This window comes from Azorhizobium sp. AG788 (genome assembly GCF_943371865.1).
In the GTDB taxonomy this organism is placed as follows: Bacteria; Pseudomonadota; Alphaproteobacteria; order Rhizobiales; family Xanthobacteraceae; genus Azorhizobium.
The window spans coordinates 1-115,343 of the sequence record NZ_CALRWL010000013.1 but is presented as its reverse complement, the minus strand read 5'-3'; the positions used below and the strand labels follow the sequence as shown (position 1 = coordinate 115,343).

Below are 115,343 nucleotides of genomic sequence, written 5' to 3'. Positions count from 1 at the left end.
CCGGCCTATCTCCAGCAGCTGGACATGGAGAGCAACGGCAAGAGCGTGACCCTGGACGGCCAACCGGTGCCCCGGCCCACCGGGCCGGTGGTGTGGGGCGAGCCCGGCACCAACTCCCAGCACGCCTTCTTCCAATTGCTGCACCAGGGCACCGACGTGGTGCCGGTGGAATTCCTGATCGCCGCGCAAGGCCATGAACCGGGCATGCGCGACCATCAGGATCTGCTGATCGCCAATTGCCTGGCGCAGTCGGAAGCCCTGTTGCGCGGCCGCTCTCAGGCGGAATCGGAGGCCCAGCTCCGCGCCAAGGGCATGGATGAAGCCACCATCCAACGTATTGCACCGCACCGGGTTTTTCCCGGCAACCGGCCTTCGGTGACCTTGGCTTACACCTTGCTGGACCCCTTCACTTTGGGGCGGATCGTGGCGCTCTACGAGCACCGGGTGTTCATAGAAGCCGCGGTCTGGGGCATTGACGCCTTCGATCAATGGGGCGTGGAGCTGGGCAAGGAACTGGCCACCGACTTTCTGCCCGCCGTCACCGGCGCTGCAGTGCCGAAGGGAACCTCCGGTTCAACGACGGGAACGCTTTCGCATCTGCGAAGCCTCGCGCCTTCCTGAAGGTCATTGGCATGCAGGCGCAGAGGGGCTATCTGCGTATTTTGTATACCACAGACGTTCGGAATTAGGTCAGTATGTCATCCGTAATCCGACGGGTCGCCGTTGTGGCGGCCCGAACGAGCGGCACCCCGATCGTGCCCGGAGACAGCTATGACCACCACCGAAACCACCCTCTCCCGCCTCCTCGCCGCTGCCGGTGCCCTGCTGCGCGCCGCCGTTCCCGCCGCCAGCCCGGTGATGGCCGGTGGCGCGTCCCTGAACCAGGCTGACGCGCCGCGCGCAGCGTTCGGTGGCCAGAAGCGCGAGCAGGACGCCGTCGAGCCCGCCATCGCATCCTTCCCGCGCGGCCTCTGACGTCCAGCCTGTTGAACCGCGCCGGGCCGCGCTGACACGCGCCCCCTAAACGCAAAGATCCCCGGGCAAGCCCGAGGATCTGCAAGGCGCAAGCGCCGCACGGCATCGGCGCTCTCTCACCGAGCGAGCGCCCGAGGAATCGATCCGATCGGGTTGAACACCCGAACCCGGTCACGCCGGGGGCGGAAGGCCATGCGACCTCCCGCCCTGCCGAACCACCTATTTGGCGACTTCGGCCCGACCCTTGACCACATCGTCCGCCGTGGTGAGCGCGGCCTGGGCCACGAAGCGCGAGCGCATGGGCTTCAGGACGAACAGGGCCATGAGGGCGGCAATGGCATTCACCGCCGCGGTGATGGTGAACACCAGATCCCAGTTGCCCAGCTGCGCCACCGCGATGGAGGCGAACGGCACCACCAGGGACGCGGTGCCCTTGGCGGTATACAGCAGGCCGGCATTGGTGGTGGCGAACTTGGAGCCGAAGGTATCGCCGCAGGTCGCCGGGAACAGCGAGTAGATCTCGCCCCAGGCGAAGAAGACGAGGCCGGTCAGCAGCACGAAGGCCAGCGGGTTCGAGCCGAAATGGGCCAGAGCCAGCACGCCCACCGCCTCAAGACCGAAGGCGATGAACATGGTGTTCTCGCGGCCGATATTGTCCGACACCCAGCCGAAGAACGGGCGGGTGAGGCCGTTGAGCACGCGATCGATGGACAGAGCGAAGGTCAGCGCCGGCATGGTGATGCCGATCAGGCTCACCGGCACGTCGGCGATCTGGAAGTCCTTGGCGATGGAGCCCAGCTGCGCGGTGGCCATCAGGCCGCCGGCCGCCACCAAGGCGAACATCAGATACATGACCCAGAACACCGGGGCCTTGGCCATCTCGCCGGGGCCGTAGTTGCGGCGGCTCTGCACCACGCCCTTGGACACGGTCTTGGGCACCTGGCCTTCCTTCGGGGCGAACAGGAACAGCGCCAGCAGCAGCACGACGCCGCCCTGGAGCAGGCCGAACACCATGAAGGTCTGCTGGTAGCCGGCGCTCTTGATCATCGAAGCAATGGGCACGATGGTCAGGGCCGAACCGGCGCCGAAGCCGGCGGCGGTGAGGCCGGCGGCCAGACCGCGACGATCGGGGAACCACTTCAGGGCCGAACCCACGCAGGTGCCGTAGACGGCGCCGGCGCCGATGCCGCCGATGGCCGCGGACACATAGAGCAGGGTCAGGGTATCGGCGATGGAGTTCATCGCCCAGGCGGCGGCGCACAGGATGCCGCCGATGAACACGACGATGCGCGGACCGAACTTATCCACGAACCAGCCCTCGATGGGGACCAGCCAAGTCTCGGTCACGACGAAAATGGTGAAGGCCACCTGAATGGCCGGACGGCCCCAATGATATTTGTCATTGATCGGCTCGACGAACAGGGTCCAGCCATATTGCAGATTGGCGATCATCGACATGCAGACGATGCCGATGACGAGTTGCATCCAGCGACCGCCGAACGGCCCCTTGGTTGCGGTTTGAATTGCCGGCATTTCCTTCCCTTCCACACGTTGGTGTCATCGAATGCGCGTCGATGAACGGCCCGTGACGGTCGCCATTCTTATCGCTGGTCTTCATTTGGCGTCCGACCAGCTCGCGTACCGTCACCCTGATCGCATGAAAAAATGCCAGGCCACATGCTAATTACCGTTATGTAACCGCTACCACTTACCGTATTTCCCAGATTTTCGAATGTGTTTTATAGATCTTCCGCGCGTCATTTTCCACATAAATGCGCGTTTAATTTCAGAGCTACAATCCCATGCGCGTTTTCTTTTTCAGACTCACCTCCCTATTGAATCATATTCATCGCGATTTCAATTCACACCGCATTCCGCCATCGGCCTCGCTATCGCCCGAGCGGCGCTGCGGGCAAAAAAAAGGCCCCGGCAAAAGCCGGGGCCGCGAGGGGCCGCCCGAGGGCGGCTGAGGGACCGTTGATCAGGCGCGCGCGCCAACCTCGCGATCGCGCACGGCATTTGCCGCTTCCGCATTGAGGCGATGGTGGCGGGCCAGCATCGGCTTCAGGATGAAGAGCGCCGCGAACGCTGCGGTGAGGTCCATGGCCGCCACCACATACAGGACGACTGCCCAGCTGCCGGTGGCTTCCATCAGGATGTTGGCCAGCGGAACCAGCAAAGCGGCAAAGCCCTTGGCGCAATACAGCACGCCGTAAATCTTGCCCACATGCTTGCTGCCGAAAGTATCGGCCGCCGTCGCGCTGAACAAAGAGTAGACTTCACCCCAGGCCAGGAACACCACGCCGCTGAGAATGATGAACGCCCACGGATTGTGACCGAACGTTCCCAAAGCGATGATGCCGAGACCTTCCATGGTGAAGGCGAAGAACATGGTCTTCTCGCGGCCGATATGGTCGGAGATCCAGCCGAAGAACGGGCGGGAGAAGCCGTTGAGGATGCGGTCCAGCATCAGAGCGAACGGCAGGGCGGCCATGGCGAAGAAGTACAGGTTGACCTGCACATGCTTCACGCCGAGATCTTCGGCGATCACGCCCAGCTGCGCCACGGCCATCAAGCCACCGGAGACGGTGCAGATGAACATGCCGAGCATGACGTAGAACACCGGGGTCCGCAGCGCTTCACCCAGCGTGTAATCGCGACGGGACTGCGCGACATTCGCCGAATACACGATTTCCCGATTGCCGGGCGCCCGCAGGAAGCCAGCCGCCAGCAGGATGATGGCACCCTGGATCAGACCGAACAGGAAGAAGGTCTGCGAATAGCCGGAGGTCTTCAGCATGTTGGCGATCGGGATGATCGTCAGCACGGTGCCCGAGCCGTAGCCCGCCGCCATCAGACCCACCGCAAGGCCGCGCTTGTCGGGGAACCACTTGAGCGCGCTGTTCACGCAGGTGGCATAGACGCAGCCGACGCCGATGCCGCCGATGACCGCACCCAGATAGAAGCCGTTGAGCGAGGTGGCATAGGAATTCACCACCCAGGACAGGCCGGTAAAGAAACCACCGACCAGCACCACGGCGCGCGGGCCGTACTTGTCGATGAAATAGCCCTCGATGGGCGTCAACCAGGTTTGAACCACCACGAAGATGGTGAAGGCGACCTGGATGGAGGCGCGGCTCCAGCCATTCGCCGCCTGAATTTCAGGAACGAAGAGAGTCCACGAATATTGGATATTGGCGGCAGCCACCATACAGACGATGCCGGCGATCAATTGCAGCCAACGCACTGAAGGTGCCTGACCGCTCCCTGCTTGAGCAACCATGTTTCCTAACCCCTGCTGATGATTTTGGTCTTGTTATCGGATGGAGAGAGACGCCTTGCCCTCGTTGTTTTCCCTCATGCAAGGCGGTGGGACCGGGACGAAACTGCGACGTTGGACGCGAAAACCTCTTCGCTGATGTGAAGAGCTGTGGTGACGACTCACGCGGCCCCGGAGGCCCGCATGCTGGCGATGTCGTCGGGTTCAAAACCGATCCAGGCGAGCACGTCTTCGGTGTGCTCGCCCAGGAGCGGCGCCCGCTCCACCTCGACCGTGCTGTCGGAGAGGTGGATGGGGGAGGCGATGGTGACGTAATTGCCCCGCTCGGGATGGGGCACGTCCACCAGGAAGCCGCGCTCATAGAGGCTGCGGTCTTCCAGGATGTCCTTGGTGGAGAGGACGGGGCCGCACGGCACATCGATGGCCGAGAGGGCCTTCATCACCTCGAACTTGGTGCGCTTGCGGGTCCAGGCCTCCACCACCTCGAAACAGGCGTCCAGGCGCTCGGCGCGGGCCTCGTGGGAGGCAAAGCGGGAATCCTCGATCAGATCCTTGCGGCCGATCAGCCGCATCAGCGGCGCCCAGCCCTGGGGCTGGATGATGACGTAGCAGAAATCATTCTCGCCCCCCGGCGCGCAGCGAAGGGCCGCGCCCGGCTGGCCGCCGCCGGAGGCATTGCCCGCCCGCGGCACTTCCTCGCCCTGGGGGGCGCCGGGATACTCGCTCAAGGGGCCAGAGGCGAGGCGCTGCTGGTCGCGCAGCTTCACCCGCAGCAGATTGACCACGCAATCCTGCATGGCCACGTCCACCCGCTGCCCGACCCCGGTGACGGTCCGCTGATAGAGCGCGGCGAGGATGCCGGCGACGCAATGCACGCCGGTGCCGGTGTCGCCGATCTGGGCGCTGGAGGCGGTGGGCGGACCGGCCTGCCAGCCGGTGGTGCTCATGGCCCCGCCCATGGCCTGGGCGATGGTCTCATAGGCCTTGGCATCCTGGGACGCGCCCTCGGCGAAGCCCTTGATGGAGGCATAGATCAGCCGCGGATTGATCTCGCGGATGCGCTCGAACGAAAAGCCCTGCCGCTCCAGCACGCCGGGGCCGAAATTCTCCACCAGCACGTCGCAGCGGGAAATCAGGCGCACCAGGGCATCCTGGCCCTGGGGCGACTTGATGTTCAAGGTCACGCTGCGCTTGTTGGAATTGAGCATCGCGAAATACAGACTGTCCACATTGGACCGGTCGCGCAGCTGGCTGCGGGTGATGTCGCCGCGGCGCGGCATTTCGATCTTGATGACGTCCGCGCCCATCCAGGCGAGCAATTGGGTCGCCGAGGGTCCGGACTGTACGTGCGTCATATCGAGGACGCGCACGCCTTCGAGTGCCTTGGCCATGCCTCTAAACCCCTGGAACCTACCCTTGATCTTTCCGATGCCGATCTTGTGCCGGCCTCTGGAACTTGCGAATGCGTCCAAGCTGTATTTGCGGGTAGACCCCGCATTTCACACAGTCCACAGTATGACGTATACCAAGTACAAACTAGACTAGCATTCCGCAACGGCGGTCGCAAATGTTTTGCAATCCGCCGCCGGCAAGAATTTCTACCGCAGTGCAGCGAGTGCAACCGTCATTCCACTGCGCGCCTGATCCGCGTGGGAGGCCACTTCGGACTCGTGCAGATAGTGGCGCATGAGGTCGGTGGCGCTGATCACGCCCACCAGATTGTGCTCCACCATCACCGGCAGGTGGCGGACCTGATGTTCGTTCATCAGCCGCAGCACGGTGACGATGCTGTCTTCCAGCGTGCAGGAGATCACCGCCCGCTTGAGGAAGGTGGCCACCGGCAGGCTGGTGATATTAGCGCCGTGCTCGGCCAGGCCCCGGGTGACGTCGCGCTCGGAGAACACGCCCACCACCGTATTGCCTTCGGTGCGGCACACATCCTTCACCACCACGGAGGAGACATTCTCCCGCCGCATGATCAAGGCGGCCGTGGCCACGGTCTCGTTCATCCGCACCGTCACGATCCGCGTGTCGCGCTTTTCGCGCAGGATGTCGTCCACTGTGATCATGGCATTCCTCACCTAGCTGGAGCTCCGCGGTTCGTCCGCGGTGGATATGCAGCGCCTGAGGCCGGCCGCGTCGGGCTTACGCCCTCGTTCCTTGGAACCATGCTGGTATGCAGAATACGTAATGTCAATAAGCAGTGCCGAAGCCGGGCGGGCGTCTTTACGTTGCGCTGCAACCTGTTTTCTCGCCTTTTTCGGTTGTTCCAAGGCTTGCTTGCCCTGTTCAAGGATCGATGCGACACAGTATCTTGTATTCGCATGTCACGATCGCCCGGGACCGCCCGCCCGCGCGGGGCGCTGCGATGGGAGACCCTCCTGAGAGCCCTCGCGGGGGTCCTCATGGGGCATGTACATTGGAACATGCAGGTTGGAATGCGCCCCTGCGAAGCGTGGCGCGGCTGGATCAGGCAAGGGTCACATGACGTACCAGGATATCAACGTGAAGCCGATCGAGACCGAATCGAGCTTCCGGATGAAGGCCTACAAGGCGCTCAAGGCCGCCATCATGGAGATGGACATCTACGCCCATGACGAGGAGATCCGCCTCGAGGAGCGCCAGTTGTCGGAAAAGCTCGGGGTGTCCCGCACCCCGATCCGCGAGGCCATGACGCTGCTGGAGCAGGAAGGCTTCGTGCGCTCGGTGCCGCGGCGGGGCATCTTCGTGGTGCGCAAGACCAAGCAGGAAATCCTGGAGATGATCACCGTCTGGGCGGCGCTGGAGGGCATGGCGGCGCGCCTGGCCTCGCAGATCGCCTCCGACGGCGACATCAAATTGCTGCGCGAGAATGTCCGCGCCTTCGCCAATCGCAATCCGGAAGAATTCGTCTCGGAATATTCCGAGGCCAACCTCGCCTTCCACAAGCTCATCATCCGCATGTCCGGCTGCGAACTGCTGGCGGAGACCACCGACAACCTGTTCCCGCACATGCGCGGGGTGCGCAAGGTCACCATCGGCCAGGATCATCGCGCCCAGCGCTCCATCCTCGACCATACCCGCATCGTGGAAGCCATCGAGAAGCGCGACGCCGATCTGGCCGAGCGCCTGGTGCGCGAACACACTTTGGGCCTGGCCAAGCATGTGGAAGCCCACGGCGACTTCCTGGACTGAGGCCCCTCGCCCCCTTTCAAAAAGAAAAGCGCCCGGACCAATCGGCCGGGCGCTTTCTTTTGACACCGCCGGTTCAGGCCGGCCGTCACGCCACCTTGCGGGCGGCCATCAGGTCCACGAAGCGCTGGAACAGATAGTGGCTGTCGCGCGGGCCGGGGCTCGCCTCGGGATGGTACTGCACCGAAAACACCGGCTTGTCGGCGAGCGCCATGCCCGCATTGGAGCCGTCGAACAGCGAGACATGGGTCTCCTGCGCATTGGCCGGCAGGCTGTCGCGATCCACCGCGAAGCCGTGGTTCATGGAGGTGATCTCCACCTTGCCGGTGGTCAGGTCCTTCACCGGGTGGTTCGCCCCGTGATGGCCCTGGTGCATCTTGATGGTGCGCCCGCCCACCGCCAGGCCGATCATCTGGTGGCCGAGGCAGATGCCAAAGGTGGGAATGTCCTTGGCGATCAGTTCGCGGATCACCGGCACCGCATATTCCCCCGTGGCCGCCGGATCGCCGGGACCGTTGGAGAGGAACACGCCATCGGGCGCCAGTGCCATCACGTCGGCGGCGGAGGTGGTGGCGGGCACCACGGTCACCTTGCAGCCGGCGGAGGCCAGCAGGCGCAGAATGTTGCGCTTCACCCCATAGTCGATGGCCACCACATGGTACTTGGGCTCCAGCTGCTCGCCATAGCCCACATTCCAGGCCCATTCGGTCTGGTCCCAATTGAACCGCTGGGCCGAGGTCACGCCCGGCACCAGGTCCATGCCTTCCAGCCCGGGCAGCCCCTTGGCGCGGGCCTGAAGGGCGGGAATATCGAACACGCCGTCGGGATGGTGGGCCAGCACCGCATTGGGCATGCCGCCCTCGCGGATCACCGCGGTCAGGGCGCGGGTATCGACGCCGCTGATGCCGGGAATGCCCCGCGCCTTCAGCCACTGGTCCAGATCGCGGGTGGCGCGATAATTGGACGGGTCGGTGATGGCGCTGCGCACCACCACGCCGCGCACGCCGGAGACGGCCGCGGCGGACACCGTCTCGATGTCCTCTTCATTGGTGCCCACGTTGCCGATGTGCGGAAACGTGAAGGTCACGATCTGCCCGGCATAGGAGGGATCGGTGAGGATCTCCTCATAGCCGGTGATGGCGGTATTAAAGCAGACCTCGCCGGTGCCCTCGGTGGCCGCACCGAACCCGAAACCTTCGAGAACGGTGCCGTCAGCGAGAACCAGCAGCGCGGTGGCCTTGGGTTCGGTCCAGCCCTCAGCGGGGCCGGCGGCGGGTGCGTCTTGTTCCTGCGTCATGGATCGCCTAAATAAGGGGTTGCGCGCGGCGATGCCAGCCATGCGCGCGAATTTGTGCGCCGATGCCCGGCTACCTGAGGATGCCGCTGGTGACAAGGGCCGCGCCCGCCACCCCAGATCTGCGCGCCAAGCGGAGCCACTGCCCGCCCTTGGCGCCTACCCAGAAGTTATGAGGACCCCCGTGCTGCGTGACGAGATCAATACGGCGCTCAAAGAGTCGCTGAAAGCCCAGAACAAGTGCCGCACCTCGACCCTGCGTCTCATCAACGCCGCCCTGAAGGACCGCGACATCGAAGCGCGCGGCCATGGCAAGGACCCGATTTCCGACGACGACCTGCGCGCCTTGCTCGCCAAGATGGTGAAGCAGCGCGAGGAAAGCGCCAAGATCTATGCGGACAACGGCCGCCCGGAACTGGCCGCGCAGGAGCGCGAGGAAATCACCGTCATCCAGGACTTCATGCCCAAGCAGCTGTCCGAGGACGACACCCGCGCCGCCATCACCCGCATCGTGGCGGAGATCGAGGCCAAGGGCATCAAGGACATGGGCCGGGTCATGGCCCTGCTGAAGGAGCGCCACGCCGGCGCCCTGGATTTCGGCAAGGCCTCCGGCTGGGTCAAGGACGCCCTGACCGCCGCCTGAGGGCGCGGCCCGGAGTGGCGAGCCATTGAGGAACCTGACTGTCCCCCGCTCCAGCCGGGGGACAGCGGGCATAACTCGTTCGAAGAAGCCCCGGGCAGGCGGTTCGACGCTGTGCCCCCGCGCGCAACGGTGCAGGTGATGCTATAATGCACGGCTGCGATGATGCCCCGCTTGGCCGAGAACCCGTAACGCCGCATGCGCTTTCCGCCCTCTTTCCTGGATGAGATCCGCGCCCGGCTTCCGGTGTCGGAAGTGGTGGGCCGGCGCGTCAAGCTGAAGAAGCAGGGCCGCGAGTTTGCCGGCCTCTCCCCCTTCAATGCGGAAAAGACCCCGTCGTTCTTCGTCAACGACCAGAAGGGGTTTTACCACTGCTTCTCCTCCGGCAAGCATGGCGACGTGTTCGATTTCCTCATGGAGACCGAAGGCACGCCCTTTGCCGAGGCGGTGGAGCGCCTCGCCTCCATGGCCGGGCTCGCGGTGCCGCAGGAGACCCCCGAGGCCGCCGCCAAGGAAGCGCGGCGGCGCGGCCTGCATGAGGTGATGGAGCTGGCCACCGCCTATTTCGAGGCCCAGCTCCAGGCCCGCGCCGGCGCCAAGGCCCGCGGCTATCTGGCGGATCGGGGCCTGGGCGCCGCGACCCAGAAGCGCTTCCGGCTCGGCTATGCCCCGGCGGATCGCTTCGGCCTGAAAGAGGCCCTGGGCAAGGCCGGGGTGCCGGTGTCGGACCTGATCGAAACCGGCATGCTGATCGCCGGCGACGAGATCCCGGTGCCCTATGACCGCTTCCGCGACCGGGTGATGTTTCCCATCACCGACCTGCGCGGGCGGGTGGTGGCATTCGGCGGCCGGGCGCTGGAAAAGGACGTCCCGGCCAAATATCTCAATTCCCCCGAGACCGTGCTCTTTCACAAGGGCGCCCTGCTCTACAATGCGTTCGCCGCCCGCGCCGCCACCCAGAAGGGCGCCCGCCTCATCGCCGTGGAAGGCTATGTGGACGTGATCGCCATGGTGGAGGCCGGTTTCGAGGGCGCGGTGGCGCCGCTCGGCACCGCCCTCACCGAGGAGCAGTTGCAACTGCTGTGGCGCATGGCGGAAGAGCCCATGCTGCTGTTCGACGGCGACAAGGCGGGGAAGCGCGCCGCCTTCCGGGCCATCGGCCTGGCTTTGCCGCATCTCAAGCCGGGCAAGAGCCTGTCGTTCGGCACCTTGCCCGATGGCCAGGACCCCGACGATCTGATCCGCGCCAGCGGACGCGAGGCCATGGAGACGGTGCTGGCCCAGGCCCAGCCTTTGGCCGCCATGCTGTGGGCGCGGGAAACCGAAACCGCCAATCTGGAAACCCCCGAGCGCCGCGCCGCGCTGGAAGCGCGCATCGGCGAGGCGGTGGCGGCGATCCAGGACGAGAATGTCCGCCGCCATTACAAGCAGGATCTCAACGACCGCCTGAAACGCCTGTTGTCGCCGGCCAGCGACTCACGTGGCGGCGGCCGGCGGTTCGAGGGCGGCAGCTGGGGCTCCGCGCCCAATGGGTCGGGACGGGGCGGGTTCGGCCGCGGCGGCGCGCGCGGCGATGGTCGCGGCGGACGGTTCCAGCGCGAGGCGCCCCTGATCATGCCCGGCGGCGAGATTTCCCGCACCGCCGTGGTGCGCGGCCCGCTGGCCAGCCTGCCGCGCAATGAGGCGCTGCTGCTGTTCTGCCTGCTCAGCCACCCCTGGCTGATGGACGAATTCGGCGAGGACGTCTCCGATTTGCCGTTCGCCAATAAAGAGGCCGACCGTTTGCGCCGGGCGCTGCTGGAGGCGCATCTGGACGGCGCCGAGGATAGCGACGCCTTGGCCGCGCACCTCTCGCGGGAGGATTTGGACGCGCTCGCCCAGCGGGTGCGGGCACTGGCCAACCCCAGAATGGACTGGCCCGTATACCCCAATACCGGCGCAGAAGATGTTCGGCTCTGGTGGTCGCAGCGCTCGGCCTTGCATCGCAAGGCTTACACGCTATCTAGGGAACTACGGGAAGCTGAACGCTCTTTGGGTGAGGACCCTAGCGAGGCGAATTTCGCCTGGTTGAGGGACGTCCGGGAGCGTTTGTCCGCTGCTGAGGGGACGGAAGCACTGGTCGAAGGGTTCGGCGCCACATCGGGGCGCGGAGGCACGCGATCGGTGTAGGTGCCCTGGCGGTGTCGCTGTTCTGCGCTTTTTGAAGGGCCGCCATGCGTCTTCCCGCCGTTTAGGGGTTGGAGGCGTGTTCAGGCTGGTTTAACGGGATCGCAATAGGGTGGGCCCGAGTTGAGTTGGAAGCGGGCGGGCGCGTCGATTCGCGGCGCACCGCCTTTTCGCCGTCGTGCGGCGATGTGCAGGAGATGTCCATGGCGAAGCAGGCCACCGAGACGACCGAAGCTCCGGAGAAGGAGGTCGACGCCCCCGACGGGCCGTTGCTCGACCTCTCGGATGCGGCTGTCCGGAAGATGATTAAGCTCGCCAAGCGCCGCGGTTACGTGACTTACGAGCAGCTCAACGAAGTGATGCCCTCCGAGGAGGTGACCTCCGAGCAGATCGAGGACACCCTCGCCATGCTCAATGACATGGGCATCAACGTGATCGAGGCCGAAGAGGCCGAGACCGAGGAAGCGGCCGAGGAAACCGAGACCCCCGAGGAACCGGAAGAGGTCGAAGGCGGCGAACTGGCCGAGCCGACGCCCCGCGCCGTGGTGCGCTCCGAGACCAAGTCCGAGCCCGGCGAGCGCACCGACGATCCCGTGCGCATGTATCTGCGCGAGATGGGCAGCGTCGAGCTGCTGTCCCGCGAAGGCGAAATCGCCATTGCCAAGCGCATCGAGGCCGGTCGCGAGGCGATGATCGCTGGCCTGTGCGAAAGCCCCCTCACCTTCCAGGCCATCATCATCTGGCGCGATGAGCTGACCGAAGGCCGGGTGCTGCTGCGCGACATCATCGATCTGGAAGCCACTTATGCCGGCCCCGAGGGCAAGAACGGCCCGGCCATCATCGAGGGCGAGACCGCCCTTGCGCCCGAAGCCGGCGAGGATGGCATCCTCGGCGAAGGCGCCATGCCCAATGACGACGAAGACGACATGGAAAATTCCCTGTCGCTCGCCGCCATGGAGCTGGAGATCAAGCCGAAGGTGGTGGAAACCTTCGACCGCATCGCCGACAGCTACAAGAAGCTGCGCCGCCTGCAGGACCAGAACGTCGAATCCAAGCTGAAGAACGAGACCTTGTCGCCCGCCCAGGAGCGCAAGGCCAAGAAGCTCAAGGAAGACCTCGTTCTCGACGTGAAGTCGCTCTCCCTCAATCAGGCGCGCATCGATGCCCTGGTGGAGCAGCTCTACGAGATCAACAAGCGCCTCGTGAGCCTGGAAGGCCGCCTGCTGCGTCTGGCCGAGAGCTATGGCGTGACCCGCGACGACTTCCTGCGCCAGTACCAGAGCTATGAGCTGGACCCGAAGTGGCTGCTGCGCGTCTCCAAGCTCGGCTCCAAGGGCTGGAAGGGCTTCGTCGCCCACGAGAAGGACGCCATTCACGTCCTGCGCGGCGACATCCATTCGCTCGCCACCGAAACGGCGCTGGAGATCGCGGAATTCCGCAAGATCGTGCAGATGGTGCAGAAGGGCGAGAAGGAAGCCCGGCAGGCGAAGAAGGAAATGGTCGAGGCCAACCTGCGCCTCGTCATCTCCATCGCCAAGAAATACACCAATCGCGGCTTGCAGTTCCTGGATCTGATCCAGGAGGGCAACATCGGCCTGATGAAGGCGGTCGATAAGTTCGAATATCGCCGCGGCTACAAGTTCTCCACCTATGCCACGTGGTGGATTCGCCAGGCCATCACCCGCTCCATCGCCGACCAGGCGCGGACCATCCGCATCCCGGTCCATATGATCGAGACCATCAACAAGATCGTGCGCACCTCGCGCCAGATGCTGCACGAGATCGGCCGCGAGCCGACCCCGGAAGAGCTGGCCGAAAAGCTGGGCATGCCGCTGGAGAAGGTCCGCAAGGTTCTCAAGATCGCGAAAGAGCCCATCTCCCTCGAAACGCCCATCGGCGACGAGGAAGACAGCCATCTGGGCGATTTCATCGAGGACAAGAACGCGGTTCTGCCCATTGATGCGGCGATCCAGAGCAATCTGCGCGAGACCACCACCCGCGTGCTGGCCTCGCTCACGCCCCGCGAGGAGCGGGTGCTGCGCATGCGCTTCGGCATCGGCATGAACACCGACCACACCTTGGAAGAGGTGGGCCAGCAGTTCAGCGTGACCCGCGAGCGCATTCGCCAGATCGAAGCCAAGGCGCTGCGCAAGCTGAAGCACCCCTCCCGCTCGCGCAAGCTGCGCAGCTTCCTGGACAACTGAGGCGCCGGGCAACCAGCCCGCCTTCGACGTCACAGCAAAACGGCCCGGCGCAGTCAGCGCCGGGCCGTTTTGCTGTGTAGGCGTGTATCCCGCAGTGCAGAACCAGCCTCATGCAAGCTGGCGGTTGCATGATGGCGGTATGATTGAGCGCCCACTCCCCCAGCGCTACCCCGAATCCGGCCTGCTCTGCGCTTTGCTGCTGGCCGCCTGTGCGGTGGTTGCCTTCGCCACGCTCACGGTCTGAGGCCGGAGCACACGACCGCCCTGCCCGCGCTGTGGCGCCGGTGGGCGCATGGCTGGGCGTGCGATCCTGCGCCGCCCGCGATCAAAGCGCAGCGGGTCAGGATTGCAATCTGAAACCCAACATCTTCCGCCCGCGCTCGCATCGCGCGGTGCCCGCTCAGTGGGGCTTGTTGGTGGTGTAATCCACCCAGCCGAGGACGCCGGCAAAGCCGATGAACATCACGATCACGGCGGACAGGAACAGGGCACCCTGGGTGGTCATGGCATTGCCTCCGATTATGCCGGAAAGCCTAGGGAGAGAAGGACACGGCGCCCATGATCTGGATCAATGCCGCCTCCCGCCTCGCCGCCGCGCCTTGCCCTCGCTCTCGCCCGCATCCGGGCCTTGCGCCCGCCGCGATCGGGGCGGAACATCCCTGCCAGGGGCCGGTTGACCTGATGGGTCGATCCAAGGCCCGGCATCCTGGGAGGGAGCCATGAGCACGCTGTCATCCATTCGATCCGCCATTGCCCGGCATGGGGCCGACCTGTCCGCCCCCGCGCCGCTGGCCCCCACTGATGATGGGGCTGGCGCGCCCCATCTCCCCTTCCCCACCGACCGCCATGCGGCGGCGGCGGCCACGCCGGCTCTGACCGCCGCGCTGGCGGCGGCGCCGGGCAGCGTGTCCGGTGGCGCCTCCGGCGGCATGTCCGGTGGCGTCCTCGGCGCCATCCCCTCGCCGCGCCCGGTGTCCCGCCGCACGGCGGGTGCCGACACGGTGCTCGACGCCCTCGCCGGTGCCCGCGCCGCTGAGCATCTGGACTGGCGCCACTCGCCCACCGATCTCCTGACGCTGCTGGAGCTGGACGCCAGCCCGGCGGCGTTGCGGCAGTTGGCGGACGAACTGGGCTGTGGCGACGCCGCGGATCTGTCCGACGCGGTCAATGCCCGGCTGCGCGGGCATCTGGCCATCCCGCACGCCCCGGCCCCGCCGCTGCGCCGCGCCTCCTGACGCGCCCTCCTCGCCCCGCCCTCTGCGGGCCGGGAATGCAACCGCAGGCATAAGACTTGCTTTCCCTTCTCCTGCGCGGCGGCATCGCAGCCGCTGCGCCGCGTCCGCGCGGGTGGAGAATGGAGAAACCAAGAATGCCGGCAGGGATGGAATTTGATCGCCGCAGCCTCCTCCAGGGCACCGGAACCCTGGGGCTTGCCATGCTGCTGGGCGGCGGTGCCTCGGCGCAGCAGAACCGCAACGAGACCTTGCTGGTGGTGCAGGAACTCGGCCCCAACAGCCTCGACATGCACGGCGTCGGCTCCAACCAGACCGTCAATGGCCTGAGCTGGAACGTCTATGACCGCCTGCTGACCTATGCCGCCGTCACCTTGCCGGACGGCACGCTGTCCTATGACCGCGCGACGCTGGCGCCGGAGCTGGCGGAGAGCTGGAAGGAAGCGCCCGACGGCATGTCCTGCACCTTCATGCTGCGCAAGGACGCCACCTTTCACGACGGCACGCCGGTCACCGCCAAGGACGTGAAATGGTCGTTCGACCGCGCGGTGAGCGTCGGCGGCTTCCCCACCTTCCAGATGTCCGCCGGCTCGCTGGAGAAGAAAGAGCAGTTCGTGGTGGTGGACGACCACACCTTCCGCATCGACTATGTGCGCAAGGACAAGATGCTGCTGTTCAATGTGGCGGTGGTGGTGCCGTTCATCATCAACTCCACCCTCGCCCAAAAAAACGCCACCACGGATGATCCCTGGGCGATGGCCTGGCTGAAGGCCAATGAGGCCGGCGGCGGCGCCTATAAGGTGGACAGCTGGAAGGCCGGCACCGAGACGGTGCTGTCGCGCTTCGACGGCTGGAAGAACGGCAAGATGCCCAGCATCCGCCGCATCATCATTCGCGACGTGCCCTCCGCCGGCACCCGCCGCGCCATGCTGGAACGGGGCGATGCGGATCTCTCCTCCGGCCTGCCGCCGAAGGATTTCGATCAGCTGATCAAGGAGAACAAGGTGAAGGTGGTCGGCGTGCCGATCCCCAATTGCCTCTGGTATGTGGCGCTCAACACCGCAAAGCCCCCGTTCGACAATGTGAAGCTGCGCGAGGCGATCGCCTGGGCCATGCCCTATCAGCAGATCCAGGACAATGCCTTCTTCGGCCGCGCCAAGCCCATGTATGGCGCCGCCAGCGGCACGCCCACGAGCGCGGTGTGGCCGCAGCCCTATCCGTTCCGGACCGATCTGGACAAGGCCAAGGCGCTGCTGGCGGAAGCCGGCTTTCCCAATGGCCTCGACACCACCTTGTCCATCGATGTGGGCACCGCCACCGTGGGCGAGCCCACCGCCCTGCTGATCCAGGAAAACCTCAACAAGATCGGCATCCGCACCACGGTGGAGAAGATCCCCGGCGCCAACTGGCGCACCATGCTGAACAAGAAGGAGCTGCCCATGGCGCTCAATCGGTTCAGCGGCTGGCTGGATTATCCGGAGTATTATTTCTACTGGAACCTGCACGGCAACAACTCGATCTTCAACATCTCCGCCTACAAGAATCCGGAGATGGACAAGCTGATCGACAAGGCCCGCTTCAGCTCCGACCCGGCGGAATATGAGGCCACGGTGAAGCAGTTCATCGCGCTGGCCATGAAGGACCTGCCCATCGTGCCGCTGAACCAGCCGATCCACGATGTGGCCATGCAGAAGAGCGTGTCCGGCTATGAATTCTGGTTCCACCGCGAACCGGACTATCGCCAGTTCACCAAGGGCTGAGGCTCAAGCCTGCGATTATCCCCTCCCGCACGCGGGAGGGGACCACTCAGAACTTCCAGGCCAGGGTGCCCTTGACCGCATTCTCGCTCATGCCGGAGGCCAATTGGCCGCTATAGGCGAGGCTGACCTCCAGCGTCTCGCCCAGCTTCGCCCCGATCCCCGCGCCCAGCACCAAGGCATCTTGCGCCAAAGGCGCACCGGCCACCGTGAACGGCAGCGAGCCAGCGGCGAAGGCGAAGGTGGTGGTGGGGGTGAGATCGCCGAATGCGTGCTGCCAGCCCAATGTCCCGGACAGGGTCAGCGGCGGCGCCGCGCCCATGGCGAGCACCGTGGACGCCCGCACGCCGAGCGTGGTGGAGAGCGTGTCGAACGTACTGGACTGCGCGGTCAGCGCCGACGGCCCAAGGGTGGCCGGGCTCGGAGTCTCGGTGAAGCCGTTGGTGGCGAGCGCCACATAGGACAGGCCGGCGAACGGTTCCACGGTCAGCGGCGCCCCCGCGCCCTTCAGCGCGAAGGCATAGCCCAGCTCGCCGAACGCCTGGGCGGTGGTGGCGCCATAGCCCGCTCCATAGGCCTGCGACAGCCCGGCCGCCTGCCCCGGCACCACGGCGGTGCGGTTCACCTGCAGATCGTGCCAGCTATAGGCGAGGCCGGCCCGCAGGGTGAAGGCGCCATTGGCATCGCCGCCGAAGCGGCGCCCGGCATAGAGCGCGATGTCGTACGTGTCGCTCGAGCCGCTGCCGGGCGCGCTGTCCAGGCTGAAATCGGACTGGCCATAGCCGCCGGCAAGGCCCAGCCGCCACTCGCCCACCTTGCCATCAAGCCCCATGAGGAAGCCGCCGATGGAGCGGGTGACCGCGGAGGCGTTGCCGTCGCTTGCCGTGCTGCCCCAGCCGCCATAGGCTTGGCCCCACAGCGTCGCGCCGGAGGCATCCAGCGCCACCGCACGCGGACCACCGGCGAGCGCCCCATCGGCGGCCTGGCTCAGGCGACCGATCACCGCCCCGCGCACGTAAGACGACTGGGTCTGCAGCACGCTCTGGGCCGAGGCATAGGCCTCCCCCGACAGCGTGGTGAACACCCCCGGCACTGCCGTGCTGGGCAAGGTCGCCAGGCTCTGGGCCAGGGATGAGGACAGCGGCAGCGTCTCTGCCGCCACCGCCACCGCCGCTTCATTGCGGGTGCGGGCATAAGCGGCGAACGGCACGGCACTGCGGTTCAAGGTCAAGGTGCCGCCCGCCAGCGAGCCGCCCAGGAAGGGATAGAGCGCCCCGACGCTGCCGAAGGCGGCGCTGGAGACGGTGAAGTTCGAGGCGATGGCCCCGGCGCTGATCACCGCATAGGTCGCGCCCAGTTGCGGCGTGAAGCCGGCGCCGGGCACCAGCACCATGGACGCTCCGCCCGCGGTCAGGGTGCCGCCCACCACCAGGCGGTCGGACTCGCCGGGCGCGCCCAGTTCCACCAGCAAAGCAGAACCCGGCTGGAACGTGGCATTGCCGGCCACGATGGTGGTGCCGATGGAATTGCCCGGCGACACCACCGCGCCGGAGCGCACCGCCAGCACCCCCACGCTGCCGTTGCCTGACAAGGTGCCGCCATTGTCCAGCGTCCCGGAGATGGTGCCGTTGTTGGCCAAGGCGCCGGTATTGGTGACGGTGCCGGCCAGCGTGCCACTGTTGATCAGGATGCCACTATTGCTCAGCGCTCCCGTCACCACGCCGCTGGTGGTGAAGGTGCCCGACGTGCTGACCGTCCCGGAGATCAGGCCGGCATTGAGGAAGGTTCCGCTATTGCTCACGCCGCCGGACAAGGTTCCGGTGCCGGTGTTGGTGGCGGTTCCGGAATTGGTCAGCAGCGCGCCCACCCGCCCGCTGTTGGTGAAGCTGCCGGAGGTGGTGACGGTGCCGGACACCGTGCCGCTGTTGGTGAAGCTGCCGGTGCTGCTCACATTGCCCGCCAGCGAGCCGCTGTTGATCAGCGTGCCCGCATTGACCAGGGCCGCGCCGCTCAGGGCACCGAGGAAGGTGCCGGCATTGGCCAGCGTCTGGCCGGCGGCCACCGCATAGCCGTTGCTGGCATTCTGGAAGGTGCCGGCGGGGGCGATGGTGAGCGAGCCGGTGAGCGTGCCATTGAGCACGGAGGCGCCCCGGCTCACCAGCGTGCCGCCGGTGTGGCTTACCGCGCCGTTCAGAATGATGGTGCCGCCGGCCAGGGTGAGGCTGCCCGCCCCGAAAATGCTGCTGTTGAAGGTGGCGGTAGCCGGGGTCGAAATTGTGCTGGCGCTCAACAGCAGCACCGGCAGGTCGGTGGCGAAATCCTGGGTCAGGGCCAGGGTGCCGCTGGCGGCAATCAGTTGCGTCACCGCCGCATTGGTGGCGCCGGAAAAGCCGTTGGCGGCGATGCCGACGAAGCCGCCATCCGCATCGAACAGCACGTTGAAGCCGGCATAGGTGTGCAGGCTGGAATTCACGAAGGTGCTGGCCGGATTGAACAGATAGACCGGGTTCGGGGTCTGCGGATTGGCGGTGTCACCCACCACGAAGCTATAGGTGGCGCTGCCGCCCACCAGGCTCAAGGTCACCAGCGTGCCGTTCGCCGCCTGGGTGGTGGGCGCGCCGGGCAGGCCGATGAAGGCATCGCTCACCCCCGTATCCATCAGCAAGGTGCCGGTGCCGCGCACCGTGCCGGCGGTCACCGTGGCCTGCACCGCCTGCCAGTTGTTGGCGGCGCCGTTCTGACCGGCGCTGGCCAGGGCCAGTTGGCCATAGGTGTAGGCGGCGGCGGAGGTGTTGGCGGCGGTCAGCCCCAGCGCGACGCCGTCGGGGGTGACGATATAGCCCCGCCGCAGGTCGCCCGAGGACATGCCGGCGATGTTGAGGAACGGATTATAGGCCTGGGAGGTGGTGGGCGCGTTGTTCAGATAGCTGGCCGCCGCTGAGGGGTTGGAGGTGTTGACCGCGCCGGTGCCCATGGTGTTGCGGTCGAAGCCGACGCCCATCATCAGCGTATTGCTCTGGCCGTTGCCGGCGTTGCAATCCTGGGCATTGGCGCCGATGCCCAGGCAGGTGGCGCCGGTCACCACCAGAATGGGCAGCGTCGCCTCCACCGTGGCGGGATTTCCCGCCGCGTCCTTGCCGCCCAGCAAGGTCAGCGTGACCGTGTTGTAGACCCCGGTCAGCAACAGGCCGGTCGAATTGTAGAATACCCAGCCCTGCTCGCCGGAGGGGGAAGCGAGGGAGAGCAGATTCGCGCTGATGGCGACGCCGGTGGATCCCGTATCCATGGTCGGGAACAGGGTATTTCCGCCATTGACCTTGACCGCCAGCGACAGCAGCCCACCACCGGCCAAGGCATCCTTCAGGGTGAGGTTTGGATTGCCCTGGCTGGCATAACCCACGGAGTAGGACTGGGTATAGCTGTCGTACAAGGTCCAGTTGGCGGCGCGCGCCATGTCCGGCCCCAGGAGCGCGGCGGCGCCGCATGCGGCGACCACAACACCGGAACAGAGCGGTCGCCTCTTAACAGAGGTCGCCCGACGCAGCGCATTGTCACGATTGGCCATGGCCCCCACCATCTGCCCGATCCGGAGCCCGCAGGCTAAGCAGACAATGAAAAGCCGGTCAACGTCAGAAACAAGGTATCATAAAACCTTAACACAACGATCCAATGGGACGCTTGTTCCCCATTTTATCCGTGCAGATCATGCACGGAGAACCCGAGGCCCACTCCCGATCAGGCGGTATTGCCCGCGCGGCCCCGGAGCCCCCTCCCCGCCTCACAGATAGGTCTCATACTCCAGCGGCAGGATGGCGCGGGTGAAGGCGGCCAGTTCCTCCCGCTTCATCACCCCATAGATGCGCTGATAGTCGGCGCCGAAGGTGCGGCCGATATAGTCCGAAGCCAGGAACCGGGCCACCGCCTCCGCCATATAGGGCGAGAGGCGCTCGGTTTCGCCTTCGAACGCATTGCCCGTCAGGGGCGGCGGCGGCTCGATCTCCCGCTCGATACCCTCCATCATGCCCGCCAGGATGGCGGCGAGCACCAGATGGGGATGGGCCTCCGCCCCGGCGATGCGATGCTCCAGGCGCCGCGCCGCCGGCGGGCCATTGGGCACCCGCACCGCCACCGAGCGGTTGTCGAAGCCCCAGCTGATGCCGGTGGGGGCGTAACTGGCCGGCACCAGCCGGCGATAGCCATTATAACTCGGCACAAAGAACAGCAGGCTGTCCGCCATGGTGGCCAAAAGCCCGCCGGCCGCATGGCGCAGCAGACGGTCGCCGGCGCCATCGGGCCGGGCGAACGCATTCCCGCCCGCCCCGTCGCCCAGGCTCACATGCACATGCATGCCGTTGCCGGCGAAATCCGCCAGCGGCTTGGCCATGAAGGTGGCGCGCAGGCCGTGCTTGCGGGCCACCCCATCGATCAATCGCCGCAGCAGGATGGCCTCGTCGGCCGCCGCCAGCGGATCGGGGCGATGGTAGAGATTGATCTCGAACTGCCCCGGCGCCGCCTCGGAAATCACCGTGTCGGCCGGCAGGCCCTGGATCACGGCGGCGGCGCGCATTTCGTGCAGTACGTCGGCAAAGGCGTCCAGATCGGACATGGCATACATGTTCTGCCGCGCCTGCCCGGTGGCCGGAAACACCGGCTCGGGCACCGCCCCGGGCGCGCCGGGCTTCATCAGATAGAATTCCAGCTCGAACGCCACCGTGGGCGTGAAGCCCAGCTTGGCGGCCCGATCCACCTGGGCCACCAGTTGCTGGCGCGGGTCCAGCATCCAGGGGGCGCCGTCGGGCTTGAACATGGTGAGCAGCACCTGGGCAGCGGGCTGCGGCGACCAGGGCACCGGCTTCAGCGTGCCCGGCACCGGGCGGCAGATGCCGTCGCGATCACCGGTCTCGATATGGATGCCGGTGGAGTCCACCTCGCCACCCCAGATGTCGAGGCCGAAGATGGATTGGGGAATGGCGACCCCATCCTTCCAGATCTTCTCCATGGCGTGGCCTGGCACCCATTTGCCGCGCAGCACGCCGCTGGTATCGGGCAACAGCACTTCCACCACATCGGGAACGCCGAAGGTGTGGAGGTAATTGGCCGCCTCACCGCCGGCGGCCGCGATGCCTTGGTCCGCGTCGGACCTCTCGCGCTCTGACCCTTGCATGATGCTCCAACAAAAAACTATCTTTCGCAGCCATCCAAGCGCGACCGCATGGAACCTACAAGCTTCAGCGGAGCTTTTCCATCAGGGACGCGATCTTGGGAGCAGCAGCCTTGGGTGAAACGATGAGCATCGGCGGGCGCCGCGGCAGCGGCGCGGCGGGAACCGTGCGGCGGCACCGCCGCGGGCCCCGGACGGCCGTGCGCGCCGGGCATGGGGTGGTCCCGCTGCCCCCGCAGCCGGTAGCGCCGGGGGCCGACCGATCGTGACGGTTGCTGCCCCGATGCCCCCCTCCACCCGCCGCCTGCTCAACCAGCCTTTGGTGCTGGCGGTCGGGTTCGCCATTCTGATCGCCATCAGCGTCGCGTCCATCTTCCTGGTCAATCGCTCCCGCGACGATGCCGCCCAGGTGACCCAGACCCTGCTGTTGGAAAACGTGCTGTCCCGCATCCAGGCCCTGGTGCTGCGGGCGGAGAGTTCCCAACGCGGCTACATGCTGACCGGCGATCAGGCCTATCTCTCGTCGTTTGACGGATCGATCCAGGAGTTGGGTCCCGCCCTCGACCAGATCCGCCTGAGCGCGGCAGGAGATAGCGGTCGCAGGGTGTCCGCGGACAAATTGGTGATCCAGGTCCAGGCCAAGCTGGACGAGTTGCGCCACACCATCACCTTGCGGCGCGCCGGCGACGATGTGGGCGCGCTGGCGGTGATTCGCACCGACCGCGGCGAGCAGCTCACCCGCGCCATCACCGACATCATCCAGCAGATGCAGCGCCAGGAGCAGGAGGTGCTCGACGCGCGCAGCGCTTCGTCCCACGTCTCCGGCACCTGGCTGCTGGTGGTCAATCTGGCCGGCGTCGTCGCCATCATCGCCATCGCCGCCGTGGCCCTGCGCCTCAGCAGCCGCGCCGCAGACGCCCTGCGGGCGGCGAAACGGCAGGTGGAGAACGCCAATGTGATCCTGGAGCAGCGGGTGGCCGAGCGCACCGCGGACCTTCAGGAGGCCAATAACGAGATCCAGAGCTTCGCTTATATCGTCAGCCATGATCTGCGCTCGCCGCTGGTGAACATCATGGGCTTCACCAGCGAACTGGAGAATTTGCGCACCGATCTGTTCTTCCGCATCGCCGCTCTGCGGGACAAGGCGGGCGAAAGCGATGCCGCCGAGGACGAGGAGATGAACCGCGACTTCGAGGAAGCGTTCGGTTTCATCAAGGCCTCCATCACCAAGATGGACCGCCTCATCAATGCGATTCTCGAACTCTCCCGCCAGGGCCGCAAAGAGTTCGTGCCCAGTACCGTGGACATGGGCGAATTGGTGGAGGGCATTGCCGCCACCATGGCCCATCAGTTGATGGACCGGAATGCCAAGGTCACAGTATCGAAGATACCTCCCATCGTCAGTGACCGCATGGCATTGGAGCAGATATTCACAAATCTCATGGATAATGCTGTAAAATACCTGCGAGCTGATGTACCAGGGCTCATTGAGGTGTCGGCAAAGCAGACCGTGGGCTACGTCACCTATCTGGTGCGCGACAATGGCCGCGGCATCGATCCTGGAGATCGCGCGCGGGTGTTCGAGCTGTTCCGCCGCTCGGGCCCGCAGGATCGGCCCGGTGAGGGCATTGGACTGGCCCATGTGCGCACACTGGTTCGCCGTCTCGGTGGCGGGATCACGCTGGAGTCCGAGCTGGGGCATGGCACGGTGTTCAAGGTGACGCTGCCCCGCCAGCTGGTGGCGGAACAAAAAGGAGGGACGCGATGGCTGAGCACGTAACCATCATCATGATCGAGGACGATGCCGGCCATGCCCGGCTGATCGAGAAGAACATCCGGCGCGCCGGCGTGCTCAATGAGATCAAGCCGTTCACCGACGGCACCAGTGCGATCGCCTATCTGTTCGGCCCCGACGGAACCGGCGCGGTGAATGCCGGCAAGGCCCTGCTGGTGCTGCTGGATCTCAACCTGCCCGACACCACCGGCGTGAACATCCTCAAGCGCATCAAGGAGAATGAGCATCTCAAGCGCTCGCCCGTGGTGGTGCTCACCACCACCGACGACAAGGTGGAAATCCAGCGCTGCTATGATCTGGGCGCCAATGTCTATGTGACCAAGCCCGTGAATTACGAGAACTTCTCCCACGCCGTCCGGCAGTTGGGCCTGTTCTTCTCCGTCATCCAGGTGCCCGAGGCCAAGTGATGCCCGATCCGGCCCGTGTCGAGGACCACAGCACAATGGCCGCCGTGCCCGCAGCGCCTGCCCCAGGCGTGCGGGTTCTCTATATTGATGATGACCCCGGCCTGTGCCGGCTGGTGCAGCGCCAGCTCGGCCGCCTGGGCTATGGGGTGGACATCGCCACCTCCGGCCCCGACGGCCTGGCGCGCATCGCGCTGGGCGAGGTGGATGTGGTGGCCCTGGATCACTACATGCCGGGCCAGGACGGCTTGCAGACCCTGGCCGCCATCCGCGCCCTCGCCGCGCCCCCGCCGGTGGTCTATGTGACCGGAACCCAGGAAAGCCGGGTCGCGGTGGCAGCCCTCAAGGCGGGCGCCGCGGACTATGTGGTCAAGGAGGTCCATGGCGACTTCATCGAGCTTTTGTCCTCCGCCATCGACGGGGCGCTGGAGCAGGTGAAGATGCGCCGCGCCCATGAGCAAGCGGAAGCGGAAATCCGCGCCGCGCGCGACCGCTTCGAGGCACTGGCCGCCGAGCGCGCGCTGCTGCTACGCGAAATGAACCACCGCGTCGGCAATTCGCTGCAGATCATCATGTCGCTGCTGCATCTGCAGGCCGGCGCCACCGAGAATGCCGAAGTCCAGGATGCGCTGAGCAATGCCCGCGGCCGCGTGGCCGCGGTGGCGCAGGTGCATCGGCGCCTCTACACCTCCGACCAGGTGACCACGGTGGCGGTGGATCAGTATCTGGGCGCCCTGCTGGAGGATTTGCAGATTTCCGCCCAGCACGGCGAGGTGGGCATCGACCTCTCGCTGGCCATCGACCCGCTGGAGATCGATCCCGATCGGGCGGTGGCTTTGGGGGTGATCGTCACCGAACTGGTGATCAACGCCTCGAAATACGCCTATCCCGGCGGCAAGGGGCCGGTGCACGTGGCCCTGGAGACCCGGGGCGAGCAGATTGCCTTGTGGGTGGAGGATGCGGGCGTCGGCCTGCCGCCGGGCGGAATCGCGCTCTCCACCGGGCTCGGCAACCGCATCGTGCGGGCCATGGCCGCCAAGCTGGGCGCGGTGCTGGAATTCCCCGAGCGCCCCAAGGGCACCAGCGTCAGAGTGACCTTCCCGGCGCAGGCGACACCCGCCTTCGGTTTGTAAGGGCGGCGCCGCCGCCCTCCACCAGGCATGACCGGGACGTGGTGACCGCCCCGGCCCGTGCGCGACCGATAAGGAACGTGGCTTAACCCGCTTCGGTGGCGAAGCCGGCGTCCTTCCAGCCCAGAATGCCGCCGGCCATGTGCTCCTCATAATCCAGGCCCGCGGCCTGAGCCAAGGACAGCGCCTTTTGCGAGCGCTGGCCGGAGCGGCAGGAAAACACCAGCCGGCGGCCGGCGGGGTCGGGCAATGCGGCAGGATCGAAGGATTGCAGCGGCGCCAGCACCGAGCCGGGAATGCGCTCGGCCGTGGTTTCGTTCGGCTCACGCACATCCACCAGCAGGATGGTGCCATCGGCCATGCCGGCCTTCACCTCTGCGGGGGAAAGGTGCACCACGCGGCCACCGAAGGGATTCATTTCACTCATGCGTCAGGCTCCATTCTGGCCCCAGGGTGCCCAAGTGCCGCTGCCCGCGCAAGCAATCTGCCGCGCTGGGCCCTCGCGGGGGTTCACCCCCGGCCCTCGCGCCGCAGCCCGCGGATAAAGGGACAGCAGCATGGCAGGTCCGCGTGCAGCGCAGCATTAAAGTGGATCCAAAGGCAGATAAACTCCACCAGGATACCGTTTTGACGTAAAAAAATACCTTCCGTGAACCTTCCCTGAGGCACACGCTCATCTGACGTTCATCTTCGCTTTGATACATCGGTTTCATGAGTTCGACGGGGGCGCCGGTATGAGGCGACCGCGTCCGATCTGAAGACGAAGGCGCCGCGGCGGTCCCATGGCGCATGTGTCGGGAGAATTTCAGCGCCGTCTGTGGCGCATGCAGGAGAGTTCGGGGCGTACCGGCGCGATGAAGATCGCAGACGTATGTCAGGCAGCCTCCCGCACGAGAGAATTGGAATGGCGGTCGGTCTGCGATCGCGATCCCAACGGGCAGGGCCACGGGTCTCCGGGGTCATGCCGGTGAGCTATTGATCGGTTTCGTTCCCCCGCACGGGTCCGGTCAGTGGAAAGGCGTCGGCGCAAGCCGACGCCTTTTTCCGTTTCAGGACCGCAAACAGTCGGTCCCAGGCCCCCTTCTTTTTCCCTCGGCCTGCTCTAGATTGGCGCCATGATGCGTGTGCGCCCTCCCCTTCCTTCTCTTGGCGATCTGCGTGGCGGCGGCAAGCGGCTGGTGGCTTCCGCTTTGTCCGCGGTCGAGACCCAACGCGGCACGCCCGCCCTCGTGGCCCTGCTGGATGAGGCGGCGCGCGCGGCCAAGGCCCATGTGCTCGGCCTCACCGGCCCGCCCGGCGTCGGCAAGTCCACCCTCACCAACGTGCTGGTGCAGCGCGCCCGCGCCGCCGGCCAGACCGTGGCGGTGCTGGCGGTGGACCCCTCCTCCCGGCGCACCGGCGGCGCGCTGCTGGGCGATCGCGCCCGGATCCAGACCGATCCCGAGGACCGCGGCGTGTTCGTGCGCTCCATGGCGGCGCGCGACCGGCTGGGCGGCCTCTCCGACGATGCGGTGGCCGCCGCCGTGCTGCTGCGCGCGGTATTCGACCTGCTGATCGTGGAGACCGTGGGGGTGGGCCAGTCGGAAGCGGATATCGGCCTGGTGGCCGATACGGTGGTGCTGTGCATCCAGCCCGCCTCCGGCGACAGCCTGCAATTCATGAAAGCGGGCGTGATGGAACTGCCGGACATCATCGTCGTCACCAAGGCGGACATGGCCGACATGGCCCGGCGCGCCGCCTCCGACGTCTCCGGCGCCTTGTCCCTGGCGGGGGGCGCCGGCACCTGGACCGTTCCGGTCATCCGCCTCTCCGCCGCCTCCGGCGAGGGGCTGGAGGACTTCAGCGCCGCCACCACGGCCCATGCGGCCTATCTGGCGGCCGAGGGGCGCCGCGCCGCCCAACGCACCGCCCAGGAGGCCCGCTGGGTGGAGGAAGCGGTGAAGGTGCGCTTCGGCACCGAGGGGCTGAAGCGCATGCGTGCCCTGCCCGCGGTGACGGGCGGGCCGTTCCACCGGGAGGCGGCAATCGCCGCATGCTTAACGGGCGGGTAAGGTTGATTATTCATTGTCGTCTCCGCAGCCGGCTCCTCGCCGGTCAGGTGCAAACCGGGGCGGAGACATGGCGGGACGGCGCGGCAGCCAGGCACAGGCGAACGGTGGACGGGCGGACCGCGGACGGGGCAGGAGTCGCCTGCGGCCCTGGGTGTTCACCGTGCCGCTGATGCTCTCCCTGTCGCCGGCGCTGGGCCAGTCGCTGCCGTCCGACGCCATGCTGTCGCATACCTTCAATGACCTCGGGCCGTCTCTCTTGCTGAGCGGCCCGCTGAAAGCGCTCAAGGTGGCCACCCTCGATCTGCCGCCCGCCTTGGGCGCGGGGCTCGGCTTCACCCTGGCGGAGACGCCCGGCGCAATCCCGGTGTCCGCCCCCAGCGAAGACACCTACAGCTACCCGCCGCCCCTGGTTCTCGCGCCGCCCGATGCCCGCACCGGACAAGGCCCGGCGCTGGATGCGGATGCGGACCTGCCGCCCATCTTCGGCCCGCCGCCCGCCGGCGGGGTCTATCTGGAACTGGCGCTGGACAGCCTGCTGTCGCTGCCCAATCTGGAGGAGGCCGAGCTTTCCGCCGACGATGACGGGCCGGACGAGTTCGGCCCCCAGGTGGCGCACGCCCCGACCGGCGGCGGCATCGGCAGCGACGCGCTGTTCCCGGTGACCAAGGACGACCAGGGCTGGGCGGATCTGGGCACCGAAAGCGAGGGCGAGGACGGGCCGCTCTATCGCGATGCGGCGGTGATCTTCGGCACCGATCCGCAGCAATTCCCGGCGCAGCCGTTCGAGCACAGCGCCCTCTCCATGCCCGCCAACCTGGTGCCGGTGCCGGTCTCCGCCCCGCCCATGAGCCGCCGGGATGATCTGGCCACGCCCGGTCGCCTCGGCGGCCCCACCTTCGCCGAGCGCCTGGGCCTGGAAGGGCCGGCGCGGGCGCGGGCGGAGAAATGCCTGGCGGAGGCGGTCTATTTCGAAAGCCGCGGCGAAGCCAAGCGCGGCCAGATTGCGGTGGCGCAGGTGGTGCTGAACCGGGTGTTCTCGGGCTATTATCCCAATGACGTGTGCAAGGCGGTGTACCAGAACGCCCATCGGCATCTGGCCTGCCAGTTCACCTTCGCCTGCGACAACGTCAAGGATGTGATCCGCGAGCCGGACATGTGGGTGCAGGCCAAGCAGATTTCCGCCGACATGCTGGACGGCAAGTTGTGGCTGGAGAGCGTGGGCCGCGCCACCCATTATCATGCTTATTGGGTGCATCCCTCCTGGGTGCGCGAGATGCGCAAGCTGGACCGCATCGGCGTGCACACCTTCTATCGCCCCAAACGCTGGAACAGCTGACCTTTGGTGAGCCAAATCTTCCCCAGGGACATGGGCCTAGAGCAGGATTGCCGTGCGGCGCGCCGCGCGTTAAGGGCCGACGGTGCGCCCCCAAAGCGTTGACGCCTGCACCGTGCAGGCACCGCCTCAGGCGGCACCAGCGCTTCAGTCTGTGCGGTGCGCACGACGGAGGCGTGAACACCATGGCACCCACCCCAGTCCCCACCCCTGACAGCCTGGGCGACCGCGCCCGGCGCATCAAGGCGATCCTGATCGGCTCCGCCGGAAATCTGGTCGAGTGGTACGATTTCTACGCTTATTCGGCGTTCGCGCTCTATTTCGCCAAGTCATTCTTTCCCAATGAAGACCCGGTGGCCGAATTGCTGGCCACCGCGAGCATCTTCGCTCTGGGCTTCTTCATGCGCCCGGTGGGCGGCTGGGTGTTCGGCTATATCGGCGACAATCTGGGCCGGCGCAAAGCGCTGATGCTCTCGGTGCTGCTGATGTGCTTCGGCTCGCTGATCATCGCGCTGACCCCGACCTACGCCACCATCGGCGTTCTGGCCCCGGTGATGCTGCTCGTCGCCCGCCTGTTGCAGGGCCTGAGCCTGGGCGGCGAATATGGCTCCAGCGCCACCTATCTCTCGGAGATGGCCACCTCCAAGGAGCGCGGCTTTTACTCCTCGTTCCAATATGTGACGCTGATCGGCGGCCAGCTCACCGCCTTGCTGGTGCTGCTGATCCTCCAGAATGTCCTGCTCACCAATGAGCAGCTGCGGGCCTGGGGCTGGCGCATTCCGTTCTTCATCGGCGCGGGCCTCGCACTGTTCACGCTGGTGATGCGGCGCAATCTCCAGGAGACCGAGGCGTTCGAGCGCGAGAAGGCCAAGAAGACCCGCAAGACCGGCACCCTGCGCGGGCTCATGGATCATCCCCGCGAAGTGGCGCTGGTGTTCGGCCTCACCGCGGGCGGCACGCTGGCCTTCTATGTCTACACCACCTACATGCAGAAATTCCTGAAGCTCTCCGCCGGCCTCACCGACGCCCAGACCACCTGGGTCAGCGCCGGCTCGCTGATCTTCGCCATGTGCCTGCAACCGCTCTATGGCGCCCTGTCCGACCGCATCGGCCGCCGGCCGCTCTTGATCGGCTTCGGCGTGCTGGGCACGCTCTGCACCGTGCCGCTACTCACCGCCATCCAGCAGGCGAGCGGCCCGTGGGTGGCCTTCCTGCTGATCGCCGGGGCGTGGCTCATCGTGTCGGGCTACACCTCCATCAATGCGGTGGTGAAGGCGGAACTGTTCCCCGCCGCCATCCGCGCCTCCGGCGTGGGCTTGCCCTATGCGGTGGCGGTGTCGCTGTTCGGCGGCACGGCGGAATATATCGCCCTGTGGTTCAAGAGCATCGGCCATGAGAGCTGGTTCTACTGGTACGCCACGGCGGTGATCGGTTGCTCATTACTGGTGTATCTGTTCATGCCGGACACCAAGAAAGCCTCGCGCATCGACGCCGAGGCCCGCGCCCACCACAGCTGAGGCCACAGCGGCCCGGACGACAGCGTCCGGGCCTTTGGTTCAAGATCCGGGCGCGATGGCGCCACCGCCACAAACAAAAAGGCCCGGCATCTGCCGGGCCTTTTCCATGTCTGTCTCGTCTTGCAGAGCGACCGGCCGGTCAGGCCGGAGCGCCGCTCAGAGCGTGCCCTGCGCCTCCACCACCGCCACCGCCGTCATGTTGACGATGCCGCGGGCGGTGATCGAGGGGCCGAGGATGTGCGCCGGCTTGGCGGTGCCCATCAGGATGGGGCCCACCGGGAGCGCATCGCCCAGCACCTTGATCATGTTGTGGGCGATGTCGGCCGCATCCAGATCGGGCATGACCAGCACATTGGCGACGCCGGTCAGGCGCGAATAGGGGAAGGTGCGCTCGCGGATGTCTTCCAGCAGCGCGGTCTCCGCCTGCATCTCGCCATCCACTTCCAGGTCCGGCGCCTGCTTCAGGATCAGCTCCAGCGCCGCCCGCACCCGGCGGGCGCAGGAGGTGTCGTTGCTGCCGAAATTGGAGTGAGACAGCAAGGCGATGCGCGGCTCGATGCCGAACCGGCGCACATGGGCGGCGGCGAGGATGGTCATCTCCGCCAGGTCCGAGGCGGTGGGCTCGGTCTGCACCTGGGTATCGCAGAGGAAGAAATTCCCCTTGGGCGTGATCAGCAGCGACAGCGCCGCCAGTTCATGCACCCCCGGCGCCAGGCCGATGATGTCGCGCACGTGGCGCAGATGACGGGCAAAGCGGCCCTCGATGCCGCACAGCATGGCATCCGCCTCGCCCAGGCGCACGGCCAGCGCCGAGATCACCGTGGAGGAGGTGCGCACCAAAGTGCGGGCGGCATCGGGGGTGATGCCGCGACGCCCGGCAATCTCCGAATAGGCCCGCACGAAGTCGCGGTAGCGCGGATCGTCCTCGGGATTGATGACGTCGAAATCCGTGCCCGGCCGGATGGAGAGGCCGAAGCGCTGGAGACGGGTCTCCAGCACGCTGGGACGGGCCACCAGGATGGGGCGGGCGATGCCCTCTTCCACCACCGCCTGGGCGGCGCGCAGCACCCGCTCGTCCTCGCCCTCCGCATAGATCACGCGCTTCTTGTCCTGCTTCGCGCGGGCGAACAGGGGGCGCATGATGAAGCCGGAGCGGAACACGAAGTGGTCCAGCTTGTCGTTATAGGCCTCGAAATCGGTGATCGGCCGGGTGGCGATGCCGGTGTCCATGGCGGCTTTCGCCACCGCGGGGGCAATGCGCAGGATCAGGCGCGGATCGAACGGCGAGGGAATGATGCTGTCCGGGCCGAAGGCGCGGGTCTCGCCGCCATAGGCACGGGCCACCACGTCGGAGGGGGTCTCGCGGGCCAAAGCCGCGATGGCCTCCACCGCCGCCATCTTCATTTCCGCATTGATGTCGGTGGCGCCCACGTCCAGCGCGCCGCGGAAGATGTAGGGGAAGCACAGGACATTGTTGACCTGGTTGGGGAAGTCCGACCGGCCGGTGCAGATCATGGCGTCGGGGCGCGCGTCGCGGGCGTCCTCGGGCATGATTTCGGGATTGGGATTGGCCAGCGCCAGGATCAGCGGACGATCCGCCATGCGCTTGACCATGTCCTTGGTCACCACGCCGCCGGCGGAGAGGCCGAGGAAGATATGCGCGCCGTCCATGACCTCCGTCAGGGTGCGGGCCTCGGTCTTCTGGGCATAGACCGACTTGTAGGGGTCCATGAGGGTGGTGCGGCCTTCATAGACCACGCCCTCGATGTCGCAGACCCAGATGTTCTCGCGCTTGGCGCCCAGCGTCACCAGCAGGTTGAGGCAGGCGATGGCCGCCGCGCCGGCCCCGGAGGCGACGATCTTGAGGTCTTCGATCTTGCGGTTGCCGATTTCCAGCGCGTTGCGCACCGCGGCGGCGACGATGATGGCGGTGCCATGCTGATCGTCGTGGAACACCGGGATCTTCATGCGCTCGCGCAGGCGGCGTTCCACCTCGAAGCATTCGGGGGCCTTGATGTCCTCAAGGTTGATGCCGCCGAAGGTGGGCTCCAAAGCGGCCACCGTCTCCACCAGATGGTCGATCTCGGTGGCGGCCAGCTCGATGTCGAACACATCGATGCCGGCGAATTTCTTGAACAGGACCGCCTTGCCTTCCATCACCGGCTTGGACGCCAAGGGGCCGATGTTGCCGAGGCCCAGCACCGCGGTGCCGTTGGTCACCACCGCCACCAGATTGGCGCGGATGGTGAGTTCGGCGGCCTGGAGCGGATCGGCGACGATGGCTTCACAGGCGGCGGCGACACCGGGAGAATAGGCCAGCGCCAGGTCGCGCTGATTGCCGAGGGGCTTCGTGGCCTGGATTTCCAGTTTCCCAGGGCGTGGCGTGCGATGATAGACAAGCGCGCCGGATTTCAAATCCTCGGATATATTCGACATGTTTGACGCCATGTCCTCCCCCAAGCCTTTCACAGTACAGCGGTCTTGCCGTTTGGGGCGGCAACGTAGCCCCCACGGGCGGGGATGTCACGGGTCGGGTGGCGAATTCGCGTCGGCGGGGCCGGCGTTCGGGATCAAGGCGCACAACCACGCGCACAGGGGATGACGTCATGAAGAAGCTCATCATCGGGGTCGTGGTGGTCGCCCTCCTCGGGGTCGGGGGGTATTTCGGCTTTACCCGCTACGTGCAGTCCCGCGCCCGCGGCGACGTGGAATCGGTGTTTGCGGCGCTGCGTCAACAGGGCGCCAAGGCGGGCTACGGCACGGTGGCGTTCGATCTCACCGGCCGCGTGCTCACGGTCACCGGCATCGACATCGCCATGCCCGACGGGGCCGGTTCGGTGAAGCTGGACCGGCTGGTGGCCAGCGGCATCACGTCGCCCTCCGGCGGCACCATCCAGGCGGCGCGGATCGATCTGGAGGGGCTCGCGGTGTCCGCCAATGGCATCGTCGCGCCGGGCGCCAGCATCGCCTACACCGTGCCCAAGGCGCGAATCGACAATTACACCGGGCCGGACCGGCTCTTGTTCGTCACCGCCGGCAACGGCAGCCATCCCGGCGTGCGCCAGGCCCTGGTGCATTTCGCGGCGGTGCGGGCCGACAGCGTGGTGGTGCCGGACCTGACCGGGCGCGCCACCCCCGCCCCCGGGACGCCCGGCGCCTCCGGCCCCGCCGTGCCGGTGGACATCACCTATAGCGGCCTCAAGGTCTCCGGCATCGCCGACGGGCGCATCGCCGAAGTGACCCTGGATCGCATCGGCTTCGCCACCAAGCTGACCATCGGCACGGTGAGCGAGACCACCACCGGCGAGATCAACGCCTTGCGCGCCTCGGGCATCGATACCGGCCCCGTGCGCATGCTCACCGACGCCGAGCCGCGCGCCACCACCTACCAGCCGGTCTATGCCAAGATTTCCACTGGCCTCTACAAGCTGGCCCAGGAGCACGGCCCCACGGTCAGTGTCGGCGCCATCGAGGTGGAGCGGGTGGCCATCAATCCGGTGGACCTGTCGTTCCAGCGCCTGGATGCGCTGACCGCGCTGTCGCAGCGCGAGGCGAGCCTCGGGCCGGACGAGACCGCCCGCCTGCTGACCCTGACCGCCGAAGCGCTGGGCGGCATCGCGGTGGGCCAGGTGGCCTTCACCGACATGACGGTGACCGACACATCCGGCACCGCCAAAGTGGCGGCGCTGCGCTTCGAGGGGTTCAGCGGCGGTAAGCTCAAGAGCCTGACCATGGAAGGACTGGCCGGAACCACCCCCGACAAGCGCCCGGTGAGCCTGAAACGCATCGCCCTGCACGAGCTGTCGCTGGATGCGCTGCTGCGGCTCTCCGCCGACAGCGCCAAGAATGACAACCAGCCCACCATGGACACCGCGTTCGGCCTGTTCCGCATCCTCAGCGGCGTGGAACTGGAAGGCGTCAGCGCCCCCCATGAGACCGGCGGCCAATTGGTGACCATCGAAGCCATGTCCCTAAGCTGGGGCGACTTTGCCGGCGCCCTGCCCACCTGGGTGAAGTTCAAGCTGACCAAGGCCAGCGGCCCGATCTCGGCGGAGGATGGCGAGCCGTTCAGCTATCTGGTGGCAGCGGGCATCGACAAGGCCATCATGTCGCTGCAACTGGACCTCGCCTATGACGCGGCGGCCCGCACCCTGAGCCTGTCGCCCGCCTTCACCGAGGTGGAAAAGGCCTTTTCGGTGCGGGTGGAAGGGCGCCTGGACAATGTGCCCCGCACCGCGTTCGAGGACCCCGCCGGCGCCTTCCTGGCGCTCGGCGAGGCCACCGCCGGGCCGCTGACCGTGACCCTCTCCAATCTGGGCCTCGCCAATCTGATGCTGAAGCAGCAGGCCGATGCGGTGGGCGTGGAGCCGGAGGATTTGCGGGCCGAACTGGCCTCGGGCATCGAACAGGCGGCCAAGGACGCCGCAACCGTCGCGCCGGACGCTGTGGGCGTCGGCGAGGCGCTGGCGGCCTTCGTCAAGAGCCCGGGCACGCTCACCGTTACCGTGACGCCCAAGCGCCCGGTGCCGGTGCTGCAGTTGCTCTCCCTCGGCGATCCCCTGGAAGCCATGAGCCTGTTCGGCGTCACCGCCACCGCGACGCCATAACTCCGACGCGCATCTTTTCTGAACAATACCGAGAGTTGTGACGTTCCTCTAAGTCGCGCGGATCAGAACACGGCGATGACAAAAGGAGCTTTTGCGCCGTGAACTTCGTGCTGCTGAACCGCTATGACCAACTATTGGGCATTCTCCTCATCCAGCAGCGCGAAGGGGGCTGGCCGCAGGCGGGTCGGAGCGAGTGCGAGTTGCACACGCTCGGCGTGACGTCGCCGACCCCGCCGGATCCCCTGGCGCAGTTCCTCCGCGACCATGCCGGTGCCTGCTTCGGCCTGACCGTGAGCTATGTGGATGAGACCATGACGGCCGTGCACGCCACCGGGGACGGGTGGACGTTCGAGGCCCATGCCGGTGGCGTCACCGATGGCTGGAGCATCTGCCGCGGCCAGTCCCGCCATGCGGGCGGAGGCTATTTCCTGGGGCCGTCCTGATCTGCGCGCAGCGTGCACCTTGTGCCGGCGCGCAGTCATCGGGCCGGCACCGGAGCGGCGCGCGGCCGCCCCGGACTTGGTCTTACGTCCGCGCGCTCACTTCAGCGGCAGAGCGTTGCGGATGTGCAGTTCCTTGAGCTGCTTGGGCGTCGCCTCGGAGGGGGCGCCCATGAGCACGTCCACCGCCTGCTGGTTCATGGGGAACAGCGAAATCTCGCGCAGGTTGGAGACGCCGCACAGCAGCATCACCATGCGGTCGATGCCCGCCGCCATGCCGCCATGGGGCGGGGCGCCGTACTGGAACGCGCGATACATGCCGCCGAAACGCTCGATCACCGTCTCCTCGTCATAACCCGCCAGTTCGAACGCCTTGACCATGGTCTCGGGACGATGGTTGCGGATGCCGCCCGAGGCGATCTCGAAGCCGTTGCAGGCGATGTCATACTGGAAGGCGTTGATGGTGAGCGGATCCTGCGACTTGAGCGCCTCGAGCCCGCCCTGCGGCATGGAGAAGGGATTGTGGGAGAAGTCGATCTTCTTCTCCTCTTCCGACCATTCGTAGAACGGGAAGTCCACGATCCAGGCCAGCTCGAACCGCTCGGTGTCGATGAGCTTCAGCTCCTCGCCCACCTTGGTGCGGGCCAGACCGGCGAACTTGTAGAATTTGGACGGGTCGCCAGCGACGAAGAAGGCGGCATCGCCTTCCTTGAGGCCGAGGGCCTCGCGAATGGCGGTGGTGCGCTCGGGGCCGATGTTGTTGGCCAGCGGTCCGGCGCCCTCGCCGCCCTCGCGCCACATGATGTAGCCCAGGCCCGGCTGGCCCTCGCCCTGCGCCCAGCTGTTCATGCGGTCGCAGAAGGCGCGCGAACCGCCGGTGGGGCCGGGAATGGCCCACACCTGGTTCTTCGGGTCTTCGAGCATGCGCGCGAACACCTTGAAGTTCGAGCCGCGGAAATGCTCGGAGACGTCCTGCATTACCAGCGGGTTGCGCAGGTCCGGCTTGTCGGAGCCATACTTGCGCAGGGCTTCGGCATAGGGAATGCGCGGCCAGTCCTGGGTCACCGGCTTGCCATCGGCGAACTGCTCGAACACCCCGGTGATCACCGGCTGCACGGCGGCGAACACGTCTTCCTGCTCCACGAAGCTCATTTCCAGGTCGAGCTGGTAGAACTCGCCCGGCAGGCGGTCGGCGCGGGGGTCTTCGTCGCGGAAGCAGGGGGCGATCTGGAAGTAGCGGTCGAAGCCGCTCATCATGATCAGCTGCTTGTACTGCTGCGGCGCCTGCGGCAGCGCGTAGAACTTGCCGGGATGGATGCGCGAGGGCACCAGGAAGTCGCGCGCGCCTTCCGGCGAGGAGGCGGTGAGGATCGGGGTCTGGAACTCGAAGAAGCCCTGGCCCTTCATGCGGGCGCGGATGCCGTCGATGATCTGGCCGCGCTTCATGATGTTGTCGTGGATTTTCTGCCGGCGCAGATCCAGGAAGCGATACTTGAGGCGGGTTTCCTCGGGATATTCCTGGTCGCCGAATACCGGCATGGGCAGTTCGGCGGAGGCGCCGAGCACTTCCAGCTCGGTGGCGTAAAGCTCGATCTGGCCCGTGGGCAGGTCGGTATTCTCGGTGCCCTCGGGGCGCAGGCGCACCCGGCCGTCCACGCGCACCACCCATTCGGCGCGGATCTTCTCGGCCTGCTGGAACGCCGGGCTGTCGGGGTCCAGCACCACCTGGGTCAGGCCGTAATGGTCGCGCAGATCCAGGAACAGCACGCCGCCATGGTCGCGGATGCGATGGCACCAGCCCGACAGGCGGACGGTCTCGCCCACCTGAGCATCAGTGAGCGCGCCGCAGGTATGGGAGCGATAGCGGTGCATGGCGGACGGCCTTTCGGACAACACGGTAAACAGGGGCTGCCGGCATATGGCACAAAGGCTGGGGCCGGGTTGCCGGGAAGGTGCATGCGCTCCCCGCCTTGTCAAGGGAGCCGGCCGCGGTGCACCACGGCTTTGGCGCGCAGCCCAAGGCGTGTATCGTGCCGGAAATGGTGGTCGTGTGAGGGGCGCGGATGATCTTTCGCTCCGTCGAAAAGGCGGAAAATCCCGAAGGCCGATCCAGGCGCCAGGGTCCGAGCAGCAGCGCAATGCTGTCGCTGTTTGGCGCCATCCTCGCATTGATCGTCCTCGTGTGCGCCGTGCTGCTGACGCTGAGCGTGCGCAACCACGCCTTCTCCGATCGCCGCCGCGAACTCCAGAACCTCGCCCTGACCCTGTCGGAACAGAGCGACCGGGCGCTGCAATCCCTGCAATTGGTGCAGAGCGGGGTGATCGAGCGCATCACCAACGCCAAGGTTGCCACCGCCGAGGACCTTGCCCGCCTCATCTCCACCTTCGAGGTGCATGAGGTGCTGCGGGAAAAGATCAGCGGCCTGCCGTTCGTGGATGCGGTGACGGTGATCGACGAGACCGGTCGCCTGCTGAACTTCTCGCGCTTCTGGCCGGTGCCCAGCGTGAACGTCTCGGACCGGGACTATTTCCAGGCGCTGAAGGACATGTCGCGCAAGGACACCTTTATCAGCGAGCCGGTGCCCAACCGCGGCACCGGCACGGTCACCATCTATCTGGCCAAGCGCTTCACCGCGCCGGACGGGGCCTTCCTCGGCCTGGTGCTGGGGGCCATGGAGCAGAGCTATTTCGAGCAGTTCTATGGCACCATCAACCTGGGCCGGGATGCGGCGATCACCCTCTATCGCGACGACGGTGCCAGCCTCGCCACCTTCCCCCACCGCAGCGGCGACGCCCTGCCGCCTCCCGGCGCCGCCGAGCGCATCGCCCGCTCCCTCATCGCCCAGGCGCCGGAGGATGGGATTGCGCCAGCCGGCCTGATCGATGACCGCCGCCGCATGGTGGCAGTGCAGCAACTGGCCAATTATCCGCTGGTGGTGGCGGTGAGCGACACCATCAAGGCCATCGACAAGGGGCTGCGGATCCAGACCCTGCCCATTGCGATCGCCGCCGGCCTGATCTGCCTGTCCATCGCCGCGGCCATCCTCCTGGCCACGCGGCACCTCCATGCCCAGGCCCGTTTCGCCGCCGCGGCTTATTACGCCGCCCGCCACGACGACCTGACCGGACTGCCCAATCGCCTGCTGTTCGCCGAGCGGCTGAACGCCGCCTTGGCGCTGGGCCGATCGGCACCGCCCTTCGCGGTGCTGTTCCTCGACCTCGACTATTTCAAGACCGTCAACGATACCCTCGGCCATGCGGTGGGGGATCTGCTGCTGCGGGCGGCGGCGGAGCGCATCGCCGCCGAAGCCGGCCCCGGCGACGTGGTCGCCCGTCTGGGGGGCGACGAATTCGCCATTATCCACAGCCGGGCGGAGGATGCCCATGCGGCGCTGGAACTGGCCGAGCGGATCATCGCGCGCATCTCCCGCCCCATCAGCGTCAGCGACCACCGGGTGATCGCCGGGTGCAGCATCGGCGTGGTCATGGCGCCGGAGGACGGGATCTCCACCACGGAACTGCTGAAGAATGCGGACCTCGCGCTCTATCGCGCCAAGGCCGACGGGCGTGGCCTGGCGCGGCTGTTCCTGCGCGAGATGGAGCGCACCGCCATGGCGCGCCGCGCGCTGGAGCTGGATCTGCGCGAGGCCTGGGAGAGCGGCCAGTTCTTCCTGGTCTACCAGCCGTTCTTCTCCGCCAAGACCCGGCGGCTGCAAGGCTTCGAGGCGCTGCTGCGCTGGCGCCACCCCACCCGCGGCATCGTCTCGCCGCAGACCTTCATCAGTTGCGCGGAGGAGACCGGGCTGATCCTGCCGCTGGGGGCCTGGGTGATGGCGGAAGCCTGCCGCACCGCCAAGGACTGGCCCGAGGAGATCCGCATCGCGGTCAATCTCTCGCCGCTGCAATTCCGTTCCGGCCACGTGGCCGACCATGTGCGCGATGCGTTGCGCGGCTCGGGCCTTGCGCCCAGCCGGCTGGAACTGGAGCTGACCGAATCCACCTTGCTGATCGAAGGCACGACGGTGCGGGTGATGCTGGAGCAGTTCCGCGCCCAGGGCATCACCATCGCCCTGGACGACTTCGGCACCGGCTACTCCTCGCTGGGATACCTGCGCACCTTGCCCATCGACCGAATCAAGATTGACCGCTCTTTCATCAGCCGCATGTGCGACGACCCCCACAGCCGGGCCATCGTCAACGCCCTGATGCGACTTTCCGAGGCCATGGACCTTGCCACCACCGCCGAGGGGATCGAGACCGAGGAGCAGCTGGAAATCCTGCGGGCAGAAGGCTGCGACCTGATTCAGGGCTTCCTTCTGGGCCGTCCGGGCGGCGCCACGGACGCGCGGGAGATGGCGCAGCGGGTGACAACTTAGGGCGCACAGCAATCAGGCTCTTTCGCGGCGCGTGCCCCATCCGCTATGTTCTGGCCATGGATCCGATCACTTCCACCGAAGCCCTCGCAGCGGCCTGCGAGCGCTTCGCCAGCCACGACTTCGTCACCGTCGACACCGAGTTCCTGCGTGAGACGACCTTCTGGCCGAAGCTCTGCGTGGTACAGGTCGCCAGCCCCGATGAAGCCATCATCATCGATGCCCTCGCCGAGGGCCTCGATCTCGCGCCCTTTTTTACGCTCATGGCCAATGAGCAGGTGAAGAAGGTGTTCCATGCCGGCCGGCAGGACATCGAGATCGTCTGGCACCTGGCCAACATCATCCCACATCCGGTGTTCGACACCCAGGTGGCGGCCATGGTGCTGGGCTATGGCGACAGCATTTCCTACGACCAGCTGGTCCAGCGCATCACCGGGCACGCCATCGACAAGTCCTCGCGCTTCACCGACTGGTCGCGCCGGCCTTTGTCCCAGGCCCAGCTCACCTATGCCATCGCCGATGTGACCCATCTGCGCGACATCTATCTGAAGCTGACCGCCGACCTCAAAGCCCGCGACCGCTCCGACTGGGTGGGCGAGGAAATGACCATCCTCACCTCCCCCGATACCTATCGCCAGGACCCTGAGACCGCCTATGAGCGGCTGAAGTCCCGCGTGCGCAAGCCGCGCGAGCTGGCGGTGCTGGCGGAAGTGGCCGCCTGGCGCGAGCGCGAGGCCCAGGCCCGCGACCTGCCGCGCGGGCGCATCATCAAGGACGACGTCATCGGCGAGATCGCCATCCAGCAGCCCCAGACCCACGAGAAGCTGGCCGAATTGCGCTCTCTCCCCAAGGGCTTCGAGCGCTCGCGCTATGGCGAGGCGGTGCTGGAGGCGGTGAAGAAGGGCGTGGCACGCGACCCCAAGACCCTGCCGCGCATCGAACGCGACAAGCCGCTGCCCAATGGCGCCACCGCCACGGTGGAACTGTTGAAGGTGCTGCTGCGCATGACCGCCGAGCAGCATGCGGTGGCCGCCAAGGTGATCGCCACCACCGACGATCTGGAGCGCATCGCGGTGAGCGACGACGCCCCGGTTCCGGCGCTGTCCGGCTGGCGGCGCGAACTGTTCGGCGAACGGGCGCTGGCCCTGAAGGCCGGTCGTCTGGCATTGGCGGTCGATCAGGGCCGCGTGGTGGCCGTGGAGCGCTGACGCCCCGGGGATGGCCGCGCCCACCTGGGCGTTCGTCCCCGGCGTTCGTCCCCTTGGAATGAGACAGGGCATTCCCCGTGCCCTGTGTCGATGCCGACCACGGCCTCCATCCGGCGACCGACCGGCGGTGCGCGCAGACTGCATCCGACCGGTTGCCGCCCGAGTGGGCAGCCACTCCAGAGACGAGGCCCCGTCATGTCGCAAGCCGCACTCGACACGCTTTTGTCCGCGCTGACCGGCCCACTGACCTTGGTGGATGTGGGGGCACGCTGGGGCGTGCATGACCGCTGGGCGGCGCTGGGGGACCACGCCCGCATCATCGGCTTCGATCCCGACCCGGAAGAATGCGAACGGCTCGCGGCGGCCAGCCCGGCGAACGTGCGCTATGTGCCCCTGGGCCTTGCCGAGACCGAGGGGCCACGCACCTTGTATGTGACGAAGCAGCCGGCCTGCAGTTCGCTGTACGAGCCGATCCCGGCGCTGGTGGCGCATTGCCCGGCCCTGGCCGAGGTGATGACCACCCACACCGTGGAGATCCCGTGCCGTCCGCTGGATGGGGTGCTGCGGGATCTGGATGTGGCGCAGGTGAGCGCGCTCAAGCTCGACACCCAGGGCTCGGAACTGGACATTCTCAAGGGCGGGATCGAGGCGCTGAGCCACTGCGCGCTGATCGATGCGGAGGTGGAGTTCAACCCGATCTACAGCGGGCAGAACCTGTTCTGCGACGTGGACCGGTTCCTGCGCGACCAGGGTTTCGTGCTGTGGCGGCTGGAAACCATGGCCCATTATCCGCTGGAGGACGTGCCCGCCGCCCACGCCCAGATGCTGCTGCACGCGGACCCCGCGCCCCGGGCGGTGACGCAGGTGTCGAACGGCCAGCTGTTCTGGGCTCAGGCGCAATATGTGCGCGCCAGCTTTCCGCGCACCGGCGCCGAGAGCATGACGCGCGAAGAGGCCATTCCCGCGGCGGTGCTGGCCGGCGTCTATGGCTTCTGGGATCTCGCCCTGGAACTGGTGCGCAAGACCGGCGACGCAATGCTGCTGGCGGCCCTGCGCCAGGACCTCGCCCTCGCCCCGGCGGCGGAACCGATTGCCGCCGGGCTTTGACACGACAGCGCTGAATGGAAACCGCCGATGACGGCGGGTGGCGTCAGGCCGCGTTCTTGATCTTCAGGCCGTCTTCGAACGACACGTCCTTATAGTCCGACAGCGACGCATATTTCAGGCCCACATCCGCCAGCGCATCGAGCTTGGCGGAGGTGTCGAACTTCTTGAGCTTCATCTTGTCGACGTAGAAGGTGTCGATCAGCTCGTTATAGACCGAGGTCTCGTCGATGGAGATGGCGTAGATCTTTACGTCGCCGAAGGTGAGGTGAAAGCGGTTTCCCCGCGCCAGATCGGCGATGTAGATGAAGTAATTCCCCTCGCCATCGAACGCCGCGCCGAAGGTTTCCACCAATTGCGGCAGGCTGTCATAGGCCGCGATGGAGCCGGCCAGGAACCGGATCGCCGGCTTGCCGCTCTCGGAGACCGAGAACACTTCCTTCAGCAGGGTCTCGGGGCCATCAAAGGCGATCTCGCCGCGATAGCCGAAGCGGCCGGGCACATGGGTGTCGCCGGCCAGCATGGGCTTGAGCAGCCGGCCTTCGGCTTCGAGCTTGGCGAACGGCGTATCTGCAAGGGCAGTCATGGGATGATCCTGTGTGACGAGGGGATGCCGGAATGCGGCCGTCGTTCGCCACGGCGGGTCTGCCGGGCGACCCGCGACGTCGGGATCTGACGCGCTGTCTGGCGCGCCCATGGGGTCGGCAGGCGGGGATGCCTGCGTCAATCGGCGGTGATCATCACCTCGGGAACCTCATTGGGGTCCTCCACATCCATTCCGTCCTCCTCGGCCATGGCGATGCCGGTCAGGCAGATGTCGCCATCGTCGATCACCAGCGGGATCGGCGTCAGGTCCTTGCCCTGGCAGGGGCCGATGAAGCAGTGGCCGGTGTCGAGATCGAACTGCGCCCGATGCTTGCCGCAGGTGAGGAAATTGCCGTCGTCATCGAGGAACTCGCCGGGCAGGGTATCGAGCCGCGTGCCCTGGTGCGGGCAGGCATTCTCGAAGCCATAGAAGGCATTGCCCTTGCGGGTGACGATGATCGGCCACGGCTTGCTGGCGCCGGCCTCGTCGAGGCGCGCCAGCACGAAGCCGCGGGCGCCGCCGTCATCGACCTCATAGGTGGAGCAAATGGCGAACAGTTCAGTCATGGACCGTGCCCTCCCGGAATGCGCGCTGCCCCGCTCTGTGCGGAAGCAGACAGTGGGGAGGACATCGCAAGATCCGCGCCATGCGGGCGTGTCGGCTTTCCCGCAGGGCGCGCCTAGCGGCGGGCGAGCGAGCGCAAAAACCCCTGATATTCCTCGGTCAGTTCCATATCCACCGCGGGGGCCGCCTTCAGCAGCAGATTGGCGATGAAGGGCTGGTCGTTGCGCGGGTCTTCCAGCGCCTCGCGCAGGATCGGCAAATTGTCTTCGATGTGATGGAGGAAGGCCGGCTCCTTCTCCGCGATCACCGTCCAGCGCTCCCGGGTCCAGCGCGCCAGCGGATAGAGGATTTCCTGCACGAAATTGGATTTCCGGGCCTTTTCGAAGAAGCGCAGGCCGGTGTTCCAGTCTTCCTTGGCCCGCAGCGGCGGCGGCGGCCTGTCGCCTTTCAACCATTTGCGTCCGGCCTGACCGACAAAATCCTCCAGCAGGATGGGATTTGGATTGTCCGCCCGGAAATAGCCGAGCCCCAGGGAGCCCGGAAACTCCGGCCCCAGCCGCGCCACCAGCCCCGCCTCCACCGCATCCACGGCAGCGGCGTCCCCCCTCAGGGCTGCGGTCATGCAGAAGGCGAACAGCGCGTCATTGCCCACCCCCTGCACCCCGCTGCCCTTGAGATCGTCGGCGCTGAGGGCTGGCGTCACGCCATCGGCGGGCATGGCCGCGGTGCCGGCGCGCAAAGCGGTGATGAAGGCGGTGATCTCCAGCCAGCCCATGAAGCTGGCCAGGAACGCATCGGGATCCACATGGACGATGGCGAGATTGATGGGCTGCTTGCGCGTCTGCAACTCGGCCATGTCGGTCATGACGGCTTCCCCGATGGTGCGCGCGGGCCGATATGTCGGCCCGATCCGGACATCGGGTGTTGCTGCAAAAGCTATGCCGGGGCGCCGCGATGATCCGGTGCCCGCGGCCTCAGACCGGCAAAGGCGGTTCCAGATGCGCCAGCGCCCGCTCCTGGTCGAGCATGTAATCGCGCTGCACCGGCACGTCGTCGCGGTTGGCGCTCAGGAGCAGTTGGAACACCATGTTGGAGCCGTTGAGGAAGCCCAGTTCCACCGCCACCAGATAGAATTCCCACATGCGGGCGAAACGCTCGCCCATCATGGTCACCACCTCCGGCCGCCGCGCCATGAAGCGGTGCCGCCAGGCGCGGATGGTCCAGTAATAATGCAGCCGCAGCACCTCGCAGTCGGACACCCACAGTGCGGTCCGCTCGGTGGAGGCCATCACTTCCGACAGCGCCGGCACATAGCCGCCGGGGAAGATGTATTTGCGGATGAACGGCGCGGTGGTGCCGGGCGGCGACATGCGGCCGATGGCATGCACCAAAGCAAAGCCGCCGGGCTTCAGCAGGCCGCGCAGGGTGGAGAAGTAATCGTCGAAATGATTGACCCCCACATGCTCCATCATGCCGATGGAGACCACGCGGTCATAGGTGCCGGTCAGTTCGCGATAGTCCTGCTCGATGAACTGCACCTTGTCGGATACGCCGGCCGCTTCCGCCCGCCGGCGGGATTCCGCCAGCTGGTCGGGCGAGACATTGATGCCCGAGACGGTCACGCCGCAGGTCTGGGCCAGATAGATGGCAAGCCCACCCCAGCCGGAGCCGATCTCCGCCACATGCATGCCGGGGGAGAGTTTCAGCTTGGCGGCGATGTGGCGCATCTTGTTGCGCTGGGCGGCCTCCAGCGGCTGGTCCGGAAAGTCGAAATAGGCGCAGGAATAGCTCATGCTCTCATCGAGCCAGAGCCGGTAGAATTCCGCCGGATGGTCGTAATGGCTTTTGACGTTCTCGGCCGCCTTGCCCAGCGGATTGGCCTGCTGGCGGCCGCGCAAAGCGCGCCACACCTTGCGCAGGCCCTTCTGCACCGGATGGGCGGCCAGGCCCTTGCGGTTGACCGAGAACAGCAGCAGCAGGTCGTAGACAGTCCCGCCCTCCTCGAAGGTCAGGCGACCATCCATATAGGCTTCCGCCGCCTTCAATTCCGGATTGAGGAACAGCTCCCGCGCCAGCCGGTCATCGGCAAAGCGTGCCACCAGGACCGGGCCGTCCCCCCCTGAGCCGAAGCTGTGGCGCGCCCCGTCCGGGGTGATCACCGTGAGCCGCCCCTTCTCGATGAAACGACGGAGCAAATGGGAGAGGAGGCGCATGGACACGATTGCAACCTTGTTGCGGCCGCACACGCGCGAACGGACACCGGCACCCCCGTGCCGGCCCTCGCCAACCGCTCCCTTTGCGCCGCATCGCCCGGGGAGACGGGATGATCACATCACCGCCATGAGGTCCGCTTCCAAGATGCATGGTCCGAAGGCAAGGTCGAAACGCCCCCTCGCATCCGGCCCAACCCTTGGCGCCCGCGGTCCCCACCACGATCATTGATCAGGACTGCAACCTTATCGCGGTCTCGCGCCCGAAGGCAAACCCACCCAGGGGCCGGCACCCGGCCATGCCCATTTCGCGGCGGCCGATGGCAGCGTCAGGCGAAGGTCAGTACCGGTTCGCGCCCGATCAGCCGCGCCAATTGGCGCAGGCGGGTGTGGACGCGGTCGTTGATCAAATTGGCCATGTCCGCCGGAACGGTCAGCACCAGCGTAGTGTCCTTCACCACCAGCGGCATGCGGGGCAGGATTCCCGGCATGGCCGCCGACAGAATATAGGCCACCCGCATGGCGGCGCCGAGCACCCGGGCACGATCCAGCATGCCGGGGGAGATCAGCCCCAGGATCGCCGGGGCGTTCCCCTCCTCCGCCAGGCCCATATGGCGGAAATAGACCGCCAGCGCCACGAACGCGCGGCCGGGATGGTCGATGCCCACCATGGCCGCATGGGCGATCACATTCAGGCTCTGCTCGCCGCGATAATCGGGATGCGCCCGCCAGGCGATATCCGCCAGCAGGCAGGTCGCCTGCCGCAGGCGCACCTCTTCCGCGCTCTCTTCCATCACCGGCGAGGAGCGGAAGAAGGCGCCGGTCCACGCCACCAGTTCCTCGCCGTGCAGCGGCGAGCGGGAGCGCAGCATGTTGAGTTCCTGCGCCGCCTCCAGCAGCGGGTCCGCCGCCCGCTCCTGCGGGTTCAGCAAGGCATAGAGCAGCCCCTCGCGCACGCCGAGCGCGGAGATCACCACCTCGGCCGGACGGCCGGCGCGCACCACGTTTTCCAGCACCAGCGCGCCATAGGCCAGCAGCGGCCGGCGGGCGTTGGAGACCGCATCGATATGCGCCAGCGTTTCCGCGTCCGCGCGATGCACGAGGCGGGTGAACTCGAGCGCCTCCTTGGCCGGGATGCGGTAGCCGTGCATCACATGCAGCGGATAGTCCTTCTGGAACATGTGCAGCCGGGCCAGCGCCCGCCACGTTCCGCCCACCGCATAGAAGGTGCGCCCGGCCATTTCCGACAGCACGGGCGCCTCGCGCACCGCCTCGCGGACGATCTTGTCGGCCTTGTTCAGGGATTTGGATGAACGGTCCTGCAAGGCGAGGCTGCCCAGGGGCAGAGTGATGCCGGCCCCCACCTGCGTGCGCCGCACATCCACCAATTCCAGCGAGCCGCCGCCCAGATCGCCCACCACGCCGTCCGGCTCATACACGCCGGAGACGATGCCATAGGCCGCCAGTTCCGCCTCGCGCCGACCGGTCAGGATCTCGATGGGCGCGCCGCAGATGGCCTCGCATTCGGCGATGAAGGCCGGGCCGTTCTCCGCATCGCGCGCGGCGGCGGTGGCCAGCGCATGCACCGTGCCCACCCCCATGGCATCGCACAAAGCGCGAAACCGGCGGAGCGCGGAGAATGCCTTCTGGACAGCATCTTCCGGCAGGCGCCCGGTGGAGAGCACCTCCCGGCCGAGGCCGCACAGCGCCTTCTCGTTGAACAAGGGCACAGGGGACCGCGTGACCGCCTCATAGACCACGAGGCGGACCGAATTGGACCCGATGTCGATGACCGCGACCGGACCTTTCCCCGCCATCAAGGTGGAGAGGCCCAGTCGATCATCGTCCCTAGCGTCGGACGAGGAGACTGCGCGGCGAAGAATCTTTGAGAGACTTTCCACGTCCAGACAGGCTCGGGTTTGTCATGAAATAACGATGGGCGTTGAACGATTCTTCGCCCGGCGCCGGGACTATGCGTTCCGAGGAGCCATCGGGCAACACCCACCAGCTCTGTTCGTTGTCGATAAGGTTGGCGACCATGATCTGGTCGAGCACCTGCTCGTGCACCGTCGGATTGGTGATGGGGCACAGGGTTTCCACCCGGCGATCCAGGTTTCGCGTCATCAGGTCGGCGGACGAGATGTAGACGATCGCCTTGGGGTGCGGCAGGCCGTGGCCGGCGCCGAAGCAATAGATCCGGCTGTGCTCCAGGAACCGTCCGACGATGGACTTCACCCGGATGTTCTCGCTGAGGCCGGGAATGCCCGGCCGCAGGCAGCAGATGCCGCGGATGATGCAATCCACCTTCACGCCCGCGGACGAGGCCGCATAGAGCGCGTCGATGATCTCCGGATCCACCAGCGAGTTGCACTTCAGCCAGATGGCCGCGGGACGGCCGGCCTTGGCGAAGGCGATCTCATCGGCGATGTGGCGCATGATGCGCGGCTTCAGCGTGGCCGGCGACACCGCCATGGCGTCCAGTTCGCCCGGCTGGGCGTAGCCGGTGATGAAGTTGAAGATCCGCGCCACGTCCTGGGCGATCACCGGGTCGGCGGTGAAGAACGACAGGTCGGTATAGATGCGCGCGGTGATGGGGTGATAATTGCCGGTGCCCACATGGCAGTAGGTGGCCAGATTGGCCCCCTCGCGGCGCACCACCATGGACAATTTGCCATGGGTCTTCAGATCGATGAAGCCGAACACCACCTGCACGCCGGCCCGCTCCAGATCGCGCGCCCAGCGGATGTTGGCCTCTTCGTCGAAGCGGGCCTTCAGCTCCACCAGCGCCGTCACCGACTTGCCGGCTTCCGCCGCCTCGGCCAGCGCCTTCACGATCGGGCTGTCGGAGGAGGTGCGGTAGAGGGTCTGCTTGATGGCGACGACGTTAGGGTCTCGAGCAGCCTGACGGAGAAACTGAACCACCACATCAAAGGATTCATAGGGGTGGTGAACCAGGATGTCCTTCTCGCGGATGGCGAGAAAGCAGTCGCCGCCATGGTCGCGGATGCGTTCGGGAAATCGGGCGTTGTAGGGCGGGAACTTCAGGTCCGCCCGGTCCACTGACACCAGTTGCGAGAATTCGTTGAGGGCGAGCACGCCCTTGACCACGAAGATCTCGTCGTCCTGCACGTCCAGTTCGCGGGCGACGAAGTTGCGCAGTTCGTCCGGCATGCCGGCATCCGCTTCCATGCGGATCACCTCGCCGTAGCGGCGCTGCTTCAGCGCGGTCTCGAACAGGCGGACCAGATCCTCGGCTTCCTCTTCCACGTCCAGGTCGCTGTCGCGGATCACCCGGAACACCCCCTGCCCCTTCACCGCATAACCGGGGAACAGGCGGCCGATGAACAAAGTGGTCATCTGCTCCAAAGTGATGAAGCGCATCACGCCCGGCTCACGCTCCGGCAGGCGGATGAAGCGCTCCACCTTGGCGGGAATGCGGATCAGCGCGGTCATCCCGCGCCCGTCGGTCTGGCGCACCAGTTGCAGCGCCAGCGAAAAGCCGAGGTTAGGGATGAACGGGAACGGATGGGCCGGATCGATGGCCAGCGGGGTCAGGATCGGGAAGACGTGATGCAGGAAATGGGTTTCCAGCATGGTCAGGTCGTCGGCGCTCACATCGGCGCCATCCACAAGAAGGATGCCCACCTTGGCCAGGTCCGCGCGCAATTCCAGCCAGCGGGCCTGCTGATCGAAGATCAGCGTGCCGGCCTCGGCCACCACGCGGGTCAATTGCTCGCCGGGCAGCATGCCGTCGGGGGTGGCCAGGGTGACGCCTTCGCGCACCTGCTCCTTCAGGCCCGCCACGCGGACCATGAAAAATTCATCCAGATTGTTGGCGGAGATGGAGAGGAAGCGCAGCTGCTCCAGCAGGGGATGGCTGCGGTTGGAGGCTTCCTCCAGCACGCGGCGATTGAAGTGCAGCCAGGAGATTTCGCGATTGATGAACCGTTCCGGGGAAGCGGCCAGTTCGCTCAGTGCGGTCTCGGCGACGCCCTCGGCGTCCGCTTCCTGCACCATGGCGAAAGCTGCGGTCTCGTTGGCACTCATCGATGGGTCCCCCGGTTTCGCGCGGACCATGGCCGCCTTGCATGACCACTCTATGACGGCCACGAATGCTTATTCTTCATCGTCCTCGCGCGGGGCGCTGCCATCGGGGCCCGGCATCTCCTCCCGCAGCACCTGGGCGACGAGCGCGCGGGTGACGGGCCGCTGCGCCGCCAATGCCGCCCGATCGATGGCTTGCACCAGGGCCTGCGCGCCCTCCACCGTACGCTCCATGCGCCGCAGCAGAAACTGCACGATGGCGTCGTCCACCACGATCTGGCGGTCGGCGAACAATTTCACCAGCACCGCCGCCAGCAGCGCGTCGTCCGCCACCGCCAGTTCCAGCTTCGGCAGCGCCCGCAACCGCGAGGCAAGATCCGCCGTGGCCAGCGGCCACAACGCCGGGGAGGTGCGCATGGTCAGCAGCACGAAGGCGTGCTGCTCGCGGGCGAGATTCAACAGGTGGAACAGCGCCGCCTCGTCGAAGGTTCCCGGCTCCAGATCCTCCACCACCAGGGCACCGGTGGCCAGGGCCGCCGGCACCTCGGCGCGCGCCAGATCGCCGGCCTTGAGGGTCAGCGCGCCGGCCTTGGCGGCGAACACCGCCGCCAGATGGCTCTTGCCGGCGCCGGGCGGCCCCACCAGGCACACCACCCGCGCCGTCCAGTCGGGGAAGGCATCGATCAGCGCCAGCGCCGCCGCATTGCCGGGCGCGCCCAGGAAATCGTCCCGGCTCATGGCCGGGGGCGCCGGCAGGTCGAACGGCAATTGGCGGGATTTGGCGTCGCGTCCGGTCATGGCTCAGCGCGGCCCGCCCACCGGCTCGTCCTTGGGCAGGTCAGCCCCGGTATAGAGCGTGCTGTGAAAATACTGCCGGAAGCCGAACCGCACCAGGACCCCCACCGCCGCGGTGAGCGGCACCGCCAGCAGCAGGCCGACGAAGCCGAACACATAGCCGAAGGCGAACAGAGCGAACATCAGCCACACCGGATGCACGCCGATGCTGTCGCCCACCAGCTTGGGGGAGAGCACATAGCCCTCGATGGTCTGGCCGAGGATGAAAATGCCGAAGATGGTGCCGATCATGGTCCAGTCCGGGAAGAACTGCACGATGGCCACCCCCATGGCCAGCACCAGCCCGGTCAGGGAGCCCACATAGGGAATGAAGGTGATGAGCCCCGAGACGATGCCGATGAGGAAGCCGAAATTCAGCCCCGCCATGCCGAGCGCGATGGCGTAATAGCTGCCCAGCAGCAGGCAGACCAGGGCCTGGCCGCGCACGAAGCCGGCCACCGCCAGATCCATCTCGCGGCCAAGGCGCCGCACCACCGGGCGCTGGTGGACCGGGATCCAGGAATCCACGGTCTCCACCATGCTGTTCCAGTCGCACAGCACGTAGAACACCACCACCGGCGTCACCACCATCAGGGCGAACAGCGACAGCAGCGCCTGGCCACCGGACCAGATCGAGGTCAGCAGGCCCAGCAGATAGGTGACGCCCTGGGACATGATTTCCGAGAGCGAGCGCTGGATCTCCGGCAGGCGGGCGCCGAAGAACTGGTCGGCCCAGTCGCGATTCTCCTCCGTCAGCAGCCCCTGGAGGCGCGAGACGTAGGACGGCATCTTCTGGATGAAGTCGAACAGCTGGCTGATGAACAAAGGCATCACCACCAGCAGCAGCAGGAACACCACCAGCAGCAGCAGGCCCACCAGCACCAGGGTGGCGGGGATGCGGCCGATGCCGATGCGGTTCAGGCGCTGCACCAGCGGGTTCAGGAAATAGGCGATGGCCGTGCCCATGACGAACGGCAGCAGGATCGCCCGCAGCACCCAGGTGACCAGCACCAGGACCACCAGCGCACCGATCCAGAAGCGCAGTTGTCCTTGAAGCCTCATCGCTTGTGTCCCCCGGGTGCCGGCCGGGGCTGCGAGAACGGCCCGACGGCGGCTCAACGCGCCATGTGGCGTGTCCATGCCGCGAGATAGGCAGCAGCGGAAAGGCCCGTCAAGAGCCCCACCATCACCAATCCCAGGCGGAAGGGCTCATCCAGGGTCAAGTCGAAGCTCTCGCGGGCCAGCACCAGCGCGGCAAAGGCGATCTGCACCGCCGTATTCACCTTGGAGATCACCAGCGGCTGGATGGCGACCGGGCGGGCCATCACCAGGGACAGCATGATGGCGCCCACGATCATCACGTCCCGCGACACCACCGCAATGGCCACCCAGCGCGGCATCATGCCCGCGACCGCCAAGGTGATGTAGATGGAGACCAGGAGCGCCTTGTCCGCCAGCGGGTCGAGATAGGCCCCCAGTTCCGTGCGCAGGTTGAAGCGCCGGGCGATGAAGCCGTCGATGGCATCCGAAACGCCCGCCAGCACGAACAAGGCCAGCGCCAGCATGGGCTCGTCGGCGGTGATGGCCCAGACCACCACCGGCACGATCAGCAGCCGGCCGATGGTGATGATGTTCGGCAGGTTCACGGCTTTGCCCTCCCTGCGGCGCGCCGCCGGCGGAGGCCGACGGCCGTCAGTGGTCTCAGCCTCCGCGCACGGTCCTCAGCCGCGCTTGATGGCGAGCGGGCTGAAGCCCTGCTGGCCGGCCACGGCCTGGATCCGTAGCACCACCACATGGCGCGGCAATGTGGCAGCAAAATAGACCTGCTCGGCAATGTCCTCGCCGGTCATGGGGGCGGTGCCCTCATAGATCTTGTCCGCCTTGGCATCGTCGCCGCGGAACCGCACCAGGGAAAACTCGGTCTCGGTGAGGCCGGGCTCGATATTGGTCACGCGCACGCCGGTGCCGGCCAGATCCGCCCAGCAGTTCAGGGCGAACTGCTTCACGAACGCCTTGGTGGCGCCATACACATTGCCGCCCGGATAGGGATAGTCGCCGGCCACCGAGCCGGTGAACACCACATGCCCCTGCCCGCGCTTGACCATGGCCGGCAGCGCCGCGCGCACGGTGTAGGTCACGCCGGTCACATTGGTGTCGATCATGGTCTGCCAATCGGCGATGTTCGCCGCCTGGGCCGGCTCCAGGCCCAGGGCCAAGCCGGCATTTGGGCACACCACATTGTAGTCCTGGAACGCCTCCGGCAGTTCGGCCAGCGCCTTTTCGGTGGCGGCATAGTCGCGCACGTCCAGCACCACGGGATGCACCAGGCCGGGGAATTCCGCCGCCAGGGCCTCGAGACGATCGGCGCGGCGACCGATGGCCACCGCCTTGCCGCCCACGGAGGCGAAGCGTCGCACCGTCGCCGCACCGATCCCCGAGGTGGCACCGGTGACGACCACGGTGAGCGTCTTCGGATCAAGGGCTTGGGACATGGGATTCTCCTGCGGGGAAAGGCGGAAAGCGCGGACATAGCGCGCCACGACACGGGCGTCCATGCGCCCGGCGGCAGGCGCCGGGGCCGGGCGGCGGTTCTGAGCCGGGAAAGCTTCAGGTCTGCCGGGTCATTCTCTCGCCATCTTCCAAGGGAACCCTGAGCGTGAATTCGGGGCCGTGCGAGCGACGCCGATCGTTGAAAAGATGCCGGTAACCCTTTAGGCGTAGCATCGGTGGATGGGATGTCACGATGGCGGGTCCGGCAGGGTTGCGGCCACGCGCGGAGCTTTGTGAATGAAGGTGTTAACCGTTGGGGCCGTGCTGTTCAGCGCCGTCGCCTTGGCTGCCTGCAGCACTGAACTCGACGGCTTCGGCACCAAGACCAGTGCCGTCGACTCGCAACGCATCCTGTCCGCGCCCACCGCCTCGGTGGAAAGTTCCGCCGTGCCCCCCATCGCCTCCGCAGAACCGCTGCGTCCTGCCACCGGCGCCACCGCATCCAGCGCCGGCGCCGCGGTGACGCCGCGCACGGTGGCCAGCAATGTCCCCCTGACGCCGCCGCCGGTGACCCCGGCCGGCAATGCCTATGCCGCCGGCAGCACCAAGGAACAGCTGGCGGGCGCCTGGACCCTGGCCTGGGACGCCGGCCAGCACACCTGCCCGGTGACGCTGACCACGGATCGCGGCATGAGCGGCCTCGCGGCGCGGGCGGATGTGTCCTGCCCGAGCGAGATCTTCATGACCAAGGGGTGGGATGTGATGGGCTCGGATATCGTGTTGCAGGATCATGTGGGCAAGATCACCGCCCGCCTGCAGCCCACCGGGCCGAACCGCTTTACCGGCATTCTCTCCGACAACAACCAGGCCATCGCGCTCGATCGCTGACGGCCACCGCGGCGGCTGACGGCTGCCGAATGCGGGCCTTCTGCGCGGCATCAGCAGCGCCGCACCGGCGGATCACGCCGCCCGAGGGATGCCGCCGCTCTTTCGCACACGCCATCAAAGACGCACGCCGTGACACTTCAGCGGGCAGCCATGCCATGGCTGACGGTCGATGCGGGACGCGCCGTGCCCTGGGACGGGGGATAGGCGAACAGAATCGCCCCCAGGATGACCCCGTAGGCCGCTCCGAACAGAACCCAGTCGCGCCACGAGCGACGAACCATGGGCGGGGACATTTCACACCTCATTATCGCTATTTTTTCTATTCTCATATCTATAGACATTTAAGTCAATCGATCCAGTATGAATGTGAACAACCCCGACCTGCCGTTGCGGCAGAAGAAGCGTTGCAATCCGCCGAGACGGTAGTAGCCTACGTCATCCCGTTGGAGACGCGCCTTGCCCCGCCCATGCGCCGTTCCCGCTCCCAGAGGCTCCGTCTTCGGCTCCCTGCGGCGCGGGGGGACCCGCGCCGCCCTTGGCCTTGCTTTGGCACTGGGGGGGCTCTCCTCGGCCTCGGCGCAGGCCCAGACCTTGAAGGCGGTGCAGGCGCGCGGCACGCTGGCCTGCGGCGTCAACCGGTCGCTGTCAGGCTTTGCCGCTCTGGACTCGCGGGGCGCCTGGAACGGCTTCGACGTGGATTTCTGCCGCGCGGTGGCAGCGGCGGTGCTGGGGGATCCGGCCAAGGTGCGCTTCGTGCCGCTGGATGTGCCGAACCGCTTCACGGCCCTGCAAAATGGCGCAGTGGACGTGCTGTCGCGCAATTCCACCTGGACGCTGAGCCGCGAGGCCGAACTGAACCTTCAGTTTCCCGTGGTCACCTATTATGACGGGCAAGGATTTCTGGCCCGTGGCGAGCGCGGGATGCTCAAGCCCGAGCAACTGGCCGGCGGGCGCATCTGCGTGCAAAGCGGAACCACCCACGACACTTATGCCAGCGACTATTTCGAATCGCGCGGCCTGAAGGTGGACGTGGTGGCCTTCGCCACCCCCGCCACCTTGGTGAAGGCCTATCAAAGCGACTGGTGCGATGCGATCACCAGCGACGTCTCGCAACTCTACGCCCTGCGGCGCCTCATGGCCGCCCCCGCGCAGCAGGCCATCGCCGACGTGGTGATCTCCAAGGAGCCGCTGGGGCCGGTGGTCCGCCAGGGCGATGCCCAATGGTTCTCCATCATCCGCTGGACCCACTTCGCCATGGTGCGGGCCGAAGCCCTCGGCATTTCCAGCGCCACGCTGAAAGCGGCGACCCCGCCCAACAGCGCCGAAGCCGAACGGCTCCTGTCGGCGCAGCCCGACCCGTTCGAGGCGCTGGGCCTCGCGCCCGGCGCCCTGACCCGCATCGTGCGCGACGTCGGCAATTATGGCGAGGTCTATGACCGCAATCTGGGGGCCGGCTCCGGTCTGGGCATCCCCCGCGGCCTCAACCGCCTCACCCGCGACGGCGGGCTCCAATTCGCGCCCGCCTTGCGTTAGATCGCCTCCGCCGGGTTCAGCGCCCTCAGCCCGTTTCCCGCGCTCAGCGCGGCGCCATGCGCAAGGCGCCGTCGAGGCGGATCACCTCGCCATTCAGCATCGGATTACCGATGATGTGCACCACCAGGGCCGCATAATCCTCCGGCGCGCCGAGGCCGGGGGGAAACGGCACCGTGGCGCCGATGCTGTCCTGCACCTCCTGCGGCATGGACAGCATCATCGGCGTGGCGAAGATGCCCGGCGCGATGGCCACCACCCGGATGCCGACGCTGGCGAATTCGCGCGCCGCCGGCAAGGTCAGCCCCGCCACCCCGGCCTTGGAGGCGGCATAGGCCGGCTGGCCGATCTGGCCGTCATAAGCGGCGATGGAGGCGGTGTTGATCATCACCCCGCGCTCGCCCCGCGCCAGCGGCTCCAGCCCCACGGCGCCCGCCGCCACCAGACGCAGCAGGTTGAAGGTGCCGATCAGATTGATCTCCACCACCCGGCGGAAGTCCTCCAGCGGCTGCGGGCCCTTGCGGCCGACGATGCGGCCGGCGGGCGCCACCCCGGCGCAATTCACCAGGATGCGCGCCGGGCCATGGGCCGCGCTCGCCGCCGCCACGGCGGCTTCGGCGCTGGCCGCATCCACCACGTCGCAGGCGAAGGCGCGCCCGCCGATTTCCTGCGCCACCCGCTCGGCCCCCGCCAGATCGCGATCCAAGAGCGCCACCTTGGCGCCGGCGGCGGCCAGCGTGCGCGCCGTGATGGCGCCCAACCCCGAGGCCGCGCCGGTGACGACGGCGGCGTGTCCGGTAATCTCCATGAGCCTGTTCTCCCCGCGCCGTTGGCGCCTATTATTCTCCGCGCGCCGTGGCGCTCAGTGACCTTCGAACACCGGCATCCGCTTGGCGACGAAGGCCGCCGCGCCTTCCGCGAAATCGCGGGTGGAGGCGCTGGAGATGAAGGCATCGCGCTCCGCATCCAGTTGCTCGGGCAAGCTGTTCTCGAACGAGGCCCGCAGCAGGGCCTTGATCCGCCCCAGCGCGGCGGTGGCCCCCGCCGCAAGCCGCTCCGCCAGCGCGTCCGTCTCCGCCGAAAGGCTTGCCGCCGGTACCACCTTGTTGGCGATTCCGAGCCGCAGCGCCTCCTGGGCATCGATGGTCTCGGACAGCAGGGCCAGTTCCATCGCCTTGCGCAAGCCGACGATGCGCGGCAGATGCCAGGTGGCCGAACCGTCCGGGGAGGTGCCGATGCGGCTGTAGGCCATGGAGAATTTGGCGTCGTCGGCGGCGATCAGCAGGTCCGCTGCCAGCGCCATGGACAGGCCGGCGCCCGCCGCCGCCCCCTGCACGCTGGCGATCACCGGCGCCCGCAGCCGGGAGAGGGTGATCATGGCGTCGTGCAGCGGATCGATCAGCGCCCGCACCACATGCACCGCCTCGGGGCCGGCGTCGTGAAAGCGCCCCACGTCGCCGCCGGCGAGGAACGCCCGCCCCTCGCCGGACAGCACCACCACCCGCACGGTCCGCTGCTCGGCGATGGTGTCCACCGCCCGCTTGAAGGCCAGGATGGCGTGCTCGTCGAGCGCGTTCAGCACATGGGGCCGGTTGAAGCGGATGCGGGCGATGCCGCCGGTCACATCGAGCAGCACAGGATCGGCGTTTGACATGCAGTCCTCCGCGCGGCTCATGACGGGCCGCTTCGGGGCGTAACGCTGCACCATCAAGGGCCATGGCCGCAAGGGCCGCCCCACCCCTTGCCGACCCCGACGCCCAAGCCCACAGTGCGCGCCAGACAAACAGACGGGTCCCGATGGGCCAGCCGGCCGGCGCGGATCCGCATCCTGGTGGAGGTTTCCCCGCATGCCCCTTCCCGCCGCCCTGGCCGGACGCCTGAAAGCCCCGATCATCGCCGCCCCCATGTTCCTGGTGTCGAACCCGGACCTGGTGGTGGAAACCTGCCGCGGCGGCTTGCTGGGCACCTTCCCGGCGCTCAATGCCCGCACCACCGCCGGCTACGAGGCCTGGCTGGACGAGATTTCCGGGCGCCTGTCCGACGTGCCGGACGCGGCGCCGTTCGGGGTCAATCTCATCGTCCATGGCAGCAACAGCCGGCTGCAGGCGGATCTGGCGGCCACCGTGCAGCACAAGGTGCCCCTGGTCATCACCTCGCTGGGCGCGGTGCGCGATGTGGTGGCGGCGGTGCACTCCTATGGCGGGCTGGTGTTCCACGATGTCATCAGCCGGCGCCATGCGGAAAAGGCGGCGGAAGCGGGCGTGGATGGCATCATCGCCGTGGCGGCGGGGGCCGGGGGACACGCGGGCAATCTCAGCCCGTTCGCGCTCATTCCCGAGGTGCGCTCGGTGTTCGACGGCACGATCATCCTGTCGGGGGCCATGTCCACCGGTTCGCACGCGGCGGCGGCACGCCTCATGGGGGCGGATCTGGCCTATTTCGGCACCCGCTTCATCGCCACCCGCGAGAGCGCCGCCCCGGACGGCTACAAGGAAATGATCCTCACCGCCGCCGCCGCCGACGTGGTCTATACCCCGGCCATTTCCGGGGTGAATGCCAATTTCCTGCGACCCAGCATTCAGGCGGCGGGGCTCGATCCGGACAATCTCACCGCCCACGCCAAGCTCAATCTGGATGACGAGGCCAAGGCTTGGAAGACGGTGTGGTCCGCCGGCCAGGGGGTGGGCTCCATCTTCGACGCCCCGCCCACCGCCGACCTCTGCGCCCGGCTGATCGCGGAATACACCGCCGCCCGCGACAGCGCCGCGCGGTTGCTCTGAGAGCGGCGGGCGGGAAGACTTCCGGGTTCGTCATGGCCGGGCTTGTCCCGGCCATCCACGCCGGGCCGACGGAGCGCGGCTGGAAAGCAAGCGCCAAGCCGATCCCCGTGGATGCCCGGGCCAAGCCCGGGCATGACGATCTTCCAAGAAAGCCCCCCACTCCGAGGGGGGGCCATATGCGATAGCCCTGCGGTCCGGCGGGAGATGGCCTCCTGATCAAGGGATCAGCAGGATCGCGCCGGCATTGGTGCGCGCCTCCGCCGTGCGGTGGGCCTCTGCCACCTGCGCCAGGGGGAAGCGGGCGGCGATCACCGGCTTGACGATGCCCGCCTTGAGCGCCGCGAACAGCTCCGCCGCATTGGCACGCAGGTCCGCCGGGTCCGCATTGCGCGGGAAGATGGAGGCGCGGGTGAGATAGATGCTGCCCTTCTTGGACAGCAGTTCCGGCGAGATGTCCGGGGCCGGGCCCGAGGCACCGCCGAACAGCACCACCAGGCCGAACTGGGCCACGCAATCCAGCGACTTCAGGAAGGTGTCCTTGCCCACGGAATCATACACCACCCGCGCCTTGCGTCCGCCGCTGGCGGCGACCACCTGCTCGACCCAATCAGCCTGCGCATAATTGATCGCCACGTCGCAGCCCGCCGCCTTGGCGATGGCGCACTTCTCCGGCGAGCCGGCGGTGCCGATGACGAAGGCGCCCAAAGCCTTGGCCCAGGCGGCCATGATCTGCCCCACCCCGCCCGCGGCGGCATGGATGAGCACGATATCGCCCGGCTGAACCTCATAGGTCTTGCGCAGCAGATATTGCGCGGTCATGCCCTTGAAGATGACCGCGGCGGCCTCTTCGTCGGAAACGCTGTCGGGCAGCACCACCAGGCGCTCCGCGGGCACGATGCGGCGGTCCGCATAGGCGCCGATGCCGGCATTGATATAAGCGACCCGGTCGCCCACGCTCACCGTGGTCACGCCTGCGCCCACGGCCTCCACCACGCCGGCGGCCTCATGGCCAAGGCCGGTGGGCAGCGGCAGCGGATAGATGCCGGTGCGCTGGTAGATGTCGATATAATTGAAGCCGATGGCGGTCTGGCGCATCAGCACCTCGCCCGCGCCCGGCGGCGGCAGGTCCACACTCTCCAGAGCCAGAACCTCCGGGCCGCCGAAGGCATGGATGCGGACCGTCTGCGCTGCCGTCATGGATTTTCTCCCTCACAAGGTACGATTTCTGCCATACCTTGATCGGAGATAAGGTATTATGCAAGCCATACCTTGCAGCACGGATACGGGAGCAGGCGATTGGCGGACAGCGGGTGGCATCCCAGCGCGGACGAGATGGATCTGAGCAAGGTACTCTCGGCGCTGGCCGACCCCATGCGGCGCGGCGTGGTGCTGGATCTGGCGCGGGGCGACGGCGCGCCGCGCCTGTGCGGCACCTTTTCCATGCCGGTGACCAAGGCCACCCGCACCCATCATTTCCGCGTGCTGCGGGAGGCCGGGCTGATCCGCCAGGTGGATCTGGGCAACGGCCGCACCAATGTGCTGCGCCGGGCCGAACTGGACGCGCGCTTTCCCGGCCTGCTGGCGGCGATCCTGGCGGCGGCGCCAGGATCTTTGGCAGAGGAAGGACCTTTGGCGGAGGAAGGACCTGCCGCCGCAGATCAGATCGAGGCGTCGATATCGGAGGGCGCCAGCACGCCCGCACCGGCCAGATAGTCTTCCAGCGCGGTGATGCACTGGCTGAGCGGGGCGGTGGTGTCCAGCACCAGTTCCGGCTGCCGGGGCTCCTCATAGGGGGCGCTGACGCCGGTGAAATTGGCCATCTCGCCGGCGCGGGCGCGGGCATAATGGCCCTTGGGATCGCGCGCCTCGCACACCTCCAGGGGCGCGCGCACATGCACTTCGTGGAACAGCGGCCCGCAGATTTCCCGCGCCCGCGCCCGGTCCGCCTCGGCCGGTGACACCAGCGCCACAATGGCGATCTGGCCGTTGTGCGCCAGGAAGGATGACATCTCCGCCACCCGGCGGATGTTCTCCGAACGGTCGGCGGGCGCGAAGCCCAGATCGCCATTGAGGCCGGTGCGCAAGGTGTCGCCATCCAGGAACAGCGGCGCGCCGCCGAGATCAAACAGGCGCTTTTCCAGCGCCCGCGCCACGGTGGATTTGCCCGAGGCCGGCAGGCCGGTGAGCCACAGCACCGCGCCGCCATGGCGATAGCGCGCCACCCGATCGGACGGGCGCACGGCGGACGCCACCGCCACCACCTCGCCGCGCGGCGCGGGGGATTTGTCCTCGCTGGTGGCGGACAGGATGATGCCGCCCCCGGCGATCTTGCGATCCACCTCGATGACGATGCGGCCCAGCAGCGGATTGATGCCATAGGCATCCGCCGCCAAGGGCCGGTGCAAGGCGATATCCACTTCGCCCACATGGTTGCGGCCCAGCGCGGCAATGCCCTCGGTGACGAGGCTCGCCGGGTCCACGGCGCTGGCCACAGCGCGGACGATGCCGGTGGCGGACGCCGTGGCGAGGCGCACGGTGACGGCGGCGCCGGCCTTCAGCGGGGTATCCGCCAGCCAGAACACCCGGGCGGTGAGGCGGCGGGCGGCGCGCGGGCGGTTGCTGCCATGCGCGGCCACGTCGCCGCGGGCGACGAAGATGTCCTTGTCCAGGGTCAGGCCGATGGAGCGGCCGGCGCCGGCCGTGCGCGGCGCGGGGCCGGGCCAGGCTTCCAGCGAGCGGATGCGGGCGGTGGCGCCTGAGGGCTCGAAGGTCAGTTCATCGCCCACCGCCAAGTGGCCGCTCTCGATGCGGCCGGCGATGATCCGGCGCTCATCAAACTTGTACACCGCCTGCACCGGGAACCGCAGCGGCAGGTCGCCGAGGCCGGGGGGAGCGGTCAGCCGGTCCAGCCCTTCGAGGATGGTCGGCCCCTCATACCATTCCGCCCCTTCGGCCCGCTCCGTGACGAAGCCGCCATCGCGCGCCGACAAGGGAATGACGAAGGTGGGATGCAGGCCGAAGCCGTCCAGATAAGCGGTGACGTCCGCCTCGATCTTGGCGAACACGGCGCGGTCATAGCCCACGCGGTCCATCTTGTTCACCGCCACGATCACCTGGCGCAGGCCTAAGAGATGCAGCAGGAAGGCATGGCGGCGGGTCTGCTCGCGCACGCCCTCGGCGGCATCGATCAGCAGCACGGCGGCATCCGCCTGGGCGGCGCCGGTGATCATGTTGCGCAGGAATTCCACATGGCCCGGCGCGTCGATCAGCAGATAGTCGCGCTGCTTGGTAGCGAAGCGGATCTGGGTGGTGTCCACCGTGATGCCCTGGTCGCGCTCGGTCTGGAGCGCATCCAGCAGAAACGACCATTCGAACGGCATGCCGCGCCGCGCGGAGACTTCCCGCAGCATCTCGATCTTGCCGTCGGGCAGCGCGCCGGTCTCATAAAGGATGCGGCCCACCAAGGTGGATTTGCCGTGGTCCACATGGCCGACGATGACGATGCGCAGCAATTCCCGTTCCGTGGGGCTGCGCACCGCATAGTGCGCCTCCGGCGGGGCATCGGCGGAGATCACGGGAAGGACGGAGGCGATGCTGACGGACATGACGGATGATCTCACAGATAGCCGGCGGTGCGCAGACGCTCGAACGCGTCCTCGCTCTCATGGTCCATGGCCCGGCCCGAGCGCTCCGAGGTCTTGGTGGTGGCCAGTTCCGCCAGGATCTCGTCCAGGGTGGAGGCCAGCGAGGGCACCGGCGAGGTGATGTCCTTGTCGCCCAGGGAGCGATAGCGCACGCCGTCCTTGGAGAAATACAGCGGAATGACGGGAATGCCCTCGCGCTGGGTGTAGGCCCAGATGTCCAGCTCGGTCCAATGCAGGATCGGGTGGATGCGCAGATGGGCGCCGGGGGTCAGCGCGGTATTGTACTGATCCCAGAATTCGGGCGGCTGCTCGCGCACATTCCAGGCGCCGTCGGTGCCGCGGGGCGAGAAGAAGCGCTCCTTGGCGCGGGTGGGCTCCTCGTCGCGGCGGATGCCGGCGATCACCCCGTCGAAGCCGTGCTTGGCCAGGGCCAGGCGCAGCCCCTCGGTCTTGCGGGCGGCAGAGCGAGCGGCGGGGGGCAAGGTGGGGTCGGTGCTCTCCAGCGGCGGGCAGTCTTCCAGCAGCAGGTCGAGGCCCCATTCCTTGGAATAGCGGTCGCGGAAATCATACATCTCCGGGAATTTGCGCCCCGTATCCACATGCATGCAGGGGAAAGGCACGCGGCCGAAGAAGGCCTTGCGCGCCAGCCAGATCATGACGTTGGAATCCTTGCCCAGCGACCACAGCAGCGCCACCTTCCGCAACTGCGCGAACGCTTCGCGCATGATGAAGATGCTCTGCGCTTCCAGCGCGTCGAGGCGGTTCATTTCCAACGTTCTCATCTCCGCCGTCTCGGGCATGGCCCTCACCTTCGTCTTGCACATGATAGCGGGACCGTGCGCCGGCACCACATCCGGGTGCGCGAGGCATTCAGCCGCTGAGCGGCGATCGGCAAGCGCCTAATTTGCGATTGCATAATGGCGATCGCTATTTTAACTTTAGAACCACGTCAACCTCATTAATTAACATCAAAAATTCGGTGATTTGGGAAACCGGCACCGAAACGGATCTGGCCCTTCATGACTTCGCCGCTGCAGCAGAAACTCAAGATCAACGGCCCGACGGTGATCACCGCCAACCGCCTCGGCGATGGCGTGGTGGTGTGGCTGCGGGCGGATGGCAGCTGGAGCCTGGACATCGGCGACGCGGCGGTGGTGACCACCTCCACCGAAGCCCTGCGCCTGCTGGGCATCGCCAATGCCGATGAGAACCGCGCGGTCGGCGCCTATCCCGCCCCCGTGGTGCTCGATGCCGCCGGCCTCCCCCGGCCCGCCAATCTGCGCGAACGCATCCGCGTCGGCGGCCCCACTGTTGCGTTGCCGGGCGCCGCCTGAAGCGCCTGACGGAAGCTGATCATGTATATCTATGACGAATTCGACCGCACCTTCCTGCATGAGCGCGTGAATGAGTTCCGCGATCAGGTGGTCCGCCGGCTCTCCGGCGAACTGAGCGAGGAGGAGTTCAAGCCGCTGCGGCTGATGAACGGCGTCTATCTGCAATTGCACGCTTATATGCTGCGGATCGCCATTCCCTATGGCACGCTCTCGGCGGCGCAGATGCGGGCGCTGGCCCATGTGGCCCGGCGCTATGATCGCGGCTACGGCCATTTCACCACCCGCCAGAACATCCAGTTCAACTGGATCAAGCTGGATGAGCTGCCCGACGCCATGGCGGATCTCGCCGCCGCCGGCATGCATGGGCTCCAGACCTCCGGCAACTGCATCCGCAACACCACCACCGACCAGTGGGCGGCGGCCACCCCGGAAGAGATCGAGGACCCGCGCCTCTATGCGGAGATCATCCGCCAGTGGTCCACCTTGCACCCGGAATTCACCTATCTGCCGCGCAAGTTCAAGATCGCCATCACCGCCGCCAAGCATGATCGCGCCGCCATCCGCGTGCACGACATCGGCCTGCGGCTCTATCGCAAGGACGGCCAGACCGGGTTTGAGGTGATCGTCGGCGGCGGGCTGGGGCGCACGCCGTTCATCGGCAAGACCGTGCGCGAGTTCCTGCCGCGCGAGCATCTGCTGTCCTATCTGGAAGCGATCCTGCGCACCTATAATGCGGGCGGGCGGCGCGACAACATCTACAAGGCCCGCATCAAGATCCAGGTGCATGAGATCGGCACCGAGGAATTCTCCCGCCGGGTGGAAGAGGAATGGGCGCAGCTCAAAGACGGCGCCCTCACCCTGGACGATGCCGCCCTCGACGCCATCCGCGCCCATTTCCAGGTGCCGGACTTCGAGGCCCTGGAAGATGGCGGCCCGGAACTGGCCGCCGCCAAGGCGGACCCCGCCTTTGCCCGCTGGTACGCCAATGCGGTAGCCCCGCACCGGGTGCCGGGGCATGCCATCGTCACCTTGTCGCTGAAGCCGGTGGGCGGTCCTCCGGGGGATGCCACCGCCGACCAGATGGACGCCATCGCCGATCTGGCCGATCGCTATGCCTATGGCGAAATCCGCGTCGCCCATGAGCAGAACCTCACCTTGCCGCACGTGCGGCAGAAGGATCTGCTGGCGCTGTGGCAGGTGCTGGACGCGCAGGGGCTGGCGACACCCAATATCGGGCTGATCTCCGACATCATCGCCTGCCCGGGCCTCGATTATTGCTCGCTGGCCAACGCCCGCTCCATTCCCTTGGCGCAGGATCTGACCAAGCGCTTTGCGGACAATGACCGCATCGCCGACATCGGCCGGGTGCATCTCAACATTTCCGGCTGCATCAATGCCTGCGGCCACCACCATGTGGGCCATATCGGCATCCTGGGGGTGGAGAAGCAGGACCAGGAATTCTACCAGATCACCTTGGGCGGCAAGGCCAACCACAAGGCCAAATTGGGCGAATTGCTCGGGCCGGCGGTGCCGGAATCCGAGGTGGTGGATGTGGTGGAGCGCATTCTCGACACCTATCTGGAACTGCGCACCAGCCCCGCCGAGACCTTCATCGCCGCCGTGCAGCGGCTCGGCATCGAACCGTTCAAGGACAGCGCCTATGCCGCTCGTTAAGACTGGCGTGGTGATCGCCGACCCGTTCGTGACCGTGGCCGATGACGCCGCTTTGCCGGACGCCCCTGCCCTCGTCTCCGCCGCCCGCCTGCTGGCGGAAGGCGAGGCGCTGCTGGCCCACGCTCATCCCGTCGGGGTGATCTGGCCCAACAACAAGGACGTGCTGGAACTGGCACCCTTCATCGGCCGGCTGGCGCTGGTGGCCTTGGTGTTCCCGAAGTTCCGCGATGGGCGGGCCTATACCCAGGCCCGTCTGCTGCGCGAGCGGCTCGGCTTCACCGGCGAATTGCGCGCCACCGGCAATGTGCTGCGCGACCAGTTCCTGCTCATGGTCCGCTGCGGCTTCGATGCGTTGGACGTGGCCAAGGACAGCGACGCGGCGGCGGTGGAAAAGGAACTCCATTCCTATTCGGTGTTCTACCAGCCCACCGGCGACGGCCGCCCCACGCCCCTGCGGGCGCGGCTCGGCGCGCGCCCCGCGTGAGCGCTCCGGAGATGACCACCATCCCCACCCGCCCCGACCTCTCCAGCCAGGTAACGCGCCTGGCCGCGCGGCTGGAGGATGCGGCGCCATTGGAGATCCTCTCCACGGCGCTGGAGCATTTCGGCGGGCGGATCGCGGCGGTGTCATCGTTCGGCACGGAATCGGCGGTGTTGCTGCACATGCTGGCGCAGGTGGACCGCACCACGCCGGTGCTGTTTCTCGACACCGGGCATCTGTTCGCCGAAACCCTGACCTATCGCGACGCCTTGATCGACCGCCTCGGCCTCACCGACGTGCGCACCTATACGCCAGATGCAGCGCTGCGGCAGGCGCGCGATGCCGACAACGATCTGTGGGCCTCCGACACCGATGCCTGCTGCGGCCTGCGCAAGGTGGAGCCGCTGTCCCGCGCGCTGGCGCCGTTCACCGCCTGGATCAACGGCCGCAAGCGCTATCAGGCGGCGACGCGGGCGCAGATTCCGTTCGTTGAACAGGACGATGGCCGGGTGAAGTTCAATCCGCTGGCGGCCCTGGGCGCGGCGGAAATCGAAGGCTGGATGACCGCCAATCAATTGCCGCGCCATCCCATGCAGCGGTTCGGCTTTTCCTCCATCGGCTGCATGCCCTGCACGTCGCGGGCGTTGCCGGGCGAGGACCAGCGGGCCGGACGCTGGCGCGGGCAATCCAAGGTCGAGTGCGGCATCCACGTCAAAAAGACCGCCTGAGCTTAAACATAACAATTTTTATCGACATTATATCATAACCGATTGACCCCTCCTCCGGGCCATGTATCGTTCGCTCAGACGAACGATGGATCGCTTCTGCGGTCGCTTGAGGAGGCACCCATGTTGAAACGCCTGGCCGCCATCGCGCTCGCCGCGCCCTTCGCCCTGACGCTTGCTGGTCCCCTTGCCGGACCTTTGGCGCCCGTCCCCGCCCAGGCGGCGGAGATCACCCTGCTGAACGTGTCCTATGACCCGACGCGAGAGCTCTACACCGCTTTCAACAAGGCCTTCGTCGCAGCCTGGAAGAAGGACCATCCCGCCGACACGGTGACCATCCGCCAGTCCCATGGCGGCTCGGGCGCGCAGGCCCGCACGGTGATCGACGGCAGCGGGGCGGACGTGGTGACCCTGGCCCTGGCCTATGACATCGACGCCATCGCCGCCCGCGGCCTCATCGCCGCCGACTGGCAGAAGCGCCTGCCGGACAATGCCTCGCCTTACACCTCCACCATCGTGTTCCTGGTGCGCAAGGGCAATCCCAAGGGCATCAAGGATTGGGACGATCTGGTGAAGCCGGGCATCAAGGTCATCACCCCCAACCCCAAGACCTCCGGCGGCGCCCGCTGGAACTTCCTCGCCGCCTGGGGCTATGCCCTGAAGAACAACGGCGGCGACGAGCAGAAGGCGCAGGCCTTCGTGCAGGCGCTGTTCAAGAATGTGCCGGTGCTGGACACCGGCGCCCGCGGCTCCACCATCACCTTCGTGGAGCGGGGCCTCGGCGACGTGCTGATCGCCTGGGAGAACGAGGCCTATCTCTCGGTGAACGAACTGGGGCCGGACAAGTTCGACATCATCACCCCGCCTTACACCATCCTGGCGGAGCCGCCGGTGGCGGTGGTGGACAAGACTGTCGACAAGAAGGGCACCCGCGAGATCTCCGAGGCCTATCTCAAGTATCTCTATACCCCGGAAGGCCAGGAGATCGCGGCGCGCAATTACTACCGCCCGCGCCTCGCCGCGGTGGCGGAAAAGTACAAGGACAAGTTCGCCAAGACGGAGATCTTCACCATCGACGCCGTGTTCGGCGGCTGGGCCAAGGCGCAGCAGAAGTTCTTCGCCGACGGCGGCGTATTTGATAAAATCTACAGCAACTGAGCTGCGGTGCGCCCCGGCCTGAAGCGGGGCGCCCCCTTTCCTCTTGAGCAGGCGCTTGATCGTGACCGCAGCCAGACCGGGCTTGTCCCTCCGCCAACGCAGCGTCATTCCCGGCTTCGGGCTGACCTTCGGCCTCACGGTGACATGGCTCAGCCTGATCGTGCTTATCCCCTTGGCAGCTTTGGTGCTCAAGACCACCGAACTGTCGTTCGAGCGCTTCATCGCCATCGTCACCGCCCCGCGCACCTTGCATGCGCTGGGGGTGTCGTTCGGCATCTCGTTCGCCGCAGCCCTGGTGAACGCGGTGTTCGGCACCCTCGTGATGTGGGCGCTGGTGCGCTACGACTTTCCCGGCCGCCGGCTGGTGGATGCCATCGTCGACGTGCCCTTTGCCTTGCCCACGGCGGTCGCGGGCATTTCGCTGACCGCGCTCTATGCGGAAAACGGTTGGATCGGCAGCCTGCTGGCGCCGCTGGGCATCAAGGTCGCCTTCACGCCGCTGGGCATTTTGATCGCGCTGATCTTCGTCGGCCTGCCGTTCGTGGTGCGCACGGTGCAGCCGGTGCTGGCCGATCTCGACAAGCAATATGAGGAAGCCGCCGCCTCGCTCGGCGCCAGCCGGGCGCAGACGGTGTGGCGGGTGGTGCTGCCCACCATCTGGCCGGCGCTGCTCACCGGCTTTGCCCTGGCCTTCGCCCGCGGCGTCGGTGAATACGGCTCGGTGATCTTCATCGCCGGCAACATGCCCAATGTGTCGGAAATTGCGCCGCTCCTTATTGTCGTGCGGCTGGAGGAGTTCCGCTATGCGGACGCCACCGCCATCGCCGTGGTGATGCTGCTGGCCTCCTTCATCCTCCTGTTCGTCATCAACCGGCTCCAGCAATGGACCGAGCAGCGGACCAGCGAGCGATGAGCGTGGCCGATCTCGCCCCCCTCCCCGCCGCCCAGCCCGCCCGCGTCATCCGCCAGGCGCCGCCGGTGCACACCGAGCCGCCGCTGGTGCGCATTGCCATCATCGCGGTGGCCCTCACCTTCCTGGCGCTGGTGATCGGCCTGCCGCTGGTGCTGGTGTTCGTCCAGGCCTTCGCCAAGGGCTGGAGCACCTATGTGGCGGCGCTGAGCGATCCCGACGCCATCGCCGCCATCAAGCTGACGCTGGTGGTGGCGGCCATCTCGGTGAGCCTCAATCTGGTGTTCGGGCTGGTGGCCTCCTGGGCCATCGCCAAGTTCGAATTCTGGGGCAAGAGCTTCCTCATCACCCTGATCGACCTGCCGTTCTCGGTCTCGCCCGTGGTGGCCGGCTTGGTGTTCGTGCTGCTGTTCGGCAGCCAGGGCCTGCTCGGCCCGTTCCTTCAGGCCCATGACATCCAGATCGTGTTCGCGCTGCCGGGCATCGTGCTGGCCACCGTGTTCGTCACCTTCCCGTTCGTGGCGCGCGAGCTAATCCCGCTGATGCAGGAGCAGGGCACGGCGGAAGAGGAAGCCGCGATCTCGCTCGGCGCCTCCGGCCTTGCCACCTTCTTCCGGGTGACCTTGCCCAATGTGAAATGGGCGCTGCTCTATGGGGTGCTGCTGTGCAACGCCCGCGCCATGGGCGAGTTCGGCGCGGTCTCGGTGGTGTCCGGCCATATCCGCGGCCTCACCAACACCATGCCGCTGCAGATCGAGATTCTCTATAACGAGTACCAGTTCGCCGCCTCGTTCGCGGTGGCCTCGCTGCTGGCGTTCCTCGCCTTGGTGACCTTGTGCGCCAAGACCATCCTCGAACACCGCCTCAGCACGGAGCATTGAGATGACCATCGATGTCGTCGGCGTCTCCAAGCGCTTCAAGTCCTTCGCCGCCTTGGACAATGTCAATCTGCACGTGCGCAGCGGCGAGCTGGTGGCGCTGCTGGGGCCGTCCGGCTCGGGCAAGACCACCTTGCTGCGCATCATCGCCGGCCTCGACTGGCCCGATACCGGCGAGGTGCGCTTCGATGGCGAGGATGCCCTGGACCGCTCGGTGCGCGAGCGCAATGTAGGCTTCGTGTTCCAGCATTATGCGCTGTTCCGGCACATGAATGTGTTCGAGAACGTGGCCTTCGGCCTCAGGGTCCGCACCGGCGCCGACAAGGTGCCGGACGCGGCCATCCGGGCGCGGGTGGGCGAACTGCTGGATCTGGTGCAGATCGACTGGCTGGCGGATCGCTATCCCGGCCAGCTCTCCGGCGGCCAGCGCCAAAGGGTGGCGCTGGCGCGCGCGCTGGCCATCTCGCCGCGGGTGCTGCTGCTGGATGAACCGTTTGGGGCGCTGGATGCCAAGGTGCGCAAGGAATTGCGCCGCTGGCTGCGCAATCTGCACGAGGAACTGCCCGTCACCTCGCTCCTCGTCACCCATGACCAGGAAGAAGCGCTGGAACTGGCGGACCGGGTGGTGGTGATGGGCCATGGCAAGATCGAGCAGGTGGGCACCCCCGCCGAAGTCTATGACAGCCCCGCCACCGCCTTCGTGCACGACTTCATCGGCGAAACCCTGACCTTGCCCACCATTGTGCGCGACGGCCGGCTGTTCTCCGGCGAACGCGCCTTGGCGCTGGACAGCCAGGGGGTGGCCGATGGCCCCGCCCGCGTGCTGGCCCGGCCCCATGACGTGGACTTCGCCGATCCGGACGAGGCGCCCTTCTCCGGCCGGGTGCTGGCCGTGCGCACCTTCGGGCCGATCCGCCGCGCCGACATCGAGATCGCCGGGGTCAACGGCCCGTTCGTGGTGGAAGCGGCGGTGCCCCATCAGCATGACCTGCCCACGGGGGGCCGCATCGGCCTGGTGCCGCGCCGCTACCGGGTGTTCAGCACCGAAGCCTCGGCCTGAGGTAAAGGCGCGCCGCTCCGAAGAGCGGCGCGACCGATCACACCTCGACCATGTTCACCTTGCCGGTGGCGATGTCATAGACCGCGCCGACGACCATCAGCTTCTTGTCGGCCACCGCCTGGGACAGGATGGACGAGGAGCTCTGCATGCGCTTCGCATTGAAACGCACATTCTCCACCGTGGCCGCCGCCAGCAGGTCCGCCGGCTTCTGGGCGATGGCCGCCTCGATGCCGGGCTTCAGCGCATTGACCAGCTCGGGCAGATGGCCCGGCAGGACCACATTGTCCTTCACCACCTTGATGGTGGCGTCGATGGCGCCGCAGTTGGAATGGCCCAGCACCATGATGAGCGGCACGCCCAGCACGGCCACGCCATATTCCAGGCTGGCGAGGCCGTCGGTATTGATGAAGTTGCCGGCCACGCGGCAGACGAACAGTTCGCCTGCCCCCTGGTCGAAGGCGAATTCCGGCGCCAAGCGGGAATCCGCGCAGCTCAGAATGGCCGCGAACGGATATTGCGCCGAGGCGCGCGCCAGACGGCCGGCGGAAAAGTCTGACTGCGTCGACGTGTTGGCCGCATAGCGCGCATTGCCGTCCTGGAGGCGCTTGAGCGCCTCGGCCGGGGGAATGGCATTGGGCCGGGCCGGGGCCTGCGCCCAGGCGGCGGATGGCAGCGCCAGCGCGCCCATCATGCCGGCTGCCGCAAGACCTGCGGCCCCAAGGCCTGATCCCAGAAACCCGCGCCGGGACAGTCCGCGACTCGTGGTGCACACCTCACACATGAGCGTCCTCCTCACCCAATCGTTTCATCGGCACAACACACGCAAAAGATGCACCGCGCCAAGCCAATGTCGCTCCCTGTATGGACAGGATTGGCCGCGGGCGGAATGCATGTTTGAGACGTGGTCAAATTTTGTCAAAGTGAAGATCCAAAGTATTCAGGATCGCATCTAATGCGTGACCATATTACCGAACTTTCCGGCTTTATCCAGCGCGCAGAAGAGCTTCGACGGCTGAATGCATTTCAGCCGGCACTGCGCCGCTATGCCATGAGCATGTTGCGCATGTATCGCGGCACGCCGGTCCTGAATAAAATCATCAATGAGCAAGGGCGGTTCCTGATTTCCAGCCTCGCGCTGCAGTTGCATCTGCACCGCGATCCGGCGGTGCCGGGAGATGGACTCACCCTGTCGCGGCTGCGTGAGCTGTGCGCGGAACATAAGGTCGCCAGCACCGGGCGGGTGACGGCGTTTCTGGCGCTGATGCGCTTTGCCGGCTTCCTCGCCCCGGCGGCGGGCATTGCCGACCGGCGCGCCAAGGTGCTGGTGCCGACGGCGCGGATGATGGGGCATGTGCGCCTGTTCACGGTGATCCAGATGCAGGCGCTCGACGCCCTCGACCCCGGCGCGGACCATGGCCAGCGGCTGGACCGGGATCCGGAGTTCCTGGAGGCCTTCCACCGCGCCGCCGGCGGCTATTTCCTGCGCGGATGCCGGCTGCCGGACGCCTTTCCGGAGCTGGAGGTCTTCACCGCCGCGGACGCCGGCTACATGGTGTTGATGACGCTGTTCCTGCAATTGCCCACGGAAGGCGGACGGGCCGTGCCGGCGGTGGTGGACCTGCCCCATGGGCCGGCCGCAAGCCGGTTCGGCGTCTCGCGCAGCCATATGGCCAATCTGATGCGCGCCGCCCAGGCGAAGGGCTTCCTCACCGCGCAGGGCAGCGGCGGCCGGGGGCTCCAGATCGACGCCAGCCTCATCACGCTGGTGGAGCGCTGGTTTGCGGCGCAGATGGCGCTGATGGCTCAATCCGCCAAGGAAGCCATCGAGGACGCTGCACGGGAGAACGCCGCAGATGCGGCACCGGGCGCCATCGCGCCGGGGATGCGTCCCGCCGCGCCGCCCGACCGGGCACGCGGCGGGACTGTTTGAGGCTCAGGACACGCCGTACTGCTTGAACCAGGCTAGCATGCGCTTCCAGCCATCCTCGGCCGCTTCCTTGCGATAGCTGGGCCGATAGTCCGCATGGAAGGCGTGCGGGGTGTCGGGATAGATCACGATCTCCACCGTCTTGCCGGCGGCCTTGGCGGCGTCGCGCTGCTTTTCCACGTCCGCCACCGGAATGCCGGTGTCGGCGGCGCCATAGAGGCCGAGCACCGGCGCCTTGAGGTCGCCGGCCACGTCGCTGGCGGTCTTGGGCTGGATGTCGGTGCGCGCGCCGCCCAGCGGGCCATACCAGGCGACCGCCGCCTTCACCTTGGGATTATGGGCCGCATAGAGCCACACCGCGCGCCCGCCGCGGCAGAAGCCGGTGATGGCGAGGCGGTTGGCATCCGCGTCCGAGCTTTTCACCGCCCAGGCCACGGCGGCGTCGAGGTCCGAGAGCATCTCCGCGTCGGGCTTCTTGGAGATCACCTCGCGGATGATCTGCTGCACGTCGGTCATCTTGGTCAGGTCGCCCTGGCGGGCATACAGCTCCGGAGCCACCGCGCAATAGCCCAGCTTGGCCAGGCGCCGGCAGGTGTCCTTGATATATTCGTGCACACCGAAGATCTCTTCGATGACGATCACGGTGGGGAACGGCCCCTTGCCCTCGGGCATGGCGCGATAGCCGGGCATGTTGCCGTCAGCGGTGGGGATCTGCACGTCGCCGGCCACCAGGCCCTTGGCATCGGTGGAGATCGCCTGCGCCATCACCGTGGTGGTGGCCAGCGTGAAGCCGGTGATCAGCGAGGTCATGACGAAGCCCCGGCGCGAGAACGGCTCGCGCACCAGGCCGTCGAGGCCTTCCAGGACGGGCGAGGGAGCGGGCGGCGTGGCGAGGGGAGAAGCCATGGGAAACCTCCTGCGGGATAGGGCGCGGGAGAGTGGCACGGGCTCGGGCACCGCGCGAGGGGCCGGAAGCGGGCGCGCACCCCACATTCCCGTGAGGAAGATGGTTTTTTCTGGCCTTACGCGCACGGCTCAAGGCACTGGCCCCTCAGGCCCGAGATCATTCGCCGGCTCGGCCGGGGATGATTGGCCATATCCGAACGAGACGCCCGGCTTGGCCTCGCCCCGCAGCGACCGGGCGAGTGTGCGCAGAACGGACACGTCCAGGCGCGGCGTGCCCGGCACGTAGGCGGGCGCCCAGGACTCCGCGATCTCATCGGCCTGCCGCAGCAAATCCTCCGCCAACTCGCCCCCGGACATCAGGCCCTTCGCATCGAGATGCTTGATCAGCGTCTGGAAGATCAGCCCATAGCCGTTCATCACGGCTGTCAGCGCGGCATCGTCGGGCATGGCCAGGCTCCAGGAGAACAGGACGCGGCGCAGTGTGTCGCTAAAGCCCAGGCCTTCAAAGGGCGGCACGTTCTCCGTCAGGCGCTTGCGCCCGAGGCGAGGTTGCGCCTGCATTGCCGTAGGGGCGCGGCGCGGCGACGTCGGCTGATCCGTTGCGCAGCGCCGTGGCCGTGGCGGTGGCGGTGGCGCGTGTGAAACCGGTGATCAGCGCGGTCATGACGAAGCCCCGGCGGGAGAGGGGCACGGGCGAGCGCACAGGCGGAGGGCGCACCCCACATGTCCTTGCGGGCGCCGCTTTCCCTGGCCCTACGCCGAGGCCCGCTCCGTCTCCCCCGGCGGCGCGGCCAGCGCCAGGCGCAGGGCGGCCAGGCAGTCCGGGTCCAGCGCGGTGCCGCTCATCTCCGTCATGATCGCCAGCGCCGCGGCGGTGGACATGGCAGCGCGATAGGGGCGCTCGGCGGTGAGGGCGTCGAACACGTCCGCGGTGGTGATGATGCGGGTGTCGAGGTCGATGGCCTCCCCTGCCAGCCCGCGGGGATAGCCCTTGCCGTCGAGCCGCTCATGGTGGGCACCGGCGATCGCCGCCAGATGGCGGAACGGCCGGATGCGGGCCAGGATGGTCTCCGATAGCACCGCATGGCGCTGCATCGCCGCCCGCTCTTCCGGCTCCAGCGCGCCGGGCTTGTCGAGAATGGTGTTGCTGACCCCCAGCTTGCCGATGTCATGCAGCAAGGCGGCCCGGCGCAGCCAGCGGCGACGCTCTGGCGGCAGGCCCATCTGCGCGGCGATGGTATCGGCCACGTCGGTGACGCGGGCGCTGTGGCCGGCGGTGAACGGGCTCTTGGCGTCGATCACCTGGGCGAAGGCGGCGGCGATGTCGTCGAGATAATCGTCATCCACCACCGCGCGGATGTGCTGCGGCACGTGCCGGGCGATTTCGCTTTGGAGGTCGTCGCGGGCCAAGGTCTCCCAGAAGCCCTGCTGCGCCGCCACCGTCTCGAACGCGGTGACGATGCGCGGCTCGAACCAGCCATGGGCGCGGCTCACCACTTCGGCCACCGCCGCCGCGGGGCCGCCGGCGGTGAAGAACACGTCCGCCACCTGGGCCAGCAGCGCGATGCGGGCATAAAGCGGGATCGCCGTGCCCTTCAGGCCACCGGGCTTGCCGGACCCGTCCCAATGCTCATCCAGGCCGCGAATGCCGCGCACCACGCCATCGGAGAAGCGCATGCGGCGGGCGATCTCGCCGCCGCGGTCGCAGCGGGTCTCGATCAGGTCGCGGGTGAGGTTGCCGCCATTCTGCACGATGCGGGCGATGGCGCGGAAGCGCTCGGCGGGGCCGGCCTTCAGGCCGGTATGGGACAGCACGAAGCGCAGGGCCTGGAACAGGCTGCCGTCCAGATGTTTCGAGCCGGATTTGATGGTGCGGTCATCGGCCAGATACAATTGGCAGATCCGCGCCGCATTGGAGCTGCAGCCGAGATCCTTGAGGATCAAAGTATAGGACAGATCGGTCAGTTGCGCCTCGCTGAGGCCCAGTTCCTGGCCGATGCGCACGCCGATCCAGCAGCAGCGCATGCAGTGGCCTTCCGCCTGGCCCTCGGTCAGGTCGAGGGCATGGCTCAGCGCACCCAGAAGGTCCGCCAGCAGGAGGTGCTGGGCGGCGGGCGGTGTCAGTGCCTCGACCCCATCGGGGCCGGTCATGAGGTCGGACACGACGTGTCGTCTCCCATCTGGATTGGGTGCGGTGCCGGCCGGCTCCCGCCAGGAATGATAGGCCATCGCGCTGCCGCCAGGCTGATGCCGCGCGCCCGGCCCGTGCCGCGCGGCGGGCGCCCGGGGGACGCGCACCCACGCGCCACAGGCTTGGCTGTACGGAAATGCCATCCCCGTGGATTGGTTCCGCATGGACGGACGCCCCGGCCCCTGCGGCCCCGCGTGCATTGCCGCAGGGGCGCGGCGCGGCTACATCTGGAGCGCCATTTCTTGCTGGGGCGCCATGACCGCTTCTGACTCCGCTTCCGAATCCGCCTTCGCTCCCGCACCGACCGCCCCGCCGGTCGATCAGCTGCGCATCGCCGTGGCGCAGCTCAATCCCCTGGTGGGGGATGTGGCGGGCAATGCGGACAAGGTGCGCCGCGCCCGCGACGAAGCCGCCCTCCAGGGCGCCGATCTGGTGGTGTTCTCCGAACTGTTCCTGTCCGGCTATCCGCCCGAGGATCTGGTGCTCAAGCCCGCCTTCCAGCAGGCCTGCCGCGCCGCGCTGGAGGCGCTGGCCGCCGAGAGCGCCGACGGCCCCGCCCTCCTGGTGGGTGCGCCCTGGGTGGAGGACGGCGCGCTCTATAATGGCGTGTTCCTGCTGGAGGCCGGGCGCGTCAGTGCCCGCCGCTTCAAGGTGGATCTGCCCAATTACGGCGTGTTCGACGAGAAAAGGGTGTTCGCCCCCGGCCCCCTGCCCGGCCCGATCCCGTTCAAGGGCGTGCGCCTGGGCGTGCCGGTGTGCGAGGACATCTGGGGACCGGATGTGGTCGAGTGCCTGGCGGAAACCGGCGCCGAACTCCTCATCGTGCCCAACGGCTCGCCCTATCGCCGCTCGGTCTATGACGAGCGCACCAACATCGCCGTGGCGCGGGTGGTGGAGAGCGGGCTGCCGCTGCTCTATGTGAACCAGGTGGGCGGGCAGGACGAACTGGTGTTCGACGGCGCCTCCTTCGCCCTCAATGCCGACCGGACGCTCGTCATGCAGATGCCCGGCTTTGCCGAGCGGGTGCGGGTGACGGTGTGGGAGCGCTTCGCCAATGGCTGGAAATGCCTGGAGGCGCCGCTGGCCGACCGGGTGGACGGCGATCAGGCGGACTATGCCGCCTGCGTGCTCGGGCTGAAGGACTATGTGAACAAGAACCGCTTTCCCGGCGTGGTGCTGGGCCTGTCCGGGGGCGTGGACAGCGCCATCTGCGCCGCCATGGCGGTGGATGCTCTGGGGCCGGAGCGGGTCCACTGCATCATGATGCCCTATCGCTACACCTCCAGCGACAGCCTGTCAGACGCCGCCGACGTCGCCCAGCGCCTGGGCGTGCGCTACGACACCTTGCCCATCGCCCCCGCCGTGGAGGCGCTGGAAGGCGTGCTGGCGCCGGTGTTCGCCGGCCGGGCGCGGGATGTGACCGAGGAGAATCTGCAGTCGCGGGTGCGCGGCACGCTGCTGATGTCGGTGTCCAACAAGCTGGGCACCATGGTGGTGACCACCGGCAACAAGTCGGAATTGTCCACCGGCTACGCCACGCTCTATGGCGACATGAACGGCGGCTACAATCCCATCAAGGACCTCTACAAGACCGAGGTGTTCCGCCTCTCCCGCCTGCGCAACACGTGGAAGCCGGTGGGCGCGCTGGGGCCGGACGGGGTGGTGATCCCCGATGGCCTGATCGACAAGCCCCCCACCGCCGAATTGCGCGAGAACCAGACCGACCAGGATTCGCTTCCGCCCTATGAGGTGCTGGACGCGATCCTGGCCAAATTGGTGGAAGCGGAAACCCCGGTGGCGGACCTGGTGGCCGAGGGCTTTGATCTGGCCCTGGTGAAGCGGGTGGAGCGCATGCTCAATCTGGCCGAATACAAGCGCCGGCAGGCGGCGCCGGGGGTGAAGGTCACCACCCGCAATTTCGGCCGCGACCGCCGCTATCCCATCACCAACGGCTTTCGCGACGCCCCTTGAGGCATGCCGCGCGCGGCCCGATCAGCCGCCGCGCGCGGCCGGGCCGATGGGGCCGAGATGGGTGGAGGTGAACGCGTCCGGCAGCTTCAGGCCATAGCCCAGCATCCGGTCGAAGCCGATATGCGCACCCAGAATGAGCGCCAGGGCCAGCACCAGCGCCTGGTCCAGCACCTGCGCCAGCAGCCCCAGGCCGATGGCCAGGGCATAGGAATGGGCGAAATTATAACTCCAGGCCCCCACCCTTGGCCCGGCCAGATAGCCGGCCATGGCCACGTCGGGCACCAGGAACAGCGCCGCCGCCAGTCCCCACGACGCCCCGAGATGGGCATAGGTCACCGCGCACAGAAGGAAGACGGCGGCCCCTTCCACCCGCAGCCAGGGCCGCGCCGCATTTGACCGAAGGGGCGCGGCAGGCACCGCAGGCGTTTCCATCATGGCAGTTCTCTCAGGTTGTGGTTCCGGCGGGGCGGGATCGTGCCCGCACGGCCAGACACCTCAGGCCAGGGTTGCGGCATCGTCCCGCGCCGGCGTCGCGACCGCTCCTGCCCCCGAAGCCTTGCCCTCGATCAGGCCGCGCCGCTTCACCAGTTCACGGCCCACATGGTCCATGAAGCAGCGCACCCGCGCCGTCTGCTTGATATCGGGATGGGTCAGCAGCCACAGGCCGGATTCCATCTCGCTTTCCGGACCGGCGAGGCGCGCCAGCCCCGGCGTGGAGGCGCCGATGAAGCAGGGCAGCACCGCCAGGCCGATGCCGGCGGCGGCCGCTTCCGCCAGCCCCAGCAGCGTGTTCACCCGATAGACGATCCGCTCCTCGCCCGCCCGTTCCCGCAGCCATTTGGACGCCTTGATGCCGGCGATGGGCTCGGCGAACCCGACCCAATTGTGCCGGCGCATGTCCGCCACCGCGAACGGCTGGCCACCCAGCCCGTCGATGCGGCCATAGACGCCCCAGGCGATGGAGGCGATGCGGCGTCCCACCAGGGTGTCGCCGGGGCGGTCGCTGGCGCGGATGGCCACGTCCGCATCGCGCTTGGACAGGCTGAGCGACTGGTTCGACACCATCACCTCCAGCCGGATTTCGGGAAACGCCGCGCGAAACGTGGCCAGCACCGGGGTGAGCAGATGCGCCAGCAAGGTATCGTTGGTGGTCACCCGCAATTCGCCGGACGGGCGCAGATCCTGCCCGGTGATGCGGCGCTCCATGGCCATGATGTCTTCGCCCATGCGCTCGGCGAGGCGGACGATCTCTTCGCCGGTGGCGGTGGGCACATAGCCGCTGCGCGCGCGCTCGAACAAGCGCGCCCCGAGCTGGCTCTCCAGCACACCCAGCCGGCGGAAGATGGTGGAATGGTTGACCCCCAGAGCCTCGGCGGCGCCGGCCAGGGAGCGGGTCTCGGAGATCGCCTTGACCAGGCGAAAGTCATCCCACGCAATCATAAGCTCGGGCCGCCGCACAACCGGGGATTGCTTTGGGCAGTATGGCCGCCGATGGCGGACAAATCCAGCGGGCGGCTTAAGGACACGGTGGGCTCACCTTCAGGACGGGCGTTGCCACAAGACCGCCCCCCAATGCCCGGCCTGATGCCGGGCATCCGCGCGGAACCGCGTGCGCAGACGTGCACGCACGCCCATCGCGACGGGCGGGATGCTCCCCCCGTCGCGGGCAGGGGCGCGGCTCAGCCGCCCTTGGTCTGGTCTTCCGCCTTTTTCACCGGCTCGGGATCATCGCCCAGGCCGCTCTGCAGCTTCTTCTGGATCTTCTCCAGATCCTCGGGCTCAGGCTTCAAGTCGCGGGCATGGGCCCACTGGAAGGTGGCCTCCAGCTTGCGGCCGACCTTCCAATAGGCATCGCCCAGATGGTCGTTGATCACCGGATCCTGCGGCTTCAGCTCGATGGCCCGCTCCAGCTCGCTCACCGCGTCCGGATAGCGCCCCAGGCGATAATAGGCCCAGCCGAGGCTGTCGACGATGTAGCCATCGTCCGGGCGCAACGACACCGCCTTGCGGATCATGTCCAGCGCCGGCTCCAGATTCTCACCGCGGTCGACCCAGGAATAGCCCAGATAGTTGAGAACGTGCGGCTGGTCCGGGAACAGCTTGAGCGCCATTTTCAGGTCCGCTTCCGCCGCGGTCCAGTCCTTGTTGCGCTCGTTGCAGATGCCGCGGAAATAATACAGCGTCCAATTGTTGCGGCCCGGATCCTTGATCTGAGAGATCACCTGGCCATAGGTGGTGGCGCATTCGGCAAACATCTTGTGGCCGCGATAGAGGCCACCCAGCGCCACCAGCGCGTCCGTATCTTTCGGGTCCGCGGTGACCAGCGCCACCAGATGCTTGCGCGCCTCGTCGAACTTGCCGACATTGTCCAGATTGATCGCCATCTGGACTTCCGCATTGCGCTTCAGCGGCGAATTGGCCGGCACCTTCTCATAAACAGCGATGGCCTTTTCCGGCTGCTTCATCTGCTCATAGAGGTCGGCCAGCGTCAGGCTGGCCAGCGGATGATCCGGCTCCAGCCACAGCGAGAGCTGCAGATAGACCAGAGCGAGGTCTTCGCCGCCCTGCCGGCCCAGCGCCGCGCCGAGGCCGTACAGCACTTCGGCGGCGCCTTCCTGCGGGGTGCGGATCAGCGGCGCCAGGGTCCGGCCCGCCTCCAGATCCGCGGTGGCCGCCACCACCAGAGGATGGTTCGGCAGCAATTTGTTGAAGGCGGCAAAGGTGGCCAGCGCCGCGTCCTTGTCCACGTTGCGCGACTGCCAGCGGGCATAGGCATCCACCGCCCGCAAGGTGGCGGGATCCAGCTTGGCGGCGCGCTCCAGGCGCTTGCCCGCTTCCTTCTTGATGCCGGCGGCATCCAGAATGAGGCCGGCATTGATATCCTTGAACGCCACGTACCAGTCGGGGCCCTGCAGCCGGTCGATCAGTTCGATGCCGGACTTGGGGGTGCCGGAGCCGAGCATGCTCCAGGCGGCCAGCAGCGTCGCCGTCAAATCGCCAATGGGGCCGCGCACGGAGAGCGACAGATTGGTGCGGGCGGTCTGAAACTGGCCGCGCTTGATAGCGCGCACCGCCAATGCCAGGCGGGCGATGCGGTGGGAGCGATCCACCTTGACCAGGCGCTCCGCCAGCGGCATCGCGTCCTCGACCTCGCCGGCCACCAGCATGGCGAAGAAGGCGCGTTCCACCAGTTCGTCATTGCGCGGATCCGCCTTCAGCAGCGCCCGCAGATAGATGACGGCGGCGTCGGTATCCTTTTCCGCCCCCGCAAGCCGTGCGGACAGATAACTGCCGGCGACGGACCCCTCGCCCGCAGCGGGGGGCTCTTCGCGCGCAAAGGTGGGGGCCGCCATGGCCATCGCCGCACAAAAAGAGAAGGCAAAGGCCAAAGGCGATGAGAAAGAGAAAATCTTCACCGTGAGGGAATCCCGGACAGGAGCGCACCAGTCAGCCAAACCGCGCTCGATGGCGGGAGGATGGCCGCTTTCACCCCGCCTCGCAAGCACAGGGCCCGCACACCCCCGTGCCGGTGCGCTTGCCGCGCGGGCCCGACGAGGCCATAAGCGAAACCCATGCAAAAGCTTGTGGCGCGTGCTCCGGCAAAGGTCAATCTGACATTGCGTATCCTCCGGCGCCGGCCGGACGGGTTTCACGATCTCGCGAGTGTGGTGGCTTTTGCCGGCGCCGCGGATCTGGTGACGCTCGATATGGCCCATCCCCTGGGCCTTGCCGTTGCGGGACCGACCGCTCCGGCTGCCGGCCCCGAGTCGGACAATCTCATCCTGCGCGCCGCCGCCGCCTTCGCCCGGGAGGTGCCCGGCGCCCGCCTGGGGCAGTTTCACCTCACCAAGCGCCTGCCGGTGGCCGCCGGTATCGGCGGCGGCTCCTCGGACGCGGCCGCCGCGCTGCGTCTTCTGGCCACGGCGAACGGACTGCCGGCCGATGACCCGCGCCTCTACGCCGCCGCCCGCGCCGTGGGCGCCGACGTGCCCGTCTGCCTCGCGCCCCGCAGCCGGATCATGGAGGGCACCGGCGAGGTGCTCTCCCAGCCCCTGGGCCTGCCGCCGCTGTTCGCCGTGCTGGTGAACTGCCGGGTGCCGGTGCCCACCGCCGACGTGTTCCGTGCGCTGGGCCTGCGCCCGGGCGACAGCCTGCCCGGCCCCGACCCCGAGCCCGATCTGCCCCGCACGCAGGCGGGCCTGCTGGCCTATCTCGCCCGCCACGGCAACGACCTGGAGCCCCCCGCTCTGGCGGTCGCCCCGGCCATCGCCGAAGTGATGGACCTGCTGCGGGCCCAACCGGAGGTGCGCCTCGTGCGCATGTCCGGATCGGGGGCGACGGTGTTCGCACTGACCGACAATTGTCGCATGGCCGCGTCCGTGTCGCGTCGCATTGGGGAACTTCGGGGAAACTGGTGGGTACGCCCCACGATCTTGCGGTGAAATTCGTGTCCATGGAGCGTGAATCGTGACGATTCCGGCCTTCCTGCTCGCCGCGCTCACGGAGATCGCCGGCTGCTTCGCCTTCTGGCACGTGGTCCGTGCGGGCGGCTCGCCCTATTGGCTTTTGGCCGGGGCCGTGAGCCTGCTGGCCTTCGCCCTCGCCCTCACCCAGGTGGAGACAAGCGTTGCGGGACGGGCGTTTGCGGCCTATGGCGGGGTCTATATCCTGGCCTCATTGGCCTGGATGTGGGCGGCGGAAGGGGTGCGGCCCGACCGCTGGGACGCCACCGGCGCGGCCCTCTGCCTGGCGGGCGCAGCGGTGATCATGCTGGCGCCGCGCGGCTGAGTTTATCGTTTGAAATCAGATGGATACGGGAGGATCGCGCGGCTCAGTAGCCGCGCGAAATGGCGAAGTCCACCGCCTCGATCAAGGCGTCCTTGGCCGGGCTGGCGTTGAACAGGGCCAAAGCATCGCGGGCGATGGCGCCATAATGCTGCGCCCGCTCCAGCGTATCGGACAGGGCCCGATGCTTGATGAGCAAGGCAATGGCCTGCTCCAGTTCGGCATCCCCGGTCTCATTCTGCTCCAGGCAGCGCTTCCAGAACGCCCGTTCCTGGGCATCCCCGCGGCGGAAGGCCAGCAATACGGGCAGAGTGATCTTTCCTTCACGGAAATCATCACCGATATTCTTGCCCAGCTTGGCTTGGCTACCGCCGTAGTCGAGGACGTCATCCACCAATTGGAAGGCGATGCCCAGATTCATGCCGAACGAGCGGCAGGCATTCTGCTCCGCCTTCGGCCGCTTGTTCAGCACCGCCCCCACCTCGCAGGCGGCCGCGAACAGTTCGGCGGTTTTGCCCCGGATCACAGCGAGATAGTCGTCCTCGGAGGTCTCGGTGTTCTTGGCGGCGGCCAGCTGCATCACCTCGCCCTCGGCGATGGTGCAGGCGGCGGTGGAGAGGATGTCGAGGCATTCGAGCACGCCCACTTCCACCATCATCTTAAAGGCTTGGCCCAGCAGGAAATCTCCCACCAGGACGCTGGCCTCGTTGCCCCACACCTTGCGCGCCGCCAGCTTGCCGCGGCGCATGTCGCTCTCATCCACCACGTCGTCATGGAGGAGGGTCGCGGTGTGCATGAACTCCACGGAAGCGGCGAGCTTGATGTGGCCATCGCCGCGATAGTCCGACAGCGCCGCGCAGGCGAGCGTCAGCATCGGCCGCAAACGCTTGCCGCCGGAGGAAATGAGGTGGTTCGCCACCTCGGGAATCATCGCCACGTCCGATCCGGTCCGGGCAAGGATGGTGGCGTTGACGCGCTCCATATCCCCCCGCACCAGGCGCACCAGCGCCTCGATGGAAGGATCTTTCGGCTCAAACGGAAGAACGACGGCCAATGAATGCTCCCGCTTGTCATTCAGCGGGGCGCACCATAGGGATGCCGGAGGGGTGCACGCAAGCGCCCTGGTCGCGCTGGCCACGACACGGATGCCCCAACGTCCGCGAATGTCGGCGCGAAGCCGCAAGGGAACACATGCGCGAGGTTGTACGGACCAACGACATGGTGCTCATCTCGGCACTCGAAGCCCTGCTCACGGCCGCAGAGATCGGCCACATGGTGGCGGATGGCTACATTTCAGCGCTGGAAGGCTCCATCGGAGTCTTGCCCCGTCGCATCCTGGTGGTGGATGACGATGTGACGCGGGCGCGCCGCCTGCTAACCGAGGCTGGATTCGCCGATGTGCTGCGCGACGAGCCCTGAGCGCCCTGACCCGGACACCACTTCGGACACCGTGCTCGGCGGCCGGCTGCGGCTACGTCAGCCGCGCAAGGGCCACCGGGTCGGCCATGACGCCATGCTGCTGGCCGCGCTCGCCCCGGAACACACACGCCATCTGGTGGATCTCGGTGCCGGCGTCGGCAGCGCGGGACTGGCGGTTCTGGTGCGCCAGCCTGCGGCCCGGGGCGTGCTGGTGGAGATCGACCCCGCCCTTGCGGCGCTGGCGGACGAGAATGTGCAGGACAACGGGCTTGGGGACCGCTGCACCGTCGTCACCGGCGACGTGCGCACCCTCTGCCGTCCCATCGGGCCGCCGAACCCGGCACCGGGCGCGGCGGACCTGGTATTGACCAACCCGCCGTTCAATGCCCGCGCGTCCCACCAGACCTCCCCGGATCCCCAGCGCGCCACCGCCCATATGGCGGAGGATGAAACCCTGGCCGATTGGGGCCTGGCGGCCTACCGCTGCCTCGCGCCGGGCGGCATGCTGGGGCTGATCCTGCGGCCGGAGGACCTTGGCGCGCTGCTGGACATGCTGCGGGGCCGGTTCGGGGCGGCGCAGCTGCTGCCGGTCCATCCTGCGCCCCATGCCCCCGCGGTGCGCCTTCTGGTGCGGGCGATCAAGGGACGGCGGACGCCGCCGGTGCTGCTGCCGGGCCTGATCCTCGCCGACAGCGCCGGGCGTCCGACGCCGGAAGCGGAGGCGGTGCTGCGCGATGGGACTGCCCTGATGCCGCAGCGGTAGCGTCCCCTCCTTCCATCCGGGGTGTGGGCGCACTACCTTCTCCTCATGCCTGATGACCTGATCCAAACGACAAAGAGCCGCATGCGAAACCTCCTGCCGCAGAGCTGGCGGCGGGATCTCACTCTGGTGCCGGTGGTGCGCCTGAGCGGTGCCATCGGCATGAATTCGCCGCTGCGGCCAAGCCTGACCCTCGCCGCCACCGCCAAGACCCTGGAGCGTGCCTTCGCGGTGAAGCGGGCGCCTGCGGTGGCGCTGCTGATCAATTCGCCCGGCGGCTCGCCGGTGCAGTCGCACCTGATCTTCAAGCGCATCCGGGCGCTGGCGGAAGAGAATGACAAGCACGTCTTCGCCTTCGTGGAGGATGTCGCCGCATCCGGCGGCTATATGCTGGCCTGCGCCGCCGACGAGATCTTCGCCGATCCCTCCTCGGTGGTCGGCTCCATCGGCGTGGTCTCGGCCGGGTTCGGCTTCAACCAGTTGCTGGAGCGGATCGGCGTCGATCGGCGCGTGCACACCGCCGGCAGCCGCAAGATGATGCTCGATCCGTTCCAGCCCGAGCGGGCGGAGGATGTGGAACGCCTTCTGGCCCTGCAGCGCGATATCCACACCATGTTCGCGGATCTGGTCCGCAACCGGCGCGGTGCGACCCTCACGGCGCCGGAAGAGCAGTTGTTCTCCGGCGAATTCTGGGCCGGTGCCCAGTCGCTGGATCTGGGGTTGGTGGACGGCCTCGGCGATGTGCGCTCGGTGCTGCGCGCCCGCTATGGCGCCAATGTACGGATGCCGCTCATTGCCCCGCCGAGCAGTTGGTGGTCGCGGCGGTCATCGGGCATTGGCGCGATGCTGGGTGCGTCCGCCGCGAGCCTTGACGAGCTGGGGCCGCAGCTCGGCGCGGGCCTGGTCCAGGGTCTGGGCGATGCGGCACAGGAACGCGCGCTGTGGTCCCGATTCGGCCTATAATGCCGCGGAAGCTTTGCGCGCGGAGCCGAGGCTCTGGTCGGCGCCGGAATGATCCGGCGCGGCATCGATTGTGATGAAGGAGATCATCCCGTGCCTCCCTTCCTGCTGGCCGCCTTGGGCGCCATTGGAGCCGCGGCTCTCGCCAAGTTCCTGGCCGCCGAGAACCGCCGCGTGAACGAAACCCTGGACAAACAGCGCCCCGTCGATGCGCCGGTGCCCGAGCCCACCCCATTGGAACGGGATCCGGCCACGGGCGCGTATCGCCCGCGCGCCACACCACAGGGCGAGACCCAAGCCTAGTCCCCAAGGCCTAGTCCCATCGCGCCTAATCTTACCGCGAATTCACTTATTTGCCGCACCGCAACCTTGTAATCCTATCCCTAGGTCATCCTGGGCGGGATCGAAACGCGGATGTTACAGAGGCTGGAACAGGATGGCGCGGCACGTCCCGTGCTGAAGCGCCAGAAAAAGCGGCGGCTTTGGCCTCTGGCCGCAGCGCTTGTGCTCGTGGCTGCGGGTGCCGGCGCTTATTTTGCCTTTGGTGGTAGCGGATCGACCGCCACGGCGGTTGCGACCGCGCCGGTGGTGCGCGGCGACATCGACCAGACCGTGACCGCGCTGGGCACCATCAAGCCCAAGACCTATGTGGACGTGGGCACCCAGGTCTCCGGGCAGCTGCGCCGGGTGTTCGTGCAGATCGGCGACACGGTGGAGAAGGGCCAGTTGCTGGCCGAGATCGATCCCACGGTCTACCAGACCCGCGTCCTGGGAGATAAAGCCCAGCTCGACAATCTCAAGGCGCAGGTCGCCCAGCAGCAGGCCCAGCTGGACCTTGACCGCATCCGCGACACCCGCGCCCAACGCCTCCTGGCCGCCGCCCATGGCAGCCAGGATACGGCGGATGCCTCCGGCGCCACCGTCCGCATCGGCGAGGCCAAGATCGCGGCGCTGCAAGCCCAGATCAAGCAGACCCAGGCCACCCTGGACGGCGATGTGGCCAACCTCGGCTACACCAAGATCTTCGCCCCCATTTCCGGCACGGTGGTCTCCACCAGCGCGGTGGAAGGCCAGACCCTCAATGCCAACCAGACCGCTCCCCTTGTGCTGCGTCTGGCGGATCTCGACACCATGCAGGTGTGGGCACAGGTGGCGGAAGCCGACATTCCCAAGGTGAAAGTGGGCATGCCGGTCTATTTCACCACGCTGGGCATGCCGGACCGCCGCTTCACCGCCAAGGTGGTGCAGGTGCTGCCCACCCCCGAAACGGTCAATGACGTGGTGCTCTATAACGTCCTCATCGACGTGCCCAATGCCGAACGCCTGCTGATGACCTCCATGAGCGCGCAGGTGTTCTTCATGCTGGGAGGCGCCAAGAATGCGCTGCTCATCCCGGCCTCCGCCATCCGGCCGACGGCGCGCGGTGCCGGCCGACGCGAAGCCCGCAATGAGGCAACGGTCCGGATCCTGGTGAATGGCCAGCCGGAGGTGCGTGCCATCAAGACCGGCCTCTCCAGCCGCACCCAGACCGAAGTGAAGGAAGGTCTGGCCGAGGGCGATCAGGTCATCACCACACCGGAACCCCAGACGGCCCGTGCCCCGGGCATGCCGGGCATGCCGCCGAGGCTGTTTTGAGCCTCGCCGAGGCGCCCCGGTCCACCGCGCAAGCGGCACCGGAACCGGCAGGACCCGCGCCCGGCGCGCCGCTCATCGAACTCATCGATGTCAGCCGGGTCTATCCCAGCGGCGACGGCATCGTCCGGGCGCTGGATGGCGTGTCCCTGAGCGTGATGCCGGGAGAATATGTGGCCATCATGGGCCAGTCCGGCTCCGGCAAGTCCACGCTGATGCATATTCTCGGCTGCCTGGACCGTCCCTCCACCGGCACCTACCGGGTGATGGGGCGCGAGGTGGCGGACCTCGACAGCGATGACCTAGCGGCCCTGCGCTGCCGGACCTTCGGCTTCGTGTTCCAGCGCTACAATCTCCTGCCCGCCATCTCGGCGGAAGAGAATGTGGAAATCCCCGCCATCTATGCCGGCCGCCCCAAGAGTGAGCGGATCACGCGGGCGAACGCCCTGCTCGCCCGCCTGGGTCTCGGCTCCCGCGGCACGCACCGCCCCTCGCAACTGTCCGGCGGCCAGCAGCAACGGGTCTCCATCGCCCGCGCGCTGATGAACGAGGCCCCGGTGGTGCTTGCCGACGAGCCAACGGGCGCGCTGGACAGCCAGTCCGGCGCCGAGGTGCTGGCACTGCTCGCGGAACTGAATCGCGAGGGCCGCACCATCCTGCTCATCACCCACGATCCCGAAGTGGCCGCCCATGCGGACCGCATCGTCCGCCTGCAGGATGGCCGGGTGGTGTCCGACGAGACCCACGGCGCCGGGCTTGGCCAGGTCGCCGCCCGCGCGCTGGACCAGCGCCGGGTGGAGGTGCGCAACCGCTTCCTGCCTGATCTGGGCGAGGCGGTGAAGATGGCGTTCCGCTCCATGCGGGGCAATGCCTTCCGCACCGTGCTCACCTTGCTGGGGGTGATCATCGGCGTGGCGGCGGTGATCGCCATGCTGGCCATCGGGCAAGGCAGCAAGCAGGCGGTGCTGGACCGCATCTCCGCCATGGGCACCAACCTGCTGGTGGTGCGGCCCGGTGCGCCGGGCGTGCGATCAACGGGAGCCAACGCTTCGCTGACCCTGGATGATGCGGAGGCCATTGCCGCCGACATTCCCAACGTGCTGGCGGTCTCGCCCGAGCGACAGGCTACCGCCACGGTGCGGGTGGGCAATGTGGATTATGCCACCAGCATCCAGGGCACCGGCCCGGGCTATGTTGCGGCGCGCGACTGGGCTCTGAGCGAGGGCACCATGTTCACCGCCGCCGACGTGGACGGCTATGCGCCGGTGGTGGTGCTGGGCCGCACCGTGGCGCGGGTGATGTTCCCCGATGGGCGCAGCCCGGTGGGGCGCTATGTGCTGATCAAGAACGTGCCGTTCGAAGTCATCGGCGTGCTCGCCCCACGCGGCGCCAACGCCTTCGGCATGGACCAGGACGACATGGTGCTGATGCCCATCTCCACCGGCTTCATGCGAGTGTTCGGCCGCCGCTATCTCAACACGGCGACGGTGGCGGTGGCCGATGTGGACCGCATCTCCGAGACCCAGGAGGCGATCGCAGCCCTGCTGCGCCAGCGCCACCAGGCGGAAGACTTCCAGATCCGCAACACCGCCTCGATCCTGGAAACCGCCACGGCCACCGCGGATACCCTCACCCGGCTTCTGGCCTCGGTAGCGGCGATCTCGCTGCTGGTGGGCGGCATCGGCGTGATGAACATCATGCTGGTGAGTGTTACCGAGCGCACGCGGGAGATCGGCATCCGCATGGCCACCGGCGCACGGCGGTCCAACATCATGCTGCAGTTCAACACCGAGGCGCTGGTGATCTGCGGCGCGGGCGGGCTGGCCGGGGTGGTGCTGGGCATCGGCACCGCCCTGGTGATGCAGCGCTTCGGCTCCACCGTGGTGCTCCAGGTCGGGCCGCCACTGCTTGCCTTCGGCTGTGCCTTCCTTACCGGCCTGGTGTTCGGCTATCTGCCCGCACGCAAGGCCGCCGGGCTCGATCCGGTGGAGGCGCTCGCCTATGAGTGAGCGTCGGGCATTTGAGTGAGCGTCAGTCGTTCGGGGGCGCGCGGGTGACGGCACCCGCCAAAGGCGCCCCGCCGGCATAGGCGTGCTGGGTATCGGCCTCGGCACGAGCGGCACGCCGCTCGGCCTGCCCGCGACGGGCCTCGTTCTGGATCGAATAGAGACCGGCGCCGACCACCAAAATGGTTCCGGCATTGGCCCAGGCGTCGGGAATATCGCCGAAGATCACCATGCCGGAGAACAGCGCTCCCGGAACCAGCACGTAGCGCAGGGGCGAGATCGCCGCCACCGGCGCGGTGCGGAAGGCATAGATCAGCAGCAGATTGCCCACGGCGAACGCTGCGCCGGCGCCAAACACCAGGGCCAGGAGCTTCGGGCTGGGCACCGTCCACGGCTCCCAGGCGGCAAACGTCAGGCCCACCAAGCCCAGCAGGACCGCACTGGCGAAGGCCACCACTGAGCCGGGAACGACCGGGCTGATGCCGCGGGTGACCAGATCGCGCACAGAGCCGAAGAAGGCCGCCAGCAAAGGCAGGATCGCCATGGCGTTGAAGGTGGACGGGTCAGGTCGCGTCACCAGGATGGCGCCGGCAAAGCCCACCACGATGGCGCACCATCGCTTGGTGCCCACCTTCTCGCCCAGCAACGGCACCGACAGAGCCGTGGTGATGAGGGGGGCAGCCATGTAGATGGTGGTGGAAGATGCGATCGGAAGAACGGTGAGGCCGATCACATAGGAAAAGGTGGTCAGCGCATCGAGACCGGAGCGCGCGAAGATCCGCTTGTTAAGCGCCAGAGGCATCACCCGCAGATCGCCCTTCCAGGCGATCAAGCCGAGCAGCAGCACGGCGGCAAAGGTGGAGCGCAGCGTCAGCACTTCGCCGACGGGGAAATCGGTCGCCGCGATCTTAAGCAAGGTATCGTTGGTGATGAAGCAGCCCATGGCGAAAATCATCGCCACCAAGCCACGCATCGAGGACGCCGGAAGGGGAGCCGGACTCATGGCGTCATGCCCCTCACGGGCTCTAACGCCAACGGAAACTCCAACGCACGCACGGCAGCCTCTCTAGGCAAGGGCTTCGAGATGCAGGTCTAACTGATTTGGGAAACATGCGCCGTTGCGTAAATCGCTGAGCAAAAACAAGAGCCCGGCGCTCAAGGCATGGCCCCGCCGTCCCCTCGCCGCAATCAAAAACAAAGTCTAACCGCCGGTGGTACTCATATGGCGATGGACCGCCGGCTGGCGCGTGGTGCGGTCGATGACGAAGTCATGACCCTTGGGCTTGCGGAAGATCGCCGCGTCGATGGCCGCCTGGAGCACGCCGTCGTCCGAACTGGCACGCAGAGGCGTGCGCAGGTCCGCCGCATCGTCCTGGCCGAGGCACATGTAGAGCGTGCCGGTGCAGGTGACCCGGACCCGATTACAGCCTTCGCAGAAATTGTGCGTCAGCGGCGTGATCAGCCCCAGCCGCCCACCGGTCTCCTCCACCGAGAGATACCGCGCCGGACCGCCGGTGCGATAATCGATGTCAATGAGCGTGAACCGCTCGGCGAGATCCGCGCGGACCTTCGACAGCGGCAGATACTGGTCCGCCCGCTCGGCGCCCACCTCGCCCAGAGGCATCACCTCGATGAGCGAGAGGTCATGCCCCTCCCCGTGCGCCCATTCCATCAGCGCCGGGATTTCGTGCTCGTTCACATCCTTCAGCGCCACGGCGTTGATCTTGACCCGGATGCCGGCCGCCGCTGCGGCCTTCACGCCCTCCAGCACCTTGGCCAGATCGCCCCACCGGGTGATGGCGCGGAACTTGTCGGGGTCCAGCGTATCAATGGACACATTGATCCGCTTCACGCCGCACGCCGCCAGATCGCCCGCATAGCGCGCCAGCTGCGAGCCGTTGGTGGTCAGGGTCAGTTCTTCCAGCCGCCCGGTTTCCAGGTGACGGGAGAGGGAGCGGAACAGGGTCATGACATCGCGGCGCACCAGCGGCTCGCCGCCGGTCAGGCGCAATTTGCGCACGCCGCGCGCCACGAAGGCCGAGCACAGCCGGTCCAGCTCTTCCAAGGTGAGCAGTTCGGGCTTCGGCAGGAAGTTCATGTGCTCCGACATGCAATAGACGCAGCGGAAGTCGCACCGGTCCGTAACGGACACACGCAGATAACTCACGGCACGACCGAAGGTGTCCACCAGCGGCCCACGGGCCTGCCCGGTGGCCTGTCCGGTGGCGCCACCGCTGCGATCGCTGAGGTCGCGGGTCACAATTGCCACGTCCGTCTCCTTGGCAGCGTGCATCTTGGCTGCACGTCTCGTCCCTGGTTATCGGTCTACCGCCGGCTCACCAAGGTTCTCTTATATCGTATGCAAGAGGCCAATTGGTAGGTCGGCGCTTGAGATCGCCGTGCGATTGGACATAAGGACCGCAGGAGGCGACCCCATGACTGACCCCAACTCTCCGATTTCGGCCCCCGGCGCTGCCGATCCCTGGCCCACGGAATTGCGCGTGGCGCCCGACAAAACCGCCCTGACCATCACATTCGAGGACGGCGCCAGCTTCACGCTCAGCGCGGAATACCTGCGGGTCGAGAGCCCCTCTGCGGAGGTGCAGGGCCATGCGCCGCACGAGAAAGTGACCTTGCCCGGCAAACGGCGGGTGAAGATTTCAGAACTTCACCCCGTGGGCACCTATGCCATTCGGCCGGTGTTCGACGATGGCCATTCCACCGGCATCTACGCTTGGCCGGTGCTGCGGGCCATGGGCGCCGAGCAGGAGCAGCGCTTTGGCGCCTACCTTGCCGCGCTGGCGGAAAAGGGGCTGTCGCGGGATTAGAGCCGGATGCCGAAAAGCGGAAAATGCTTTCCGGCATCATCATGGGCGAGGCGATCCGCCTCTCCGCTTCGGCCTCAGGAGAGGCCGCCGATCGCCCCGTCCGCATCCACGAAGATGTGCTCTGCCGCGGGCACTGATGGCAGGCCGGGCATGGTCATCACATCGCCGGTCAAGGCCACCACGAAGCCCGCGCCCGCCGAGAGCCGCACCTCCCGCACCGGGATGGTGTGGCCGGTGGGGGCATTGCGCAGCTTGGGATCGGCCGAGAAGCTATACTGGGTCTTGGCCATGCACACCGGCAGGTGCCCGAAACCGTTGGCCTCCAGTTCCGCAAGACGGCGCTCCGCCTCCGGGCTGAAGGCCACCGCATCGGCGCGATAGATCTCCGTGGCGATGGTCTCGATCTTGGCGGCCAGCGGCATGGCGTCGGGATAGAGGGTGCGGAAGCTGGCCCCCTTGTCCGCCAGGGCTTTCACGTCCAACGCCAATTCCTCGGCGCCCTCGCCCCCGTCCGCCCAATGGCTGCAGACATGGACGCTGACTCCGAGGCCCGCCAGCATGCCGCGCACCGCTTCCACTTCCGCCGGGGTGTCGGACAGGAAGCGGTTGAGCGCGACCACCACCGGCAGGCCGAACTTCTGCAGGTTCTCCACATGCCGGCGCAGATTGGCGGCGCCGCGCACCACGGCATCAGGGTCTTCGCGCACCAGATCCTTCAGGCCCACGCCGCCATGCATTTTCAGCGCCCGCACGGTGGCCACCACCACGGCCGCGGCCGGGGCGAGCTCCGCCTGCCGGCACTTGATATCGAGGAACTTCTCCGCGCCCAGATCGGCGCCGAAGCCGGCCTCGGTGACCACATAGTCCGCCAGGCGCAACGCGCTGCGGGTGGCAATCACCGAATTGCAACCATGGGCGATATTGGCGAACGGCCCGCCGTGCACGAAGGCCGGCGTGTGTTCCATGGTCTGCACCAGATTGGGCTGGAAGGCATCCCGCAGCAGCGCCACCATCGAGCCAATGCCCTTCAGCGCATCGGCGCGCACCAGGGCGCGCCCCCGCGTATGGGCCACCACCATGCGCGACAGGCGCGTCTCCAGTTCCTCCAGGGTGCGCGAGAGGCAGAAGATGGCCATCACCTCGCTGGCGACGGTGATGTCGAAGCCGTCCTCGCGGGGAAAACCGTTGGCTGCGCCCCCGAGGCCCACAATGATGGAGCGCAGCGCCCGGTCGTTCAGATCGAGCACACGCTTCCAGGCGATGCGGCGGGTGTCGATGTCGAGGGCATTGCCCCAATAGATGTGGTTGTCGATCAGCGCCGAGAGAAGATTGTGTGCCGCGCCGATGGCGTGGAGATCGCCGGTGAAATGCAGATTGATGTCCTGCATCGGCACGATCTGCGACCGCCCGCCGCCGGTGGCGCCGCCCTTGGCCCCAAAGCACGGACCGAGCGAGGGCTCGCGCAGGCAGATGGCGGTCTTGGCGCCGATGCGATTAAGCGCATCCCCGAGCCCGATGGTTGTGGTGGTCTTGCCCTCCCCCGCCGGGGTGGGGCTGATGGCAGTGACCAGGATCAGCTTGCCCGTGGGCCGCGGCTCGATCTCCTTGATGTAGTCCAGAGAGAGCTTGGCCTTATGCGGCCCATAACGGAACAACGCATCGGCCGGGATGCCCAGCTTCGCCCCCACGGCCTCGATCGGCAGCGGTGTGACGCCAGCCGCAATGGCCGCATCGCTCATGGGGTCGAGATGGCGGGCGGTCGTCCTGTCCATGCGGTGTCCTCGGTCGGGCGCGAAATTCGCGTCGGGCGGCATCGCCGCAGAATCGGAATTCGTGCTCTAGCGTGCCGCCGCCAGATGCTGCAAGCGGACAAGATCGTCTTCGGGCCCCGACCGGGCAAAGAAATAGCCCCCCGTCACCACATCGGCAGCGGGTGCCACCGCACCCGACGGCTCGACATCCCCGACGGTCTCGCCGGCCGCAACGGTCAGCACGCCAAAGAAGCGCTCGAAGGCATGGGCGAGCGTGCCGTCCTTCAGGCCCATGTCTTCCTCAAACAGATCGAGGATATAGGGGGTGCCCCGCAGCGGCGCGAAAATGTCCAGCCGCGCTGCGAACATGGTCCCCGCCACGTAAGGAGGCCGCAAGCCCGCATCCACATCGAGCGCGCTGGCCAGTTGCCGCATCCAGGCTTTGTTGGCGGCGCAGCCGGCGTACAGGTCCCCATCCAGCACATGGCCGCGCGCCCCGAGCAGGCCCAGTCGCGGATGGGCCTCAAAGGCTGCCGCGAGCCGCCCGGCCCGGGCCAGATCCATCAGCGGCCCTGAGATTTGCTCAAGCCAGTCACCGCCATGCTTGCCCTGATGCGGACTGCGCTTGGTGTGGACCTTCAACACCAGTTCGTACCCCTGCGCCTCCAGTTCGGGCAGCAGGCTCAAAAACGGCCGCACATCACGCCCGCGGTTTTCCACGATCCGAAGCCGGGCTCCAGGAGCCAGGCGCGCCAACACGGCACGCACGGCGTCGGCCTTCTCGGGCGGCGTCGTCACGAACAGGTCGCCTGGAGTGAGCCCCGCGATCAGGCCCGGCAGAAGATCCGGGTAGTAGCCGTGCACCACATAAGCGACCGACCCGCGCCGCACGGGGGCAGGCGGAACGACCACCGGTGCGCGCGGCCTGCTGGACAGCAACGTGTAGGGCGCGCGCATGGTTGCCGTTGCCCGCAACAGGGCGTGACCATATCGGTTGTCCGGCACCAGATGCGCGCCGTTCAGCCAGTCGTTCCAGGCATTCACGAACACGAACTTTGCCCCGGCCACGGGATTGGCGTCGGCGAAGGTCGCACTCTCCGCCAGCCAGTTGGCATAGTCGTCCCCGATATCGGGCGACACCATCACCCGGGCGGCGGTGCCCCGGCGCGGGGTGTCATCGAAACCGGCGCACACCCCGGCAAATAGCGGAACCTTCGCCTCCCGCACCTCCTCCAGCGCCGATCTGGCAATGAAGGAGAACTCGTCCACATGACCCGAAAAGGCCGGTGAAACAGGCTCGATGCGCCGAGGGGTCGGAGCAGGTTCGGCCCCCTCTGGGACGATTTGCACCGCCGCCGAGAAACCCTCGCCCAGTCGGTCCGAGCCTGTGAAGGGTTGAATCAGAAAAAGAGAAGTTCCAAGGAGCGATCTGGCAGCAGCCTGCCATTCGCGGGCCGATCCCCCGCCCCTGGCACCCAAAACCGGACACCCGCCGACCTTCAGCACACGGGGATCGGCAAGGGCTTCAAGCACATCGGATCGCACGTCCGGAAGTGGTCCGTCGAAGAAAAGGCTGATACCGATCGGCAGGCTCTGGTCGCTGAGCAGTTCGCGGAGAGCGGACGGCAACGCGCCGGCGCTCGGCACCCAGAAACAAAACGCGTCGACGCCATAATCGTGAGCCAGGGACAGGTCCGCGCGCACCGCTTGCGGACCCGGGAGGGTCTGCGGAAGCAAGGGCGTCACAGGCTGGATATGCCGGACGAACTGCGGGCGGGCCGCGTCAGCGCGCTGCGCGACGTCCGCCGATATGTCGCAATAGAAGGCGATAATGCGGACGTCCGGCACAATCGGCAGGTTTGTCAACGGCATGGGCGCCCGCCAGGACGGGTCGCGCTTGCCCTCCATCCGCCGACGCATTTCCCGTGCCGCTGCGGCCTGCCGCCTACGACCGATCAGACCGGGAAATAGGAGGAAAGACGCATCCCGGATTCCGTATCGCAGGCGTCGAACTAGATCACGTATGGCCATCACAATCGCTGCACTATCAGGCATTTCAGCGCAATACCAGCAGGGAAAGCGGTATCTCTGTGGGATCGCGCCTACTGTGTGGAGCTTTGCGCCGTCACCGCGCTGGTCGGCTCCGGCTTGGCCTTGCGGCGCGACGCCACCACCGGGCGCTCCGCACCTTCCTTGATGAACTCACACCACATGCCGTCCACCCCCGCCAGGGTGCCGCGGAACGTGGTGCTGCTGGTTTTCACCACGGTGAAACACGGTTCGAATGTCATGCCTTCCACGAAGCCGCAGACGCTGTCCTCGCGCACGCGCAGGGTATTCGGCGGCAGGCGCACATAGCGCGCCAGCCCTTGGGAGCGGAGCGTGAGGGTGCCGGCCACGGAACCGTCCGGAAAGACCCGGCCGGCACCGGTGGTGCCCTCGAAGCAGGTGAATGCGAAGCTGCGCCCGACCACGAAGGCCCTGGCCTGCTCCGGGGTAAGTGTCTGTGCCGCGGCGGAGCCTGCACCTGCGAAGGCAAAAGCGGCGGCGGCGAGAAGGATGCTGCGCATGGGCCTGTTTTAATCGGCGACTGGTTAACAGAACGATGCACCGCGTCCCCGGGAGTGTGTCAAGCGCGCATGCCGGCGCGGGATCGTGGGGCTGCGGCCACGCTTTGCTTTCCTGGCGCCTGTGTTCCGAAAGACGCGCCTCTTCCGCTCAGGCTGCCGCCGCCACCGGTCGCCGCACCGGACGCTCCTTGATCGGCAGATTGATCGCGGCGGATGCGAAGGACAGCGCCACAGACAACCACCACACCATGTTGTACGAGCCCGTCGCCTCATACAGCGCACCGCCCAGCCAGACTCCCAGAAAGCCCCCCACTTGATGGGAGAAAAAGGCAAAGCCGTACAGCATGGCTATGTAGCGTGTGCCGAACATCAGCATCACCAGACCGGAGGTGGGAGGCACGGTGGACAGCCATAGCAATCCGATGGCTGCGCCGAACAGCATGCAGGTCAAAGGCGAAACCGGCAGCAGGATGAAGACCGCGATGACTACGCCGCGCGCAAAATAGATCAGCGCCAGAAGCCACTTGCGCGAGAAGCGCGTGCTCAGGACACCGGCCGTGAGCGATCCGGCCATGTTGAACAAGCCGATCAGCGCCAGCGTCGTCGCCCCGATGGTCGGCGTGATACCATTGTCCACCAGATAGGCCGGCATGTGGACCGTGACGAAGGCCAACTGAAAGCCGCAGGTGAAGAAGCCCAGCACCAGCATGATGTAGCTGGGATGGCGCAACGCTTCCGACAGCGCCCCGCGGATGCTCTGCCCCGGCATGTCGGTGGCGCTCTGCCCTTGGGTGACGCCGCGATTGGACAGGGCAAACGAGATCGGCATCACAAGAAGAATGATGGCCGCGAACACCAGGAGCGTCTCCTGCCAGCCGACGGAGGAGATCAGCCCGGCAGCCAGCGGCGGAAACAGGAATTGCCCGAAGGAACCGGCTGCGGTGCCGGCGCCGAAGCCAATGGAGCGCCAGCGTTCGGGCAGGAGTTTGCCGAACGCCGCAAGCACGAGATTAAAGGAGCAGGCCGATAGCCCGAAGCCCACGAGGGCACCGGCGCTGAGATGGAGCAGGCCCGGCGTGTCCGCAAACGCCATCAGGGCCAATCCCGCCGCATAGACGACAGCGCCCCCGCACAGCACCCGCACGGTACCAAAGCGATCCGCGATGGCGCCAGCGAACGGCGACCCCAGCCCCCACAGCAGATTCTGGATGGCGATGGCGAGGCCGAACACATCCCGGCCCCAGCCATAGTCCCGCGACATGGGCAGCAGGAAGAAACCAGAGGCGGCGCGCGGTCCGAACGTGAGCATGGCGATGAGGCAGCCCGCTGCGATCACCAATCCCGCAGGGATCGCGCTGCCGACGGAGGCGGTTTGGGAGCGAGCGGCGCGCATTCTTGGTTCCGTTTCTTGGCTGCGCCGGGCAATCGGCTTCACCCAAGGATAGATACCTGCACGGCCTGTGAATAATCAATATTCATCACGCGACCCATGATTCCCGCTCATAGCAAGGCGAGAGCATCTCCTCGCGTCTTCGGCTGGCTTAAATCCTCTATCTATCTGTTTTATGGTGCTTTATTCGCGCGAATTGGCACCATATTCGCTGAAAATGCTCCCGGTCCATGCTCCGGGTTGCTGAAGGCTTGCGCCCCGCCGCCACCTTCGGCGGCAGGGCGCAAGACGGCTCATCCGCGGTGCGGGCCCTTGTGGTCGCCGCGCGGGCCACGGGGCATATCCTGCCGCAGCAGAATCTCCAGCCGGTGCTTCTGGCCATCGTCCAAGGTCTTGTAGAGCGGCTCGGTGGCATCCGCGATCTTCTTGAGATCAACCGCACGCCCGCTCATCGCATCGGCCTGGGCACGCAGACGCGCGATGGGATCGGCCTTCACGCCGTCCTTCCGCGACTCCCGCCATGCGATCATGCGTGCCTGGCGATCCTTGGCGACGTCGCGCAGCGTGGTCTCGACGCTCGGCCATAGCTTCTCCTGGTCGGGGGTGAGCTTGAGGCCGGTCTTCAGCGCGGCGATACGCGCGTCAGTCAAGGCCGCCTGATCCGCGGGGCTCGGCTGCCACCGCTCGCTATGCTCGGTGCCGCGCTGACCAGAAGCGCCAGGGCCCGCGCCGGGTCCATTGCTGGCAGCAAAGCTCACGGCAGAACCGGCAATGAGGGCGGCGGCGGCGGCGGCAATAATGGTCTTCTTCATGAGATCACCCTCCTTCAAGGATGAGCCAACGTGCAGCCACACCTCCCACGACACAACTTAAACTTCTGTAATGCAAGACGTTGGTACAAATACGCCAATTAATACTTATTCATCTACATTACAAATTGGAAAGAAACGCATATATTCACACAGAAGACCTAATCACGCCGGAACCAAACCGGCGGCTTCGGAAAGCACGCCGCGTTCACGCGGGGAAATGTCGGCCTCGCCCGCAGCGTATCCCCGGCTTTCCATCTGACAGATCCACGCCCCGGGTGCACCCGAGATCCGGTAAAGATTGTAACGCCCCGGCCCCCGCCGATCCTCCGGCCCCGCCGATGCGGACGGCACTCCGACCACCGGAATCCGTCCATCCGGTCCCTCGATCCAGCCGAGCGAGGCACGGTGATCGTGCCCATGCAGCACCAGTTCCGCGCCCACCTCCCGCAGGACGGCGCGGAACTCCGCGGCGTCACGCAGATCGCGGTGGAAATGGCGGCGGCCCACCGGCGGATGATGGATCATGACCACCCGGAAAAGCCCCTCGGCCTTCAGCTCTGACAGAAGGGCCTTCAGGCGCTCCAACTGCGCATGCCCCACTTCACCACTCGCCAGAAACACAGCCGTTGGAACGGCGGTGGAGACGCCGACCAAAGCGATGGGGCCCCGCCGGCGTACAAAGGGAAAAGAGGCCACATCCAAAGGAGTGTCCGGCTTGCTGTTGTCGCCGGCCAGAAACGGCGCCCAGCGCTCCAGATGGTACTTCAAGGCGGAACGGACGTAGGCGTCGTGGTTGCCCGGAATCACCGTCACCCGATCCGGCGAGCCGAGCGAGGCAAGAAAGGCAGCGCCGGTATCGAACTCCGTGGGCAGGCTCAAGTTCACAAGGTCGCCAGTCACCGCGATGTGATCTGGGGCCTGCGCCGCAAGATCCGCCATCAGGGGCGCGAGTGTTTCGGCACCAAAGTTCCGGCGCCGGGCGCCGACCCAGTTCATCAAGCCGAAAAACCGTTTGCCGAGAACTTCCGAGAGCCGCGCGTCCGGGATGGGCCCGAGATGCGGATCGGACAGATGGGCAAGCACGAACATGCCGGAGGAGTCCCTTCCGCAGATGGTTGCGTCTTCATAGAGGGCTGTCTGATGCGATGGAAGCGCGGTTGCATCCGATTTTACCCCATCAGAGCAAGACGTCCCAAGCGAGGCGCCGGTTCCCCGCCTGCCGCCATTCCGCCATGCCGGGACAGGATCATCGTGCAGGAACTGATGCGCAATGACGCGTTGGCTGCTTCCCGCTTGACCTGCGGGCGCCCCGGACGGCATGGATCACGTTCTCTCGCGCCGATGCGCCCACTCCGCTCACCGCGGCGGCGCGACATGGGTCACGGTCCTCAGGAGCCTGCCGCCTTGCATCTGTCCGCTCGTGTCAGCCTTTTCCTCGCCAGCCTCCTGCTCGCGGCTCCCGCATCCGCAGCCGGCGTCACGGTGCGCGGGACAGATATTTTGCTGGATGGCCGCCCCTTCATCGCCAATGGCGCCGCGGGGCGGGACCGACTGGTGGAACTCAAGGGCATCGGCGGAGGCGTCATCCGCACCTATGGGGACGAGCCGGGTGAGATCCTCGATGCGGCCCAACGGGCCGGCCTGAAGGTGATTGTCGGATTCTGGCTGGAGCATCCCCGCCGCGGGTTCGATTATGCCAATCGCGCCGCGGTAGACGCCCAACTCACGGCCCTTCAGCACATGGTCGAGCGCTACCGCACCCATCCGGCGCTCCTGATGTGGGGGCTCGGCAACGAAGTGGAGACGGAATTAACGCCCGCCCAGGCGGAAGCGGTGTGGCCAGCGATCGAACAGGCGAGCAAGCTGGTCAAGTCGCTGGACCCCAATCATCCGACCATGGCCGTGCTCGCCGATGTCGGCCAGGACAAGGTGGTGGCGCTGAAGCGCGCCGCGCCCTCAGTGGACGTCCTCGGCCTCAATGCCTATGGCGACAGCCTGTTGAGCATTGTGCCTCGCGCCAGGGCCCAGGGCTGGAGCGGCCCCATCGTCATCACCGAAATGGGCGCTGTGGGGCAATGGACCGCCCCGCGCACCCCTTGGGGCGTGGCCATTGAACCCACCAGCACCGAAAAGGCCGATCGCATGCAGCGCTACCTCGCCGTGCTGAAAGGCCAGAAGGTCGCCGCCTTGCCCTTCCTCTGGGGCCAGAAACAGGAAGTGACCCCCACGTGGCATAGCCTGTTTGTCCCCAGCGGCGAATATACCGAGACCGTGCAGGTGATGGCCGAGGCCTTCGGTGGTGCCCTGCCCGATGCCCGCAACCACGCGCCGCGCATCCTGTCCCTGCGGTTCCAGGGACCAGCCAGCTTCGAAAAGCGCTCCAGCACAAGCGTCACCCTCGGCGCAACCGACCCCGATGGCGATCCCCTGAAAGTGGAGTGGCAGGTGATGGCCGAGACCACGGCGCGCAGCGTCGGCGGTGATCTGGAGCCGGTGCCGCCGGTGATCCGTGATGCGGTGCATGAGCCTTCGCTCACCGGCGCCAAGATCTACGGTCTCGAGCCCGGGCAATATCGCCTCTTCGTCACCGTGCGCGACGGCCGGGGCGCCGCCGCCACCGGCAACCTGCCGTTCGAAGTGCGCTGAGGTGGGTTCGACCCGGTCGGTCTCCCGTCCCCGCCGGTGACACGCCAGTTGGTTCAAAGAGTTGGAGTATGGCGATGGCGAAGATCCACAAGATGATGGCTGGCGAAGCCATGGTGGGCGACGGCAATGAGGTGGCGCATATCGACCTGATCATCGGCCCGCGCGGCTCCGCCGCGGAGACCGCCTTCGTCACGGCCCTGACCAACAACAAGGACGGCTTCACAACCTTGCTGGCGGTGCTGGAACCCAATGTGCTGGCCAAGCCGAACACCGTTTTGTTCAACAAGGTGATCATAAAAGGCGCGCGCCAGGCCGTGCAGATGTTCGGGCCGGCCCAATACGCGGTGGCGCGGGCCGTGGTGGATTCCGTGGCCGAAGGGGTGATTCCCGAGGCCGAGGCCGACGACCTGTTCATTGCGGTCGGCGTGTTCATCCACTGGCAGGCGGCCGATGACGCCAAGATCCAGGCGTTCAATTATGCCGCGACCAAACTGGCGCTTGCCCGGGCCGTTGCCGGTGAGCCCACCGTCGCCCAGGTCCTCGCCCGTGCCAATGCAACCCGTCCTGACTTTACGTTTCCGCAGGCCAGCACCTCCACCTGATACACCAGCACCTCACGGCGGCGCTTCACGACCGAGCGCCGTGGGCAGGGCGGACAGCAAGCCCACCAGTTCCGCCTGTCGTGTCACGCCCAGCTTGCTCAGCGTGGCTTTCAATTGGGTCCGCACCGTCTCCCGGGAGACGCCCAGGGCTGCGGCCGTCGCCTCCACGGTCGCACCGCCGGCAATCCGGTGCGCCACCCGGGCTTCCGCAGGGGTCAGATCGAACAGCGCCACCAGCACCGCCGCCGGCAGAACCGGGCCAGCCACAACCGGCGTCGCCACCAGCATGGCGACGCAGGCGCTGAACACGTCCCGCGCCACACCCCGGACCGGAAGAACGTGCAAGACGAAGGCATTGCCGCCCTCGTGCGGCGGAATCGGGATCGACTGCCCGAACGGGCTGCCGGCCTCGATGCGCGCCAAGCTCGCCACCAGTTTCTCCTGCGCTCGCGGATCCGCCAGCACAATGTCGGGATCAAAGCCCCGCACTGGATGGGGGACGAGCGCCTGAAACAACGCGTTGGCACTCTCCATCCGCCCGTGGGGGCGCAGGAGCGCGGCGGGCGTGCCAATGATCTGCAGCGCGCTTCCAGCCGCATGCGCCCGTTCCCAAGCCAAGTGGGACGAGATCATGGCCGCTCGGGCCAGATGAGGATGCAACTGGTTCAAATGGGCCATATAGGGCGCTTCCACCGGTCCGCGCCCCAGATGCCGTTCCACGTTCAGGAACACGGTCCGATCGTGCGGCAACCGCATGACCGTCGCCGCGCCCCATCCGAAACCGCGCGGATACAGCCAGTCGGCATAGACCGGCTCGACCACCAGGTCTTCCGCGGCGAACAAGTCCAGATCACCAACGAACCCATTTCGCCCGCTGGCCAGCAGGCGGTCGTTGAAGCCGTCGTGCTCGAGCCATCCGCCGGCAACAAACTCATCCAGCGCAGAACTCATATCCGGCGATGAGATCCACCGGGCCGCGGCGCCGCCCGGTGTGAAAAGACATGCGCCGGCGGCATCAATGCTGCGGGCGACCGCGCCCAGGACATCCGGCCACAATTCCGGAACTGCTGCGGCTTCATAGACCCGGCCCACGAGGGCGACGGCCTCTTCTCGCAGCATCACCATGGCGCCCCGCACGGAATTGTCACATTCCAATATATGAAACACATAGCCGCGTCGCAGGTCCAGGTCGGCCCGTCCATCTTAGGATGAACTGCCCGACACGGCCAAAAAAAAGGCCGCCCCGAAGGACGGCCTTTCTTCATTCGCCAGGGACCGACGGCCCTATAGCGTCACTCAGCCGCGTCGGCTGGGCCTTCCACCAGGGGGCTCTCGCTCTCGCCACGGGTGGCGAGGATGAGATCATCGCGGGAATTCGCCACCACACGCAGCTTGCTCATCTGCGCGCCGGTGCCGGCCGGGATCAGACGACCGACGATGACGTTCTCCTTCAGACCATCCAGCGGATCGACCTTGCCGTTGACCGCCGCTTCCGTGAGGACACGGGTGGTCTCCTGGAACGAAGCCGCTGAGAAGAACGACCGCGTCTGCAAGCTCGCCTTGGTGATGCCGAGCAGAACCGGGTGGCCGGTCGCGGGCTTGCGGCCCTCTTCCTTGGCCCGTTCGTTGGCTTCCGCCAGTTCGATCCGATCCACCTGCTCGTTGTCGAGGAACTCGGTCTCGCCGGCGTCGTCGATCTCGACCTTCTGGAGCATATTGCGGACAATCACTTCGATGTGCTTGTCGTTAATGTTCACGCCCTGAAGACGATAGACTTCCTGGATTTCGTTCACGAGGAAGGCGGCAAGCTCTTCCACGCCCTTGATCGCCAGAATGTCGTGCGGCGCCGGATTGCCGTCGACGAGGAAGTCGCCCTTCTCCACCACGTCGCCATCCTGCAGATGGATGTGCTTGCCCTTGGGGATCAGGTACTCGACGGTCTCGCCTTCCGTCGGCTCGATGGTGAGCCGGCGCTTGTTCTTGTAGTCGCGGCCGAAGCGGATGGTGCCGCTGATTTCCGCGATGATCGCCGCATCCTTGGGACGGCGGGCCTCGAACAGCTCCGCCACGCGCGGCAGACCGCCCGTGATGTCGCGGGTCTTGGCGCTCTCCATGGGCACGCGGGCCACCACGTCACCGGCCTTGATGACCTGGCCGGGATCCACCGAGATGATGGCTTCCACGGGCAGCTGGTAGCGCGCCTCGCCGCCGCGGGGCAGCTTGGAGATCTTGCCGTCCTTGCCCTTCAGCAGGATGGCCGGACGCAGATCCACGCCGCGGACGACGCGGGCATCCACGACCACGCGCTTGGCGATGCCGGTCGCTTCGTCGACCGCTTCGCTCATGGACTGGCCTTCGACCAGATCCTCGAACGCCACGGCGCCTTCCACTTCGGTCAGGATCGGACGGGTGTAGGGATCCCATTCCGCGATGCGCTGGCCACGCTTCATGACATCGCCCTCGTCCACCTTCAGACGGGAGCCGTACTGGATCCGATGCACAGCGCGCTCGGTGCCGTCCGCGTCGGTGATCACAACCGCGAGGTTGCGCGACATCACCACGAGGTCACCCTCGGAGTTGCGGGCGACGTTGCGGTTCCGCATCCGCACGATGCCTTCGAAGTTGGACTCCACGAAGGACGAGTCCGCCAGCTGCGCCGCGCCGCCGATATGGAAGGTGCGCATGGTGAGCTGGGTACCCGGCTCACCGATGGACTGCGCCGCAATGACGCCGACCGCCTCGCCCATATTGACCGGTGTGCCGCGGGCCAGATCGCGACCGTAGCAGGTCCCGCAGACGCCATTGCGCGTCTCGCAGGTCAGCACCGAGCGGATCTTGATCTCCTGGATACCGGACTTGTTGATGCGCTCGATGTGGTGCTCTTCGATCAGACCACCCTTCGGCACGATCACCTCGCCGGAGACCACGTCGATGACGTCCTCCGCCGGGGTACGGCCGAGCACACGGGACGACAGGGAGGCAACCACCTGCCCGCTGTCCACGATGGCCCGCATATGGATGCCGCTTTGGCTGTGGCAATCCACCTCGGTGATGATGCTGTCCTGCGCCACGTCCACGAGACGGCGGGTGAGGTACCCGGAGTTCGCGGTCTTCAGCGCGGTGTCGGCCAGGCCCTTACGCGCACCGTGGGTGGAGTTGAAGTACTCCATCACGGTCAGGCCTTCCTTGAAGTTCGAGATGATCGGGCTCTCGATAATCTCGCCGGAGGGCTTCGCCATCAGGCCGCGCATGCCGGCCAGCTGCTTCATCTGCGCCGGCGACCCACGCGCCCCGGAGTGGGACATCATGTAGATGGAGTTGATCTGCGCATCCCGTCCGGTGACGGGATCCTTCTTCACGGACGAGATTTCCTTCATCATCTCGTCAGCGATGCGGTCGGTGCACTTGCCCCAGGCGTCAACGACCTTGTTGTACTTCTCGCCCTGGGTGATCAGGCCGTCGTTGTACTGCTGCTCGTATTCCTTGGTGAGGGAGCGCGTCTCCTCCACCAGCTGCCACTTCTTCTTCGGCACGACCATGTCGTCCTTGCCGAAGGAAATGCCCGCGCGGAACGCGTTGTAGAAGCCCAGCGACATGATGCGGTCGCAGAAGATCACGCTCTCCTTCTGACCGCAGTGCCGATAGACGGCATCGATCATGTTGGAGACTTCCTTCTTCGTCATCAGCTTGTTGACGACGTCGTAGGGCACCTTGTGATGCTTCGGCAGCAGCTCGCCGATCTTCATGCGACCAGGGCTGGTTTCATAAATTTTGGAGACGCGGTTGCCCTCGGCGTCCACGCCGATGTAGCGGCCGCGGATCTTGGTGTGCAGCGTCACCGCCTTGGCGGCGATGGCATGGTCGATCTCGCCCATGTCCGCGAACATCATGCCCTGGCCGGGCTCGTCCTCGCGCATGATGGAGAGATAGTAGAGGCCCAGCACGATGTCCTGCGAGGGAACGATGATCGGCATGCCGTTGGCGGGATGCAGAACGTTGTTCGTGGACATCATCAGCACGCGCGCTTCCAGCTGGGCTTCCAGCGAGAGCGGAACGTGCACGGCCATCTGATCGCCGTCGAAGTCGGCGTTGAAGGCGGCGCAGACCAGCGGATGCAGCTGGATCGCCTTGCCTTCGATCAGCACCGGCTCGAACGCCTGGATGCCCAGGCGATGCAGGGTCGGGGCGCGGTTGAGCATGACCGGATGTTCGCGGATCACCTCGTCGAGGATATCCCACACCTCGGGACGCTCTTTCTCCACCAGCTTCTTGGCCTGCTTGACGGTGGCCGAATGGCCCTTGGCGTCGAGACGGGCGTAGATGAAGGGCTTGAACAGCTCCAGCGCCATCTTCTTCGGCAGGCCGCACTGGTGGAGCTTCAGCTCCGGACCCACCACGATGACCGAGCGGCCGGAGTAATCCACGCGCTTGCCGAGCAGGTTCTGGCGGAACCGGCCCTGCTTGCCCTTCAGCATGTCGGCGAGCGACTTGAGCGGACGCTTGTTGGCACCGGTGATGACGCGGCCGCGACGGCCGTTGTCGAACAGCGCATCCACCGCTTCCTGAAGCATGCGCTTCTCGTTGCGGATGATGATGTCCGGCGCCCGCAGCTCGATGAGGCGCTTCAGGCGGTTGTTGCGGTTGATGACGCGGCGATAGAGATCGTTCAGATCGGAGGTCGCGAACCGGCCGCCGTCCAGGGGGACGAGCGGGCGCAGGTCCGGCGGGATCACCGGCACATGGGTGAGGATCATCCATTCCGGCTTGTTGCCGGACGCCTGGAAGGCCTCGACGATCTTCAGCCGCTTGGCGAGCTTCTTGGGCTTCAGCTCGGTGGTGGCGTTGGTGATCTCGACGCGGATGTCCGCCGCCAGCTTCTCCAGGTCCATGGAGCGCAGCAGTTCGCGAATGGCCTCAGCGCCGATCATGGCGGTGAAGCTGTCGTCGCCATACTCGTCCTGGGCGCGCAGATAGTCGTCTTCCGACAGCAACTGCCGGTACTTGAGCGGGGTGAGGCCCGGCTCGATGACGACGAAATATTCAAAGTACAGGATGCGCTCGAGGTCCTTGAGCGTCATGTCGAGCAGCAGGCCGATGCGGCTCGGGAGCGACTTCAGGAACCAGATGTGGGCGACAGGCGCGGCCAGCTCGATGTGGCCCATGCGCTCGCGGCGCACCCGCGACAGCGTGACTTCCACGCCGCACTTCTCGCAGATGATGCCCTTGTACTTCATGCGCTTGTACTTGCCGCACAGGCACTCATAGTCCTTGATCGGACCAAAGATGCGCGCGCAGAACAAGCCGTCGCGCTCGGGCTTGAACGTGCGGTAGTTGATGGTTTCCGGCTTCTTGATCTCGCCGTAGGACCACGACGTGATCTTGTCCGGGCTCGCGATCGAGATCTTGATCTGATCGAACGTCGGAGCCGGGGTCGCCGGATTGAAGAGATTCATCACCTCTTGATTCATGGCCGTCTCCTTCGGCGCGGCCGGATCGGCCCCCATGCCGCTTGGGGGCCCCGGCCGGAAAGTTCAGAACATACCGGCAGGAGCGCGGGCGACATCGCCCGCGGCTCCCGAAGTCACAGCCTCACTCGGCTGCGGGAAGATTTTCGCGTGTGCCCGGATTGGTCTGCTTGCCGGTCTTGGAATTCAGCAGCTCGACGTTGAGGCCGAGCGACCGCATTTCCTTCACCAGCACGTTGAAGCTTTCCGGGATGCCGCTTTCGAAGGTGTCTTCGCCGCGCACGATGGACTCGTAGACCTTGGTGCGGCCCGCGACGTCATCGGACTTCACGGTCAGCATTTCCTGCAGCGTGTAGGCGGCGCCATAGGCTTCCAGCGCCCACACTTCCATTTCGCCGAACCGCTGCCCGCCGAACTGCGCCTTGCCGCCCAGGGGCTGCTGCGTGACCAGCGAGTAAGGCCCGATCGACCGCGCATGGATCTTGTCGTCCACCAGATGGTGGAGCTTCAGCATGTAGATGTAGCCGACAGTCACCTTACGATCGAACGGCTCACCGGTGCGGCCGTCATAGAGCGTGGACTGGCCGGAGGGGTTGAGCCCCGCCTTCTCCAGCTGCAACTCGATATCGGCCTCATGGGCGCCGTCGAACACCGGGGTGGCCATGGGCACGCCCTTGCGGAGGTTCTCGCCAAGTTCAAGCACCTGGCTCTCATTGAGCACGGTGATCTCTTCCTTGTCGTAGATGGTCTCCAGCGTGGTCCGCAGGCCGCTGGTGTCCTTGGTGCCGTAATAGGCATCCATGGCCGCCGCCACCTGGCGACCCAGACCCGCGCAGGCCCACCCGAGGTGGGTCTCCAGGATCTGACCGACGTTCATGCGGCTGGGCACGCCGAGCGGGTTCAGCACGATGTCCACATTGGTGCCGTCCTCAAGGAACGGCATGTCTTCCACCGGGACGATGCGCGAAACCACACCCTTGTTGCCGTGGCGGCCGGCCATCTTGTCGCCCGGCTGGATCTTGCGCTTCACGGCGACGAAGACCTTGACCATCTTCATCACGCCGGGAGGCAGCTCGTCTCCGCGCTGCAGCTTCTCGACCTTGTCCAGGAAGCGCTGCTCAAGGCGCTTCTTGGACTCGTCGTACTGGGCGCGGATCGCTTCCAGCTCGGTCATCAGGGCATCGTCCGCAACCGCGAACAACCACCACTGCGAGCGGGGGAACTCGGTGAGCAGGGCGCGGGTGATCTGGCCGTCCTTCTTGAACCCCTTCGGGCCCGCGATGGCGACCTTGCCGTCCAGCAGTTCGGTGAGGCGGCCATAGACGTTGCGGTCCAGGATCGCCTGCTCGTCGTCACGATCCTTGGCGAGACGCTCGATTTCCTCGCGCTCGATGGCCAAAGCGCGCTCGTCCTTATCGACGCCGTGGCGATTGAACACGCGCACTTCGACGATGGTCCCGGTGGTGCCGGGGGGCAGGCGCAAGGAGGTGTCGCGGACGTCCGCGGCCTTTTCACCGAAGATGGCGCGCAGCAGCTTTTCTTCCGGCGTCATCGGGCTTTCGCCCTTGGGGGTGATCTTGCCCACCAGGATATCGCCGGCGCGGACTTCTGCGCCGATATAGACGATGCCCGCCTCGTCGAGATTCTTCAGCGCTTCTTCCGAAACGTTGGGAATGTCGCGGGTGATTTCCTCAGGCCCGAGCTTGGTGTCGCGGGCCATGGCTTCAAACTCCTCGATATGGATCGAGGTGAAGACGTCCTCCTTCACGATATTCTCGGAAAGCAGGATGGAGTCTTCGTAGTTGTAGCCATTCCACGGCATGAACGCGACCAGCACGTTCCGGCCCAGGGCCAGCTCGCCCAGCTCCGTCGACGGACCGTCGGCGATGATGTCGCCCTTGTTCACCAGGTCACCCACGCGCACCAGCGGACGCTGGTTGATGCAGGTGGACTGGTTGGAGCGCTGGAACTTCATCAGACGGTAGATGTCGACGCCCGACTTGGACGGATCGGCCTCTTCCGTGGCGCGGATCACGATACGGGTGGCATCCACCTGATCGATGACGCCGGTGCGGCGGGCCGCGATGGCGGCGCCGGAATCCCGGGCCACGACCGCTTCCATGCCGGTACCCACCAGCGGCGCCTGCGAGCGCACCAGCGGCACCGCCTGGCGCTGCATGTTGGAGCCCATGAGCGCGCGATTCGCGTCGTCGTTTTCCAGGAACGGGATCAGGGCCGCGGCCACCGACACCAATTGCTTGGGCGACACGTCCATGAAGTCCACGCGGTCGGGAGCGACCAGAAGGACGTCACCGGCGTGGCGGCAGACGATCAGGTCTTCCTCGAACCCGCCTTCGGCGTTCAGCGGAATGTTGGCCTGCGCGACGTAGTATTTCCCCTCCTCCATGGCGGAGAGGTAGACCACTTCGTCGGTGACGCGGCTGTCGGTCACCCGGCGGTACGGGGTCTCGATGAAGCCGTACTTGTTCACCCGGGCGAAGGTGGCCAGCGAGTTGATCAGGCCGATGTTCGGGCCTTCCGGCGTCTCGATCGGGCAGATGCGGCCGTAATGGGTCGGATGCACGTCGCGGACTTCAAAGCCCGCCCGCTCACGGGTCAGACCGCCCGGTCCAAGCGCCGACAGGCGGCGCTTGTGGGTGATCTCCGACAGCGGGTTGGTCTGATCCATGAACTGCGACAGCTGCGACGAGCCAAAGAACTCGCGCACCGCAGCCGCCACCGGCTTGGCGTTGATCAAGTCCTGCGGCATCACGGTGTCGATGTCCACGGACGACATGCGTTCCTTGATGGCGCGCTCCATGCGCAGCAGGCCGACGCGATACTGATTCTCCATCAGTTCGCCGACCGAACGCACGCGACGGTTGCCCAGGTGATCGATGTCGTCGATCTCGCCCTTGCCGTCGCGCAGTTCCACCAGGGTGCGGATGACCGCGAGGATGTCCTCGCGGCGCAGGATCCGCACGGTGTCTTCCGCGTCCAGATCCAGGCGCATGTTCATCTTCACCCGGCCGACCGCAGACAGGTCGTAGCGCTCGGGATCGAAGAACAGCGAATGGAACATCGCCTGCGCGCTGTCGATGGTCGGCGGCTCGCCGGGACGCATCACGCGGTAAATGTCGAACAGGGCCTCTTCGCGGGTCGAATTCTTGTCGGCGACGAGGGTGCTGCGGATGTAGGCGCCGGTGTTGATGTGATCGATGTCGAGGATCGGGATTTCGTTATACCCGGCCTCTTCCAGCGTCTTCAGCACCTTCTCGGTGATCTCTTCGCCGGCTTCCGCGAACACTTCGCCGGTGGCGACGTTCACCAGATCCTCGGCGATGTACTGGCCCACCATCTCCTCGTCGGAGATGCGCAGGGCCTTGAGGCCCTTTTCCACCAGCTGGCGGGCGTTGCGGACGGTCAGCTTCTTGCCGGCCTCGATGACCACTTCACCGGTGTCGGCGTCGATCAGATCGGCAACGGCCTTGTAGCCCTTCATCCGCTTGGGATCGAACGGCATGCGCCAGCCGCCCTTGGCGCGGGTGTAGGCGATCTTCTCGAAGAAGGTATCGAGGATCTCTTCCGCATCCAGGCCGAGCGCGAACAGCAGGCTCGTCACCGGGATCTTGCGGCGACGATCGATGCGCGCGAACACGATGTCCTTGGCGTCGAACTCGATGTCCAGCCAGGAGCCGCGATAGGGAATGATGCGGGCCGCGAACAGCAGCTTGCCCGAGGAGTGGGTCTTGCCCTTGTCGTGATCGAAGAACACGCCCGGCGACCGGTGCATCTGGGAGACGATCACGCGCTCGGTGCCGTTGACGATGAACGTGCCGTTCATGGTCATCAGCGGGATGTCGCCGGTGTAGACGTCCTGCTCCTTGATATCCTTCACCGACTTGGCGCCGGTATCGGGATCCACATCGAACACGATGAGGCGCAGCGTCACCTTGAGCGGCGCAGCGAACGTGATGCCGCGCTGGCGGCATTCGTCCACGTCATACTTCGGCGGCTCGAACTCGTAGCGCACGAACTCCAGCATGGCGGACCCGGAAAAGTCCGAAATCGGGAATACCGACTTGAACACCGCCTGGAGACCGTCGTCTGCGCGTCCGCCCTTCGGCTCATCGACCTGCAGGAACTGATCGTAAGATGCCTTCTGAACCTCGATGAGGTTCGGCATCTCGGCCACTTCCTTGATCTTTCCGAAGAATTTGCGGATCCGCTTACGACCGGTGAACGTTTGCGCCATCTCGATCCTCGTCCGTCCTGGTCTTGTGCTCGGCCGGCTCCTCGAAGGCGAGGCACGCCGCACCGGCGAAAAAGACCGCCGTCACCATCACGCCGGAGAGGTTGGGGGCCATGACAGCCATTCCCCTCCGAACCGCCACGGCTCGCCAGGTCGTCGCGCCCGACGGCGACCTGGGGAACCGCTTGCATGAACTCGCGCCCCAACCGGGACGCGAAAAACGGCCCCGGGCGAACCCGGGACCGCTGAACGTCAAAAGCTCACTTGAGCTCGACCTTGGCGCCAGCCTTCTCGAGCTGGGCCTTGAGCTTCTCGGCTTCGTCCTTGGAAACACCTTCCTTGACGGGCTTCGGAGCGGCTTCAACGAGATCCTTCGCCTCTTTCAGGCCGAGACCCGTGATGGCGCGGACTTCCTTGATGACTTCGATCTTCTTCTCACCAGCGGCCGCGAGGACGACGGTGAACTCGGTCTGCTCTTCCACAGCGGCAGCAGCCGCGGCGGGAGCGGCCGCAACCGCAACGGCGGCAGCAGCGGAAACGCCCCACTTCTCTTCCAGAAGCTTGGCCAGCTCGGCAGCTTCGAGAACGGTCAGGGAGGACAGCTCGTCGACGAGCTTGGTCAGGTCAGCCATTGTATGTTCCTAAGATAGGTTCGAATTCCAGGATTGCGAGATCCAACCGCCTACGCGGCTTCGTCCTGAGCGGCATAAGCCCCAAACACGCGGGCGAGCTTCGCTGCCGGCGCGGTGGTGAGCTGGGCCAGCTTGGTCGCCGGAGCCTGTACCAGGCCGACGATCTTGGCACGCAGTTCATCCAGGGACGGCATGGTGGCCAGAGCCTTCACACCGTCGACGTTGAGGGCCGTCTTGCCCATCGCGCCGCCAAGGATGACGAACTTTTCATTCGCCTTGGCAAACTCGACGGCAATCTTCGGCGCTGCCACCGGATCGCTCGAATAAGCGATCACCGTGGGTCCCTTGAGAAGGGGCGCCACGTGGGCAACGTCGGAGCCTTCCAGAGCGATCTTCGCGAGGCGGTTTTTAGCCACCTTCACGGTCGCACCATTCTGCTTCATCTGCCGACGGAGTTTCGACATCTGAGCAACGGTGAGCCCGGAATAGTGGGCCACCACGACGACGGAAGTGGTTTTAAACACTTCGGTGAGCGTCGTGACGAGCTCTTGTTTTTCCGCTCGATCCACTGCTGGCTCTCTTTAAGCCTGTGGTGAAACCAAGATGGCTTCACCGGTTGCGCCTTGCCGCTCGTCTCTTCCCGAACATGTCGGTCGCAGACAAGCGACGCTCACATGCCCTGTCCCCTCGGATCCGGGTCACCGGCCACAAGGCGCTGGTTCGAACCGATCTTTTGCCAGCCATGCCTCTCGGCATGCGGCGCGAAATCTGGTCTTCCCCCCGTCTATGCTGGCCCTCCAGAGGACACCTCGGCGAGGCGTCTGGCGAGGATTAAGCCACACCAAAGGTGCGGCACCTGCAGTCTCGGACAGGACTTCACCTCTCCATTCCGACCCTTGCGGGCAAGCTTGGACAGGCGTTAAGGCCGGGCGGGCGAACCCTCCCAGCCCCCTCGCCCGTTTCCGGGCGAAAGCTGAAAACTCTAAGCACCGCACCACGTCTCCGTGGCACGGGAACGGGTCATATAGACCGTCCCCGACGCTGTGTCACGTGCTTTTCGGTGCAGCGACCATGTGGAATCCGCATAGCGGCCCGAATATGCCCGCAGGCAATGAAGGGCCGGGTGAACCCGGCCCTTCAAACTCAGGCGGCGACAACCACCGTATTGGGCTCGACCTTGATGCCGGGCCCCATGGTGGACGACACGGCCACGCGCTGCACATAGGTTCCCTTCGCGCCGGTCGGGCGCGCCTTGACCACCGCGTCCACGAAGGCGCGAATGTTCTCGGACAGCTTCTCGGTCTCGAACGAGGCCTTGCCGATACCGCCGTGGATGATACCGGCCTTCTCGACGCGGAACTCCACCGCGCCGCCCTTGGCAGCCGCAACGGCAGCCTTGACGTCCATGGTGACGGTGCCGACCTTCGGGTTCGGCATCAGGCCGCGCGGGCCAAGCACCTTACCGAGACGACCGACCAGCGGCATCAGGTCCGGGGTCGCGATGCAGCGATCGAACTCGATGGTGCCGCCCTGGACGATCTCGAGCAGATCCTCGGCGCCGACGATGTCGGCGCCGGCCGCGCGAGCTTCATCCGCCTTGGCGCCACGGGCGAACACCGCCACGCGCACGGTCCGGCCGGAGCCGTTGGGCAGCTGGCACACGCCACGAACCATCTGGTCCGCATGGCGGGGGTCAACGCCCAGGTTGATGGAGACCTCGATGGTCTCGTCGAACTTCGCCGTGGTCCGCTCCTTCAGAAGCGCCAGCGCCTCGTCCAGGGGGTAGAGCTTCAGGCGATCGATGCCTTCGTTTGCTGCGCGGATGCGCTTGCCTTGCTTTGCCATCACGATCACCCCTGAACCTGGAGGCCCATGGACCGGGCGGAACCTTCGAGCATGAGAACCGCGGCCTCGATGGTCTCGCAGTTCAGATCCTTCATCTTCTTCTCGGCGATCTCGGCGAGCTGAGCGCGCGTGACCTTGCCGACCGTCGCACCCTTGCCCGGGGTCTTGGAGCCGGAGCCGGGCTTCTTCTTGGTCTCAAGGCCAGCGGCCTTCTTCAAGAAGTAGGAGACCGGGGGGGTCTTCAGTTCGAAGGTGAAAGAGCGATCCTGATAGGCCGTGATCACCACGGGAATCGGCATGCCCTTTTCCAGCTGCGCGGTCTGCGCATTGAAGGCCTTGCAGAATTCCATGATGTTCAGGCCGCGCTGACCGAGCGCGGGGCCGATCGGGGGCGCCGGATTGGCGCTGCCCGCGGGCACCTGCAGTTTGACGTAACCGGTAATTTTCTTCGCCATGTGAGTACTCCCGTAATGGGCCTTCGCCACCGCGTACGGCGGGCGTGGGCCGGGATGCGTGGTGCGGGTCGCAGGAGCGCTTGGCGAGACGCTCCGTCACCTCCCACGCTGGCACCGTCGACCAGGGGTCGGGGGCCACAGCGACGACGTTTCCGCCGTCATCTTCGCATGTCCGGAGACCGGACGAGCGAAGGGCGCATCGCATACAGCATCACGCCCCCCGACACAAGCCGGGAGGCGCGAGGCCATACGAAATAGGGCAGAAGATCAGGTCTTCTCGACCTGGCCGAATTCCAGTTCCACCGGGGTGGCGCGGCCGAAGATGGAGACCGCCACCTTCAGGCGCGAGCGGGCCTCGTCCACTTCTTCCACGATGCCGTTGAACGATGCGAAGGGCCCGTCGGACACTTTCACCGTCTCACCGACCTCATAGCTGATGGAGGGCTTCGGCCGCTCGATGCCTTCCTGCACTTGCTGCAGGATGCGCATGGCCTCGTTCTCGGAAATCGGCATGGGCTTGTTGTCGGCGCCCAGGAATCCGGTGACCTTCGGAGTGTTCTTGATGAGATGGAAGGCCTCGTCGGTGAGGTCCATCTTCACCAGCACGTAGCCCGGGAAGAATTTGCGCTCGGCGTCCACCTTCCGGCCGCGGCGCACTTCCACCACCTTTTCGGTGGGCACGAGAATCTGCTCGAACAGGTCCGAGAGGTTGCGCTGATCCGCCTGCTCGCGAATCGAATCCGCCACCTTCTTCTCGAAGTTGGAATAGGCGTGGACGATGTACCAACGCTTGGCCATGACGTCTCTCAGTGCCCTATGTTCAGGAGTTGGCTGACGCCGAACCGCAGGATCTGGTCGACGACCAGGAAAAAGACGGACGCCAGCAGCACCATCACGAAAACCATGCCGGTGGTGATCAGCGTCTCGCGCCGCGTCGGCCAGGTCACCTTCGCCGTTTCGGCTTGGACCTGCTGAAAGAACTCCACGGGACCGTTCTTTGCCATGTCGCTTCGACCGCTCGCCCGACCCGAGGGTCCGCGCCGCAGCCACCTTTCTGATCTTGCGGACACCGCCTGGACGCTCGCCCTGTGGACGTTCGCCCTGCCGGCCTGCCGTTTGAACCTCACCCTCCGCCCGGCCGTGGGTGACCTTGGCGGAACTCGTGCCGGGCATATACCGGCGGAAGCGATACGAGTCTCGAATCCTCGGATGGGATTCGCCAAAGACCGCCGCCCGAATGCCCTCGACGAGCGAGGGCCGAACCTGCACCCGCAGGCGTTCAGCTATCCTGACACGGGCGTCGCTTCTTGTCCTGCGCATGGCAGGAGTGGAGGGACTCGAACCCCCAACCCCCGGTTTTGGAGACCGGTGCTCTAACCAGTTGAGCTACACTCCTAAAGGCCGCCTCGCATGAGGGTAAGCGACCCCGCGCCGGGAAACGATCCAGCGCAACGGGCTTGTGTGTCTAGTCAGCCAAATTGAATCTGTAAAGGGGCAGGCGCGCGTCGGCGGGTTATCCCCAGGCCAACGGGGTCCCGTGCCGGGGGCCCGCGGCCGTACGCGGCGCTCGGGGACCGCGCGCCTGATCCTCCGGGCACAAAAAAACGGGCCGGCAAATGCCGGCCCGCTCCTTAGATCCGCGATGCGGATCCTGACATCACTCGATGATGGAGGCGACGACGCCGGCGCCGACGGTGCGACCGCCTTCACGGATAGCGAAGCGCAGCTTCTCTTCCATGGCGATCGGCACGATCAGATGCACGTCCACGGAGATGTTGTCGCCCGGCATCACCATTTCGGTGCCTTCCGGAAGCGTCACCACGCCCGTCACGTCGGTCGTCCGGAAGTAGAATTGCGGACGGTAGTTGGTGAAGAACGGCGTATGACGGCCGCCTTCTTCCTTGGT

Annotated in this window: 97 protein-coding genes, 1 tRNA gene and 1 pseudogene (1 of these 99 running past the window's edge); 44 read left to right on the top strand and 55 right to left on the bottom strand. The window is 66.6% G+C overall.

Annotated features, from left to right (window positions below; genetic code table 11):
* Together pgi and AAG816_RS10290 are read left to right on the top strand one after the other, a co-directional pair.
* Positions 1-621 carry the end of a glucose-6-phosphate isomerase gene (gene pgi / locus AAG816_RS10295; RefSeq protein WP_341989515.1) on the top strand. The gene continues 1,068 nt to the left of window position 1, outside the view, so only the last 621 of its 1,689 coding nucleotides appear in the window; its start codon lies beyond the left edge, outside the window; the stop codon is at positions 619-621.
* Between the two features lie 150 nt (positions 622-771).
* Positions 772-975 carry a hypothetical protein gene (locus tag AAG816_RS10290; RefSeq protein WP_341989514.1) on the top strand — a complete coding sequence of 68 codons (204 nt, stop codon included), beginning with the start codon at positions 772-774 and terminating at the stop codon, positions 973-975.
* Positions 976-1,194: 219 nt separating this feature from the next.
* Here AAG816_RS10290 and oxlT (AAG816_RS10285) read toward each other — a convergent pair whose 3' ends face one another.
* From oxlT (AAG816_RS10285) to AAG816_RS10270, 4 genes are all read right to left on the bottom strand, one after another.
* Positions 1,195-2,508: an oxalate/formate MFS antiporter gene (oxlT, locus tag AAG816_RS10285; RefSeq protein WP_341989513.1), complete on the bottom strand. Its 1,314-nt coding sequence runs from the start codon at positions 2,506-2,508 to the stop codon at positions 1,195-1,197.
* Between the two features lie 448 nt (positions 2,509-2,956).
* On the bottom strand, positions 2,957-4,258 hold the full coding sequence (oxlT, locus tag AAG816_RS10280) for an oxalate/formate MFS antiporter (RefSeq protein ID WP_341989512.1): 1,302 nt from the start codon (positions 4,256-4,258) through the stop codon (positions 2,957-2,959).
* A gap of 158 nt (positions 4,259-4,416) precedes the next feature.
* Positions 4,417-5,646: a formyl-CoA transferase gene (frc, locus tag AAG816_RS10275; RefSeq protein ID WP_341989511.1), complete on the bottom strand. Its 1,230-nt coding sequence runs from the start codon at positions 5,644-5,646 to the stop codon at positions 4,417-4,419.
* A 207-nt stretch (positions 5,647-5,853) separates the two neighbouring features.
* Entirely contained in the window at positions 5,854-6,324 is a 471-nt protein-coding gene (locus AAG816_RS10270) for a CBS domain-containing protein (protein WP_341989510.1), read from the bottom strand.
* A gap of 415 nt (positions 6,325-6,739) precedes the next feature.
* Between AAG816_RS10270 and AAG816_RS10265 the strand changes: the two genes are divergently transcribed.
* A complete protein-coding gene (locus AAG816_RS10265) occupies positions 6,740-7,429 on the top strand; it encodes a GntR family transcriptional regulator (RefSeq protein ID WP_341989509.1) in 690 nt (229 codons plus the stop codon).
* Positions 7,430-7,514: 85 nt separating this feature from the next.
* On the opposite strand, the gene carA is transcribed toward AAG816_RS10265, so the two are convergent.
* On the bottom strand, positions 7,515-8,723 hold the full coding sequence (gene carA / locus AAG816_RS10260) for a glutamine-hydrolyzing carbamoyl-phosphate synthase small subunit (RefSeq protein ID WP_341989508.1): 1,209 nt from the start codon (positions 8,721-8,723) through the stop codon (positions 7,515-7,517).
* Positions 8,724-8,904: 181 nt separating this feature from the next.
* On the opposite strand from carA, the gene AAG816_RS10255 reads away from it, so the two are divergent.
* The 5 genes from AAG816_RS10255 to AAG816_RS10235 all read left to right on the top strand — a co-directional run bounded on the left by AAG816_RS10255 (position 8,905) and on the right by AAG816_RS10235 (position 16,722).
* Positions 8,905-9,363: a GatB/YqeY domain-containing protein gene (locus AAG816_RS10255; RefSeq protein WP_341989507.1), complete on the top strand. Its 459-nt coding sequence runs from the start codon at positions 8,905-8,907 to the stop codon at positions 9,361-9,363.
* Positions 9,364-9,558: 195 nt separating this feature from the next.
* A complete protein-coding gene (gene dnaG / locus AAG816_RS10250; RefSeq protein WP_341989506.1) occupies positions 9,559-11,529 on the top strand; it encodes a DNA primase in 1,971 nt (656 codons plus the stop codon).
* Between the two features lie 200 nt (positions 11,530-11,729).
* A complete protein-coding gene (rpoD, locus tag AAG816_RS10245; RefSeq protein WP_341989505.1) occupies positions 11,730-13,730 on the top strand; it encodes an RNA polymerase sigma factor RpoD in 2,001 nt (666 codons plus the stop codon).
* Positions 13,731-14,449: 719 nt separating this feature from the next.
* Positions 14,450-14,965 (top strand): DUF3597 family protein, encoded by a 516-nt coding sequence (locus AAG816_RS10240; protein ID WP_341989504.1) that lies wholly within the window; start codon positions 14,450-14,452, stop codon positions 14,963-14,965.
* 146 nt (positions 14,966-15,111) lie between these two features.
* Positions 15,112-16,722, top strand: a complete 1,611-nt coding sequence (locus tag AAG816_RS10235; protein ID WP_341989503.1) for an ABC transporter substrate-binding protein — start codon at positions 15,112-15,114, stop codon at positions 16,720-16,722.
* 46 nt (positions 16,723-16,768) lie between these two features.
* Here AAG816_RS10235 and AAG816_RS10230 read toward each other — a convergent pair whose 3' ends face one another.
* Complete coding sequence (locus AAG816_RS10230) at positions 16,769-20,173, bottom strand: autotransporter domain-containing protein (protein ID WP_341989502.1); 3,405 nt, start codon at positions 20,171-20,173, stop codon at positions 16,769-16,771.
* Positions 20,174-20,497: 324 nt separating this feature from the next.
* The gene (locus tag AAG816_RS10225; protein ID WP_341989501.1) at positions 20,498-21,883 is read right to left on the bottom strand and encodes a glutamine synthetase family protein; all 1,386 of its coding nucleotides are present in this window, start codon (positions 21,881-21,883) and stop codon (positions 20,498-20,500) included.
* Positions 21,884-22,145: 262 nt separating this feature from the next.
* On the opposite strand from AAG816_RS10225, the gene AAG816_RS10220 reads away from it, so the two are divergent.
* From AAG816_RS10220 to AAG816_RS10210, 3 genes are read left to right on the top strand one after another with little or no spacing between them, the layout of a single operon-like run.
* Entirely contained in the window at positions 22,146-23,660 is a 1,515-nt protein-coding gene (locus AAG816_RS10220; RefSeq protein WP_341989500.1) for a CHASE3 domain-containing protein, read from the top strand.
* Positions 23,645-24,082 (top strand): response regulator, encoded by a 438-nt coding sequence (locus tag AAG816_RS10215; RefSeq protein ID WP_341989499.1) that lies wholly within the window; start codon positions 23,645-23,647, stop codon positions 24,080-24,082. The genes AAG816_RS10220 and AAG816_RS10215 overlap by 16 nt, the downstream gene beginning before the upstream one ends.
* Before the next feature lie 35 nt (positions 24,083-24,117).
* Positions 24,118-25,212, top strand: coding sequence for a histidine kinase dimerization/phosphoacceptor domain -containing protein (locus AAG816_RS10210; RefSeq protein WP_341989498.1), 1,095 nt, complete (start codon positions 24,118-24,120; stop codon positions 25,210-25,212).
* An 82-nt stretch (positions 25,213-25,294) separates the two neighbouring features.
* Here the strand turns inward: AAG816_RS10210 and AAG816_RS10205 are convergent, their stop codons facing one another.
* The gene (locus tag AAG816_RS10205; protein ID WP_341989497.1) at positions 25,295-25,636 is read right to left on the bottom strand and encodes a rhodanese-like domain-containing protein; all 342 of its coding nucleotides are present in this window, start codon (positions 25,634-25,636) and stop codon (positions 25,295-25,297) included.
* 691 nt (positions 25,637-26,327) lie between these two features.
* Here AAG816_RS10205 and AAG816_RS10200 point away from each other — a divergent pair.
* The 3 genes from AAG816_RS10200 to AAG816_RS10190 all read left to right on the top strand — a co-directional run bounded on the left by AAG816_RS10200 (position 26,328) and on the right by AAG816_RS10190 (position 30,110).
* Positions 26,328-27,260 (top strand): GTP-binding protein, encoded by a 933-nt coding sequence (locus tag AAG816_RS10200; protein WP_341989527.1) that lies wholly within the window; start codon positions 26,328-26,330, stop codon positions 27,258-27,260.
* 67 nt (positions 27,261-27,327) lie between these two features.
* On the top strand, positions 27,328-28,596 hold the full coding sequence (locus AAG816_RS10195) for a cell wall hydrolase (RefSeq protein ID WP_341989496.1): 1,269 nt from the start codon (positions 27,328-27,330) through the stop codon (positions 28,594-28,596).
* Between the two features lie 182 nt (positions 28,597-28,778).
* The gene (locus AAG816_RS10190; RefSeq protein WP_341989495.1) at positions 28,779-30,110 is read left to right on the top strand and encodes an MFS transporter; all 1,332 of its coding nucleotides are present in this window, start codon (positions 28,779-28,781) and stop codon (positions 30,108-30,110) included.
* Positions 30,111-30,266: 156 nt separating this feature from the next.
* Here AAG816_RS10190 and AAG816_RS10185 read toward each other — a convergent pair whose 3' ends face one another.
* A complete protein-coding gene (locus AAG816_RS10185; protein WP_341989494.1) occupies positions 30,267-32,558 on the bottom strand; it encodes an NADP-dependent malic enzyme in 2,292 nt (763 codons plus the stop codon).
* Between the two features lie 158 nt (positions 32,559-32,716).
* Between AAG816_RS10185 and AAG816_RS10180 the strand changes: the two genes are divergently transcribed.
* Both AAG816_RS10180 and AAG816_RS10175 read left to right on the top strand, forming a co-directional pair.
* Positions 32,717-34,717, top strand: coding sequence for a hypothetical protein (locus AAG816_RS10180; RefSeq protein WP_341989493.1), 2,001 nt, complete (start codon positions 32,717-32,719; stop codon positions 34,715-34,717).
* A gap of 98 nt (positions 34,718-34,815) precedes the next feature.
* Positions 34,816-35,160: a hypothetical protein gene (locus AAG816_RS10175; protein WP_341989492.1), complete on the top strand. Its 345-nt coding sequence runs from the start codon at positions 34,816-34,818 to the stop codon at positions 35,158-35,160.
* 96 nt (positions 35,161-35,256) lie between these two features.
* Here AAG816_RS10175 and aspS read toward each other — a convergent pair whose 3' ends face one another.
* A complete protein-coding gene (gene aspS / locus AAG816_RS10170; RefSeq protein WP_341989491.1) occupies positions 35,257-37,029 on the bottom strand; it encodes an aspartate--tRNA ligase in 1,773 nt (590 codons plus the stop codon).
* Positions 37,030-37,295: 266 nt separating this feature from the next.
* Between aspS and AAG816_RS10165 the strand changes: the two genes are divergently transcribed.
* From AAG816_RS10165 to AAG816_RS10155, 3 genes are all read left to right on the top strand, one after another.
* Entirely contained in the window at positions 37,296-39,533 is a 2,238-nt protein-coding gene (locus tag AAG816_RS10165) for an EAL domain-containing protein (RefSeq protein WP_341989490.1), read from the top strand.
* 56 nt (positions 39,534-39,589) lie between these two features.
* Positions 39,590-40,738: a ribonuclease D gene (rnd, locus tag AAG816_RS10160; RefSeq protein ID WP_341989489.1), complete on the top strand. Its 1,149-nt coding sequence runs from the start codon at positions 39,590-39,592 to the stop codon at positions 40,736-40,738.
* Between the two features lie 195 nt (positions 40,739-40,933).
* The gene (locus tag AAG816_RS10155; RefSeq protein ID WP_341989488.1) at positions 40,934-41,845 is read left to right on the top strand and encodes an FkbM family methyltransferase; all 912 of its coding nucleotides are present in this window, start codon (positions 40,934-40,936) and stop codon (positions 41,843-41,845) included.
* A gap of 43 nt (positions 41,846-41,888) precedes the next feature.
* Here the strand turns inward: AAG816_RS10155 and AAG816_RS10150 are convergent, their stop codons facing one another.
* The 10 genes from AAG816_RS10150 to AAG816_RS10105 all read right to left on the bottom strand — a co-directional run bounded on the left by AAG816_RS10150 (position 41,889) and on the right by AAG816_RS10105 (position 52,572).
* A complete protein-coding gene (locus tag AAG816_RS10150) occupies positions 41,889-42,428 on the bottom strand; it encodes a hypothetical protein (protein ID WP_341989487.1) in 540 nt (179 codons plus the stop codon).
* A gap of 137 nt (positions 42,429-42,565) precedes the next feature.
* Complete coding sequence (locus AAG816_RS10145; RefSeq protein WP_341989486.1) at positions 42,566-42,994, bottom strand: Rieske 2Fe-2S domain-containing protein; 429 nt, start codon at positions 42,992-42,994, stop codon at positions 42,566-42,568.
* A gap of 113 nt (positions 42,995-43,107) precedes the next feature.
* Positions 43,108-43,857 (bottom strand): hypothetical protein, encoded by a 750-nt coding sequence (locus tag AAG816_RS10140; RefSeq protein ID WP_341989485.1) that lies wholly within the window; start codon positions 43,855-43,857, stop codon positions 43,108-43,110.
* A 109-nt stretch (positions 43,858-43,966) separates the two neighbouring features.
* Positions 43,967-45,205, bottom strand: a complete 1,239-nt coding sequence (locus AAG816_RS10135; protein WP_341989526.1) for a cyclopropane-fatty-acyl-phospholipid synthase family protein — start codon at positions 45,203-45,205, stop codon at positions 43,967-43,969.
* A 326-nt stretch (positions 45,206-45,531) separates the two neighbouring features.
* Positions 45,532-47,019 carry an exopolyphosphatase gene (gene ppx / locus AAG816_RS10130; protein ID WP_341989484.1) on the bottom strand — a complete coding sequence of 496 codons (1,488 nt, stop codon included), beginning with the start codon at positions 47,017-47,019 and terminating at the stop codon, positions 45,532-45,534.
* A gap of 31 nt (positions 47,020-47,050) precedes the next feature.
* Positions 47,051-49,219, bottom strand: a complete 2,169-nt coding sequence (locus AAG816_RS10125) for an RNA degradosome polyphosphate kinase (protein ID WP_341989525.1) — start codon at positions 49,217-49,219, stop codon at positions 47,051-47,053.
* Positions 49,220-49,318: 99 nt separating this feature from the next.
* Positions 49,319-50,044: a chromosomal replication initiator DnaA gene (locus AAG816_RS10120; RefSeq protein WP_341989483.1), complete on the bottom strand. Its 726-nt coding sequence runs from the start codon at positions 50,042-50,044 to the stop codon at positions 49,319-49,321.
* Between the two features lie 3 nt (positions 50,045-50,047).
* A complete protein-coding gene (locus AAG816_RS10115) occupies positions 50,048-51,142 on the bottom strand; it encodes an AI-2E family transporter (RefSeq protein WP_341989482.1) in 1,095 nt (364 codons plus the stop codon).
* A 53-nt stretch (positions 51,143-51,195) separates the two neighbouring features.
* Complete coding sequence (locus AAG816_RS10110) at positions 51,196-51,726, bottom strand: CDP-alcohol phosphatidyltransferase family protein (protein WP_341989481.1); 531 nt, start codon at positions 51,724-51,726, stop codon at positions 51,196-51,198.
* Positions 51,727-51,801: 75 nt separating this feature from the next.
* Positions 51,802-52,572 (bottom strand): SDR family NAD(P)-dependent oxidoreductase, encoded by a 771-nt coding sequence (locus tag AAG816_RS10105; protein WP_341989480.1) that lies wholly within the window; start codon positions 52,570-52,572, stop codon positions 51,802-51,804.
* Between the two features lie 295 nt (positions 52,573-52,867).
* Between AAG816_RS10105 and AAG816_RS10100 the strand changes: the two genes are divergently transcribed.
* The gene (locus tag AAG816_RS10100; RefSeq protein ID WP_341989479.1) at positions 52,868-53,458 is read left to right on the top strand and encodes a protease inhibitor Inh/omp19 family protein; all 591 of its coding nucleotides are present in this window, start codon (positions 52,868-52,870) and stop codon (positions 53,456-53,458) included.
* Between the two features lie 137 nt (positions 53,459-53,595).
* On the opposite strand, the gene AAG816_RS10095 is transcribed toward AAG816_RS10100, so the two are convergent.
* A complete protein-coding gene (locus AAG816_RS10095) occupies positions 53,596-53,751 on the bottom strand; it encodes a hypothetical protein (RefSeq protein WP_341989478.1) in 156 nt (51 codons plus the stop codon).
* Between the two features lie 214 nt (positions 53,752-53,965).
* Here AAG816_RS10095 and AAG816_RS10090 point away from each other — a divergent pair, with 214 nt between their 5' ends.
* Positions 53,966-54,991, top strand: a complete 1,026-nt coding sequence (locus AAG816_RS10090) for an amino acid ABC transporter substrate-binding protein (RefSeq protein ID WP_341989524.1) — start codon at positions 53,966-53,968, stop codon at positions 54,989-54,991.
* Between the two features lie 43 nt (positions 54,992-55,034).
* On the opposite strand, the gene AAG816_RS10085 is transcribed toward AAG816_RS10090, so the two are convergent.
* Positions 55,035-55,796 (bottom strand): SDR family NAD(P)-dependent oxidoreductase, encoded by a 762-nt coding sequence (locus AAG816_RS10085; RefSeq protein ID WP_341989477.1) that lies wholly within the window; start codon positions 55,794-55,796, stop codon positions 55,035-55,037.
* A gap of 54 nt (positions 55,797-55,850) precedes the next feature.
* Positions 55,851-56,642: an enoyl-CoA hydratase-related protein gene (locus AAG816_RS10080; RefSeq protein ID WP_341989476.1), complete on the bottom strand. Its 792-nt coding sequence runs from the start codon at positions 56,640-56,642 to the stop codon at positions 55,851-55,853.
* Positions 56,643-56,835: 193 nt separating this feature from the next.
* Between AAG816_RS10080 and AAG816_RS10075 the strand changes: the two genes are divergently transcribed.
* Positions 56,836-57,768, top strand: coding sequence for a nitronate monooxygenase family protein (locus tag AAG816_RS10075; protein ID WP_341989475.1), 933 nt, complete (start codon positions 56,836-56,838; stop codon positions 57,766-57,768).
* Positions 57,769-57,984: 216 nt separating this feature from the next.
* Here the strand turns inward: AAG816_RS10075 and AAG816_RS10070 are convergent, their stop codons facing one another.
* Positions 57,985-58,965 (bottom strand): quinone oxidoreductase, encoded by a 981-nt coding sequence (locus AAG816_RS10070; protein WP_341989474.1) that lies wholly within the window; start codon positions 58,963-58,965, stop codon positions 57,985-57,987.
* Between the two features lie 99 nt (positions 58,966-59,064).
* Here AAG816_RS10070 and AAG816_RS10065 point away from each other — a divergent pair, with 99 nt between their 5' ends.
* The gene (locus AAG816_RS10065) at positions 59,065-59,481 is read left to right on the top strand and encodes a helix-turn-helix domain-containing protein (RefSeq protein ID WP_341989473.1); all 417 of its coding nucleotides are present in this window, start codon (positions 59,065-59,067) and stop codon (positions 59,479-59,481) included.
* On the opposite strand, the gene cysC is transcribed toward AAG816_RS10065, so the two are convergent.
* Both cysC and cysD read right to left on the bottom strand, forming a co-directional pair.
* Positions 59,427-61,373: an adenylyl-sulfate kinase gene (cysC, locus tag AAG816_RS10060; RefSeq protein ID WP_341989472.1), complete on the bottom strand. Its 1,947-nt coding sequence runs from the start codon at positions 61,371-61,373 to the stop codon at positions 59,427-59,429. The two genes, AAG816_RS10065 and cysC, sit on opposite strands and share 55 nt — an antisense overlap.
* Before the next feature lie 11 nt (positions 61,374-61,384).
* The gene (gene cysD, locus AAG816_RS10055; protein ID WP_341989471.1) at positions 61,385-62,179 is read right to left on the bottom strand and encodes a sulfate adenylyltransferase subunit CysD; all 795 of its coding nucleotides are present in this window, start codon (positions 62,177-62,179) and stop codon (positions 61,385-61,387) included.
* 252 nt (positions 62,180-62,431) lie between these two features.
* Between cysD and AAG816_RS10050 the strand changes: the two genes are divergently transcribed.
* The 8 genes from AAG816_RS10050 to AAG816_RS10015 all read left to right on the top strand — a co-directional run bounded on the left by AAG816_RS10050 (position 62,432) and on the right by AAG816_RS10015 (position 69,632).
* Entirely contained in the window at positions 62,432-62,746 is a 315-nt protein-coding gene (locus AAG816_RS10050; RefSeq protein WP_341989470.1) for a DUF2849 domain-containing protein, read from the top strand.
* A gap of 21 nt (positions 62,747-62,767) precedes the next feature.
* Positions 62,768-64,420, top strand: a complete 1,653-nt coding sequence (locus AAG816_RS10045; RefSeq protein WP_341989469.1) for a nitrite/sulfite reductase — start codon at positions 62,768-62,770, stop codon at positions 64,418-64,420.
* Positions 64,407-64,904, top strand: coding sequence for a DUF934 domain-containing protein (locus AAG816_RS10040; protein WP_341989468.1), 498 nt, complete (start codon positions 64,407-64,409; stop codon positions 64,902-64,904). The genes AAG816_RS10045 and AAG816_RS10040 overlap by 14 nt, the downstream gene beginning before the upstream one ends.
* 11 nt (positions 64,905-64,915) lie before the next feature.
* Positions 64,916-65,629, top strand: coding sequence for a phosphoadenylyl-sulfate reductase (locus AAG816_RS10035; RefSeq protein ID WP_341989467.1), 714 nt, complete (start codon positions 64,916-64,918; stop codon positions 65,627-65,629).
* A gap of 120 nt (positions 65,630-65,749) precedes the next feature.
* On the top strand, positions 65,750-66,784 hold the full coding sequence (locus tag AAG816_RS10030) for a sulfate ABC transporter substrate-binding protein (protein ID WP_341989466.1): 1,035 nt from the start codon (positions 65,750-65,752) through the stop codon (positions 66,782-66,784).
* 61 nt (positions 66,785-66,845) lie between these two features.
* Entirely contained in the window at positions 66,846-67,697 is an 852-nt protein-coding gene (gene cysT / locus AAG816_RS10025; protein WP_341989465.1) for a sulfate ABC transporter permease subunit CysT, read from the top strand.
* The gene (gene cysW / locus AAG816_RS10020) at positions 67,694-68,575 is read left to right on the top strand and encodes a sulfate ABC transporter permease subunit CysW (protein ID WP_341989464.1); all 882 of its coding nucleotides are present in this window, start codon (positions 67,694-67,696) and stop codon (positions 68,573-68,575) included. Before cysT ends, cysW begins: the two co-directional genes overlap by 4 nt.
* Before the next feature lies 1 nt (position 68,576).
* The gene (locus AAG816_RS10015; RefSeq protein WP_341989463.1) at positions 68,577-69,632 is read left to right on the top strand and encodes a sulfate ABC transporter ATP-binding protein; all 1,056 of its coding nucleotides are present in this window, start codon (positions 68,577-68,579) and stop codon (positions 69,630-69,632) included.
* Between the two features lie 37 nt (positions 69,633-69,669).
* Here the strand turns inward: AAG816_RS10015 and AAG816_RS10010 are convergent, their stop codons facing one another.
* A complete protein-coding gene (locus AAG816_RS10010; protein ID WP_341989462.1) occupies positions 69,670-70,413 on the bottom strand; it encodes a carbonic anhydrase in 744 nt (247 codons plus the stop codon).
* A gap of 171 nt (positions 70,414-70,584) precedes the next feature.
* Between AAG816_RS10010 and AAG816_RS10005 the strand changes: the two genes are divergently transcribed.
* On the top strand, positions 70,585-71,562 hold the full coding sequence (locus AAG816_RS10005) for a hypothetical protein (protein ID WP_341989461.1): 978 nt from the start codon (positions 70,585-70,587) through the stop codon (positions 71,560-71,562).
* Positions 71,563-71,565: 3 nt separating this feature from the next.
* Here AAG816_RS10005 and AAG816_RS10000 read toward each other — a convergent pair whose 3' ends face one another.
* The 4 genes from AAG816_RS10000 to AAG816_RS09985 form a co-directional block, all read right to left on the bottom strand.
* The gene (locus tag AAG816_RS10000; protein ID WP_341989460.1) at positions 71,566-72,465 is read right to left on the bottom strand and encodes a dienelactone hydrolase family protein; all 900 of its coding nucleotides are present in this window, start codon (positions 72,463-72,465) and stop codon (positions 71,566-71,568) included.
* Positions 72,466-72,594: 129 nt separating this feature from the next.
* Complete coding sequence (locus AAG816_RS09995) at positions 72,595-72,912, bottom strand: hypothetical protein (protein WP_341989459.1); 318 nt, start codon at positions 72,910-72,912, stop codon at positions 72,595-72,597.
* 55 nt (positions 72,913-72,967) lie between these two features.
* Complete coding sequence (locus tag AAG816_RS09990; protein ID WP_341989458.1) at positions 72,968-73,129, bottom strand: hypothetical protein; 162 nt, start codon at positions 73,127-73,129, stop codon at positions 72,968-72,970.
* Between the two features lie 89 nt (positions 73,130-73,218).
* On the bottom strand, positions 73,219-74,616 hold the full coding sequence (locus tag AAG816_RS09985) for an HD domain-containing phosphohydrolase (protein ID WP_341989523.1): 1,398 nt from the start codon (positions 74,614-74,616) through the stop codon (positions 73,219-73,221).
* Positions 74,617-74,911: 295 nt separating this feature from the next.
* Here AAG816_RS09985 and AAG816_RS09980 point away from each other — a divergent pair, with 295 nt between their 5' ends.
* Positions 74,912-76,627 (top strand): NAD+ synthase, encoded by a 1,716-nt coding sequence (locus tag AAG816_RS09980; protein WP_341989457.1) that lies wholly within the window; start codon positions 74,912-74,914, stop codon positions 76,625-76,627.
* Positions 76,628-76,648: 21 nt separating this feature from the next.
* Here AAG816_RS09980 and AAG816_RS09975 read toward each other — a convergent pair whose 3' ends face one another.
* The 3 genes from AAG816_RS09975 to AAG816_RS09965 all read right to left on the bottom strand — a co-directional run bounded on the left by AAG816_RS09975 (position 76,649) and on the right by AAG816_RS09965 (position 79,980).
* Positions 76,649-77,062 (bottom strand): DUF4260 domain-containing protein, encoded by a 414-nt coding sequence (locus AAG816_RS09975; protein WP_341989456.1) that lies wholly within the window; start codon positions 77,060-77,062, stop codon positions 76,649-76,651.
* A 60-nt stretch (positions 77,063-77,122) separates the two neighbouring features.
* The gene (locus AAG816_RS09970) at positions 77,123-78,067 is read right to left on the bottom strand and encodes a LysR family transcriptional regulator (protein WP_341989455.1); all 945 of its coding nucleotides are present in this window, start codon (positions 78,065-78,067) and stop codon (positions 77,123-77,125) included.
* Between the two features lie 239 nt (positions 78,068-78,306).
* Positions 78,307-79,980 carry a tetratricopeptide repeat protein gene (locus AAG816_RS09965; RefSeq protein WP_341989454.1) on the bottom strand — a complete coding sequence of 558 codons (1,674 nt, stop codon included), beginning with the start codon at positions 79,978-79,980 and terminating at the stop codon, positions 78,307-78,309.
* Between the two features lie 219 nt (positions 79,981-80,199).
* On the opposite strand from AAG816_RS09965, the gene AAG816_RS09960 reads away from it, so the two are divergent.
* Positions 80,200-81,069 carry a 4-(cytidine 5'-diphospho)-2-C-methyl-D-erythritol kinase gene (locus AAG816_RS09960; RefSeq protein ID WP_341989453.1) on the top strand — a complete coding sequence of 290 codons (870 nt, stop codon included), beginning with the start codon at positions 80,200-80,202 and terminating at the stop codon, positions 81,067-81,069.
* A gap of 22 nt (positions 81,070-81,091) precedes the next feature.
* The gene (locus AAG816_RS09955; RefSeq protein WP_341989522.1) at positions 81,092-81,415 is read left to right on the top strand and encodes a YnfA family protein; all 324 of its coding nucleotides are present in this window, start codon (positions 81,092-81,094) and stop codon (positions 81,413-81,415) included.
* A gap of 43 nt (positions 81,416-81,458) precedes the next feature.
* Here AAG816_RS09955 and AAG816_RS09950 read toward each other — a convergent pair whose 3' ends face one another.
* Positions 81,459-82,466 (bottom strand): polyprenyl synthetase family protein, encoded by a 1,008-nt coding sequence (locus AAG816_RS09950; protein ID WP_341989452.1) that lies wholly within the window; start codon positions 82,464-82,466, stop codon positions 81,459-81,461.
* A 137-nt stretch (positions 82,467-82,603) separates the two neighbouring features.
* Here AAG816_RS09950 and AAG816_RS09945 point away from each other — a divergent pair, with 137 nt between their 5' ends.
* The 6 genes from AAG816_RS09945 (at position 82,604) to AAG816_RS09920 (ending at position 88,192) form a co-directional block, all read left to right on the top strand.
* Positions 82,604-82,831, top strand: a complete 228-nt coding sequence (locus AAG816_RS09945; protein WP_341989451.1) for a DUF2007 domain-containing protein — start codon at positions 82,604-82,606, stop codon at positions 82,829-82,831.
* Entirely contained in the window at positions 82,809-83,594 is a 786-nt protein-coding gene (locus tag AAG816_RS09940; RefSeq protein WP_341989450.1) for a methyltransferase, read from the top strand. The genes AAG816_RS09945 and AAG816_RS09940 overlap by 23 nt, the downstream gene beginning before the upstream one ends.
* Before the next feature lie 45 nt (positions 83,595-83,639).
* Complete coding sequence (locus AAG816_RS09935; RefSeq protein ID WP_341989449.1) at positions 83,640-84,554, top strand: S49 family peptidase; 915 nt, start codon at positions 83,640-83,642, stop codon at positions 84,552-84,554.
* Between the two features lie 90 nt (positions 84,555-84,644).
* Positions 84,645-84,854, top strand: a complete 210-nt coding sequence (locus AAG816_RS09930; RefSeq protein WP_341989448.1) for a hypothetical protein — start codon at positions 84,645-84,647, stop codon at positions 84,852-84,854.
* A gap of 111 nt (positions 84,855-84,965) precedes the next feature.
* Positions 84,966-86,186, top strand: a complete 1,221-nt coding sequence (locus AAG816_RS09925) for an efflux RND transporter periplasmic adaptor subunit (RefSeq protein WP_341989447.1) — start codon at positions 84,966-84,968, stop codon at positions 86,184-86,186.
* A 74-nt stretch (positions 86,187-86,260) separates the two neighbouring features.
* Positions 86,261-88,192: a MacB family efflux pump subunit gene (locus tag AAG816_RS09920; protein ID WP_341989521.1), complete on the top strand. Its 1,932-nt coding sequence runs from the start codon at positions 86,261-86,263 to the stop codon at positions 88,190-88,192.
* 22 nt (positions 88,193-88,214) lie between these two features.
* Here AAG816_RS09920 and AAG816_RS09915 read toward each other — a convergent pair whose 3' ends face one another.
* A complete protein-coding gene (locus tag AAG816_RS09915; RefSeq protein WP_341989446.1) occupies positions 88,215-89,162 on the bottom strand; it encodes a DMT family transporter in 948 nt (315 codons plus the stop codon).
* A 228-nt stretch (positions 89,163-89,390) separates the two neighbouring features.
* Entirely contained in the window at positions 89,391-90,380 is a 990-nt protein-coding gene (moaA, locus tag AAG816_RS09910; RefSeq protein ID WP_341989520.1) for a GTP 3',8-cyclase MoaA, read from the bottom strand.
* A gap of 244 nt (positions 90,381-90,624) precedes the next feature.
* Here moaA and AAG816_RS09905 point away from each other — a divergent pair, with 244 nt between their 5' ends.
* Positions 90,625-91,017: a DUF971 domain-containing protein gene (locus AAG816_RS09905; protein ID WP_341989445.1), complete on the top strand. Its 393-nt coding sequence runs from the start codon at positions 90,625-90,627 to the stop codon at positions 91,015-91,017.
* A gap of 74 nt (positions 91,018-91,091) precedes the next feature.
* On the opposite strand, the gene AAG816_RS09900 is transcribed toward AAG816_RS09905, so the two are convergent.
* From AAG816_RS09900 to AAG816_RS09875, 6 genes are all read right to left on the bottom strand, one after another.
* Positions 91,092-92,789 carry a formate--tetrahydrofolate ligase gene (locus AAG816_RS09900; protein WP_341989444.1) on the bottom strand — a complete coding sequence of 566 codons (1,698 nt, stop codon included), beginning with the start codon at positions 92,787-92,789 and terminating at the stop codon, positions 91,092-91,094.
* Positions 92,790-92,855: 66 nt separating this feature from the next.
* The gene (locus AAG816_RS09895) at positions 92,856-94,640 is read right to left on the bottom strand and encodes a glycoside hydrolase family 99-like domain-containing protein (protein WP_341989443.1); all 1,785 of its coding nucleotides are present in this window, start codon (positions 94,638-94,640) and stop codon (positions 92,856-92,858) included.
* 230 nt (positions 94,641-94,870) lie between these two features.
* Positions 94,871-95,338, bottom strand: a complete 468-nt coding sequence (locus tag AAG816_RS09890) for a hypothetical protein (RefSeq protein WP_341989442.1) — start codon at positions 95,336-95,338, stop codon at positions 94,871-94,873.
* 148 nt (positions 95,339-95,486) lie between these two features.
* Positions 95,487-96,731, bottom strand: coding sequence for an MFS transporter (locus AAG816_RS09885; RefSeq protein WP_341989441.1), 1,245 nt, complete (start codon positions 96,729-96,731; stop codon positions 95,487-95,489).
* A gap of 290 nt (positions 96,732-97,021) precedes the next feature.
* Positions 97,022-97,540 (bottom strand): Spy/CpxP family protein refolding chaperone, encoded by a 519-nt coding sequence (locus AAG816_RS09880; RefSeq protein WP_341989440.1) that lies wholly within the window; start codon positions 97,538-97,540, stop codon positions 97,022-97,024.
* A 162-nt stretch (positions 97,541-97,702) separates the two neighbouring features.
* Entirely contained in the window at positions 97,703-98,629 is a 927-nt protein-coding gene (locus tag AAG816_RS09875) for a metallophosphoesterase (RefSeq protein WP_341989439.1), read from the bottom strand.
* 285 nt (positions 98,630-98,914) lie between these two features.
* Between AAG816_RS09875 and AAG816_RS09870 the strand changes: the two genes are divergently transcribed.
* The gene (locus AAG816_RS09870; protein ID WP_341989438.1) at positions 98,915-100,186 is read left to right on the top strand and encodes a glycosyl hydrolase; all 1,272 of its coding nucleotides are present in this window, start codon (positions 98,915-98,917) and stop codon (positions 100,184-100,186) included.
* A 74-nt stretch (positions 100,187-100,260) separates the two neighbouring features.
* Positions 100,261-100,788: a formaldehyde-activating enzyme gene (gene fae / locus AAG816_RS09865; protein WP_341989437.1), complete on the top strand. Its 528-nt coding sequence runs from the start codon at positions 100,261-100,263 to the stop codon at positions 100,786-100,788.
* A gap of 12 nt (positions 100,789-100,800) precedes the next feature.
* Here fae and AAG816_RS09860 read toward each other — a convergent pair whose 3' ends face one another.
* From AAG816_RS09860 to tuf, 12 genes and pseudogenes are all read right to left on the bottom strand, one after another.
* A complete protein-coding gene (locus AAG816_RS09860) occupies positions 100,801-101,913 on the bottom strand; it encodes a helix-turn-helix transcriptional regulator (RefSeq protein ID WP_341989436.1) in 1,113 nt (370 codons plus the stop codon).
* Positions 101,914-102,080: 167 nt separating this feature from the next.
* Positions 102,081-106,256, bottom strand: coding sequence for a DNA-directed RNA polymerase subunit beta' (gene rpoC, locus AAG816_RS09855; protein WP_341989435.1), 4,176 nt, complete (start codon positions 106,254-106,256; stop codon positions 102,081-102,083).
* A 121-nt stretch (positions 106,257-106,377) separates the two neighbouring features.
* Positions 106,378-110,508, bottom strand: coding sequence for a DNA-directed RNA polymerase subunit beta (gene rpoB, locus AAG816_RS09850; protein ID WP_341989434.1), 4,131 nt, complete (start codon positions 110,506-110,508; stop codon positions 106,378-106,380).
* Positions 110,483-110,620 carry a hypothetical protein gene (locus tag AAG816_RS09845; RefSeq protein ID WP_341989433.1) on the bottom strand — a complete coding sequence of 46 codons (138 nt, stop codon included), beginning with the start codon at positions 110,618-110,620 and terminating at the stop codon, positions 110,483-110,485. Before AAG816_RS09845 ends, rpoB begins: the two co-directional genes overlap by 26 nt.
* 145 nt (positions 110,621-110,765) lie before the next feature.
* Positions 110,766-111,137, bottom strand: a complete 372-nt coding sequence (gene rplL / locus AAG816_RS09840; protein WP_341989432.1) for a 50S ribosomal protein L7/L12 — start codon at positions 111,135-111,137, stop codon at positions 110,766-110,768.
* Between the two features lie 50 nt (positions 111,138-111,187).
* Positions 111,188-111,706 (bottom strand): 50S ribosomal protein L10, encoded by a 519-nt coding sequence (gene rplJ / locus AAG816_RS09835; protein WP_341989431.1) that lies wholly within the window; start codon positions 111,704-111,706, stop codon positions 111,188-111,190.
* A gap of 574 nt (positions 111,707-112,280) precedes the next feature.
* Positions 112,281-112,982, bottom strand: coding sequence for a 50S ribosomal protein L1 (gene rplA / locus AAG816_RS09830; RefSeq protein ID WP_341989430.1), 702 nt, complete (start codon positions 112,980-112,982; stop codon positions 112,281-112,283).
* A 5-nt stretch (positions 112,983-112,987) separates the two neighbouring features.
* A complete protein-coding gene (gene rplK, locus AAG816_RS09825; protein ID WP_341989429.1) occupies positions 112,988-113,437 on the bottom strand; it encodes a 50S ribosomal protein L11 in 450 nt (149 codons plus the stop codon).
* Between the two features lie 267 nt (positions 113,438-113,704).
* Positions 113,705-114,235 (bottom strand): transcription termination/antitermination protein NusG, encoded by a 531-nt coding sequence (gene nusG, locus AAG816_RS09820; protein ID WP_341989428.1) that lies wholly within the window; start codon positions 114,233-114,235, stop codon positions 113,705-113,707.
* A gap of 8 nt (positions 114,236-114,243) precedes the next feature.
* A complete protein-coding gene (gene secE, locus AAG816_RS09815; protein ID WP_341989427.1) occupies positions 114,244-114,441 on the bottom strand; it encodes a preprotein translocase subunit SecE in 198 nt (65 codons plus the stop codon).
* A gap of 315 nt (positions 114,442-114,756) precedes the next feature.
* Positions 114,757-114,833 (bottom strand) — tRNA-Trp (locus AAG816_RS09810).
* A 261-nt stretch (positions 114,834-115,094) separates the two neighbouring features.
* Positions 115,095-115,343, bottom strand: a pseudogene (gene tuf / locus AAG816_RS09805) (elongation factor Tu); the annotation flags it as partial.

Bases quoted from the DNA above. Each gene is read 5' to 3' on its own strand.
- oxlT (WP_341989512.1), bottom strand. From the start codon at position 4,258: ATGGTTGCTCAAGCAGGGAGCGGTCAGGCACCTTCAGTGCGTTGGCTG.
- carA (WP_341989508.1), bottom strand. From the start codon at position 8,723: ATGACGCAGGAACAAGACGCACCCGCCGCCGGCCCCGCTGAGGGCTGG.
- rpoC (WP_341989435.1), bottom strand. From the start codon at position 106,256: ATGAATCAAGAGGTGATGAATCTCTTCAATCCGGCGACCCCGGCTCCG.
- frc (WP_341989511.1), bottom strand. From the start codon at position 5,646: ATGGCCAAGGCACTCGAAGGCGTGCGCGTCCTCGATATGACGCACGTA.
- AAG816_RS09990 (WP_341989458.1), bottom strand. From the start codon at position 73,129: ATGACCGCGCTGATCACCGGTTTCACACGCGCCACCGCCACCGCCACG.
- AAG816_RS10045 (WP_341989469.1), top strand. From the start codon at position 62,768: ATGTATATCTATGACGAATTCGACCGCACCTTCCTGCATGAGCGCGTG.
- AAG816_RS10195 (WP_341989496.1), top strand. From the start codon at position 27,328: ATGGCGGGACGGCGCGGCAGCCAGGCACAGGCGAACGGTGGACGGGCG.
- AAG816_RS10050 (WP_341989470.1), top strand. From the start codon at position 62,432: ATGACTTCGCCGCTGCAGCAGAAACTCAAGATCAACGGCCCGACGGTG.
- AAG816_RS10085 (WP_341989477.1), bottom strand. From the start codon at position 55,796: ATGGAGATTACCGGACACGCCGCCGTCGTCACCGGCGCGGCCTCGGGG.
- AAG816_RS10100 (WP_341989479.1), top strand. From the start codon at position 52,868: ATGAAGGTGTTAACCGTTGGGGCCGTGCTGTTCAGCGCCGTCGCCTTG.
- nusG (WP_341989428.1), bottom strand. From the start codon at position 114,235: ATGGCCAAGCGTTGGTACATCGTCCACGCCTATTCCAACTTCGAGAAG.
- AAG816_RS10200 (WP_341989527.1), top strand. From the start codon at position 26,328: ATGCGTGTGCGCCCTCCCCTTCCTTCTCTTGGCGATCTGCGTGGCGGC.
- AAG816_RS09860 (WP_341989436.1), bottom strand. From the start codon at position 101,913: ATGGTGATGCTGCGAGAAGAGGCCGTCGCCCTCGTGGGCCGGGTCTAT.
- AAG816_RS10035 (WP_341989467.1), top strand. From the start codon at position 64,916: ATGACCACCATCCCCACCCGCCCCGACCTCTCCAGCCAGGTAACGCGC.
- AAG816_RS09975 (WP_341989456.1), bottom strand. From the start codon at position 77,062: ATGATGGAAACGCCTGCGGTGCCTGCCGCGCCCCTTCGGTCAAATGCG.
- AAG816_RS09945 (WP_341989451.1), top strand. From the start codon at position 82,604: ATGCGCGAGGTTGTACGGACCAACGACATGGTGCTCATCTCGGCACTC.
- AAG816_RS10180 (WP_341989493.1), top strand. From the start codon at position 32,717: ATGAAGAAGCTCATCATCGGGGTCGTGGTGGTCGCCCTCCTCGGGGTC.
- AAG816_RS10030 (WP_341989466.1), top strand. From the start codon at position 65,750: ATGTTGAAACGCCTGGCCGCCATCGCGCTCGCCGCGCCCTTCGCCCTG.
- AAG816_RS09970 (WP_341989455.1), bottom strand. From the start codon at position 78,067: ATGATTGCGTGGGATGACTTTCGCCTGGTCAAGGCGATCTCCGAGACC.
- AAG816_RS09935 (WP_341989449.1), top strand. From the start codon at position 83,640: ATGCCTGATGACCTGATCCAAACGACAAAGAGCCGCATGCGAAACCTC.
- cysC (WP_341989472.1), bottom strand. From the start codon at position 61,373: ATGTCCGTCAGCATCGCCTCCGTCCTTCCCGTGATCTCCGCCGATGCC.
- AAG816_RS09940 (WP_341989450.1), top strand. From the start codon at position 82,809: ATGTGCTGCGCGACGAGCCCTGAGCGCCCTGACCCGGACACCACTTCG.
- AAG816_RS10015 (WP_341989463.1), top strand. From the start codon at position 68,577: ATGACCATCGATGTCGTCGGCGTCTCCAAGCGCTTCAAGTCCTTCGCC.
- AAG816_RS10000 (WP_341989460.1), bottom strand. From the start codon at position 72,465: ATGGCTTCTCCCCTCGCCACGCCGCCCGCTCCCTCGCCCGTCCTGGAA.
- AAG816_RS09895 (WP_341989443.1), bottom strand. From the start codon at position 94,640: ATGCCGTTGACAAACCTGCCGATTGTGCCGGACGTCCGCATTATCGCC.
- AAG816_RS10070 (WP_341989474.1), bottom strand. From the start codon at position 58,965: ATGACGGCAGCGCAGACGGTCCGCATCCATGCCTTCGGCGGCCCGGAG.
- AAG816_RS10240 (WP_341989504.1), top strand. From the start codon at position 14,450: ATGAGCACGCTGTCATCCATTCGATCCGCCATTGCCCGGCATGGGGCC.
- AAG816_RS09905 (WP_341989445.1), top strand. From the start codon at position 90,625: ATGACTGACCCCAACTCTCCGATTTCGGCCCCCGGCGCTGCCGATCCC.
- AAG816_RS09890 (WP_341989442.1), bottom strand. From the start codon at position 95,338: ATGCGCAGCATCCTTCTCGCCGCCGCCGCTTTTGCCTTCGCAGGTGCA.
- AAG816_RS10165 (WP_341989490.1), top strand. From the start codon at position 37,296: ATGCTGTCGCTGTTTGGCGCCATCCTCGCATTGATCGTCCTCGTGTGC.
- AAG816_RS10155 (WP_341989488.1), top strand. From the start codon at position 40,934: ATGTCGCAAGCCGCACTCGACACGCTTTTGTCCGCGCTGACCGGCCCA.
- AAG816_RS10230 (WP_341989502.1), bottom strand. From the start codon at position 20,173: ATGGCGCGCGCCGCCAACTGGACCTTGTACGACAGCTATACCCAGTCC.
- ppx (WP_341989484.1), bottom strand. From the start codon at position 47,019: ATGGCGGGGAAAGGTCCGGTCGCGGTCATCGACATCGGGTCCAATTCG.
- AAG816_RS10145 (WP_341989486.1), bottom strand. From the start codon at position 42,994: ATGACTGAACTGTTCGCCATTTGCTCCACCTATGAGGTCGATGACGGC.
- AAG816_RS09885 (WP_341989441.1), bottom strand. From the start codon at position 96,731: ATGCGCGCCGCTCGCTCCCAAACCGCCTCCGTCGGCAGCGCGATCCCT.
- AAG816_RS10075 (WP_341989475.1), top strand. From the start codon at position 56,836: ATGCCCCTTCCCGCCGCCCTGGCCGGACGCCTGAAAGCCCCGATCATC.
- AAG816_RS10040 (WP_341989468.1), top strand. From the start codon at position 64,407: ATGCCGCTCGTTAAGACTGGCGTGGTGATCGCCGACCCGTTCGTGACC.
- cysW (WP_341989464.1), top strand. From the start codon at position 67,694: ATGAGCGTGGCCGATCTCGCCCCCCTCCCCGCCGCCCAGCCCGCCCGC.
- AAG816_RS09985 (WP_341989523.1), bottom strand. From the start codon at position 74,616: ATGACCGGCCCCGATGGGGTCGAGGCACTGACACCGCCCGCCGCCCAG.
- AAG816_RS10235 (WP_341989503.1), top strand. From the start codon at position 15,112: ATGGAATTTGATCGCCGCAGCCTCCTCCAGGGCACCGGAACCCTGGGG.
- AAG816_RS10290 (WP_341989514.1), top strand. From the start codon at position 772: ATGACCACCACCGAAACCACCCTCTCCCGCCTCCTCGCCGCTGCCGGT.
- AAG816_RS10225 (WP_341989501.1), bottom strand. From the start codon at position 21,883: ATGCAAGGGTCAGAGCGCGAGAGGTCCGACGCGGACCAAGGCATCGCG.
- secE (WP_341989427.1), bottom strand. From the start codon at position 114,441: ATGGCAAAGAACGGTCCCGTGGAGTTCTTTCAGCAGGTCCAAGCCGAA.
- AAG816_RS10120 (WP_341989483.1), bottom strand. From the start codon at position 50,044: ATGACCGGACGCGACGCCAAATCCCGCCAATTGCCGTTCGACCTGCCG.
- AAG816_RS10215 (WP_341989499.1), top strand. From the start codon at position 23,645: ATGGCTGAGCACGTAACCATCATCATGATCGAGGACGATGCCGGCCAT.
- AAG816_RS10010 (WP_341989462.1), bottom strand. From the start codon at position 70,413: ATGTGTGAGGTGTGCACCACGAGTCGCGGACTGTCCCGGCGCGGGTTT.
- AAG816_RS10125 (WP_341989525.1), bottom strand. From the start codon at position 49,219: ATGGTGCAGGAAGCGGACGCCGAGGGCGTCGCCGAGACCGCACTGAGC.
- AAG816_RS10115 (WP_341989482.1), bottom strand. From the start codon at position 51,142: ATGAGGCTTCAAGGACAACTGCGCTTCTGGATCGGTGCGCTGGTGGTC.
- rplA (WP_341989430.1), bottom strand. From the start codon at position 112,982: ATGGCAAAGCAAGGCAAGCGCATCCGCGCAGCAAACGAAGGCATCGAT.
- AAG816_RS10205 (WP_341989497.1), bottom strand. From the start codon at position 25,636: ATGAGTGAAATGAATCCCTTCGGTGGCCGCGTGGTGCACCTTTCCCCC.
- AAG816_RS10185 (WP_341989494.1), bottom strand. From the start codon at position 32,558: ATGGCGTCAAACATGTCGAATATATCCGAGGATTTGAAATCCGGCGCG.
- rplK (WP_341989429.1), bottom strand. From the start codon at position 113,437: ATGGCGAAGAAAATTACCGGTTACGTCAAACTGCAGGTGCCCGCGGGC.
- AAG816_RS09925 (WP_341989447.1), top strand. From the start codon at position 84,966: ATGTTACAGAGGCTGGAACAGGATGGCGCGGCACGTCCCGTGCTGAAG.
- AAG816_RS10270 (WP_341989510.1), bottom strand. From the start codon at position 6,324: ATGATCACAGTGGACGACATCCTGCGCGAAAAGCGCGACACGCGGATC.
- AAG816_RS10005 (WP_341989461.1), top strand. From the start codon at position 70,585: ATGCGTGACCATATTACCGAACTTTCCGGCTTTATCCAGCGCGCAGAA.
- AAG816_RS09965 (WP_341989454.1), bottom strand. From the start codon at position 79,980: ATGGCGGCCCCCACCTTTGCGCGCGAAGAGCCCCCCGCTGCGGGCGAG.
- AAG816_RS10140 (WP_341989485.1), bottom strand. From the start codon at position 43,857: ATGACCGACATGGCCGAGTTGCAGACGCGCAAGCAGCCCATCAATCTC.
- rnd (WP_341989489.1), top strand. From the start codon at position 39,590: ATGGATCCGATCACTTCCACCGAAGCCCTCGCAGCGGCCTGCGAGCGC.
- AAG816_RS09875 (WP_341989439.1), bottom strand. From the start codon at position 98,629: ATGTTCGTGCTTGCCCATCTGTCCGATCCGCATCTCGGGCCCATCCCG.
- AAG816_RS09880 (WP_341989440.1), bottom strand. From the start codon at position 97,540: ATGAAGAAGACCATTATTGCCGCCGCCGCCGCCGCCCTCATTGCCGGT.
- AAG816_RS10150 (WP_341989487.1), bottom strand. From the start codon at position 42,428: ATGACTGCCCTTGCAGATACGCCGTTCGCCAAGCTCGAAGCCGAAGGC.
- AAG816_RS09980 (WP_341989457.1), top strand. From the start codon at position 74,912: ATGACCGCTTCTGACTCCGCTTCCGAATCCGCCTTCGCTCCCGCACCG.
- AAG816_RS09995 (WP_341989459.1), bottom strand. From the start codon at position 72,912: ATGCCCGACGATGCCGCGCTGACAGCCGTGATGAACGGCTATGGGCTG.
- AAG816_RS10135 (WP_341989526.1), bottom strand. From the start codon at position 45,205: ATGCGCCTCCTCTCCCATTTGCTCCGTCGTTTCATCGAGAAGGGGCGG.
- oxlT (WP_341989513.1), bottom strand. From the start codon at position 2,508: ATGCCGGCAATTCAAACCGCAACCAAGGGGCCGTTCGGCGGTCGCTGG.
- AAG816_RS09915 (WP_341989446.1), bottom strand. From the start codon at position 89,162: ATGCGTGGCTTGGTGGCGATGATTTTCGCCATGGGCTGCTTCATCACC.
- AAG816_RS10265 (WP_341989509.1), top strand. From the start codon at position 6,740: ATGACGTACCAGGATATCAACGTGAAGCCGATCGAGACCGAATCGAGC.
- AAG816_RS10210 (WP_341989498.1), top strand. From the start codon at position 24,118: ATGGCCGCCGTGCCCGCAGCGCCTGCCCCAGGCGTGCGGGTTCTCTAT.
- AAG816_RS09960 (WP_341989453.1), top strand. From the start codon at position 80,200: ATGCAAAAGCTTGTGGCGCGTGCTCCGGCAAAGGTCAATCTGACATTG.
- AAG816_RS10190 (WP_341989495.1), top strand. From the start codon at position 28,779: ATGGCACCCACCCCAGTCCCCACCCCTGACAGCCTGGGCGACCGCGCC.
- AAG816_RS10095 (WP_341989478.1), bottom strand. From the start codon at position 53,751: ATGTCCCCGCCCATGGTTCGTCGCTCGTGGCGCGACTGGGTTCTGTTC.
- cysD (WP_341989471.1), bottom strand. From the start codon at position 62,179: ATGAACCGCCTCGACGCGCTGGAAGCGCAGAGCATCTTCATCATGCGC.
- aspS (WP_341989491.1), bottom strand. From the start codon at position 37,029: ATGCACCGCTATCGCTCCCATACCTGCGGCGCGCTCACTGATGCTCAG.
- AAG816_RS09870 (WP_341989438.1), top strand. From the start codon at position 98,915: ATGGGTCACGGTCCTCAGGAGCCTGCCGCCTTGCATCTGTCCGCTCGT.
- AAG816_RS09900 (WP_341989444.1), bottom strand. From the start codon at position 92,789: ATGGACAGGACGACCGCCCGCCATCTCGACCCCATGAGCGATGCGGCC.
- AAG816_RS09845 (WP_341989433.1), bottom strand. From the start codon at position 110,620: ATGGCCCCCAACCTCTCCGGCGTGATGGTGACGGCGGTCTTTTTCGCC.
- AAG816_RS10080 (WP_341989476.1), bottom strand. From the start codon at position 56,642: ATGTCAAACGCCGATCCTGTGCTGCTCGATGTGACCGGCGGCATCGCC.
- AAG816_RS10105 (WP_341989480.1), bottom strand. From the start codon at position 52,572: ATGTCCCAAGCCCTTGATCCGAAGACGCTCACCGTGGTCGTCACCGGT.
- fae (WP_341989437.1), top strand. From the start codon at position 100,261: ATGGCGAAGATCCACAAGATGATGGCTGGCGAAGCCATGGTGGGCGAC.
- rpoD (WP_341989505.1), top strand. From the start codon at position 11,730: ATGGCGAAGCAGGCCACCGAGACGACCGAAGCTCCGGAGAAGGAGGTC.
- rpoB (WP_341989434.1), bottom strand. From the start codon at position 110,508: ATGGCGCAAACGTTCACCGGTCGTAAGCGGATCCGCAAATTCTTCGGA.
- dnaG (WP_341989506.1), top strand. From the start codon at position 9,559: ATGCGCTTTCCGCCCTCTTTCCTGGATGAGATCCGCGCCCGGCTTCCG.
- rplL (WP_341989432.1), bottom strand. From the start codon at position 111,137: ATGGCTGACCTGACCAAGCTCGTCGACGAGCTGTCCTCCCTGACCGTT.